This window comes from Pantoea sp. BJ2, from assembly GCF_040255075.1.
GTDB lineage: Bacteria > Pseudomonadota > Gammaproteobacteria > Enterobacterales > Enterobacteriaceae > Pantoea > Pantoea leporis.
In genome coordinates this window covers 2,700,500-2,815,842 of the sequence record NZ_CP158292.1, presented here as the reverse complement: position 1 = coordinate 2,815,842, position 115,343 = coordinate 2,700,500, and the positions used below count along the sequence as shown (strand labels likewise).

Sequence of the window (115,343 nt, the reverse complement as noted above, 5' to 3'; positions counted from 1 at the left end):
CCGTCGCAGGTGATTACGCCGGAGACGTTGGCGCAGGTGTATGGCGTGCGCGGCCGTATCGAGCACTGCTCACGCGGCATGCCGCAGGTGATGATCGACGGGCTGGCGGAGACGTTGGTGTAGTTAGGTAGGTGCACGCTGTCCCCCAAAGGGTGCACGCTGTCCCCCTCCTCGGTCCTCCCCCATTAATGGGGGAGGAAGATGCTGCTATATGTGAGTTTGGAAGCTGCATGTGGCAGCGTCTCCTTCCCCCGTTTACGGGGGAAGGCCGGGATGGGGGGCAGCCAGCAGGATCTGGAACAGCCAGCACCATCACACCAACAAATGCTTCGCGTGGAAACGCAGATGATCTTCCACGAAGCTGGCGATAAAGAAGTAGCTATGGTCATAACCCGGCTGAATGCGTAGCTCCAGCGGGAAACCTTGCTCACGCGCCACCGCTTCCAGTCGCTCTGGACGCAGCTGATCGGCGAGGAACTGATCGCTATCCCCTTGATCAATCAGAATCGGCAAGCGCTGTTCCACGTCACGCATCAACAGGCAACTATCCCATTCACGCCACGTCTGACGATCTTCACCCAGGTATGCGGCAAAGGCCTTCTGCCCCCAAGGCACTTCGGTAGGATTGACGATTGGCGCGAAGGCAGAAGCAGACGCAAAACGTCCGCCAAGACGCAATGCCAACACCAGCGCACCGTGACCGCCCATTGAATGACCCATCACCGACTGACGATCGCTCAGCTTAAAGTTATCCGCCACCAACTCCGGCAGCTCCGCGCTGAGGTAATCGAACATGCGGAAGTTCGCCGCCCACGGCTGCTGCGTGGCGTTGAGGTAGAAACCTGCGCCCTGGCCGAGATCGTAGCCGCTGTCGTTCGCCACCTCGTCACCGCGCGGGCTGGTGTCTGGCATAATCAGCACCAAACCCAGCTGCGCAGCCACGCGCTGGGCGCCGGCTTTGGTGGTGAAGTTCTCATCGCTGCAGGTCAATCCGGCGAGAAACCACACCACTGGCGGCGGTGCGTCACTTTGCGGCGGCGGCAGAAAAATGCTGAAGGTCATCGGACAGTTCAGCACGGCCGACTGATGACGCCAGCGCTGCTGCCAGCCACCAAAAATGCGATGCTCTTCTAACAGCTCCAAAGTGGAAGCCATAACGTCTCCTGATTACTTAGTAAAATGCACCACCGTACGGATGGATTTCCCTTCGTGCATCAGATCAAAGGCGTCGTTAATCTCTTCCAGCGGCAGGTTGTGGGTGATGAAATCGTTCAGGGCGAATTTACCGTCGAGGTAATCCTGCACGATGCCCGGCAACTGTGAACGGCCTTTAACGCCACCAAAAGCGGAACCACGCCATACGCGACCGGTCACCAGCTGGAATGGACGGGTAGAAATCTCCTGGCCCGCGCCAGCCACGCCGATAATCACTGATTCGCCCCAACCTTTGTGGCAGCACTCCAGCGCCGAACGCATCACGTTAACGTTACCGATGCACTCGAAGGAGAAATCGACGCCGCCGTCGGTCAGTTCAACGATCACATCCTGAATCGGCTTATCATGATCTTTCGGGTTGATCAGATCGGTGGCACCCAATTTGCGCGCCAGATCGAATTTACTGGTGTTGAGATCGATACCGATGATGCGACCGGCTTTCGCCATCTTCGCGCCGATAATCGCCGACAAACCAATGCCGCCGAGGCCGAAGATCGCCACGGTATCGCCTTCTTTCACTTTGGCCGTGTTCATCACCGCGCCCATGCCGGTGGTGACGCCGCAGCCCAGCAGGCACACTTCTTCCAGTGGCGCTTCTTTGCTGATCACCGCCAGCGAGATTTCCGGAACCACGGTGTATTCAGAGAAGGTTGAGGTGCCCATGTAGTGGAAAATCGGCTTGCCGTCTTTGAAGAAGCGGGTGGTGCCGTCTGGCATCAAACCTTTGCCCTGGGTGGCGCGAATCGCCTGACACAGGTTGGTTTTGCCCGAGAGACAGAACTTACACTTGCCGCACTCTGGGGTGTAAAGCGGGATCACGTGGTCGCCGACGGCCACGCTGGTCACGCCTTCGCCCACCGCTTCCACCACGCCGCCGCCTTCGTGGCCGAGGATCGCCGGGAATACGCCTTCCGGATCTTGTCCCGACAAGGTGTAAGCATCGGTGTGGCACACGCCAGTAGCCACGATGCGCACCAGCACTTCACCTTTTTGCGGTGGCATCAGATCCACTTCTTCGATTTTCAGCGGTTCGCCAGCTGCCCAGGCAACGGCGGCGCGGGTTTTAATCATGTTCATGCAATCCCTCTTCCTGTAGATGCGGGGTAAGTGGCCCCGATGGTCGTGATGTCGATAAAACAGAAACTCACTCGGCAACGTGCAGCGGATGCCGCAACTCGTCGTTAACCGGGCGATCGTCAAACAGTTCAATAATCAAATATTTCAGTGCTTCCACATTGGGTGTAAACGCATCGCGCCGCCACATCAGCCAGGTGGCGGTATCGCGGTAAGCTGGCGGTAACGCATGCTCCTGCACGCGTGCGCGCGCCGGCATTTGCGCCAGCACCGAGGCGGGAATCATCGCCACGCCCGCGCCGCCGGCCACACACGCCACCATCGCGTGGTAAGACTGTATCTCCATCACGCTGCTCGGCGCGGTCTGGCTTTCGCGATACCACGCTTCCAGCTTGGTGCGGTAGGAACAGCTGTTGCGAAAAGCAAACAGCGTGTCGCCTTGCACATCGCGCGCGCTGGCAATCGGCGCATGTTCCGGGCTGGTGATCAGCACCATCTGCTCATTAAAGGCAATGCAGCCATTGAGATCGTCGTGCGCCACCGGACCATCCACCAGCGCGGCGGCCAGCGTGCCTTCCCGCACTTTGTCGATGATTTCACCGGAAGTATTGGTGATCAGCGACAGTTCCACGGCGGGAAAACGCTGGTGATAGGCCGCCAGGAGGGCAGGGAGGCGCGTCGCGGCGGTGCTCTCCATCGAACCGAGCGCGAAATTACCGCCCGGCTCACCGGCGCGCGCCATGTTCAGCGCTTCATCGCTCAATGCCAGGATGCGCTGCGCATAGTTAAGAAAATTGTGGCCCATCGGCGACAGGCGAATGCGTTGCTTCTCACGAATAAACAGATCAACGCCAATTTCATCTTCCAGCTGGCGCAGACGCGTGGTGAGATTAGAAGGTACGCGATGGAGTTGCTCGGCGGCACGCGCCAGCGAACCGGATTCGGCGACGGAGCAAAACATGCGGAGCTGTACTAAATCCATATTCTCTTCTCGTAAGCAACTTGGTTAGTATTATTCACTTTCCGTGAGTTTAAACGTCATGCATGCTAGTGACAAGTGATAAAACATTCTGAGGTCGGTATGGCGTTTCGTGTCGCGCTTAGCGCGTTCTTAAGTTTAGTGGTTGCGATGGGGATTGGGCGATTTGCTTTCACGCCGCAGGTTCCGCTGATGATTCAGGACCATCAACTGACGCTCACCAGCGCCAGTCTGGTGGCGGCACTCAACTATCTCGGCTATCTGTTTGGCTCGTTTGATGCGATGCGTGCGCGCAACCGCGTCGAGTGGCGTTTACAGGCGGGCGTGTGGGGCGCAGTGATTTTAACGCTGCTCTCGGCCTGCGTCAGCGGTCCGTGGTTACATGGCCTGATTCGTTTCCTGATTGGCTGGGCCAGCGGCTGGGCGATGGTGTTGCTGGCGGCATGGGCCAGCGATCAGCTACATCATCACGGACGTCCCGGCTTGCTGGCGGCGGTGTTTGCCGGACCCGGCACCGGCATCTTTATCAGCGGCATGCTGGCGGTGGCGCTGCACGCCAGCGGTGTCAGCGCGGCCTTTGCGTGGGCGGCTTACGGTTTGCTGGCGCTGTTGTTGATTGCCGCGATTGCGCGATTCCTGCCGCGCACCGGCCAGTTACATCGCCCCGATCAAGCTGCATCGCCGCTGGTGTTGAATGGCAATCTCAAGCACCTGGTGCTGAGTTACAGCCTCGCCGGCTTTGGCTACATTCTGCCCGCCACTTTTCTGTCGCAAATGGCGGCGGCGCGTTTTCCTGACAGCGCGTTTGCCCAGTTTGTCTGGCCGGTGTTCGGTGGCGCGGCGGTGATCGGCATCGTGTTAGGCATCCTGACGCGTCACTGGGGCAGCAGCCATCTGCGGCTGGCCATAGTGTTGTGGGCGCAGGCGCTGGGCGTTATCGCCGCGATTGTGCTGCCCGGCTTGAATGGCCTGATGCTGGGCGCAGCGCTGATCGGCGGCGGCTTCCTGTGTGTGGTGCAGCTGACGCTGCAATATGGGCGCGAGCTGGCACCGCAGCATGCGCGCTATCTTGCCGGTTTGCTCACCACCGGTTATGCGGTCGGGCAATTGGGCGGTCCGCTGCTGTCGTGGATTTCCAGCATGCTATGGCATCAGCTGGAACCCGCGCTATGGGTAGCGGGCGCCAGCTTAATCCTTGCGGGAATGCTGGTTTTACGTCGCCGTACGTGATGAAAAGCTTATCAGAATGATTACTGGATTAAGGGCGCGGAGTATTTCACAATACGCGCTCAGAATTTCCCCCGTGGGCGAAAACCCGCGGGCGCATCACCTGTCGGAGAAGAGTAAATGAGCACCTTAAGTCAGGAAGCCGCCCTGGTTCACGAAGCGCTGTTGGCGCGTGGTCTGGAAACACCGTTACGTGCCCCGGTGCGTGAAATGGATGACGCCGCGCGCAAACGCGAAATTGCCGGTCACATGACGCAAATCATGCAGCTGCTGAACCTGGATCTGGAAGATGACAGCCTGATGGAAACGCCGCACCGCATCGCTAAGATGTATGTGGATGAGATTTTCTCAGGTCTGGATTACGCCAACTTCCCGAAAATCACCGTCATCGAAAACAAGATGAAAGTGGATGAGATGGTAACGGTGCGTGATATCACGTTGACCAGCACTTGCGAACACCACTTTGTGATTATCGATGGCAAAGCCACCGTGGCGTATATCCCGAAAGAAAAAGTGATTGGCCTGTCGAAAATCAACCGTATTGTGCAGTTCTTTGCCCAGCGTCCGCAGGTGCAAGAGCGCCTGACGCAGCAAGTGCTGGTAGCGCTACAAACGCTGCTCGGCACCAATAACGTTGCGGTGTCGATTGATGCAGTGCATTACTGCGTGAAAGCGCGTGGCGTAAAAGATGCTACCAGCGCCACCACCACCACCTCGCTGGGGGGCTTGTTCAAATCCAGCCAGAACACGCGTCAGGAGTTTTTGCGCGCGGTTCGTCACAGCTAATCTGTTTGGGCAACAGCCTGTTGCCCGATTTCCTCTCTCCGTCAGGGCACTCGATGCAACGCTATCTCGCGCTGGATTTCATTCGTGGTTGCGCCATTCTCGGCATCTTGCTGCTGAACATTGTCGGCTTTGCGTTGCCATCGGCCGCCTATCTCAATCCGGCGTGGCGCGGCGAGGCTGCTACGTCTGATGCCTGGACGTGGGCGATCATGGATGGCCTGGCGCAGCTGAAATTCCTCACGCTGTTTGCCTTGCTGTTTGGTGCCGGCCTTTATATGCAGGCGCCGCGCGGCAGCCGCTGGATGTCGGCGCGTCTGACGCTGCTGGTGCTGCTCGGTTTCATTCACGGCATCTTTTTCTGGGAAGGCGACATCCTGCTGGATTATGGCCTGATTGGGCTGATTATCTGGCGCATGCTGCGTGATGTGCCTTCCGACCGCGCGTTGTTACAAACCGGCGCATTACTCTATCTGGTCGGCTGCGGCGTGCTGCTGATTTTCGGCGCGGTCTCCAGCCCCAATCCCACGCGATCCTGGCTGCCGGGTGCGGCGGACCTGCAGTATGAAAGCTACTGGAAACTGCTCGGCGGTTGGGAAGCGGTGCAGAACCGGCTGGATCATCTGTCATCAGGCCTGATGGCGCTGGCATCACAATATGGCTGGCAACTGGCGGGTTTGATGCTGATTGGTGCGGCGTTGATGCGCAGCGGCTGGCTCAGCGGGCAATTTAGCGTGCAGCACTATCGCCGATCGGCGGCGCTACTGCTGACTATCGGCTGGCTGATCGCCATTCCCGGCATCGCCGCGCAGTGGATGATTGGCTGGGAATTCCGCTGGACCGGCTTTTTCCTGCAGGTGCCGCGCGATCTCGCCAGTCCGTTTATCAGCCTCGGTTATGCCGCGCTTTGCCTGGGATTCTGGCCGCAAATTGCGTCAACGCGCATTAGCTACGCCATTCAATGCGTTGGCCGCATGGCATTGAGCAATTACCTGTTACAGACGCTGATTTGCACCACGCTGTTCTACCGCTTTGATCTGTTCCTCAGGTTCGATCGCCTGCAGCTGCTGGCCTTTGTACCGGCTATCTGGGTGGTTAATATCCTATTTTCCGTGCTGTGGCTGCGCGTCTTACCGCAAGGCCCAATGGAGTGGATCTGGCGCAAACTGACACGTCTTGCCGCGGGAAAAGCTGATCCTTCCTCCTCGCTCAGATAATGATGTTCATCACAAAGGTTGCAGAATTGTATGTAACCGTTTTCATTGCTGTGACGTGATTCACGTAGTCGTTTCACATGCCCTGACAGAATAGCGCCGTTACGCGCTTGTCGCGCATTTTCAGACTCTGTGGAACAGCTGCATGATAACGATTCGTGATGTCGCCCGTCAGGCCGGTGTGTCAGTAGCCACCGTGTCGCGTGTGCTCAACAACAGCAGTGCAGTCACCGCCGATACCCGGGAAGCCGTGCTGGCTGCCGTTGATGCGTTAGGCTATCGCCCGAACGCCAACGCGCAGGCGCTGGCTACGCAAATCAGTGACACCATCGGCGTGGTGGTGATGGATGTTTCCGATCCCTTCTTTGGCGCGCTGGTGAAAGCGGTTGATACCGTGGCGCAGCGCGTGCATAAACACGTGTTAATCAGCAACTCCTGGCATCAGGAAGAGAAAGAACGTCACGCAATTGAGGTGCTGATACGTCAACGATGTAACGCATTGGTGGTGCACGCGAAAACGCTTTCAGACGCCGAACTGATGCAGTTTATGGATCAGGTTCCCGGTATGGTATTGATTAACCGTACAATTCCCGGTTATGAACACCGCTGCGTCTGCCTGGATAACGTTACCGGCGCTCAAGTAGCCACGCGCATGTTGTTACAACAGGGACATCAACGCATCGGCTTTCTTAGCTCCAGCCACCCGATTGAGGATGTAACGCAACGACGTGAAGGCTGGCTGCAGGCCTTGTCAGAACAGGGTATTCGCCCGCAGGAGTCATGGATTGCGCATGCTGAACCTGATATGCAAGGCGGCGAAGCAGCGATGGTGGAGTTACTGGGTCGTAACTTACATTTAACCGCGGTGTTTTCCTACAATGACGGCATGGCGGCGGGTGCATTGACCGCTTTAAAGGACAACGGCATTCAGGTTCCGCAGCATTTCTCTGTCATTGGCTTTGATGATATTCCCATCTCCCGCTACACCGATCCGCAGTTAACCACGGTCCGTTATCCTATTGTTTCTATGGCGAAACTCGCCACGGAATTAGCGCTCAAAGGTGCCGCAGGCGAGCTGGATCAGCTGGCTGTACACTGCTTTATGCCAACGCTGGTGCGTCGCCATTCTGTCGCCCAGCGGCAAATTGTGGAGTCGGTCACTAATTCAGGCGATAGCGCAGTGTAACCGTTTCCAATCTGTGATTGCATTCACAGTTAATTAACATGCCGCTCACTATGATGGCAGCGTCTTACCGGACTGAAACATCATGTAACGCCGGGAAATCCTCTTCCCAGCCGGTTTCAGTAGCCGATTGAAATAGTTCACAACACTTTTCAGGAAGCGTTTACCTACAGGGAAGTCAGGATTGCGATGGTGGCCCGGCTTTGCGTTACGCGTCCGTCCATTATCAGGTTTACAACCGACGGCGCTGTTTGCCCGCAGGCAAATAGCGCAATGAAATGCCCTACATAAAAAACCGGAGATACCATGAATAAGAAGGTTTTCACGCTCACAGCACTGGTTGCCAGCATGATGTTTGGTGCAACTGCGCACGCCGCCGATACCCGCATTGGCGTGACCATCTACAAATACGACGACAACTTCATGTCGATGGTGCGTAAGGACATTGAGAAAGAAGCAAAATCATTGGGCGGCATTCAGCTGTTGATGAATGACTCCCAAAACGACCAGTCTAAACAGAACGACCAGATTGACGTGCTGATGGCGAAAGGCGTGAAAGCGCTGGCCATCAACCTGGTGGATCCGGCTGCTGCGGCAGTGGTGATTGATAAAGCGCGTGGCAACGATGTGCCGGTGGTGTTCTTCAACAAAGAACCTAACGCCAAAGTGCTGGCCAGCTACCCGAAAGCGTATTACGTCGGTACCGACTCTAAAGAGTCAGGCATCATCCAGGGTCAGCTGATTGAGAAGCACTGGAAAGCCACGCCAGCCTGGGATCTGAACAAAGACGGTACCATCCAGTTCGTGCTGCTGAAAGGCGAGCCGGGTCATCCGGATGCCGAAGCGCGTACCAAATACGTGATCGATACCCTGAACAAAGACGGCCTGAAAACGCAGCAGCTGGCGATGGATACCGCGATGTGGGATACCGCACAGGCAAAAGACAAAGTTGACGCCTGGCTCTCTGGCCCGAACGCCAACAAGATTGAAGTGATCATCGCTAATAACGATGCGATGGCGATGGGTGCGGTTGAAGCGCTAAAAGCGCACAACAAAACCAGCATTCCGGTGTTTGGTGTCGATGCACTGCCAGAAGCGCTGGCGCTGGTGAAATCAGGCGCGCTGGCCGGTACCGTGTTGAACGATGCGGAAAACCAGGCGAAAGCGACGCTGGATATTGCTAACAATCTGGCCAATGGCAAAGAGCCAACTGCAGGCACTAACTTCAAGATGGACAACAAAATCGTACGTGTTCCTTACGTACCAGTAGATAAAGAAAATCTGTCGCAGTTTGTGAAGTAATTCATCCTGGGCGCGGCATATCGCCGCGCCTTATTGCATCTGACCAACGCTTTATTTAGCCAGGTAAATTATGGCCAGTGAGAATCCGACCACACAGCGTGAATATCTGCTGGAGATGACGAATGTCTCGAAATCATTTCCAGGGGTTAAAGCCTTAGATAATGTGAATTTAAAAGTGCGGCCGCACTCTGTTCATGCATTAATGGGCGAAAACGGCGCCGGGAAATCTACATTATTAAAATGTCTGTTTGGGATTTATAAAAAGGATACGGGGAGCATCCTGTTTCAGGGTGAGGAAATTGATTATAAGAGCTCCAAAGAGGCGCTGGAAAATGGCGTTTCCATGGTGCATCAGGAATTAAACCTGGTTCTGCAACGCAACGTCATGGATAACATGTGGCTTGGCCGTTATCCACGTAAGGGCGTGTTTGTCGATCAGAATAAAATGTATCGCGATACTAAAGCGATCTTTGATGAATTAGATATTGATATCGATCCGCGCGATAAAGTTGCCACCTTATCGGTGTCGCAGATGCAGATGATCGAAATCGCCAAAGCCTTCTCCTATGACGCCAAAATCGTCATTATGGATGAGCCGACATCATCGCTGACCGAAAAAGAAGTGAACCACTTGTTCACGATTATTCGTAAGCTGAAAGATCGTGGCTGCGGCATTGTGTATATCTCGCACAAGATGGAAGAGATATTCCAGCTGTGTGATGAGATCACCATTTTGCGTGACGGACAGTGGATCGCCACCCAGCCGCTGGAAGGTCTGGACATGGACAAAATCATCTCGATGATGGTTGGCCGTTCATTGAACCAGCGCTTCCCGGACAAAACCAACGTGCCGGGGGAAACCATTCTTGAGGTGCGCCATTTAACCTCACTGCGTCAGCCATCGATACGTGATATCTCGTTCGATCTGCGTAAAGGTGAAATTCTTGGTATTGCCGGTTTGGTAGGCGCCAAGCGTACCGACATCGTCGAAACCCTGTTTGGCATTCGCGAGAAGTCAGGCGGTACGATTAAGCTGCACGGCAAGAGTATTAATAACCACAGCGCCAACGAAGCCATTAACCACGGCTTTGCGCTGGTGACGGAAGAGCGTCGCTCCACCGGTATTTATGCGTATCTGGATATTGGCTTTAACTCGCTTATCTCCAATATTAAAAAGTATAAATCCAGCATGGGGCTGCTCGATAATAAACGCATGAAAAGCGATACCCAATGGGTCATTGATTCGATGCGCGTGAAAACGCCGGGTCATCATACGCAAATTGGTTCGCTTTCCGGTGGTAACCAACAGAAAGTGATTATTGGTCGCTGGTTATTAACGCAGCCGGAAATATTGATGCTTGATGAACCGACGCGCGGGATTGATGTGGGCGCGAAATTCGAAATCTACCAACTTATTGCCGAGTTGGCGAAGAAAGAGAAGGGCATCATTATTATCTCTTCTGAAATGCCAGAGCTGTTGGGTATTACCGATCGTATTTTAGTGATGAGTAATGGCCAGGTAGCAGGCATTGTTGATACCAAAACGACCTCGCAGAATGAAATCCTGCGTTTAGCGTCATTACACCTTTAATGAAGCAAGGGCTTTAACATGAAAGCGACTACTAAAAAGAATGCGCTAACCTGGTTAAAAGAGGGCGGCATTTACGTTGTCCTGTTTGTACTGCTGGCAATTATTATTTTCCAGGATCCAACCTTCTTAAGTTTAATGAACCTGAGTAATATTCTGACCCAATCTTCGGTGCGTATTATCATCGCACTCGGCGTGGCCGGTTTGATTGTCACCCAGGGTACCGACCTTTCAGCGGGTCGTCAGGTTGGCTTAGCGGCGGTGGTGGCAGCCACGCTGCTGCAGGCAATGGATAACGCCAACAAGGTGTTCCCGCATCTGGATACCGTGCCCATTCCGGTGGTTATCCTGACCGTGTGCATCATCGGCGGTGTGATTGGTCTGGTGAACGGGGTGATTATTGCTTACCTCAAGGTAACGCCATTTATCACCACGTTGGGCACCATGATTATCGTTTACGGTATCAACTCGCTCTATTACGACTTTGTGGGTGCATCGCCAATTGCCGGTTTCGATCCTGGCTTCTCCAAATTTGCCCAAGGCTTCCTGCGTTTCGGTGATTTTAAGCTGTCGTTTATCACCTTCTACGCTGTCATTGCCATCGTCTTTGTTTGGGTGCTGTGGAATAAAACTCGCTTCGGTCGCAACATTTTTGCTATCGGTGGTAACCCGGAAGCGGCGAAAGTGTCTGGCGTGAACGTGCCGTTCAACCTGATTCTGGTGTACGCCTTGTCTGGCGTGTTCTACGCGTTCGGCGGGATGCTGGAAGCAGGCCGTATCGGCAGCGCCACCAATAACCTCGGCTTTATGTATGAGCTGGATGCGATTGCGGCTTGTGTGGTCGGCGGCGTGTCGTTTGCCGGGGGCGTGGGTTCGGTGGCCGGCGTGGTGACCGGTGTCATCATCTTCACCGTGATTAACTACGGTTTGACCTACATCGGCGTTAACCCTTACTGGCAGTACATCATCAAGGGCGGCATTATCATCTTCGCCGTGGCGCTGGATTCATTGAAGTACGCACGTAAGAAGTAGTGGGTTTCCCCTCACCCCAACCCTCTCCCGCAGGCGGGAGAGGGAGCAGACCGAATTCTGGCTTAAACCTGCACTACACGGTTCCCTCTCCCGCTCGCGGGAGAGGGCCAGGGTCAGGGAGCAAACGTCACTTCTGCAGTTTCTCTTCTAACTCCAAAAGCTGCTCCGGCGTCACCGCCGGATAACTCTGCGCATCTTCCGGCACTTCATGCACCGCAGGAATCGGCACTAATGGGCCAAGGAAGCGCGGCTCGCGCTTCATCAAATACAAATCCGCCAGCGCACCCAAACGCGCACCCACTTCGCGGAAACGCACCGACAACATATTCTTCGGCGACGGCACCGCATAGCACTGCGCCTGAATGCCCAAATGCTGCGCGATATACAGCGCTCGCTCGCAGTGGAAGCGCTGAGTAATGATGATGAAATCGTTGGTATCGAACACTTTACGCGTGCGCACAATCGAATCCAGCGTGCGGAAGCCAGCGTAATCCAGCACGATGTCCGACGGCGCGACGCCCGCTTTGATCAAATCGCGGCGCATGGTCATCGGTTCGTTATAGCTTTGCTGCGCATTATCACCGCTCAGCAGCAGGTAATTGACCTTGCCGCTGTTATAGGCGTTCAACGCGCCCTGAATGCGATAGAGGTAATACTGATTGATCACGCCCGTGCGGTAGTACTTCGCCGTGCCCAAGACCACGCCGACCTGACGATGTGGCAACGAGGTGACATCTTCGTATATAAAGGGCGCGGTTTTCCAGCTGATCCAGCGATCCAGGCCGAGCGCGGTCGCCACCATCAGTAAGATGATGAAAAACAGACCAAAGAAAACGCGTTTAATCATGCGCGCGGGCACTCGGTTGGCAGAATTCAGAATGGATAAAGGCTACTTGAGGCGGGCGGGGGAAGCAAGTAAACGCCCGTTGGCTGACGTTTTTTTAAACGTTGCCGGATCTAAATGATCCGGCAACGGATTTATCAGATCGAAGTACGGCGATAATTACGATACTGCGGCAGCCAGAAGTTGTTGCTGACGGCTTTCGACAACACATCTTCCGACGTCACCACCGCCACGCCCGCCAGCTGCGCGGCTTTACCCACCTCAATGGCAATCAGCTTGGAAACGCCCTGAATGTCTTTGATCTCCGGCAGAACCGGACCTTCGCCATCGTTAACCAGCGGCGAGCAGTCGGCCAATGCGCGACTGGCGGTCATCAGCATCGAATCCGTCACGCGACTGGCGCCCGCGGCGATAACCCCCAAACCGATGCCAGGGAAGATATAGGAGTTATTGCACTGGGCGATGGGATAGGTTTTCCCTTTCCAGGTGACCGGCGAGAACGGGCTGCCGGTGGCAACCAGCGCGGCGCCGTCAGTCCAGGCGATGATGTCGGCTGGCGTCGCTTCAACGCGTGAAGTCGGGTTCGACAGCGGCATAACAATCGGACGCTTAGTGTGCTTGTGCATCTCGCGAATGATCTCTTCGGTGAACAGGCCAGGTTGGCCAGACACGCCGATCAGAATATCCGGCTTGGCGTTGCGTACCACGTCGAGCAGAGAAATGGAGTCGCTACTGGTGTCCCAATCTTTCAGGCTGTCACTCTTCTGCACCAGCTTGCTCTGGAAATTGAGCAGGTTCGGCAGCTTGTCGGTGAGCAAACCGAAGCGATCGACCATCATCACGCGGCCACGCGCTTCATCATCGCTCAATCCTTCCGACTTCATCTGCGCGATGATCTGCTCGGCAATACCGCAACCGGCAGAACCGGCACCGAGGAACACCACTTTCTGCTCGCACAGGCGGCTGCCCGCAGCGCGGCTGGCGGCGATGAGGGTGCCGACGGTCACTGCGGCGGTGCCCTGAATATCGTCGTTGAAGCAGCAGATCTCATCGCGATAGCGCTCCAGCAGCGGCATGGCGTTTTTCTGCGCGAAGTCTTCGAACTGCAACAGCACGTTCGGCCAGCGACGATTCACCGCCTGAATGAATTCATTGACGAACTCTTCGTACTCTTCGCCAGTGATACGCGGGTGACGCCAGCCCATATAGAGCGGATCGTTCAGCAGCTGCTGGTTGTTGGTACCCACATCCAGCACCACCGGCAAGGTGTAAGCCGGGCTGATGCCGCCACACGCGGTATACAGCGACAGCTTACCGATTGGGATGCCCATGCCGCCGATACCCAAATCACCGAGGCCGAGAATACGTTCGCCATCGGTCACCACGATCACTTTGACATTCTGCTTGGTGGCGTTCTGCAGCATGTCTTCAATGCGGTCGCGATTGTTATAAGAGATGAATACGCCACGCGCGCGACGGTAGATTTCAGAGAAGTGTTCACAGGCGGCGCCGACCGTTGGGGTGTAGATAATCGGCATCATCTCTTCGAGATGATTGTCGAGCAGGCGGTAGAACAGGGTTTCGTTGGTGTCCTGGATGTTGCGCAGATAGACATGCTTGTCGTTGTTGTTTTTAAAATCCAGGAACTGGCGCCAGGCACGTTCCGCCTGCTCTTCGATGGTTTCTACCGCTTCGGGTAGCAGGCCGTTGAGGTTAAATTCGTTACGTTCTTCGAGGGTGAAGGCGCTGCCTTTATTCAACAGCGGAAATTCCAGCAGGATCGGACCCGCATAAGGAATATACAGCGGGCGTTTACTTTCGTAGTCGAGTTCCATGCAGTGCTTGCTCCGGTTGCAGTGTTTTCTGACGTATCGCCGGGAAAAGGTAACGCCAGTCCATCTTGAAGTGAAGAGGTTCTGGCGCCCGATCCTATGAAAATTCCTGCAGATGTACAGCTTTTGTTAACAGGAGGTCACAAAAGCGGTAAAAGGATCACTAAACTGATGTTTTCGAAACTAAAGTAAGTGAGAAATCCTCACATCCTAACGCCTTAAGCGTCGCGCGGGTCGCGTCAAGCTGACTCAGCGTGCTGTCCTGACATTCCGCCAAAACCGCTTGCTGAATTGTCTCCAGCGCTTCGTTGCTCATGTTCATCAAAATCAGTGCAGCCTGCAGCGGCGGCAAGCTGGGGTTAAAGGCGGCGTTTTCCGCATAGCGACCGGTAAAGACCTTGCCGCTCTGGCTGCGCAGCGCCACGCCGCTGTAACTCTGGCTGTAAGGCGCGTGACTGTTATTGGCGGCGGCAATGGCGGCCTGTTGCAATGCATCGCCCGCAACCGCAAAACCATGATCGACCGGCGTCAGCAGACGTTCGGTGATGTTCAGATCGGCAGGGCCAAACGCATCCGGCAGGTAGTCGCCCAGCGTGCTAACCGTACGTCCCGGCAGGCTGATGCGAATCGCTGTGCCGCTGTTCAGCTCGTTCATAAACTGACGGCAATGTCCGCACGGCGTGTAGTTGACGGTAATCGCCGCCAGCTTCTCTTCACCGCGCAGCCAGGCGTGCGTAATGGCGCTCTGCTCGGCGTGCACCGTCTGCTGCAGCGGGGTATGCAGAAACTCCATGTTAGCACCGAAGTACCAGTGGCCGCTGACGCCGCGGGAAATCGCGCCGACATTGAAGTGAGACACCGTTGCCACGGCGCAGCTCGCCGCCAGCGGCAGCAGTTCCAGTGCCAGCGCATCTTCATCCAGTCCGGTAAGCTGTTTCAGTTGCGCGACATCCTGCGGACGCAATACGCCATGGAAATCCGGCGCATCCAGCAGCGGCTGAATCGCAGCTTGCAGCGCAGCGGGCAGGGCAGAAAAAGCAGTTAGGAATCGTGAATGCATGATGGGATGACCTCAGTTACGCGTTAGCGGCGATGCGCCGCCTGACGTTTTATATGTGATCCAAGTCGCTCTGACAATGCAAGCTGATTGGGTTGTTTCAACTTTGCGAGATCTCTCGCAAGTTTTAGCCCCACCAATGCATTAATAGCGGAAAAAGCAGCGGCGCCAGTAACGAGGTGATGATGCCGCAAATCACCAGCGCAAGGGAGCTGAACGCGCCTTCCTGATAATCGATCTCTGCTGCGCGCGCGGTACCTAACGCGTGCGATGCGTTACCAATTGCTAACCCGCGCGAGGATTTGTTTTTCACCTTAAACAGATTGAGCAGCATATGGCCAAACACCGCACCCAGCACGCCGGCGATAAGCACGCAGATGGCGCTGATGGCAGGAATACCGTGCAGCGATGCGGAGACCGCCATCGCAATTGGCGTGGTGACGGATTTCGGCATGATGGTGGCGGCGATTTCCGGCGTTGCGCCCATCCACAGCGCAATCGCGGTGCCCGACACCATTGCCGTGATGCTGCCGATGAAGCAGACGCTGATGATGGTTTTCCAGCGCGCGCGAATCTGATGCATCTGCTCATACAGCGGCAACGCCAGCGCTACGACTGCCGGTTGCAGCAACTGATTGAGCAGGCTGCTGCCGGCAAAATAGCGCGTGTATGGCAGGTGAGTCAGCAGCAGAATCGGGATGACAATCGCCATCGCCACTAACAATGGATTAACGATGGAGATATTAATTTTCGCCGCTAGTCTTCGCGCCAGGAAATAGGCGATCACCGTCAGCGGCAGCGACCACCATGCATCACTCATTCGGCTTCTCCTGCGGGCGCTGCAGGCGCTCTGCGCTGAGCCCGACAATCAGCAGCACCATAAAAGTACTGACAATGCATGACACCACAATCGGCCCAAACTGCGCGGTGAGGATATCGGTATAGCCCATTACACCAACGCTAATCGGCACAAACAGCAGTGCCATATAGCGAATCAGTAAATGGCATCCGGGTTTCACCCACTCAACCGGCATGATTTGCAGACCCAGCAGCAGGAATAGCAGCAGCATGCCGATGATGCTGCCGGGAATGGTTATTGGGAGCAGGGCAGAAATTCCCATTCCGGCGTAAAGCGCCGCATAGATGATGACGAAGGCGCGCACATAGCGCCAACAAGCAGTGAGAACGGCAGGCATGTCAGGCTCCTGTTTTCGTAGCGCTTTATCATACGCATTAAGCGATTAGCGTGCTAGCGATCACAGTACTGTCTGACCTGGTCGCCATAAATGGCGACCCTACAAAAAACGCGTCAATCCTTTGTAGGAATCAACAGGTACAAAAAAGCCGCCCTGAGGCGGCTTGTTAGCTTACTTAACCGGCATGCCCGGTACTGCGCCGCTATCGACCGACAGCACAAACAGGTCTTTGCCGCCTGGACCCGCTGACAGCACCATACCTTCGGAAATACCGAAGCGCATTTTACGCGGCGCGAGGTTGGCGACGATGATGGTCATCTTGCCTACCAGCACCGACGGATCCGGATACGCAGCGCGAATGCCAGAGAAAATCTGACGCTTCTCGCCCCCCAAATCCAGCTCCAGACGCAGCAGCTTGTCAGAACCCTCAACCAGCTCCGCTTTCTCTATCAGCGCCACGCGCATATCGACCTTGGCAAAATCATCAATGGTGATGGTGTCGCCAATCGGCGCATCAGCCAGCGGACCGGTTGCTGCAGGCTTATTCGCCGCCGCCGCATCTTCTTTCGAGGCCTCAATCAGCGCGTCAACTTTGGTCATTTCGATACGGCCATACAGCGCTTTGAACGGCGCTACTTCATGATCCAGCAACGGTTGGGCAATTGCATCCCAGCTCAGTTCGCTCTGCAGGAAGGCTTCGGCACGCTCGCTCAAAGATGGCAGCACTGGCTTCAGCCAGGTCATCAAGATGCGGAACAGGTTAATGCCCATGGAGCAAATCGCCTGCAGGTCGGCATCGCGGCCTTCTTGCTTCGCCACCACCCAAGGTGCCTGCTCATCGACATAGCGGTTGGCCAGATCGGCCAGCGCCATGATTTCACGGATCGCGCGGTTATATTCGCGGCTGGCCCAGGCTTCGCCAATCTTCTCTGAGGCCTCCACAAAGGTTTGATACAACGCGGGATCGGCCAGTTCATTCGCCAGTTTGCCGCCAAAGCGTTTGGTCAGGAAGCCGGCATTACGTGACGCCAGGTTCACCACTTTGTTCACCACGTCTGCATTCACGCGCTGCACGAAATCTTCCAGATTCAGGTCGATGTCGTCGATGCGTGAAGAGAGCTTGGCTGCGTAGTAATAACGCAGGCTATCGGCATCCAGATGCTGCAACCAGGTGCTGGCTTTAATAAAGGTGCCGCGCGATTTAGACATCTTCGCGCCGTTCACCGTCACATAACCGTGTACGAACAGGTTGGTTGGCTTGCGGAAGTTGCTGCCTTCCAGCATCGCTGGCCAGAACAGGCTGTGGAAATAGACGATGTCTTTACCGATGAAGTGATACAGCTCAGTAGTGGAATCTTTCTTCCAGAACTCGTCGAAATCGATATCGCCGCGTTTGTCGCACAGGTTTTTGAATGAACCCATGTAACCGATTGGCGCATCCAGCCAGACGTAGAAGTATTTGCCCGGCGCGCCAGGGATTTCGAAGCCGAAGTAAGGCGCATCGCGGGAGATATCCCACTGCTGCAAGCCAGACTCGAACCACTCTTGCATCTTGTTAGCCACCTGCTCTTGCAGTGCGCCTGAACGCGTCCACGCCTGCAGCATCGCGCTGAAAGAGGGCAGATCAAAGAAGAAGTGCTCGGAATCGCGCAGCACCGGCGTCGCGCCAGAGACCACCGATTTCGGGTCGATCAGCTCGGTTGGGCTGTAGGTTGCGCTACACACTTCGCAGTTATCGCCATATTGATCCGGTGACTTACATTTCGGGCAGGTGCCTTTGACGAAACGGTCCGGCAGGAACATGCCTTTCTCAGGATCGTACAGCTGCGAAATGGTGCGGTTCTTAATGAAGCCGTTCTCTTTCAGGCGGCCATAAATCAGCTCGGACAGCTGACGGTTTTCGTCACCGTGCGTCGAGTGATAGTTGTCGTAGCTGATATTGAAGCCAGCAAAATCCGTTTCGTGCTCCTGTTTCATCTCCGCGATCATCTGCTCCGGCGCGATGCCAAGCTGCTGAGCTTTCAGCATGATCGGCGTGCCGTGAGCGTCGTCTGCACAGATGAAGTGAACCTGGTTGCCACGCATTCGCTGGTAACGGACCCAAATGTCAGCCTGAATGTGTTCAAGCATGTGACCGAGATGGATTGAACCGTTTGCGTACGGCAGTGCGCACGTTACCAGAATTTTTTTAGCGACTTGAGTCATGTTTGCGTAGCGTTCCGTTGAAGAAAAATCGGTGTTAGATGTTAACCGAAGCACCCTCTGGCGTAAACACAGCTGGACATGCACGTCACTTTTAGCGCCTATCTGATATTATTGAACAGACACCGCCGCAATCTGGCGTGATGAATAAACAAGGAGAGGGGATGACTTCACAATCCCAGCAACATCATTCACCTGAGGCTCTGCGAGCATTGGTTATCGGCGTGTTGAGTGACTTTGAACATCCGACGCTGCAACATAACCTGACCACGCTGAAAGCCCTGCGCCATGTCGCGCTGCTGGATGACAAGCTGCATATCGAACTGGTGATGCCATTCGCGTGGGCCAGCGCTTTTGAAGAGCTGAAAGCGCAAACCAGCGCCGAACTGCTGCGCCTGACGGACGCCAGCGCCATTGACTGGCGACTGCGCCACGACATCGCCACGCTGAAGCGGGTGAAAAACCATCCGGGCGCGACCGGTGTGAAGAACATCATCGCCGTGAGTTCTGGCAAAGGTGGCGTGGGCAAATCCAGCACCGCTGTGAACATGGCGCTGGCGCTGATCGCTGAAGGCGCGCGCGTGGGGATTCTCGATGCGGATATTTACGGTCCGTCGATCCCTAATATGCTCGGCACCGAAAATCAGCGTCCTACCTCGCCAGATGGCACGCACATGGCACCGATAATGGCGCACGGCCTGGCAACCAATTCGATTGGTTATCTGGTCACCGACGACAACGCCATGGTGTGGCGTGGTCCAATGGCCAGCAAAGCCCTGATGCAGCTGCTCAACGAAACCCTGTGGCCGGATCTCGATTATCTGATCCTCGATATGCCGCCAGGTACCGGCGATATTCAGCTGACGCTGGCGCAAAACGTGCCGGTGACCGGCGCGCTGGTGGTCACCACGCCGCAGGACATCGCCTTGATTGACGCGCGTAAAGGGATGGTGATGTTCGAGAAAGTGAGCGTGCCGGTGCTGGGCGTGATCGAGAATATGAGCATGCACATTTGTAGCCAATGCGGACATCACGAGCCGATTTTCGGCACCGGCGGTGCGCAGAAGCTGGTGGAAGATTACAGCACCCGTTTGCTGGCCCAGTTGCCGCTGCACATTACGCTGCGTGAAGATCTGGATGATGGCGAACCGACCGTGGTGCGCCGTCCGGACAGTGATTTCACCGCGCTCTACCGCCAACTGGCGGGTCGCGTTGCAGCGCAGCTCTATTGGCAGGGAGAGATTATCCCTGGCGATATCGCGTTCCGCGCGGTTTAACGCCGTCCATTTCCGCTGGCGCGGGTCGCCAGCGGGAAATGCATCAGCACATATTTTCCCTGCTCACTCTCGCCAACCGCTTCGCGCCGCCAGCCGTGTTTGAGATAAAAATCCATCGCCGCCTGATTCTGTTGCAGGCATTTCAAGGCGCCCGTCGAGCTAAATCGCGATTGCACTTTTTCTAACAGCGCGCTGCCCACGCCTCGTCCCTGCGCATCGGGGTCGACATACAGGCTATGCAGGAAGTTGTCATTATCCAGCACCGCCGCAAACCCTACGCGATGCCCATTCAGTTCAGCGACCAGCACGGTTTCGCCCAAAATCACCGCATCGAAATCTTCTAACTGCCAATCATCGCCATCCAGCCACGTCCAGTTATGGCGTCGCGCGGCAAGATATAGCGTGCGCAGAAAAGGCCGATCGGCTTCGTCAAAAAAACGTATATGCACCTGAGAGCTCCATTATGTGAGATGCGCAGAGGCCGTAGCGGCGCAATTTATTGCGCACAATTGACGATTGTTCCGTCTGAATGACGCGCGATAAATCGCGCCGCTACAAATCCGTGCGATAACGCAGCTTAAACTAGCAGTTTCACCGCAAAAAGATAAAGCCTGACAGAACCGCGCCCTTTTTGTGTAGAATGCCTCCGCGAGCCGCATGAAATCAGGTGTCGGCGCTTTGATAGCTTTTGGTTATCTGATTGATAACGTCTGCATATTAGAAGTTGGCCCGAAAATTCTGTAGCCTGCATCACATCTTTTAACGGAGGTCACCATGTCCATCATTAATACCAAGATCAAACCATTTAAAAACGCAGCGTTCAAAAACGGCGAATTCATCGAAGTCACCGAGAAAGACGTTGAAGGTAAATGGAGTGTTTTCTTCTTCTACCCGGCTGACTTCACCTTCGTATGCCCAACCGAACTGGGTGACGTTGCAGACCATCACGAAGAGTTCCAGAAACTGGGTGTAGATATCTACTCTGTTTCCACTGACACGCACTTTACCCACAAAGCCTGGCACGGTTCTTCAGACACCATCGCGAAAATCAAATACGCGATGATCGGTGACCCAACTGGCGCGCTGACCCGTAACTTCGAAATCATGCGCGAAGACGAAGGTCTGGCAGACCGCGGTACCTTCATCGTTGACCCGCAAGGTATCATCCAGGCGATCGAAATCACTGCAGAAGGCATTGGCCGTGACGCATCTGACCTGATCCGTAAAGTGAAAGCCGCTCAGTACGTTGCTTCTCACCCAGGTGAAGTTTGCCCGGCAAAATGGAAAGAAGGCGAAGCAACTCTGGCTCCATCACTGGACCTGGTTGGCAAAATCTAAGTTAGCTGCCATTCGATCTTTCTCTATCGGGTGCTACGGCACCCGATTTTCATGACAGGAACTCACTATGCTCGACACCAATTTAAAATCCCAACTCAAGGCTTACCTTGAGAAACTAACGAAACCGGTTGAGTTGATTGCCACATTGGATGATGGCGCCAAATCGGCAGAGATTCGCTCTCTGTTGGCCGATATCGCGGGCTTGTCAGACAAAGTCAGCTTCCGCGAAGAGAACGATCGTCCGGTGCGTAAACCCTCTTTCCTGATCACTAACCCAGGCAGCCAGAGCGGTCCGCGTTTTGCCGGTTCGCCAATGGGTCACGAATTTACTTCACTGGTTTTAGCCCTGCTGCAAACCGGTGGACACCCTTCGAAAGAAGCGCAGAGCCTGCTGGATCAGGTTGTGGCTTTGGAAGGCGACTTCCACTTCGAAACTTATTATTCTCTGTCGTGCCACAACTGTCCTGACGTGGTACAGGCGCTGAACCTGATGGCGGTGCTGAACCCGCGTATCAGCCATACCGCGATTGACGGCGGTATGTTCCAGAACGAAATCACCGAGCGCAACGTGATGGGCGTGCCGGCGGTATTCCTCAACGGTAAAGAGTTCGGTCAGGGCCGTCTGAGCCTGGCGGAAATCGTCGGTAAAGTGGACACCAACGCCGACAAGCGTGCGGCGGAAGAGCTGAACAAACGTGAAGCCTACGAAGTGCTGATCGTCGGCAGCGGCCCGGCGGGCGCAGCAGCGGCCATCTACTCTGCACGTAAAGGCATCCGCACTGGTCTGATGGGCGAGCGTTTCGGTGGTCAGGTGCTGGACACCGTAGACATTGAAAACTACATCTCCGTACCGAAAACCGAAGGCGCGAAGCTGGCCGGTTCTCTGCGTGCCCACGTTGATGATTACGACGTCGATGTGATTGATACCCAGAGCGCCATCAAGCTGATTCCTGCGGCGAAAGAGGGCGGTCTGCACGCAATTGAAACCGCATCTGGCGCAGTACTAAAATCCCGCAGCATCATCATTGCTACCGGCGCACGCTGGCGCAACATGGGCGTACCTGGCGAAGAGCAGTATCGCACCAAGGGCGTAACCTATTGCCCGCACTGCGACGGCCCGCTGTTTAAAGGCAAACGCACCGCGGTGATCGGCGGCGGTAACTCAGGCGTGGAAGCGGCAATCGATTTGGCCGGTATTGTTGAGCACGTGACGCTGCTGGAATTTGCCAGCGAAATGCGCGCCGACAAAGTGCTGCAGGACAAACTGCGCAGCCTGAAAAACGTCGATGTGATTCTGAACGCACAGACCACCGAAGTGAAAGGCGACGGCAGCAAAGTTACCAGCCTGACCTACATTGACCGTAACAATCAGAGCAGCCACGAAATCGCGCTGAGCGGCATCTTCGTGCAGATTGGTTTGCTGCCGAACACCACCTTCCTGGAAGGTGCGGTAGAGCGCAACAAGATGGGCGAAATTATCATTGATGCCAAGTGCGAAACCAGCCTGAAAGGCGTGTTTGCCGCAGGCGACTGCACCACGGTGCCGTACAAGCAGATCATCATCGCCAGCGGTGAAGGCGCGAAAGCCTCACTCAGCGCCTTTGATTATCTGATTCGCACCAAACCGGCTGAATAAGTTTTGCGATAGCCACGCAATAGCCCTGCAACGCATGTTGCGGGGCTTTTTTTTATTTGAAAAAACAATGATTAGCCTAACCAGCGTATGGCTTGCGCATCGCTAATATCGCGGTAATAGATTTTATGCAGCCGTTCGCCACAGCCTTTACATTGTGCTTCAACATGAGTTGAGAAGTAGGCTCGCCCGGTGGGAGAAATAGCGCCTTTGCGGGAAATACGGATGTTATGCCATTTGTGTGCATGCGGAATAAAGCTGAAGAATTTTAATTTCATTATCGCTACCGGAATGGAGTGGGCGGTGTTTATCTTCAAATCCGGAGCGCAATTAGGCCCGTTTTCTGGCGTAATAAATTTGATAAGTATCAAGGTGATTAAAACTTTGCTTATTTCACCGCGCTTCTGTTGCTTCCGGTGCGAATAAAAATAGATTCGCACCGGATTATTTGATCGCGGAAGGATTACAGCATTAGCGCCATAAACACGATTTCATCACTAAACCGTGCAACCTCCTGTTTCATACTGCTCACCACCTTAAAACCTTTCTTGCGATAGATCATAGCTGCCGGGTTCGATTGCCAGACGCATAAGGTGATGCGGCGCATTTTTTGCTGTTTGGCTTGATCCTTAAGCTTTGACAAAATTTGATTGAAATAGCCTTTTCCCTGTTCCTCTGGCTGCAGCGCCACGCTGCAAATGAAGAAATCGTCCGGCTGGCGATGCTGATTCACGAAACTGTCGTAAGCCACATCCAGTGGAAAAACCTCCTGACGATAGCCATATTGCACCTTGATGTGATCGTAATCCTGAATCGGCGCAGCGTTAACGAAACCCACCATTTTTCCCTGCGGATTATAAATCACGGCAATCTGTTGCAGGAAAGGCTGGATATTTTGCCGCAACTGTAGGGTGGTTATATCAGTGGCATAAATATTATCGACCGAGCAGTATTCCAGATAGCTGGTGGTGAAAATTAATTTCGCCATCGCGAGCTGTTCTTGCTTGTCTGTAATACTTCCCGGTTTGAAGATCAGTGGCGACGCTTTCTGACCATCAATCGGCTGCCAGAAATCACCTGCTTTAATATTCTTTGCGGTAAGCGCAATTAAAAAATCGCTGAATAATGCATTCACTTTATCCAGTTGCGGATCCTGAGAGAGCACGCCGTAATAGTGATAACAGGGAATTTCAGCGCGCAGCTGCGGCGCATAAGCAATTTGCAGGATATCGCATTCAGAAAGCAAAGGTACCAGTTCACCCAACTGCAGAGGATCGCTTAATTGCCAGTCGCGTTGTGCTAGCTGAGTAATCGTATGCTGATAATGCTGCTGCTCTTCACCACTCAGCGGGCGACGTTCACCGCTGAGAATATCCTCAGTCAGGCGCATGCCTTTAATCCCGCTCACGCGATGCTGCTGAACATCAAAACCCCATACGGCAAACCGGCTGAAATCCTGATGGCTGAGCTGCGTGACCTGCAATTGCTCGCACCATAACTGGTAAAAAGGTTCGAAGATGGCGCGTTCGCTTTCCGGCGTTTTTGCTGGAATTGGCTGAGGCCAGCCGCGATACACCGCACTGAGCTGCCGTTGTAAATTCTGCAACACCGGATTGTTTTGATGACTGATGATCATGCCGGTTTCATCGGTGAAGAGATTCAGCCAATTTATTTGCTGCTGTTCTGCCGTAAAATCAGGCAGTTCAGGATGACAGAGAAACAGCGTCGCAGGCTGAGCGGGAAGTGTATCGGCATCCATATAAACGCCGCCGCACCGATTGAGAATCGCCAGGCGGAAGAAGTCAGAGAGCGTAGCGTAATAACGCTTATCATGCAGTTGCTGCAGCACATCGATCAGGGCGCCATCAAATGACTGCATCAGTGCGCTCAGGCTGTTGACCTGCACCAGCGCATCAGGCAGAAACAGCGTGCCAGCATGAAAGGGGCTGTTTCCCTGCTGAGCGACGAAGCGATCCTCTGCCGCCAGCTGCTGTGCATTCCACACCCATAGCGTTTGCCGGAAATCACTGCGACTGGCTTCTATCGCGCGTTGCCATTGGGCAATGGTGCGGTTGACGTTGAGTGGTGATGCTCCGCCGAGCCAGACGCGATGGAGCGTGCATTCATTACCTGTCAGTCGGCTGGTGGGCACCGCGAACATCGAAGAGAGTTCCGCAACGCACACCTCGTGCGGCTGATGTTCCACTTGCCACTGTTTAAACTGCCGTAACGCTTGTTGCCAGTCTGCTGTCGCGGGATAGGTAAAGCGCTTTTTAAGCGCGGCGAGTTGGCGTTCGTAGTGAGGTAAAAACGTTTCGCGCGTCATCATCAGATTTCGCTCCCGGCTGGTTGAGCAACATAGCCTTGCGGATTCTGCGTATGCCAGCGCCATGCGTCGCGCAGCATGTCTTCGAGGCCGCGAGTTGCTTGCCAGCCCAGTTCTTTTTTCGCCTGACCGGGATCGGATAAGCAGATGGCGACATCGCCGGGACGACGCGGGCGCATATCGAGCGGCACGCGTCGGCCGCTCACCTGTTCAAACATCTGCACGATTTCCAGCACCGAGTAGCCTTGTCCGGTACCCAGGTTGTAATGTCGATAGCCCGGTTTGAGATGATTTAGCGCCTGAACATGACCTTCGGCTAAATCCATCACGTGGATGTAGTCGCGCACGCCGGTGCCGTCGGGCGTTGCATAGTCATCACCAAATACCGGCAGATGGCTTCTTAGTCCATTGGCAACCTGAAACAGATAGGGCAGTAAATTGTTGGGAATCCCTGCAGGATGTTCACCAATCTGGCCGGAGGGATGCGCGCCGGCGGGATTGAAATAGCGCAGTGCGGTAATGGCTAACTCAGGTTGTGCATCAACCACTTCACCCATGATCTTCTCCACCATGTATTTGGAGGCGCCATAAGGATTGGTGGTATTGCCGGTATCACAGTTCTCACACAGCGGAATCTTTACCGGAATGCCATAAACCGTGGCGGATGAGCTGAAAATAAGTTTTTTCACCTGATGCTGCTTCATGGTTTCCAGCAGCATTAGCGTTCCGGCAATATTGTTTTGATAATACTTCACCGGTTTCTGCAGCGATTCATTTACCGATTTCAACCCAGCCATATGAATAACCGCATCAATCGGCTGATGGCTAAATACCAGATTTAGATCGGCGCGGCGGCGAATATCGCCCTGATGAAACGTCATTTTCTTTCCGCTTAACGCTTCGACACGCGTTAAGGCCAGCGGTGAGCTATTACACAAATTATCCAGCACGATCACACGATGGTTTTTCTGCAGCAGGCTAAGGGCAATGTGTGAGCCAATATAGCCCGCACCGCCAGTAATTAAGACATTCATTTACGTACACTCCATGTGTTTTGTTGCGCGCAGCGGTGCGCGACGAATGAGGGTGTTTAAACATTGTCGACCTTTGTTATCAGTAGTAATGACATCACCAACAGCACACAGGCTGCCGGCCAGATGGCCAGCGGTGAGACGGTGGTGATAATTCCCTGTAAAACGCCAGCCAGCAGCACGCCGATGGACATCGAATTGGTATACAGCGTGGCCGCCATTCCCTGACGATGTTGCAGTAAATCCTGAAACCAGAACATGCCAACGGTAGCGATGATAGCGATGAAAATGGCATTGAAAATTTGCAGTAACATCAGTGGGATAAAACTTTGACTGAAGTAAATTCCCACATAAAACATCATGCCGCACAGCATGGCTGCCTGCATTTGCGTTTTCTTACCCCAGCGTTTGAGCATGCTGGCGCTGAGCAGCATGATCGGTATTTCCAGCGCCGCGGCGAGGCCAAAAAGCACGCCACTCCAGTCGGCAGACAAGGTTGGCTGCTCTGCCAGATGCAAAGGAAACGCAATCAGATAGAGTGCGCTGCAGCTCCATACCAGCAAGGTGGCAAACATCAGGAAGCAAAGGTTTTGCCCCAGCGGCTGCCGGTCCGGTTGCTTTGCAGGAGTAGCGCTTGCCAGCCGCTCGCCAGGCGGCAAGGTGACAGCCAGCAGCGTCACGCTCAGTAACAGCACGAACATGACGGCATACAGCCAGGTGAAGCCGGCCAACTGAACAATCCAGAATGCCAGCGGTGGGCCGAATACCCACGCCAGCGAAAATTGCGCGCGTAAAATGGCGCTGAAAGCATTGTCACTGCGGGTTTGCCGTGCCAGCGCGAACAGTTGCGGTATCGCCGCACTGCCGCAAGCATTGAGCAGCGAGCCGAGCGAAATTAACAGCAGATAATCGCGGCAGAAGATAAACAGCAGCGCATTGAGCGCCTGTGCGAATAAGCACAAGAGCAGTAGCGGGCGACGCTGCGTGACACGATCTGAATAACGGGCAATCAGTAAGCTCATCGCAATACTGCTGAGCGCATTAACGCTGTAGAAGGCGCCGGTTTTCCAGGCTGCCACGTTAAGTTCACTGGCTAGAAATAAGCTGAGCGTCGGAATGAACAGGGCGCCGCTTAAACCGGCACCCAGCGCAACAACATAAAAAGAGAAGGTTGAGTGTTTCATCGACATCCTTGTCAGTGTTCGCCCCAGGCACTCCAGCGAGGGGCAGAAAGTTTTTAAAGTGCTTCAGCGCGGCTGAAGCGTTTGCCATCCGGACTCACGCTACGCACCCAGACTTTATCGCTAGCAGTAATTGCCGGTTTAGCATGTGGTTGATAACGCTGCCAGCGCTTACCCTTATCCAGGCTGTACTCCAGCGGCAGACCCGGCAGCGCAATGTTCATGGTCAGTGTGCCATTCTCGACGCGCGCACCCGGCACCGGTAAACGGTAGTGAATACCGGCTTTATCCATCTTGCCCAACTCACGCTGGCCTAACAGGTTGGCGAAACGCTGCCAGTCCTGATTGCGCTGCTGCTGGTTAACGAAGTGGGTTTCACCGCCTTTAAAGGTGCGGCCTTGCTGATAATCCAGCTCCCACTCCGCGCGATGCCAACCGCGTTCGGCCACCGAAAGCAGGCGCGGGAATACCATGTAATCCATCTGCTGATCGGTACGCGTGGTTTCACTCCACAGCTGTACGGAAATGCCGTATGCGCCTGACCACGGTTTATTCGAGGTGGCATCAAAGGTTTTCCCGTCGCGATCCACCGAGGTTTCAGCGTTTTGCGGCAGGTTGTCCGGCGCGAAGCCAAACATCTTGCGCTCATCGCTGAAGCGTGTGCCCCAGTAATACCCGCGCTCGTTAGGATTCACCTCATACGGGAAGTCCATGTAGACGTAATCCGGATTGGAGATCACCACTTCATAATCTTTCAGCGTCCAGTCGTTGGCGGTGTCAAAGCCGCCCCAATAGAGCGTGTCCCAGAAGTTAACGCGTACGCGCGAAGTGGCGAAGGCGTGCGCGTCAGTGGCATCTTTCAATCCATCCTGCCAGGCCTGCATCACCGGAATGCCGTGCGCTTTCACCATCTTGCTCACTTCCAGCGCGAAGTGACTTGGCAAGTGCTCCAGATCTTCCACCTTGCCGGATTTCACCACCGCCTGGCAGACCTGAGATTTTGCCCAGGGTTTGTCCTCTTTGCTTTGGTCTAAAATGCCCGTTCCCGCTTTCGGGTTCTTAACATCGCTGTAGCCGCTACCGAGGCGAATGTTTTTCGCTTCATCACCGCCAAAGTGCCAGGTGGTCAACGGTTGGCCGGCTTCGCGGTGCATCGCCTGCACTTCACCCATCACTTTATCGACAAATCGCTTCGAGGAATCGAGGCAAGGATTGAGATAGCTGGTGCGGTCGTACAGTTGCACGGAACGGGTATTCGAGGTATCCGTGGGATCCACCAATCGATATTCACTGGCCTGCTGCGGTTTACCCGCTTTCATCAGTTGCTGATATCGCGCCTCCATAGAGATCACCGCCGCGCGTGCATGCGCGGGCATATCGATTTCCGGGATCACTTCGATGTTGCGCGCCTGCGCATATTTGACGATCTCGATATAATCGGCGCGGCTGAAATGTCCGGTTCCGTTGTTATTCGTGAGCGGGCCGGAGCCCAATTGCGGCAGAAGACATTGCTGCTCAGTCAGATCGTGACAACGCTTACTCCCGACGTCGGTCAACTCTGGCAGACCGGGGATTTCGATACGCCAGGCTTCGTCATCGGTCAGGTGGAAGTGGAATTTATTCATCTTCCACGCCGCCATTTGATCGAGCATGCGCAGCACCGCTTGCTTGCTGTGGAAATTACGCGCCACATCGAGGAAGGCACCGCGATAGGCAAAGCGCGGTGCATCTTTCGCTTCAAGCGTGGCGATAATCGGTTTACCTTCAGCCGGCACCAGCGACAGTAACGACATTAAGCCGTAGTAAACGCCAGCTTGATCGTAACCAATGATATCGGTGCCGCGCGGTGTGATGCGCAGTTCATAAGCACCGGAAACCGCCTCTGCGCCGTGGAAATGATTGACGGCGATACGGGTATGAATGTCATAACCCGCTGACTGCGGTTTGAGCCCCATCAAATCGAAACGCTGTTTAACCGCATCGGCCTGGTTGTCCGCCAATACCTCAAGATGCAAGGCAACGCCACGGCTCAGGTCGACATCCGCCGCATGAACTTTCACCGAACGCGGCGTTGGGGTGATTTGTCCGCGCAGCGCGCTGGCAGGCAGTTGCGCCACATCGGCATTCTTTGAGAAGCGACTTTGCGGCAGCATTAGCACGTTTTTATCGTCGGCAATGCGCTTCCATTGGGCGCCAAACGGCTTAACAAAGTCGCTGAGGTTTTCGGTATCGGTGCTGGTGATAATTTTTGGCGTGGCATTGGCGGCGGTGACATACCAGCGCGGCATCACGTCGGTGATAAACAGCTGCCAGTATTCATTGACGATAGGGATCTCAATCGACTCACCCGCCGCGATACCTTTGAATTTCTCCGTCGGTTCCAGACGGGTTAAATCGCCGACGATATGGGTCATTTTGAACTGATCGTTATCCACCTGCAGCGTTTCGTGCACGTTGCTCATGTAGATTGCCCAGTTTTTACTGGTGAGCGCCGGACCGTTGTTGGTCAGCGTGATGGTAGCGGTGTTGCAGGATGCCCAATCGGCACCGAGTTTCGCGCAGTTCACGCCGTGATCGGCCGCCTGGTTGTCAGTGACCTGATACTGCACGCCGAACTGACTGATTTGATCGACGACCTGCTGATTACTGCGCGGGGATGAACTGCAGGCGGCAAGGCTTATCACGCTCAGCGCCAGTAAACTGATTTTTAACTTTTTCATGTTGTTATCCTTCTCCACGGAGGTAAGTCTCTGGCTCCTGCCAGATCGGGGTCAAAACAGGGTGAATGGCGCGACGACCATAAATTTGATGTCTTTCTCGTCCTGGAAGATGTTGCCGTAGCCGCCGCTATAGCTGGGAAGATCGCTGTGATTGTCGTAGCGGGTGTAGTGCAGTTTGAATTGGGTGTCTTTGGCGCGGCCTTGCTGGATGGTGTAAACCAGGTCGAGGCTCCACGCGGATTCTTTCAGGCGCTGATTTTGGTCGTAGAGGGGATTGGTGGAAGGCTTCGCGTCCCAACCGTAGGCGTACGATGTACCGACTTGCCAGCCAGGTAATTGCCAGTGTCCCAGATCCACCATCACACCGGCGAAGAGCGCTTTCTCACCGTTGGCGTTCCAGTCTGAGCGAGAATCCCACCACACGTCCATGCGGCCATTCGAGCTGGCGTAAGACGGCGTCATACGTTGCAGGAAGAAGCCCTGATTACCCTCGGCTTTTACCCATGTGCCTTCGAGGCGGAAATCGAACGCGCCGAGCGTGTAGCCGAACGTCAGCGCCTGCAGCCACGCGAGGCCATCGTAAACATCGTTCACCTGGCCAACGCCGCTGTTGTCACGATCCTTCGCGCCATAAAATTGATAACTGGTGCGCAGCGGTGCATCGGCCAGCGGCAGCTGATAAGAGGCTTTGGCAAAATACTGATCCATGTAATTTGCCGCCTGGCCGTAGGCGCCTTCCAGCACCAGCGCGTTTTTAAAATCGTATTTGGCACCAAAGGATTGCAGCCACGGAATCTCCGTCACGCCATCGGCTTTACGGAAGTTGTACATGTCGCGATACCACGGCGCTTTGTATTCGTCAGTCCACATCCAGGAGACGGAAAGGGCGCCGGCGTCGCTAAAATCAAAGGTGGTGCCGGCCTCAACGCCGCGATAGGTGCCGGGCAGGAAGCTCCAGTGCGGTGCCAGCAGCGTCTGCCCGGTGGGCTGCAGATAGCCTGCGCGCAGCCAGTGATCCTGCCATTTTGCCTTGATGGCGGCTTTATAGAGACTTAAGCCGCTCTTATCTCCGCTCCAGTCCTCATCCCAGCGCGTACGGGCATTGCTGAAACCAATTTCATTCGGTGCCGCCGGGCCGCCGTTGCTTAACTCCAGCGCGCCAAACGCTGCCAGATCGAGGCCGATCACCTCACCGGCGTAACCGGATGAGAAGTCGAGATTGGCATTCGCAGAGGCGTGATGCAGATTGGCATCATACTGACCGTACGAGCCTTTTTGCGGATCCATCTCTTTGCGATCGCGCTGGCGTTGCCAGTAAAACAGATTGCCAGAGAGAGTGGCGTCTTCGACAAAACCCACGGCGTGGGCGGAGGGAACCGGCACAAAAGTGCCGGCAAACAGGGCAGAGACAATGGCCGCAGAGAGCGGCGCGCGTGGAATCCGACGCATAGCAAATCCTCCGTGATGCTTCCATAAACAATTAACAAATCCGTATTGTTTCGTCATGAAACAAGTTGCCGGGGATGCTATTTTTCGCGACGCGAATTATCAATGGGATTTATTACAAAGTATGACGCAGCACGCAAAAAAGCGTCATTTTAAGGCGTTTTATCAATAAGTTACATGAATGTGTAATTTGTTGCTTTGTGAGCCAGATTCCAGGAAAGCTGCGTTTACTTGCTTTACCCCAACTTGTTCCCTATGCTCGCCAACGTAGTTTTGACTCGGGGTGCCCCTTTAATACAGGGCTGAGATACACCCGCCGACCTGATCTGGATAATGCCAGCGTAGGGAAGTCAGATGCCTGACCGCATTCGCCTTCTTGATCGCCGGTTGGGAGCCTTATGAAACAGCCTGACCTTCTTTCCCCCGCGCAACTCGCGCACTCTCTGCAACTGCTGCGTCAGCAAGCGCCGCTGGTGCACTGCATGACCAATGACGTGGTGCAAACCTTTACTGCCAACGTGCTGCTGGCACTGCAAGCTTCGCCCGCGATGGTGATCGATCCTGAAGAAGCGGCGCAGTTTGCCGGTTTTGCCGATGCGTTGTTGATAAACGTAGGTACGCTGACGCGCGACCGTCGTGATGCAATGTGGGCGGCGGTGCAAGCGGCGCAAACCGCAGGCACGCCGTGGACGCTGGATCCGGTGGCGGTCGGCGCACTAACGCTGCGCACCGCCTTCTGCCAACAGTTGCTGAGCCTGCAACCGGCGGCGATTCGCGGTAACGCTTCAGAAATTCTCGCCTTGGCGCAACAGGCTAGCGGCGGACGCGGTGTCGACAGTCTGCATCAGGCCGATGTCGCGCTAAACGCTGCCCAACAGCTGGCGCGCGATTACCACACCGTTGTGGCGGTGACCGGTGAAGTGGATTACGTCACTGACGGCGTGCAGACATTCGCCATCCCCGGCGGCAGCCCGCTGATGACGCGCGTGGTTGGCACCGGCTGCGCGTTGTCGGCGGTGGTTGCCGCCTGCACCAGCATGCCGGGCGATCGCCTGCAGCATGTCGCTGCGGCCTGCCGCGTGATGTCGCTGGCGGGTGAGCAGACAGCGCGCCAGGTCGCTGGGCCAGGCAGCTTTGCCGCAGCTTTCCTCGATACGCTGTGGACGCTGGAGGTCGAAGCATGAAACGCATCAATGCATTGACCATTGCTGGCACCGATCCGAGCGGCGGCGCAGGTATTCAGGCCGACCTCAAAGCTTTCTCCGCGCTGGGCGCGTATGGCACCAGCGTCATCACCGCGCTGGTGGCGCAGAACACCTGCGGCGTGCAGTCGGTGTATCGCATCGAACCTGATTTTGTTGGCGCACAGCTCGATTCGGTGCTGAATGATGTGCGCATTGATGCTGCGAAGATTGGCATGCTGTCAGAAACCGCGATTGTCGAGGTGGTCGCCGAGCGGCTGAAACGGGCCAGCCTGCCGTTTGTGGTGCTGGATACGGTGATGATTGCCAAAAGCGGCGATGCGCTGCTGTCGCCGGATGCGGTGGCGAGCGTGCGCGAATTGCTGCTGCCGCAGGTATCGCTGATCACACCAAACCTGCCGGAAGCCGCCGCGCTGCTGGGACGCGCGATGGCGCAGGATGAGAAAACCATGTTGCAGCAGGGCGATGCGCTGCTCGATCTTGGCTGCGAAGCGGTGCTGATGAAGGGCGGACACCTTAGCGATGCCGAAAGCCCGGACTGGCTGATTACCCGCGACGGACGTCAGCGCTTTACCGCGCCGCGCGTCAATACGCGTCACACGCACGGCACCGGATGCTCGCTTTCAGCCGCGCTGGCGGCGTTGCGTCCGCGCCATAATAGCTGGGCGGCAACGGTCGCTGAAGCCAAGGCGTGGCTGCAACAGGCGCTGCTGCATGCCGATTCGCTGGAGGTCGGCAAAGGCATTGGGCCGGTGCACCATTTCCATCGATGGTGGTAGGGCGTAACGCCAGATTGCCGCTTTTTCACTGCGCATCCGTCTGAAAAATGGAGTCAGCAATTTGCCAGCCTGGCGCTTTCCGGTCCAGGCTGTTGGGGGCGAATCGGCAACGGCCGGTTCCAATCCAGCCATTTATCAGGAGCGAACATGACGGACATCGTACAGTTATTGGGCAAAGAGGCGGATAGCCTTCTTCAACATCGCTGCATGACCATTCCAGCGGATAGCCTCTATTTACCCGGCGCGGATTATGTTGATCGCGTGATGATCGACAACAATCGTTCTCCTGCCGTACTGCGCAACATGCAAACGCTGTACAACACCGGACGTTTAGCCGGCACCGGCTATTTGTCGATTCTGCCGGTCGATCAGGGTGTTGAGCACTCGGCGGGCGCATCCTTTGCGGCCAATCCAGCTTATTTTGATCCAAAAAACATTGTTGAGCTGGCGATTGAAGCCGGCTGTAACTGCGTCGCCTCTACCTACGGCGTGCTGGCTTCGGTTTCTCGCCGCTACGCGCACCGCATTCCGTTTATGGTGAAGCTGAACCACAACGAAACGCTGAGCTATCCGACGCAATACGATCAGACGTTGTACGCCAGCGTGGAACAGGCCTTTAATCTGGGCGCGGTGGCGGTTGGCGCCACCATCTACTTCGGTTCTGAACAATCACGTCGCCAGATTGAAGAGATCTCGGCGGCCTTTGAACGTGCGCACGAGCTGGGCATGGTGACGGTGCTGTGGGCCTATCTGCGTAATGATGCGTTCAAGAAGGAGGGCGTCGATTATCACGCCAGCGCCGATTTAACTGGCCAGGCCAACCATCTGGCGGCGACCATCGGTGCGGATATCGTCAAGCAGAAGATGGCGGAGAATAACGGCGGCTATAACGCGGTGAAGTTTGGTCACACCGATGAGCGCGTCTACAGCAAGCTGACTACGGAAAACCCGATTGATTTGGTGCGTTACCAGTTGGCGAACTGCTATATGGGACGCGCAGGTTTGATCAATTCCGGCGGCGCTTCTGCGGGTGAAACGGATACCGCGGAGTCAGTGCGTACGGCGGTGATCAATAAGCGTGCCGGCGGCATGGGGCTGATTCTAGGGCGCAAGGCGTTTAAGAAGACGTTGAAAGAGGGCGTGCAGCTGATTAATGCGGTGCAGGATGTGTATTTGTCGAAGGATGTGACGATTGCTTGATTGAGTGGGGGCTGTGCTGATTTTCCCCCTCCTTGGTCCTCCTCAATAAGTGCGTGCTGTCCCCCTCCTCGGTCCTCCCCCATTAATGGGGGAGGAAGATGCTGCCATATGTCAGTGTTAAAGCTGCATGTGGCAGCATCTCCTTCCCCCGCTCGCGGGGGAAGGCCGGGATGGGGGACAGCGAGCACTAAATCAAGGCGCCTCAAACCACTCACTATTACGCTCGGCAATCGGCGTAATGGTCAAAATCATCTCCTGCAGATGACGCCGCATCGCGCTTTCAGCTGCGTCAACATCATGCGCTTTCAAGGCGTTATAGATATCTTCATGCTGCTGAATCAAACGCTCCGGCGGTGACACTTCGCTCAGGGTCAGAAAGCGCACGCGGTCCATGGTAGCTTTGATGTTCTCCACCGTTTCCCACGCCAGCAGGCAATTAATCCCTTCAGCAATTAAGCGGTGAAACTCATCGTCCAGCCCCAGGAAAGCCTGGCTGTCATGACGTTCAGCGGCGAGACGCTGCAGCTGCAGGTTATGCTCCAGCGCCATCAATCCGGTCGCACCCATCTCCTGCGCGGCGCGGCGAACCACGGCGATCTCTACCGCTTCACGGATAAAGCGACCGTCGGCCACGCGCTGAGCGGAGATTTTGCGCACGAAGGTGCCGCGCTGCGGTAGCACCTGCACCAGTCCGGCTTCCGCCAGCTTGATAAAGGCTTCACGTACCGGCTGACGTGACACATTAAAACGCGCCGACACTTCCTTCTCCGACAGCAGCGAGCCCGGATGAATAACGCAGGTCACAATATCTTTGCGCAGATAACGATAGATCTGCTGATTTACCGGTTCGCTGGTGGTTATGGTATAGGCAGTCGACATGCAGCAATATCCGTATTACGGCTGGCATCTGCCAGCCCGTTAAGAAAGGTTCAGTCTAATCAGCACGCTGCGTCTGCGCTACACATTTGTGCAGGCGCTTAGCCTTGTGTGACGAGGCTTTGAACGGTGGCGCGCGCGCCCTGTTTAACCAGATGCTGATAGAGTTCAGTCACGCGTGAGACAAAGGCGGGCTGCTGCTGCAGATCGTCACCGAACACGGCGTTGAGGCTGAGCAACGCCTTAACACGTGGCGCACCGTCCTCACTGTTGGCCACAATGTCCGCCAGCTGATCTTTCAGCGGATCGCGAATCTCAATGGCCTGACCTTGCTCATCCACACCGCTGACATAGCGCATCCAGCCCGCCACACCCAGCAACACGAAATCGCACGAGGTGCCATTGCGCAGATGCCAGCGCGCGCTATCCAGCAGGCGCTGCGGCAGTTTTTGCGTGCCATCGGTGGCGATTTGATAGGTACGATGTTTGATGGCGCGATTCTCGTAACGCGCAATCAGGGAATCAGCGTAGGCTTCGAGATCGACGCCTTGCGTGCGCAGCGTCGGCGCCTGATCCTGCAACATCAACGCGCGCGCCGCCGCACGATAGCTGGCATCGGCCATGCAATCGCTGATGTGTTCATAACCGGCGAGAAAACCGAGATACGCGAGGAACGAGTGGCTGCCGTTGAGCATCCGCAGCTTCATCTCTTCGAACGGCAGCACATCGCTGACCAGCTCCGCACCCGCGTTTTCCCACGCCGGACGTCCGTTAACGAAGTTATCTTCGATGACCCACTGGAAAAACGGTTCGGCTTCAACCGCCACCGGATCGCGGCTGCCCAAACGTTCCGCCAGCGTGTCGAACGCGGCATCGGTCATGGCCGGGACGATGCGATCAACCATGGTCGAAGGGAAAGTAATATGCGCCTGGATATACTCCGCCAGCGCAGGGTTGTGGCGCGCGGCCAACTGGGTGATCACGTTGCGCGTGACATGACCGTTCTCTGGCATATTGTCGCAGGACATCACGCTAAACGGCGGCAAATTGCGTTCGCGGCGGCGGATAATGGCCGCCAGAATCAAGCCGGGCAGCGAACGTGGCTCACCAGGATGAGCGAGGTCGTGCACAATATCGGGATGATCGGGATTGAGCTTGCCGCTCGACGGCATGTAGCAATAACCTTTCTCGGTTACGGTCATCGAGACAATCGCCACGTCCGGCTGGCTCATCGCCTCAATCACCGCCTCAATGCCGTCGCCTTTGCCATGCAGCGCTTGCGTCACCACGCCAATCACCCGCGTGTGTAAACTCTCATCCGCCTTTTCGGTTAGCGTGTAGAGCAGATCCTGCTGACGCAGCGCCTGAATCAGCGTGCCGCTGTTGAGATTCACTTCGCAATAGCCCCAGTCGCTGCCCTGAGCGGCCAGCTTATCGGTCGCCAGCGCCTGATGCGCGCGGTGGAAGGCGCCAAAGCCGATGTGCACCATGCGGGTCTTGAGTTGGCTACGATCGTAAGCGGGGCGTTGGACATCAGCGGGGAGGCGTTCAAGCTCTAACATAGTCATTCCTTTTAGCAAATGGGGCGCTCAGCGCCCCATGAGATTTACACTGAAACCGGTTTATTAGTGGCTTTAGGTTCACGAATCACCAGCAGTACCAGCAGCGCGCCGACGCCAGCCACCGCACCTGCGAGGATAAAGGCGCTGTCAAACTTACCGGAGTGCTGCACGATGAAGCCAGTCACCACCGGGCCGATCACACCGGACAAGCTACCTATCAGATGGATAAAGCCACTGATGCTGCCGACGCGGCTTTTGTGCACCACGTCCTGCACAATCGCCCAGTAAATTGCGCCGGTGATGTAGAGGAAGAAGATCGAGATCGACATCATGATCACCGCCGAGTTGACCTCTTTTATCGTACCTGCCAGCGCCACGCAAATCGCCGCGGCGGTAAGTGAAACCACCAGCACAATTTTTCGTGAAAGCAGCAGCTTGCCGGTGATGTTGAAAATCTTATCGGAGATCCAGCCACCCAGCGCCAGGCCCACGAAGCCAACAATCCACGGGATCATGGTGGTGATGCTCATCGCTTTGATATCAAGGCCGTGCGCCTGCACCAGATACGCCGGGAACCAGCTCAGGAAGAAGAACAGAATGTAGTTGTAGCAGAAGAAGGCAAAGGCGGTGACCAGAATGATCGGCTGGCGCAGATAAAAGCCTAAACCATGCGCGGCGCCGCTTGAGTCGATCACGTCGGCCGGTTCTTCGGCTTTCAGTTTTTCTACTAAGGCACGCTCTTCTGCCGAGACGCGCTTACTTTTCGCCGGATTATCTGACGCGAAGAAGAACCACAGCGCCAGCCAGACGAAGCCAATCGCGGCGATCACTACAAATGCCGGACGCCAGCCGAACGACAGCGCCAGATAGCCAACAATCGGACCGGCAACCGCGCCACCCAGCGGTGAACCCGAGCTGAGTAAGCCCATTGCGGTGGCGGCCTGTTTTTTCGGGAACCAGCCGTTAATGGCTTTGTTCGCTGAGGCAGAGATGGGGCCTTCCGCCATGCCAAACAGCACGCGCAGAATCATCATCGACCAGAAGCCAGTCGCCATTGCGGTCAGGCCGCAGAACAGCGACCACATACCAACAGCGGTTCCGAGCACGATGGTCGGGCCAAATTTATCCGTCGCCAGGCCACCGATGAAGTTAAACAGGGCATAACCGAAGAAGAAGCTGCCGAAAATCATGCCGAACTGCTCGGCGTTGATCATCAGGTCTTTTTCCACCAGCGGTACCGTCAGAGAGAGGGCGATACGATCAAGGTAGTTGATCATAAACACCAGGAACAACAGCAGTACGAGGGTCCAGCGCAGGTTCTTAAACATAGAAACTCCGTCATCGTCATTTTTATAGTAATAATGCCGGCGGGTAAGGGACCGGCATGGGGACACCTGGTGTGCGGGTTAACTTAACCCATTTGTAGGATCACTTTGCAGCAGGTGCGGGGATCTTTTTCGAACAGCGTCATGGCTTGCTCAACGTCTGCCAGCGGGAAATAGTGCGTCACCAGTTTCTCCGGCTGGATTTGGCCTTGCTCAATCCACTCAATCACCTGCGGGAAGCGATTGCTGTTGAGACGCGAGGTGAACAGCGACAGCTCTTTACTGGTGAGACTTTGCTGCGTGATGCTGCACGGCTCGCCAGAAAAACCCAGCAGGCCGATACGCGCCGCCGGTGAGGCGATGGCGGCGGCTTCTGCCAGGATCGAAGGGTGACAGGCGGCGTCGATAATCAGCGTTGGTTGCAATCCTTCCAGCTGCGCGGCGAGCGGAATTTCGCTGTTGTTGAACACCTGATCGGCACCGTTTTCCTGCGCCAGCGCCAGCCGTTCTGGCAGACGATCAACCACCAATACCTGTTCAACGCCATACACGCCTTTCAGCACCTGAATGGCGGTAAGGCCCATTGGTCCGGCACCGTAAATCAGCGCCACATCGTTTGGCTGTGGTTTGAGGAAGGCGGTGATATTGGCCGCGATGGTGAAAGGTTCGACCATGCTGGCGAGTTTGTCGGGAACGCTATCCGGCAGGCGGAAGGCGTTTTTTGCTGGCGCCACGGCATATTCGCTAAAGCCACCGTCGCGGTGCACGCCAATCACCTGCAACGTTGTGCAGACGTTCGGGCGACCAATCGAGCAGGGATAGCAGTGACCGCAGCTGACCACCGGATCGACCGCCACACGTTCGCCAATGCGGCTGGCGGCAACGTCATCGCCGACCGCATCAATCAGGCCGAAGAATTCGTGACCAATCACGCGCGGATATTTAGCGAAAGGATTGTGGCCGTGCCAGATATGCACGTCGGAACCGCAGATGCTGGCAAATTGCACCTTCACGCGTACTTCACCGGCAGCGGGTTGCGGCAGCGGACGCTCTGCCACTACCAGTTCACCCGGTTGCTCAATCACTACACTTTTCATCATTAACTCCAACGGGAATGCAATGATGAAAAAATACGCGCACTAATACTACCATACAAGTCGGCGTTAAAGAGTTGTGAAGAGAATCACAGAGGAACAGTTACGTAGGGGCGCCATTCATGGCGACCAGGGAATCACGGCCACCCTAAATGGCGACGCTGAAATGACAAAAACCCGCTCAGGTTTCCCTGAGCAGGTTTTTTAAATTTGGCTCCTCTTACTGGGATCGCCTTTGCCAGCAAGTGGCTAATAAGTAAGCTATACCTGAATTCACTTGTTGTCAAGACCACCAGAATGACCACCATTTTTCTTGGCTTTTCCTTCCGGCACGCAGGTCCAGTATTATGGCCTGTATGCTATATGGCTAACTAACTCCTGGAAGCGAAGCGTTATTGATGCTTCAATCAGCCTTACTGACTTAGGATCTGGTGACGGCCTTGTTGCAGGCATAGATTGTGGAATTTTAGACTCACTCCTTACATAACAGCGGAAGCCGGGGAATACACTCAGGCATTCGTTATGTATGTTGCACGTTTACAGCCTCATCACAAATCACATCAAAAACGTATCTTTAGGTACGACAAGTACAACCGCAGATATGGATTTCAACCATATAAAAAATATGGGCTTAAGCTTCTGACATTTGCATAATGTCAGGTAAAATAAGCACGTAACTACCATAACGGTTGCGATTGGGCCTAGCATAATAAGTGCCTGTACCACCTTTCGAATACAAGTCGTCTCGCGAGTATTTCACATAGTCCTCTAACGCAGTGTTTGGTGCGTTAATACGTCCATATCCGATTTTCAAAATGCAGTTGTGCCAGAAGGAATTGAAGACATGCAATCCGAACAAAATCACTACATTCGACATCTTCCATTACCACAAAGTGTCAGAGATGCCATTACCGAAGCAAGAAAACAGGCCGGTACGTTTTACGCTTTTACCGAAGCAGATACACCACTACTGATTCAATCCCAGGATGGTACGGCGAGCGGTAAAAGCTATAACGTTTTCGCTCAATACATCGAAAGCGTAAATCCAGCAATCAACCCTGGCAATAGTCATCGCAATCTGGTGTTTATCACACCCTTGAAATCACAAATTGACATCCCGGAACAACTCATCGCTCGCGCCCGTGATAAGAAGATTGAATTGTTACCTTATCTTTCGCAAGGGGATATCGCAGATCTTGACTTTACGTCATGGGTCAAACCTCCTGAAGGGAAAACACCTACAAACCGGGAACGTTATCGTCACTGGATCAAGCAAGCCAACAAATTGATGTCGGGTGAAATTCAGCTTATTTTTCAACGCCTGAAAGCGGAAGTTGATGCGCGTAATAGTTTGAAAGTACGTCTGGAAACAGAGATTAAAGTAGGGGCAACGTTTGAACAAAAACGTCTGGAGGATGAGTTACGTCTCAATAGTTTTCATTTAGCAGGTCGCTTACAGGAAGCGACTGTGGCGATGCTTAATGCCTTGAATCAGAATCTGGAGGTTTTACTTGATGGGGAAACGACTAACCCTCGATATGCACTGGCGACGGAAATGGTTAAACATCTTTTCCCGTTTCAAATTGCACTGTATCGCCGATGTATCCTGCTGGCCACGACGAAAAAGTTCGATGGCAGTGTGCTGTTACTGAAACGCGATAAAGAAGGCGGCTATCACCGAAGTTCACAACAGCTGGACCACGTTCTGGGTCAGAAAAAAAGCCTCCAAGTGAATCCGTTAGGTGAGATTGCTAACCAGACTAATCTACAGCGAATTGAGAGCTTAAAAGAGCAATATTGGATAACCGACGAAGACTCACCTTTTGTACAACGTGATATTCGTTTTACATTAGTTCTGGACGAAGAGCACGAAGCCTATCGTATCTTCCAACAGAGTGTTTGCCAGACATTAATGAACGACGACCAGCAACTTCCTTCGTTACTGGCAATTTTACATCGTGTACTGGAATATGTGGATGAATGTTCTTCAGATGAAAGAGCGCCAGGGTATACCCCTCTGAAAAATTATGTCGATGAGATCAACAAAGCCTTATTACAATGTGATTTACGACCAGATTTCGAACTTAAGAAGCTGACCAGACTCTTTAGAAATAGTTTGCTTGATATCGTCGTCGATAGCCGTAATGCTGAGCAGGTTATCGCGTTAATTGGTAATATTTTCAGTTATCAGATTCAGCGATTTTACCGTGAGTCAGATCTTCGTCGAATTCATTTACGTAGTCACGGGCGTCACTCATACACTGAAGTCTATGTTTCTGAAGATGAAAAAAAAGTTCCAGATGAATTTACCTTATATGAACTGTATCAGACACTAACCGCTCTATTATTAGCCTCTGCCCGGCTGGAAACACCCAAACATGTCTGCGATTTGCTGGCACAGCAGGAGATGGCAAATCAGAATAACCCATTATCAGTTTTCATTCGTAAAGCCCAAAGCATTAAAGGAGATATAGATCATTTATCTTCCAGTGAGCCTCAGAAAGAACAGTTGATAGATGACTTTTTTACCTATTTTCGACCTAAAACATTGTTTTCCCTTTCGCCACGTGAACAGGTAAGAATTGAGGCTGAACAACTGAGGGGATGGGTATTACTCAAATTTCGGATGGAGTTAATTAAGGAGTTACCCGAAATAGCATTATTACGTGTGCTTTATAATACACGTAATACTATTATTTTACTGTCTGCTACAGCAGGATTTCCTGCAACGTATAATGGGCAGTACAGCCGACCGTTTCTGGATAAATACGCCCGTGACTTGAACTATCGCATCAGGCAGAGGAATGTTGATTCTGCTTCGCCCCTGTCGGCGATCCGTGACAACAGAAACCTTCATCGTCCTGTAGCACTGGAGGTATTTGACGATCAGGAACTAGAGTTTTTACCACAAAACGAGGAGTCTGAGTTCAGGAATGCATATCGTTTTTGGCTCAAAATGCTTCAACCATACTCTACAGCAGTTCAGTTTAATCGCTATCATAAACGAGAATTTCATCGCCAATTACAGTGTATGTTACTTGCAGCTTATACTGGTCGGCACATTTTATGTATCGGGATCAGTAACCGTTTTTTTGCGATTATAGGGAATTTTCTTCGTGCCAATAAGTTAAGTGCAAATCCCTATCGCGGGGTTGCCATTCTTGACAATGAAACACGTCGGGGGAATGATTTACCTCGTGTATTTGAAATTACCCCTTTTGCTGAGCGGCACAGATTGCGTGTCGTCATGTTTGATTCAAAACTCAACCGGGAAGATCCGGTAAGAGACTATCTGCAAATTGATCATCAAAATTTAGCAATATGCATGGTTTCCCATTTCCAGGGGGCCGGGACAGGACTTAATTATTATGTCACTTATCCGGCATCGCCAGAACCTGCAGGAGCAGATTCAGAGCAAATTGACTTTGATGAATTAGCCATGGTCTGCGGTAGTTACTGGAGTCAGATTAATGCAACTCCATCGCGAAATACGCTGGAAAATTATATTACCTTACTCAAGCATTATGCTCATGGAAGTGTGCCTCGTCAGGTTGGTGATTTCGATACGGATTTAGTTGATTCTGATGCGGCCCAATTGCTGAATACTGAACATACCGTCGAGCTTCATAAAATAGCAATGCAAACTATTGGCCGTACAGAACGGCGCGATGCCCAAATGAATGGGATTATTCGTTTACCTTCTGGTGTTCATCATAATGCATTGTGTGTTTTTCGGGATTTGGATCGTCACCCAAATGCACAATCGTTACTTGCTTCCCTAAGTCTGCATAACCACCTATGGTTTAAACGCTCAAAAAAGGATTTATTAAAAGCCAGTTTTTCTTCCGATAGTCAACGTAGCGAATTTGAAAATAAAGTTGCTAAAGCAATAGATATGTATAGCGACTTTGAAGCTGAACTGAAGAATAAAATTCTGCCGCTGGCAAGACAAGGTGATCAAGATGCAATTGAGTTAAATGAAGCATTGCGTCACCGGGACAGTTTTGCCGATCCTCAATCATATATAAAGCGTCTTAAACGCAACGCGATTATTAAGAAAAATACTTACTTTAGCGACTGTGTAAGCCATTTTTATCTGGAGCGTACTGCCGATTGGAAAAATGTAATACTGGCTAAAACCTTAGATGGTTATGGATTAACAGATATTTCAGCTGGAGCAAATCCATACAAACCGGAATATTTTTTACCCCAATATCATGAAGCTATGACTGAAGAGTCATCCGGAACTGAACAGCGTATTTTTGCGAAGATTCTGGGATTAGATGCCACGCATTTACAACAATACATCCCCATACCTTCATTGATGCCACTTCTAATTGGCAATATTGGGGAATGGCAATTACACCTTGTGCTCCAGGAAATGAATATTACGCCCATTCCACCACAAGAGCTATCACACTATTTGGATAGTCATTGTTATGAGTTGTTTGATGTGTATTGCATTAACAAGAACCGAATTGTTGCAATTGATGTAAAAAACTGGCGAATGCAAGGAAATAATCGTCAATTAGCGAAAAAAATGCATAATAACTCATTGAGGAAAATCAGTAAGTTGCAGGAAATAGTTGCAGCAAAAACACAGTTTGATGGTGTTGACGTCGTTTATCTTAATACCCGATATGCTTTAAACAGCCTCAACATTCGTGCCGAACACTCTAAACATAAGGGCATCTGCTATTATAACCTTTTTAAAAATATTTCATCTTATGAAAAAGATAATGGCAAAAATCCTTATGATGCAAAAATAAAATCAGAATTAAGAATAAATCAATACTTACTTAATCTCTTAGGAGTGAATTATGACTGATGTAACTGATAGTCTACAGCATAATGAAACGGATGTTGTGATGGCTGCCGAATGGGACCTTCAGCCTCCAGATTATGCACCTAAAGCACGAACACAGCTCTTTGATATTCATGATGCTGCAGATGTAACGTTGGAAAAACTTCTGCAATTACCCTCGGCAAATGGTTGGGGAATTGATGCAATCTGTATCAACAAGGTAAAAGAATACACCATGAAATGGGATGATTTTTTTATTGAATTGCACAGAGAGATTCAAAATATATTATCCTTAAAACTAGGTGTGAAGAATAACAGAGATTTCCAGTATCAAACGTTAAGAAAAGCAAACAGCTATCTTGTGATGTTTCTGTCACCTGATGCCCGTCCGTATCATCAATGGGTTAATGAACTAAAAATTAAGGGCTTTGATCAATATAAAATTGCTCAAACTGTGCTCGGGTTGCGCCTGAAACTATATTTTTTAGAGAATGCCGGGAAGTATTTTGAGGTGAGTCATGGGGCCTATAATAGCGAAGTTTTTCTGGGTGCCGTTGTACAAAAAGAAGAACCAGACAAGAGAGGAAACTATTACGTCGATGCATTGCAAAGTGACCTCTTTTACAGCCCAGATTATGGTGACCTCACCTTTACCCTGAAAGGGGTCTGCTTCAGAGCTAAAGCGGAAGAGCTTGGTGTACTCAGCGATTATGGCCGGATTATAGTTAAGGGTAAAAAATCATTGCAGTTGCTCGAAAAAGTGGATGGCAGAAAATACCGGAAAATGCCCTATATGCGTTTTGTCAGTAAAACTTATTCTGGCTGCAAAAATCATGCAGAAAATCTGGTTCAGAGCGTGCTCTGTAATATCCTGTCTCAGGCTGACATAACTTTTTCACCACGTGTTTTTTGTGCAACCCACTGTCAGTTAAACTTTTTAACGACCGATGCTAAAATACTCCAGCGTCCGTTAGTTATTATAGATAATATTAATAGTGGAGAAGATCCAAAGGCGCATCAGCGATTTATTCAATATCTGAAAAAAGAATTAGATGCAGTAGATATAATTTCACCTCGGGAACTTATTGATCTTGATAAAGATGTTAACTATCTGGTACTGAATCAGTCCAAAAAAATAAATGGGTCTAGCATTTCTCTTGGTGAAGATACCTTTTTAAACTCTACCTGGCAGGCACTAAATGAGGCAAAAGCAGGTAAAAAAGATCTGTTAGATTATTATTCTAGACTAAAAGTGGATTTTATCCTTGATTTTGATAAAAATTATCAGCGAGTCTTTCAGGGATGTAATATTGAAGCCATAGAGCAGAATAAAAAAGATCCTGTTAACCTGGTGGTTAAAAAAGTTCTTAATCCTGTGTCTGTCGCTAAGTTGGAAATGATTCGCAGCGAACTCTGGCTAAAAGAAGCTGTGCTGGTGAGAAAGAAACTTACCGGTTTTAGCATTAACGATGGTGAGTATATTCTTGTCTCAATTCGGTGTTCCTCTTCCGGAAACAGAAGAGGGAATGATTTTTATGGCGTTGCTACGCCGGTAGTATTCAGCCATGGCGTAATGAACATCGCAGAGCCGAAAATGTATACCGATGAGAACGATTTGCGTAATAATGTTCAAGGGATGAATATCAACTGTATTGATAAATTGCGTGATGATAATTTCTATCTTGTTGATACAATAAATCAGGTTGTGATTAAGCGATACAATACTGTTCGTATTCCGAGATTATTAGGTTCTGCAGAGCGTTGTTCTCTTCAGGTAGCAGAAGAGAATTATGATAAAATTAATAAATTTGGTGCAGCGGATAAAACATGTTTGCCTTACTATTTAACGCCAAAACCTAAAAGTCATGCTGTCAGCCAGTATCAACAACTCTTTATTGAAAAACGAGGTAATGAAGCATTACTTTTTTGTACCAAAAGTAACCAGCCCAACCAGATTATGGACAGAGCAACCTTAGTTTATAATCTGGTGGCGACAACATTTGACGGCAAAGAGGCTGATGTGATGGTGCAACCAGCAACTGAATTATTGTTGCGAACTTTAACTTACGATACCACACGCTATAATGAAGTCAGTCAGACATCTCTTCTGGAAAAAATATCGCGTCTGATGCTGCATAACTAATTTTATCAGCGTTTAACGTGGGTTATTTTTGATCAGGCCATGTGCTATGGCCTGATAATTTTAATGTCTGATAGTATTGATCCTGTTTGTTTACTGAATCAATTCCGGCAACCTATAAAGCAAACGCCTTGCAGATGGCCAGCCTGCATCCATAAAAATATCCAGACTTTCTAACAAACAGGTGCTTCGATGTTCTTCTTCAAAAATGATTTTATAGTCGGCAAGAAACATCCCCATCATTTTTACCAGTTGTTCCATTCCCATATGTTCATTCTGGAAACCAAACCTTGTTCCGTGACGTAAGGCATGGGCCATCAGATCAAAACATTTTGCTGGATCGACAGGAACAAGCGTTTCCAGCAGTTCCAGAAGGTAGTAAATAGTATGTGGCGTGCTGCAATCACCAATGCGCCGCATGTGCAGTTCAGTTTCGTTTAGAAATCTCTTAAGTTCTTCTTCTGCTAATGATTTCTCAGGATTATCTTTCCCTTCACAAACAAAGCGAAATTGCAGACATGCTCCGTCTATAATGGCAAAACAGCGTCTTACTTCTTCCAGTTCAACCTCTGTCAGATCGGTGCGGGGTGAATACTCTTCCATTTTTTTTCCGGCAGCATCAATAATGCTATAGGCTATATCTAACGCCCGTCGTCTGATTCCAATGTCTTTCGGTGTACTCTGTTCGGTAAAGCCAAGAACGAATCCATCGCTTAATGTAAATAAAATTTGTTTAAGTTCAAGGCTATAAATAGTGGGATCGACAATCCAGCATTGAAGAATATCATATGCTTCTCTAATTTCATGGACTCCCCAGAGAATTGCCAGATCGATGCTAACTATCTTGCGAATGCGATGCTGCCGTTCAGGATCGTTACTAAAACGTCCCAGCAGTTTCTGGATAAGACAGAAAGCACGCATCGGGTCGATATATTGCAGACGTCTGATTCCCTCCCCAACCATATGCTCTATTATGCCGGTATTGATTTCCTGCTCCACGCGTTCATTCAGGAAATGCCATACGCTATCCGGAGCAATATCCCACAACCTTAACAGGCGTGTTGATGCCTGAAGACGAACGGCCGGGTGAGGGTCAATCAGCATCCTTTCGATATCAGGTTTCAGTCGGTCATACAGATCGGGACGTAAAGGAATTACATCCAGAAAAATTCGTGCAGCATCAATCCTCGGTGAAGGAGAGCCCCAGCTAACGCAGTTGGCAAAATTATCCTCGGTATCTTCATTGACAGTTGGAGATATTGCGCGAGAAGTCATATGCAATAAATCCAAAAAATGAGGGGTCAGTTCATCTACCGGGTTGTCATTGGCAGGTGGTAATAATTTCTGTTCAACAGCCGCAGCGCAGGCCCGAACAAGAACATCCTCTGCAGTTGTGCGCACATAGGTATGAATATTTACAGCATTGAGTTGTTCACGAAGCGGCTCGAGAATGCCAAAAACATCTTCCAGCGATAATTCAGAGGAGAGTGTATTATTTGTCGTTAACCCCAGTGCAGTTTTCGCTGTTTTAACAGCACTGATAAGCATGGCATTGGCTGGCTCATTTCGATCCAGACCTTCGATAAAATCATAAGGTATACCCGTACTAATGTTGACCGGAGAAATATCGAAAAGCCTTTTATTTCCTGATATTTCATCATCCCCCTGCGTTTTATTCAGAAAGTCCCGGGCGGCTTCAGTAGAAAGATTATCTGATCCAATCGTGTTGAAAAGGTGATATAACAGTTGTTTCTTTGCTTCTTCCGGGTAAATATAGTCAGAGAAATTATACTGGAATGCTGCATTCTCCAGCATTTGCCGTTCCTCCAGTGGACGCCGGGCAATTCCTTTGCTGACCAAATCGATAGCATCTTTACGAGTATCTTCGTTCCGGATAAACGCTTCCTGCGATGCAATGGGCCAGAGAAAATCAACCAGGCTATCATTACGTTCATTTGCCGCCAGAAAGAGCCTGGCCCAGAAGATTGCCAGTGAGGCTTTTTGACGAATAAGTTCTGCGAGAACTAACACGTCTGGTTCAGTCGCGCTTTTCAAATGCCGAAATAGTTTCTTAATCAGTACTTCTCCGTCATGCGCGTGTTCGCCTGTAGGATTGTACGCCCATATGTGGCTGTGATCGGCTTTAAGAGAGATATCATTCCCGGAAATGGATAAATGCATCACAGGGGAATCGACAGGATGGTACCGGGCAACGTATCCATTTAAAGCGTTGACGGCAGCATCAACAGCCTGTTCGGGATGTTGTTCGAGAAAATGGGAGAAAAACTCACCGAGGGAATAACGAGCCGATTCATAGTCCTGTCGGGCGTTTGATCTCAGAGGCAGAATTCGGCTGTTCCCCAGCGTTGTTTCCCGTTCTTCGGTGACATCGTAGCGATAGACAAACTCGAATACTTTGGCAACAAACTCAGGTGCACGATCCGCGATTTTCTTGATGTTGTAACAGAGTATGGGAATTTCCTCTGAACCATAACGCTGGAGACGTTCGACGGAAATAATTTGCTCCAGTAAACAGCAAGATGAATCAACATCGGTATTGATCGTATCTGCAACGAGAGGTATAGCACTTCTGACAAAATAGCCCGGCTCACACTGCTTAAGGCCATAAGAAAGCAGGGCGCGGCAGGTTATACCCAGAATATTGCGTAGATCAGGATCAGTCACCTGTTTAGTAAGCGGATGCAGCAAAAATCGCAACGTCTCCGCGACTTTATTGATGTCAGGCGTTAAAGCAGAGACCAGATATACCCACGGAAGCAGAGCCACTTCTTTTTCATCTTCAAACCTAATTGCCAGCGCGCCGCAGAGATGACTGAGCGTAGAAATAACGTTCTGATCGTCCATTGCCACACGTTTAGCGAGCCAGAGCAGGTCGTTTTGTTCAACAGGATATTCAGCCGCAATTCGGCCTGTCGAACTACGGATAATGGGATCGCCATCGCTATCATTAACCAGATGACTTACCGCTTGCCAGAAGCCGTGATGATCCTCGTTATAATGCCAGATTTCCTGAAGCACAAAACCCAGTGCGGGAGAAAGCATCAACCCCATAGCCTGCTGTTTAGGAAAATGCAAGGTTCCCGCAATAAGTGCGTCAGGATCGAATGATATTTTTGCCGCAGCATAGTCAAAGAGCAGATGATGACGAAACTGTACCCAGCGATCGTTAGTCTCCCTGACGACAACGCCTTCACGAGAGAGTGTATCAATCATATCAGCATCTGCGCCCGTCAACAGGGATGGAGTCCTGAGTGAACGAGTGGCAATCATATGATTAACCAGAGCCTTAATACACTGCCGGGCGCTCAGCCCATATTTCTCAACGCGATACTGCCAGTAGAGTTTTAATAATTCGCTCTGGGATGAAATACGACTCAGATTAATATCCGCATGTTGCGAAACCAGGTCGGCCAGCAATCGTGTATTAAATGGTACTTTTGCTAAATCGCGAAGCCTGTCAGAAAGCTGCTTGAGTGCTGCTGTCAGCGCCGAAGATTGTTCAAGTAACTGGCTGAATTCGTTATCTGACCAGCGTGGAATAACAATATGGCGAACCGAAGAAAACTGCGTATCGGCACATTCCGACACTGGAGGATGTCCTTTAAACAGTTCGCGAAGCTTCACACCCATACGTAAATCGAAACTGCGAATGGAGGCAATAACGCGCCATCGCCCCTTTTGATTCAGTACCTGTTCAATCAGGGGACGAAAAACGGCCTCACCTTTCCCCCCACGGGTCGCATCCAGTGCATCAATAATCAGCCAGCCGTGAGACGTACCATCCCATGCTTCAAGCACTTCAGTCAGACAATGTTCTAGCCGGAGTTCACGGCTCAGTCCTTCGAGCGACTCAACCGAATAGTGATCAACCGCCAGTTCAAGAACATCGTCCCCACGATTGCGCAGGCTACGTGCCAGCACATTTAGTACGCCGCTTTTACCGGCTCCGGGTTCACCAATAATTAATAACGAGCCGGACTGCACAGCCTGCTCAACTGCATCCTGGCATTCCCTGCGCAAAGTAAGCGGCTGGCCGGAGGGATTATCGATGGTTTCATACTGCTGCAAGACATCAGCAACGTGCTGAGAATGGCGGATAAGTTGATGGATATCCGCCTGATATTGTGGCGGTGCGGCCAGTTTAATCCCTTTTCCTGCCAGCAGGTTACGTAATAATAATGCATCACAGCCATCACTTCGGGACATCATCTCCCCACAGGTGGTGACAAGAATACTCAGAGCTGCTGCTGAGTCAGTTTCTCTGGCAAGGCTGCGGCTAAGTCGCATCTGAAGTATTGATGCGATATTTTCAACATCAACAACGTGAATGACAATCAGACGGGCAAGTTCGGCTAACAGATCTGATGGCCGGGGCTCCGTGGTAATCCGTACCCACGCGGTCAACACACAGCGTTCGAGAATATCAGACGCTGATTTCTGTTTCCTGTTCATAGCTCCGCGACCTTGCTGGGAAAGATGGTGTAACGCGGCGGAAAGATCGGTCCGAACAGCCGCTGATGCTTTGGTGCTTACGGATAAAATTAGCCGATCTTTCTCCGCCGAAAGAGGGCGGTTCCACGCCAGAGAACCATCACCATCCCGACAGGTTAGCCAGTGTCGGACGAACTGTTCAATCGTCCGGTAAAAAGGACTCTTTTCATTGTCTGAAAGTGAGACGGTTGTTTTTGCCTGAATTGCGAGAAATCCGCCCACAGATGTTGCCACAAGAATATCATCAACTGGCGCTTCAGTTTCGAAACGAAGCCGAACAGGTGATGCATCACCCAGTATCAATGAAGGATCCAACGGGTCATTATTCAGGATCTGAGCGGCAAAAAACGCGCCTAATTGTTGTTGAAAGACAATACCGCTGCTGGTTGCCGAGCCACCACCGTTTGAGGGGCTGCTCAGATTCGTATCAGACAAGTTCCACCTACATAGCATGAATTCCGTGTTGGCGTTTATTTTACGGACAGGCGATTGGTAAAACAAAGAGATAAAAATACAGTACCCGGGTAAAACCGTCATTGCGACAATGGCATTTCAAATGCGGGCTCTTGCCGCCCATCGCCAAATGCAGTATCCGTAATCCGCGCCTGCAAAATCAGGTGCCGGGATTGGAACCCTGAGAAATGTTACAGGCGACATACGACGCGCCCGCGTCTTTTTTTATGTCGTGCGCTTGGCTATACCTCAATGGTGGGCTGGGCGGGGGCACCGAAAGGTGCGCCGGTTGCCTGTAACGCCGGTAGTTCCAACCCCGTTCAGTCCACCACCATGAGATTGGAACCTCTGGTGGTGGGTTTTTAACCCGTTACAGGATAATGTCTTTATGGCTACGATCCCCACTCAAGCACTCCCGTCACTTGCTGTTCCTTTCAGTGCCACCACGGATTTCACCGTACTCGCCGGTCACTGCGAAACCTTTGCCGAAATCCTGATTGAAAGCAACGACCCCGCGTTGGCTGCGTACTGCCGGTGGCGTGAAGTTTATCGACGGTGTGGAGGTCAGAGCATGATTAAGTCTGTCTGGCATCCTGCCGACATTATCGCCGGGCTGAAAAAACGTGGCACTTCGCTGTCAGCACTTTCGCGTCAGGCGGGGCTGGCATCCTCCACGCTGGCTAATGCGCTTACCCGCCGCTGACCTAAAGGTGAAAGGTTAATTGCCGAAGCGTTAGATATCGCGCCTGAGCAAATCTGGCCTTCGCGCTACCGCTGATGTTCCTACGGCACAGCCCGGATACGGAAGCTGCGCCGCATTTTGTTTATCCGATCCGTCATAATCCTTTGAACTGCAAAAACAGTTTTCTATTATCGGCCTTCTTTGTTACGCACTAAGCTCCCGCCTGTACAAAATGCTTCATGACCTGAAAGAAGCGCCTTGTGTATCAGGATGGTCGCCGTTTTTTCGGCAACGCCGCCTTTGAAAACGGCTGGATCTGTCCTTCGATGGATTAAGGCTTTCTTCACGCTTTATTACGCTAAGGAAATCACAATGAATCAGATGAATAATTGTGCATCGCCTGCTGTAGATGTTATATTAAAATATAATATCAGGAGGTGCTCTATGTATACAACTCGCCTGAAAAAGGTCGGCGGATCCATCATGCTGGCAGTTCCCCCCGCCGTGCTGAAAACGCTGGAGCTGTCGATGGGCAGCGAAGTGGGTATGACTATTGATAATGGCTGCCTGATTATTGAACCCCAGAAACGGCCCCGTTATTCGCTTGAGGAACTGCTGGCGCAGTGCGATCCGCACGCCGAAATGAGTGAAGAGGATCGGGAATGGATTGATGCGCCTGCGGTGGGCAAGGAGATCCTGTAAATGGACAGAGGGGAAATCTGGCTTGTTTCACTGGATCCGATTGCCGGCCACGAGCAAAGCGGAAAACGTCCGGTGCTTATCGTATCGAAGGCATCATTTAACACGCTCACCCGGTTGCCCGTTGTTGTCCCTGTGACCAGCGGCGGAAACTTTGCTCGCGAAGCCGGTTTCACCGTTTCACTGGACGGGGCGGGAACAAAAACAACGGGCGTGATCCGCTGCGACCAGCCCAGAACCATTGATATGGGAGCCCGAAATGGTAAGCGACTGGAGCGCATACCCGACGCTGTCGTGAATGAGGTGCTGGCTCGACTGGAAGCCATTCTGAGCTGATATTTTTTATGTAACCTGAACGAGGGCGCTGTCACATACAGCGCCCTCATTTTTTATAACAACAAGTGATTAAAAAATCTTTTGCAGGTAAAAACAGTTTCTTTTTCCCCCGCCAGCGGCACTGGCGTAGTCTCCCCCTTGCTCTATGCTGTCGTAGACAGCGCCCAACGCTTCACAACCTGAAAGAACCGCCTGTTATCAGGACGCTTGATCCGTTTACCGGTGCAGACCTCTGCAAACACCGGGTCGCAGAACATCGCGACGAAGGCCCGAGTTTTAACACGATACGTCCTTTACTGCGCCAGCCTGCTGGTCTGAATTTGCACCGTGCCGGAATTTTCCTGGCTAACCTGTACCCTCAGCGCCTTTTACCTTACGGACTGCGGCCTGCATTGCCGCAAGGCTTTCCTGCTGCGTGGTCGTAAAACTACACCAACAATAAATTTTCAGACACTGCACCAGTCCAGTGCGCCACTTTAACCGCGCAGAGCGGGAAGTGACGCACGCAGCCTTTTCGACCTGCACCAGAAAACTCAACTGCGCCAGCTCACGGCTGGATCCTGACACCGCCTTTTCAGGCCATTTGACCAAAAAGGAGAACATGAACCGATACCAGAGGGGAATCAGGACGATCCGGGGGATGACCCGCTAAGGCGGGCCGCTGCTCAGAGAGCACAACCGAAGCCCCACCACACCTCAACAGCGACCGCCCCGGCGCTCAGGTATCGTTCGCAGCCCCGACAAAAAAACAGGGGCTATCGGCCTACGCGCCGGGGAAAGCTGTATCAGTGTAGGGTTTTTGGAATGAGTTTGCGGCATTCATGAAAAGGGGAATGTATGGAAATACTGGAGCAGGAAATGAAGCGGCTTGCGCAGCAGGCAGGCGCAGAGCGAGCGACTGAACAACTGTTCTCTTGGTCTGTCTGGCGCATCCCGTAACGGTACAAAGCTGGCGATCACGTCGGAGCACTATCTTATCTGGCGCAGGGATTTTGTGAGAAGGAAGCGCTGGCAATGATGGCGATGGATTTGGGGCACGGCGACGGGCGCGGGCTGTATGTGGCGCAGGTTTACGGGCGAAAGGATGACATTGATAGTCTAAGGCTTGCAATATGGTGTTATTCATCGGTTTTAACCCAAAATTATTTGACCCCAAATCTGACCACCAAATTCTCCCGATGCGGAGGGAAAACTGAAAATACAGCGGGAAGATTTTCACACCCACTGATTGCTTCAACGCCATACAGGCAGGGGCTCCAGCGCATAAAAAAGCAAAAAGCCCGCTTAGTTTCCTAAGCGGGCTTCTCTAAATTTGGCTCCTCTGACTGGACTCGAACCAGTGACATACGGATTAACAGTCCGCCGTTCTACCGACTGAACTACAGAGGAATCGTTTGAACGGGGCGCATATTATCGAGCGACCCTCGCCTTGTCAAAACTCTTTTTCACAATTCGTTCTGACTGCTGAATAAAGCGTCAATTGCGCGCTATGAGCGGACTCAGCGCGGCAAAATCACGACTGATACAAACTCTTTTGTGACGATGATCACCATCTCTATGCAAAATTACATTCTGATTTGTCGATTTTGTCAGATACCTCGCATGCATGATCACAGATATTTCATTTCGCCGTTGTCGGGACCAAAAGCGAAACATATATTCCAGATCAACTCTTAAGCGAATGCGGGAATAGTCATGAACAAAGTCAGAATTGGAATGATTGGCAGTGGTTACATCGGTCGTTGTCACGCGATTGCTTACGCTCAGGCACCTACGGTTTTTGCCCTGAAAGGCGAGATCGTGCGTGAAATGCTGGCGGAAGTGAACCCAGAGCTGGCAGCAAAACAGGCGGCAACTTTTGGCTTTGCCCGTTCTACCGGCGACTGGCACGAGCTGGTGCGCGATCCGAACATCGATGTGGTTGATATCTGCGCGCCAAACTTCCTGCATAAAGAGATGGCGCTGGAAGCGATTCGCAACGGCAAGCACGTTTACTCCGAGAAACCTTTATCGCTATCAGTGGCCGATGCGGAAGAGATGGTACAAGCGGCGCAGCAGGCGGGCGTTAAAACGCTGGTCGGCTTTAACTACATGAAAAACCCCACCAGCCAACTGGCGCGCGAGATTATCGCGCGTGGTGAAATCGGCGATGTGGTGCACTTCTACGGCACGCACAATGAAGATTATCTGGCACGGCCGGAAACGCCGCTCGATTGGCACTGCCAGAAAGCGTTGGCCGGGTTAGGCGCGCTTGGCGACCTCGCTGCACATATTGTGAATATGGCACACTATCTGGTCGGTGATATTGAAGAAGTTAGCGGCGATATGATGACGGTGATTAAAGAGCGTCCGGATCCGAAGGATACTTCGCGCCTGCTGCTGGTGGAAAACGAAGATCAGGCCAGCGCCTTGCTGCGCTTTAAAAACGGTGCGCACGGCGTGTTTGAAACCTCGCGTATCGCCTGCGGCAGCAAAATGGGCCTGACCTATGTGGTCACCGGTACCAAAGGCACGCTGCGTTATACCCAAGAACGTATGGCCGAGCTGGAGCTGTATATTCACGATGAACCGGCAGGCCGCCAGGGTTTCAAAACCATTTTGACCGGTCCGGCGCATCCGGATTACGCCAACTTCTGCGTCTCTGCCGGGCACGGCATCGGTTTCAACGATCAGAAAACCGTCGAGATTCGCGATTTAATCAATGGCATTGCCGCTGGCGATCGCATGTGGCCAGATTTCGCCGAAGGATTGCAGGTGCAGAAGGTGCTGGAAGCTGTCGCGGTTTCCTCACTGGAACGCCGCTGGATGAAAGTGTAATCACACTTAACTGAACAACATCGTAGCGGCGCAATGTATTGCGCGCCGTTGAAAGCGCGCCGCTACGGTAATGTGCGTTAAGCAAGTAACGGGCATTGAGGCGGTAAACGGCAGCTCAGTGCGCCCGCCATCACTTCAATCTCAAACTCACTTCCCGTCAGCGGTTCGCCATCCAGATTAAACGTCATCTCATGCGGTGAACGGATGGTGAGCGACTGCAGCTGCGCCGTGACGATATTCGGATTTTCATCATCACGCGTCAGCGAATGCAGCAACGTTGGCAGCAGCTCTTGCGAGGTGACGATGCTGAGGTTGAGCTGTCCGTCATTGATTAAGGCATCCGGGCAGAGCTTTTGTCCGCCGCCAGCCTGACGTCCATTGCCGATGCCAATCACCAGCGCATCGCCTTGCCAGTTAAAGCCGGGGCCGCTGATTTCGCAGCGATCCGGTTTCAGCGCATCGACGCGCATCAAACCATGAATAAAGTACGACACGCCGCCGAGCGCCGATTTCAGCTTTTCAGGCGTTTCGGTGGTGATGCGTGTACCAAATCCGCCGGTCGCCATATTGATAAAGTAGCGATCGCCGTTCACGCGCGCCAAATCGATAGCCGTGGCTTTTCCCACCAGCGCGAGACGTAAAGCCGGTTCCATCCCTTCGGGAATACCGACGCTGGTGGCGAAATCATTGGCGGTGCCGAGCGGTAAAATGCCCAGCGCCGGACGCTGCTGCTCGGGTAATCCCGCCAGCGCGGTGGCGATCTCATTGATGGTGCCATCACCGCCGCCAGCCACCACGGTTTCTGCCTGCAAAGCGACCGCTTCTTGCACATAACGATCGCCATCACCTTTTTCCCAGGTGACGCGTACCGCCAGATTAAAGCCTTCATCACGCAGCGTATTCACCGCAGCGCGCAAATCTTCATTACCTGCGCCTTTCCCGTTGAGGATCAGCAGCGTCAGCGGTTTGTTTTGCATTATCAGTTCCTTGATGCGAGAGACAGAGCACTGGTTATAGCATAGCTGGGGAGAGAACTTTATCGGCGGGCGACGAAAAAATCGGTGGGCGATCAAAAAAGAAAACCCGCACGGGGGAGCCGGGCGGGTGAATGAGGTGGTTCCTGGTACTACCTGCTTTTATTCTTACTCGTTAGCAGCAGGCGAGATTCTAAAGCGAGGCGAAGAAAGGGTCTGTGATCCTACTCTAACTTCGCTATTTTCTTTTCTTTATGTGCGATTTTTCCCGTGTGGATCGTAGGTGCTGTGGCCATCGGTGAAATTACGCAACAGCAGGGCGAAGGCGAGGCTGACCGATTCCGGGACCGGGATCCACACGCGGTGTCCATCGCCTGGCGCCACGTCCACCGCCGATCCTTTATCATTCTGCATGGTTTCCAGCGTGCAATTGAGATTGCCTTCGGGCGTCATGATCTCGACAGAATCCCCGAGCATAAACTTATTCTTCACCGCAATTTGCGCCCAGTCGCCGCGACGTTCGCCGGTGAATTCGCCGACAAACTGCTGGCGCTCGGAGATGGAGAAACCTTGCTGATAGTTCTGATAGCTATCATGGGTATGACGACGCAGGAAACCTTCGGTGTAACCGCGATGCGCCAAACCTTCCAGCGTCTCCAGCAGCGCTGGGTCGAAGGGTTTACCCGCAGCGGCATCGTCAATGGCACGGCGATAAACCTGCGCGGTGCGCGCGCAGTAGTAGAAGGATTTGGTGCGGCCTTCGATTTTCAGCGAGTGAACACCCATTTGGCTCAGACGTTCAACGTGCGCCACCGCGCGCAGATCTTTTGAGTTCATGATGTAGGTGCCGTGTTCATCCTCGAAGGCGCTCATCACCTCACCCGGCTTCATCTTCTCTTCCAGCAGGAACACGCGGTCGGTGGTCGCGCCGGCGCCCAAAGTCGGCTCCTGCACCTTAACCGGCTCATGGAAACCGACGATATTGCCCATCTCATCCTGCTTGCCTTCTTCCACTTTATATTCCCAGCGGCAGGCGTTGGTGCAGGTCCCTTGATTCGGATCGCGTTTGTTGAGGTAGCCCGAGAGCAGGCAGCGGCCGGAGTAAGCCATGCACAGCGCGCCGTGCACGAAGATCTCAATCTCCATTTCCGGCACCTGCTGACGGATTTCTGCAATCTCATCCAGCGATAGCTCGCGTGAAAGAATCACGCGCGTCAGCCCCATCTGCTGCCAGAATTTCACCGTGGCCCAGTTGACCGCGTTGGCCTGCACCGACAGATGAATCGGCATCTGCGGAAAGGCTTCACGCACCAGCATAATCAGGCCGGGATCGGACATGATCAGCGCGTCCGGCTGCATGGCAATGACCGGCGTCAGATCGCGGATAAAGGTTTTCAGTTTGGCGTTGTGCGGGGCGATGTTGACCACCACGTAGAATTTCTTACCGAGCGCATGGGCTTCATTAATGCCCTGCGCCAGAATCTCATGAGTGAATTCGTTGTTGCGCACGCGCAGGCTGTAGCGCGGTTGGCCAGCGTAGACGGCATCAGCGCCGTAGGCAAAGGCATAGCGCATATTCTTCAACGATCCCGCTGGAGAAAGCAGTTCAGGTTTTAACATGGATTTTCTCACTGATGTCAGGTCAGCATGCCATCGTGGATGGCAGGTGCAGCGGCCGCATTATACGGCCCTGCAAAAGGTGGGGAATTGTAGGCAGGCCCGCACCCGATGTAAATTGACCTGGATCAATGTAAGCCGTTGCAGGCTACAGCAAGCGGCAGACGTCGGCTTCCCAGCGATACCCCATGCCGTACACCGCGCGGATAAACGGCTGTTCCGCATCGAGGCTTTCCAGCTTGCGGCGCAGGTTTTTGATGTGACTGTCGATAGTGCGATCGGTGACTACGCGGTAATCGTCGTAGAGATGATTGAGCAACTGCTCGCGCGAGAACACTTTTCCCGGCTCCAGCGCCAGCGTTTTCAGCAGACGAAATTCGGCGGGCGTCAGCTCCAGCTGTTGTTCACGCCAGCTGGCCTGAAAGCGGCTCTCATCAATATGCAGAGGCGATTCCTGCTGCGCCTCTTCCGGCGAACGTTTGACGCGGCGCAAAATGGTTTTGACGCGCGCCACCACTTCACGCGGGCTGAACGGCTTGCAGATATAGTCGTCCGCGCCGATTTCAAGCCCCAGTAGGCGATCAATCTCCTCGGTGCGCGCGGTCACCATGATGATCGGCAGTTCCGAGAAACGGCGAATTTCGCGGCACAGCGTTAAGCCGTCGCGGCCGGGCAGCATCAAATCCAGCAGCATCAGGTCCGGCGGCGTGTGCTGAACATAACTCAACACCGCGTTACCGTCGGCAATGTGGTGCGTGCGATAGTTGGACGCCTGCAGATAATCAATCATCAGCTGCGCCAGTTTGGGTTCATCTTCTACAACAAGGATCAGAGGATCGCTATTTTCCGGGCTCATAAGTGGCGTCTAGTGAGGAACATACGGCAAGTTTAGCGTGATTTGCAGTCCACCTAAATCAGAGTGATCCGCACTGATGCTGCCGTCATGCGCTTCCACGATATTTTTACAGATCGCCAGGCCAAGCCCAGAGCCGCCGCTGGCGCGATTGCGTGAACTTTCTGCGCGGAAAAATCGTTCAAATAATTGTGCCTGATGGGCCGGATCAACGCCCGGCGCGCTGTCCGCAAACCGCAGCTGCCAGTTTTCGCCCGCCAGCTGCATCGAGAGCTGCACCGCGCCACCGCTGTCGGTGTAACGCAGGCTGTTTTCCAGCAAATTGGTGAACAGCTGCATCAGGCGATCGGGATCGCCAAAGCTCTCCGCCTGCGCGGGTAACGCCAGATTAAGAGCTAAGCCGCGGCTGCGATAACGTTCGCCGAAGCTGCCGGCCACCACTTCCAGCAGAGTGACCAGGTCAACCGGCTGCTTGCGATAGGCGAGGGCGCCCGCGTCAGATAATGACAGCTGATGCAGATCCTCCACCAGTTTGGTCAGCACCACCACTTCGCTTTGTAGCGAGCTGATGGCTTCCGGCGTCAGCTTGCGCACACCATCCTGCATCGCTTCCAGCTCACCACGCAGAATCGCCAGCGGCGTGCGCAGTTCATGGGAGATGTCGGCCATAAAGGCGCGGCGGTTGCTTTCGTTCTTTTCCAGCGAACTGGCAAGCTGGTTGAAGTCGCGGCCCAGTTGGCCGAGTTCATCGCTGCTGCCGACTTCCACGCGGGTAGCGAAATTGCCCGCCGCCAAATGGTGCGTGCCATCCACCAGCCGTTTTACCGGTGCCAGTAAACCGCGCGCCAGCAGCCAGGTGACCAGCGCGGCGAGTAACCCGGTCAGCGCCACAATCATCCAGCTGGTGCGTCGCTGCTGCTGATCAAAGTTGATGTCGGTGCTGCGCGTCAGACGTTCTGCCGGTGAGGCAATCACCCAGCCAACAATTTTGCCGTTGCTGGTGGTGATATTGCGCCGGGTACCTTCCGGCGGTACCGGCTGGCGCGGCCCTGACAGCACTTTGTATTGCTGATCGATAATCCAGAACTGCGTGCGCCAGCCGTGCGGCGGTAACTGATTCACGCTGCCCGGATTCTGCTCCAGCGAGCGCAAAATTGAAAAAATCAGCTTGTCATTGCTGCGCAGAAAATCCCAGCTACCGTGCTGTTCATACTGATCGGCCAGCGCATCGCTCAGCAGGGTTAAGCGCTGCTCGTTGCCCTTTTTGATGTAATCCACAAAGCCGTGCTCAAAGCTGAGCCGCACGCCCCAATGCATGGTGATGATCACCAGCATGCAGGTGGAAAAAATCGCCGCAAACAGCTTGGCACCAATGCCCCATTTTACCGGCCGCTTCATCCTTTGCTCCTGCCTCTAAGGTCAACGTTTTTACTGACATCCTTCGGTACGCGCCAGAACACCAGCGCCGGCAGCGCAATCACCAGCGCCATGCATAGATAGGTGTAAATGAAGGTTTGATGCGCCGCCGGGCTGTCGGCTACCACGCCGTGGCCAAATGCGCCCAACAGCAAACCGGCCACGGTGACGCCAATACTCATCGACAGCTGCATGATCATCGACAACAACGAGTTGCCGCTGGAAGCCAGATCGTCCGGCAGTTCCTTTAGCGTCAAGGTATTCATCGAAGAGAAGCGGATGGCGTTGACCATGCCCTGCAGCAATAACACCACCGGCAGCAGCCAAATCCATCCCAGCAGCGCCACCAGCGGGAACAGCAGCAGCACCACCAGCGCCAGCGCCAGGGTCGCGCCGACCAGCGCATTGCGATAGCCGAACAGGTTGACGATGCGCACCACCACGCGCTTAGTCCCCATATTGCCGAGCACCATTGGAATCATCATCAATCCGGCGTGGAATGGGCTGTAGCCGAGGCCGACCTGCAGGAAAATGGGCGTCATAAACGGCAGCATGCCGCTACCGATGCGGCCGGTAAAACTGCCGATCAGGCCAATTGAATAGATGCGGTTATCAAACAGTTTCAGGCTGAACAGCGCATTATCGTTGTTGCGGCCGTGCATCAGGTAGAACAACAGTGAAAACACCCCAACCAGAATCAGTAAGCCGAGCAACAGCGGCGATCCGCCGGCGCTGCGCTGACCATCCAGCGCCAGCGTTAAGGTCGCCATGCCGACGGCCAGCAGCACAAAACCGAGGAAATCGAAGCGCCGCGTCTGCATGGTATAATTCGGCATCAGCGTCAGCGTGGCAATCGCACCAATGATGCCAACCGGAATGTTGATCAGGAAAATCCAGTGCCAGCTGGCGTACTGCACCAGAATCCCGCCCAGCGCCGGGCCGAGCAGCGGACCAATTTGTCCCGGCGTGGTGACGAAGGTCATCGCCGACATATATTGCTCGCGCGGCACAATTTTCATCACCGTTAAGCGGCCAACCGGCACCATCATCGCGCCACCAATGCCTTGCACCACGCGCGCCATAATCAGCTCATCGAGCGTGGCGGAGAAGGCGCACAGCAGCGAGCCGATGCTGAACAGCACAATCGCGCAGAAGAAGATATTGCGCACGCCAAAACGGTCCGCCAGCCAGCCGCTGATCGGCAACGTAATCGCCACCGTCAGCACATAAGAGACGATCACCGAGTGCATATTCAGCGGGCTGACGTTGAGATCGCGCGCCATCGACGGGATCGCGGTATTGACGATGGTGGTATCCAGCGCCTGCATAAAGAAGCCAAACGCGACGATCCACAGCTGCCAGCGCACGGTGGCGTTTTGAGGTGACATGCAGGTACCCGTTATGTCAGATCCAGTTTTCGCAGATCAGCCCATTCACGCGTGAAAATTCACGCAAATTGTTCGATACCAAAGTCAGGGCGGCACTGCGGGCATGAGCGGCGATATGAAGATCGTTCAGGCCGATAGGCGTGCCATTTTTCTCCAGTTCTGCGCGGATAGCGCCATAGTGGAAAGCGGCTTTGGCATCGTAATTCAGCACATCAAGGCGTGAGACAAAATCTTCAACGATGCGTAAGTTCCGCTCTGGAAAGGCGCTCTTTTCTGAGCCATGAAACAGCTCCGCCAGGGTGATCGTCGAGATAACCATCCGGCCGACATTGGCGTTGAAACGTTCGAGCACTTCAATCGGCCGCCGCTTGATGACGTAGATAACAATATGGGTATCCAGCATGTAGCGATGCATTAAAACGCTTCCCGCTCAGATTGTTCCTGCGAAGCACGCTCATCCATAAAATCATCGCTCACCGTCGGACCGTCGAGGAAAAAACTGTCCCAGGCGTTCTCTATGGGCGTGAGGATGCGCTCCTTGCCAATCGCTCTGACGGTGACGTTTTTTACATCATCAGGAAAACGAACGTCTGCTGGAATGCGAACGTTTTGTGTCCTGTTGCTGGTGAACACGGTACCTTGTGACATATAAACCTCCACAGTAATGAACGGGTTAAAGTTTACGCTCTTCATGCTACATAGCAAGCGTATGTAGCAGGTCATTTAGCGGTTAACTGAACCTTTTTCTTACGCCGCCGCAGCTTATCCATCATCAAATAGACCACCGGCGTGGTGTAGAGCGTCAGCAGCTGGCTCATCACTAAACCCCCGGCGATGGTGATGCCGAGCGGCTGACGCAGCTCCGCGCCGTCACCGCTGGTCAGCACCAGCGGCAGTGCGCCAAACAGTGCGGCGAGCGTGGTCATCAGAATCGGGCGGAAACGCAGCTGGCACGCCTGGAAAATCGCGTCGCGCGGCAACAGATTGCCGTTGCGCTCGGCATCCAGCGCAAAGTCGACCATCATGATGGCGTTCTTCTTCACGATACCGATCAGCAGCAAAATGCCGATCAGCGCAATCAGGCTGAACGGCGTGTTGAACAGCTCCAGCGCCAGCAGCGCGCCGACGCCCGCCGACGGCAGCGTGGAGAGAATGGTCAGCGGATGCACGTAGCTCTCATACAGAATGCCCAGCACGATATACACCGCCGCAATCGCCGCCAGCATCAGGTAGAGCTGATTGGATTGCGACTGCTGGAACACCTGCGCGGTGCCGGCAAAGCTGCCGCGCACGCTGGAAGGCACGCCAAGCGCGGTGATGGTGCGGTCAATAGCTTCAGACGCCTGCGACAGCGATACGCCTTCCGGCAGGTTGAAGGAAACGGTGGACGCCGCCGACAAGCCTTCGTGGTTCACCGATAGCGGCGCGTTGGCCGGTTGCCATTTGGCAAACCAGCTCAGCGGAATCGCTTTGCCGTCGCTGTTAATCACAAACATCTGATCGAGTGAACTGATGTCCTGGGTGTAGCGCGGATCAACTTCCATCACCACTTTGTACTGGTTGAGCGGTTGATAGATGGTGGAGATCTGGCGCTGACCAAAGGCGTTATTCAGCAGGGCATTAGCGGCAGAGACATCAATGCCGAGCCGCGCCATGCTTTCACGGTCGTAAGTCAGATTCATTTCGCTGCCGTTGTCCTGCTGATCCGAGTTAACGTCCGCCAGTTCGGGCAGGGCGGCGAACGCCTGACGGATTTTCGGCTCCCATTCGCGCAAATCATTCAGGTTATCCGACAGCAAACTGTACTGATAGCTGGCGTTGGACTCACGTCCGCCAATGCGAATGTCCTGCACCGCGTTGAGATAGAGATTGGCACCGGGCTCTTTCGCCAGCTTGATACGCAGCCGGGCGATCACTTCCTGCGCGCTTTCGCTGCGCTCGGAGAGTGGCTTGAGCGAGACGAACATCGAGCCACTGTTAGTGCGCGAACCGCCGGTAAAGCCGGTGACGTTATCCACTGCCGGATCGGCTTTGATGATGTTCATGAAATCCTGCAGCTTGCCGCGCATCGCCTGGAACGAAATGCTCTGATCCGCCGAGATAAAACCTTGTAAGCGACCGGTATCCTGCTCCGGCATAAAGGTTTTCGGGATCGAGATGAACAGCCACACGGTGAGCGCCACGGTGCCGAGCAGCAACATCAGCACCCAAATGGCGTGATTCAGCACCCAACCCAATGAGCGCGCGTAGCCGTTTTGCACTTTCATCAGCAGTTTGCCGAAACCGCGGAGACGCGGCTGGCTGCGTTTGACCTGCGGTTTCAGCAGATAGGCGCACATCATTGGCGTCAGCGTGACCGAGATAAACAGCGAGATCAGAATCGCCACCGACAGCGTGATGGCGAACTCCGAGAAGAAGCGACCAATAATGCCGCCAATCATCAGCAGCGGCAGGAACACGGCAATCAGCGATAGGCTCATCGACAGCACGGTAAAACCGACCTCGCGCACGCCGGTCAGCGCCGCCTGCAGCGGCTTCATGCCCGCTTCGACGTGGCGCGCAATGTTCTCCAGCACCACAATGGCGTCGTCGACGACAAATCCGGTGGCGATGGTCAACGCCATCAGCGACAGGTTATTCAGGCTGAAGCCACACAGATACATGGCGGCGAAGGTGCCAATCAATGAAACCGGCACCGCAGCGGCGGGGATCAGCGTGGCGCGCCAGTCACGCAGGAAGGCAAACACCACCAGAATCACCAGCGCGACGGCGATGATCAGCGACTGCTCCACTTCATGCAGCGAGGCGCGAATCGTTGGCGAACGGTCCTGCGCAATTTGCAGATCGATGGCAGCGGGGATCACGTCATGCAGTTCCGGCAATTCGCCACGAATGCGATCGACGGTATCGATGATGTTGGCTTCCGGCGATTTACGCACCACCAGCAGCACCGCCGCTTTACCGTTGGTCATCCCGGCGTTGCGTACATCCTGCACCGAATCCTGCACGTTAGCGACATCGCTGAGGCGCACCGCCGCACCGTTGTTGTAGTGCACCACCAGCGGCTGATATTCGCTGGCGGTTTGCAATTCTCCATTAGTACGTAACTGCCAGCGCTGCTGCACGTCATCAATCGCGCCCTGCGGACGGCGCTGGTTGGCGTTGCTGATGGCGGTGCGCACCGCATCCAGTGATACGCCCTGGTTGAACAGCGCCTGCGGATTGAGTTCAACGCGCACAGCCGGCAGCGAACTGCCGCCGACCGTCACATCGCCCACGCCTTCAATCTGCGACAGTTTCTGCGCCAGTTGCGTTGAGGCGTAATCATACAGCTGACCGGGATTATAAATGTCTGAGGTCAGCGTCAGGATCATGATTGGCGCATCGGAAGGGTTGGCTTTGCGATAGCTGGGACGGCTCGGCATGCCGGTTGGCAGCAGGCTTTGTGCGGCGTTGATCGCCGCCTGCACATCGCGCGCCGCACCGTTGATGTCGCGATCAAAATCGAACACCAGAATGATACGCGTGCTGCCCAGCGAGCTGGTGGAGGTCATTTCGCTGACGCCCGCGATGCGTCCCAGAGAGCGCTCCAGCGGCGTTGCCACCGATGCCGCCATGGTTTCCGGCGACGCACCGGGCAGCGAAGCCGAAATCAAAATCACCGGGAAATCCAGCTGTGGCAGCGGCGCCACCGGCAGCAGACGGAAGCCGAGAATACCGGCCAGCGCAATCGCCAGCGTCAGCAAAGTGGTGGCGACCGGACGATGGATAAACAGCGCGAAAAACTTCACGACTGCGCCTCCGGGCGCTTAAAGCGACGGCGCGTAGCGTGCGACAGGCGGTCAAACAGCAGATAGATCACCGGCGTGGTGAACAGCGTCAGCACCTGGCTCACCACCAAACCGCCCACCATGGCGATGCCCAGCGGACGACGCAACTCCGCGCCAACGCCGGTGCTCAGCATCAGCGGCAGTGCACCGAGCAGCGCCGCCAATGTGGTCATCAGAATCGGGCGGAAACGCAGCAAGCACGCCTGATAAATCGCCTCGCGCGGCGGCATGCCTTGCTCACGTTCCGCTGCCAGCGCGAAGTCGATCATCATGATGGCGTTTTTCTTCACGATACCGATCAGCAAAATAATGCCGATAATGGCGATGATATCCAGCTCATTACCGCTCAGCATCAGCGCCAGCAGCGCGCCGACACCGGCGGTGGGCAGCGTCGAGAGAATGGTGATGGGATGGATAAAGCTCTCATACAACACGCCGAGCACGATATACATCGCCACCACCGCCGCCACAATCAGCCACACGGTGCTGGACAGCGCCGCTTCAAAGGCCAGCGTGCTGCCCTGGAACTGCGTCATCATTTCGGCGGGCATGCCCACCTGATCTTCCGCTGCGCTCACCGCTTTCACCGCATCGCCCAACGTATACCCTTCCGCGACATCAAACGAGAAGGTCGCCGACGGGAACTGGTCGAGATGGTTGATGCTGAGCGCGGCGTGGCGCTGCTCAATCTGCGCGATGGCGCTAAGCGGCACGCTGCCGCCGTCGCTGCTGGTCAGGCGAATGCCGTCCAGACTCGCCAGTCCTGGCGTGGCATCGCTGTTCTGCTCCAGCACCACGCGATATTGGTTGGCCTGAGTGTAAATGGTGGAGATTAGGCGCTGGCCAAAGGCGTTATACAGCGCGTTATCCACGTCGGCCATGCTGATGCCGAGGCGGCTGGCGCTGTCACGATCGACTCTTACAAAAGCTTCCAGACCTTGATCCTGCCAGTCGCTGCTGACGTCGCGCAGTTGCGGCAGCGTGTTAAGTTGCGCCAGCAGTTTCGGCACCCACAAACTCAGCGACTCCAGCGAACCAGATTGCAGCGTGAACTGGTACGGCGTGCGACTCGCCTGGGTATCAATGGTCAAATCCTGCACCGGCTGCAGCCACAGGGAAATGCCGGGCACTTTGGCTAACGCCTGTTGCAGACGCTGCTGCACAGCCGGAATGCGATCGTCACGCTCATCCAGCGGCTTCAGGTTGATTTGCAGGCGCGCGCTGTTGAGCGCAGCGTTGGTGCCATCGACGCCGACAAACGAGGTCATGCTCTGCACCGCCGGATCTTTCATGATGATCGAGGCGACATCGCGCGTGCGCTCTGCCATGTTGGCGTAAGAGACCGACTGCGGCGCCTGCAAGGTGCCCTGAATAATGCTGTTATCCTGCTGCGGGAAGAAGCCTTTGGGGATCATGATCCACAGCAACACGGTGATCAGCAAGGTGCCGAGCGCTACCGATAAGGTGATCCACGGATGCAGCAGCACGCGCGTTAAGCCGCGTCCGTAACGGGCAATAATGCGGTCAAACATCGCTTCGCTGGCCCGCGAGAAGCGGTTCTGCTTGCGCAGCGATTCAGCGCTTAACATGCGGGCGCACATCATCGGCGTCAGCGTCAGCGACACCACGGCGGAGATCAAAATCGCCACCGCCAGCGTCACGGCGAATTCGCGGAACAGGCGGCCAATCACATCGCCCATAAACAGCAGCGGAATGAGCACCGCAATCAGCGAGAAGGTGAGGGAGATAATGGTAAAGCCAATCTCGCCCGCGCCTTTCAGCGCCGCCGTCAGCGGCTTTTCGCCCTTTTCGATATAGCGCGAGATGTTCTCGATCACTACGATGGCGTCATCAACCACAAAACCGGTGGCGATGGTCAGCGCCATCAGCGTCAGGTTGTTGATCGAGAAGCCCAGGAAATACATCGCGGCAAAGGTGCCGACCAGCGACAACGGCACGGCGACGGCGGGAATGAGGGTCGCCGGAACGTTACGCAGGAACAGGTAGATGATCATCACCACCAAACCCATCGCCAGCATCAGTTCGTGCTGGGTATCGCTGACCGACGCGCGGATGTTGGTGGTGCGGTCGGTAAGCAGTTTCACCTCCACCGATTTCGGCAGCGTGGCGGTTAATCCGGGCAGCATGGCGCGAATATTATCGGCGGTGGCGATGATGTTGGCGCCGGGCTGGCGCTGCACGTTGAGCACAATCGCCTGCTGACGGTTCGCCCAGGCGCCCAGCCAGCTGTTTTCGGCACCTTGTTCGATGGTCGACACATCGCCCAGTCGCACCGGCGCGCCGTTGTTATAGCTGATGATCAGCTTGCGATAATCTTCCGCCGAGGTCATCTGGTCGTTGGCCGACAGCGTAATTGAGCGCGTTGGGCCGTCGAGGCTGCCTTTCGCCGAATTGACGTTAGCGTTAGTAATGGCGGTGCGCACCGATTCGCTGGTCAGGCCGAGCGCAGCCAGCGCCTGGGTGTTCATCTTCACGCGCACCGCAGGGCGTTGCCCGCCCGACAGCGTGACTAAACCCACGCCCGAAACCTGAGAAATCTTCTGCGCCACGCGCGTTTCCACCATGTCCTGCACCTGCGTGAGCGGCATGCTGGTGGTGGTGACGGCGAGCGTCATGATCGGCGGGTCGGCCGGATTTACTTTGCTGTAGACCGGTGGATTGGGCAGATCGCTCGGCAGCAGATTGGTGGCGGAGTTGATCGCTGCCTGTACTTCCTGCTCGGCAACATCCAGTGGCAGCGTCAGCTGGAACTGCAATGTCACCACCGACGCGCCGCCCGAACTCTGCGACGCCATCTGCTTCAGGCCGGACATCTGGCCAAACTGGCGTTCCAGCGGCGCGGTAATGGAGGAGGTCACCACATCGGGAGAAGCGCCGGGATAGAGCGTAACCACCTGAATGGTCGGATAATCGACTTCAGGTAACGCGGAAACCGGCAGAAAACGGTAGCCGAGCACGCCGGCTAACAGAATGGCGATCATCAGTAGCGTGGTGGCGACCGGGCGCAGAATAAACAGGCGCGAAGGTCCACCGCTGCTGTCAGGAGGCATCACCTGCATTATTGACGCTCTCCGCGTGCGGGCTGCGCAGCGCGCGTGCTGTGGGTCGCGACGCTTTGCGGTGCCACCACTTCAACGGTGGCACCTTCCGTCAGGCGATCGAGCCCGTCGGTCACCACGCGTTCGCCTGCTTCGAGGCCCGCGCTGATCACCACTTTCTGGCTATCCTGCAAACCGGCGGTAACGCGTTTTTTGCTCACTTTGTTGTCGCTGTTGACCACCCAGACAAAGTGACCGTCGTTGCTCATCTGCAATGCGGCGGTGGGGATCACCACCGCATCCTGCAAGGTGTCCACTTTCAGACGCGCATTGACAAACTGATTCGGGAACAGCGTGTCATCTTCGTTGCTGAAGCGTGCTTTGAGTTTGATGGTGCCGGTGGTGGCATCGATCTGGTTATCGAGGCTCAACAGCGTGCCGCTGGTCAGCAGCGTTTTGTTGCTGCGATCCCAGGCTTCGACGATCAGCGGCTGTCCGCTTTTCTGCGCCTTGAGGATTTGGCTGATGTTGTTCTCGGCGACGCTGAACACCACGTCAATGGGGTGCGTTTCGGTGATCACCACCAATCCGGTGGTATCGCCGGAGGTGATGTAGTTGCCGACATCCACCTGCTTCAAGCCGACCCGTCCACCAATCGGCGCAGTAATGCGGCTGTAGGTGAGATTAAGCTGGGCGCTGGCGACGTTGCCTTCATCAGCTTTAAGGGTGCCGAGCGTTTCGCTCACCAGCGAACGTTGCGTATCGAGTTCCTGCTGCGATACCAGCGAGGTTTTCGCCAGTTTTTCATAGCGACTGAGATCGCGGCGCGCGTTGGCAAGCGTAGCCTGGTCTTTTGCCAGTTGGCCCTGCGCCTGAGTTAATGCCACCTGATAAGGGCGCGGATCGATTTCCGCCAGCAGCGCGCCAGCGGCCACTTGCTCTCCTTCCTGGAAGTGCAGCGCCATCAATTGGCCGTCAACGCGGCTGCGCACCGTAACGGTGTTGGCGGCGGTCACGGTACCAAGGCCACTGAGGAAATACGGCACGCTTTGGGTGGTGGCAGCGGCGGCTTGCACTGGCGCTAAGGGGCGTTTGCCACCTGCGCCGCGACCACGCTGCTGCTGACCTTCGGCCTGCGGCTGTTTATTCGGTTCCGCTGGATGCTGCCACCAATAATAGCCGCCCGCCAGCACGGCAATCACGGCTACGGCCAGTAAGCTTGTTTTAATTCGACGGTTCATCAAGGCGTGTGCTCTCCAGCATTTTTCGTTTTCCCCAATGCGAAATATAAAAATAGCCATTTCGCAAACGAATGATTGTAATCGCCCGGACCGGGCAAAAATTGAAGGAAATAAGAATATCGCCCCATTGAAGGTAAGTATTCATATTCTGTAAATATTCTGCCAGCAATAGGCATAAGCGCGGCAATTTCCTTTGCTAAGCTCAATACAGACCTGTCTCGTTTGAATAAGGAGAACAAAATGAGTCAACAGAAACTCCGCCAGCTCGGCGACAGCGGTATTGAAGTTCCCCGTCTCACCTTTGGCGGCAATGTGTTTGGCTGGACGGTGGATGAGAAAACCTCATTTTCCCTGCTTGATGCGCTGGTGGAGAAGGGCTTGTTCTTCATCGATACCGCCGACGTTTATTCGCGCTGGGCGCCGGGTAACGAAGGTGGCGAATCGGAAACCATCATCGGTAAATGGCTGAAGAAAAGTGGCAAGCGCGACAGCATCGTGCTGGCCACCAAAGTCGGCATGGAGCTGTCGCCGGAGAAAACCGGCCTCAAGCCGGCTTACATTCGTCAGGCGGTAGAAGATTCGCTGCGCCGCCTGCAAACCGACGTCATCGATCTTTATCAGGCGCACCGCGATGATGACGCGACGCCGTTGCTGGAGACGCTGAAAGCCTTTGATTCGCTGATCAAAGAGGGCAAAGTGCGTGCCATTGGCGCGTCTAACTACAACGTTAAACGTCTGCAGGAAGCGCTGGACGTGAGCAAGCAACATGGCCTGGCGCGCTATGAAACCCTGCAGCCGGAATACAATCTCTACGATCGTCAGGAGTATGAAAGCGGTCTGGAGCAGGTTGCGGTGAAAAATGGCCTCGGCGTGATTAACTACTATTCGCTGGCCAGCGGCTTCCTCAGCGGTAAGTACAAAAAGCCAGAGGATGCCAGCAAAAGTCAGCGCGGGCAGGGCATCGTCGACAAGTACCTGAATGAACGCGGTAAGCGCATTATTGAAGCGCTGGAAGATGTCGCCGCCTCGCACGATGTGTCGGCAACGCAGGTGGCGCTGGCGTGGCAGATTGCCCGTCCGAGCATTACCGCCCCGATTGTCAGCGCCACGTCGCTGGAGCAGTTGGATGAGTTGGTGAAAGCCACCCAGCTCGAGCTCAGCAAGCAAGAGATCGAAGAGCTGGCGAGCGCCAGCAAACTGTAAGGTTTTCAGGGACGCTGCGGCGTCCCGCTATTTTCCAGCTCTGCCTCACAAAAAATGCCATTTATTACAAAAGATTTTCAATCATCGACAGACGTCACAATTGCGCTAACGCACTATCATCCTGCGGTAAACTGCGCACATATTTGCAAAAACTGACAAATCCTCAGCACTATCCTCTGTTCGATCCATTCCAGTAACTTCATATAAGAATAACCATCATGAACAGAAAAGAAGCAGTGCAGCATTTACCCCGCCTGGCAGCGGGAACTCTGATGTTTGCGATGCTGAGTGCATCTGCGCTGGCCGCTGATGCTTTCAGTTACGACTCTCCCTATACGTTTGGTGATTGGGGCGGTTACCGAACGCAGCTGGAAAATGACGGCATAAAATTCGACGTTAACTACACCATGGAAAGCGGCTCCAATCTGGCGGGCGGCGCCGATACCAACACCTCAATGCGCTACAGCGATCAGTGGGCGTTTGGCGCTAACTTCGACCTGGAAAAACTGCTCAACTGGCAGGATGCGCAATTCCAGATGACGATTACCGATCGTAATGGTCAGAACATTTCCGACCAGGTCGCCGATCGTCGCACCGGCATGTTGTCCTCCACTCAGGAAGTGTACGGACGCGGCCAAACCTGGCGTTTAACCCAGTTCTGGTTAAGCAAAGGTCTGTTCGATAACACCGTGAACCTGAAAGCCGGTCGCGTTACCGTCGGTGAAGATTTCGATAACTTTGACAGTAAGTTCCAGAACCTGGCGTTCGGTAGCGGCCAGGCCGGTAACTGGCGTGGCGATCGCTGGTTCAACTGGCCGGTGTCCCAATGGGGCGGCCGCGTGAAGGTGAATATCACACCTGAAGTGTTCTTCCAGGTGGGCTTCTATAACCAGAACCGCGCCAACTACGATCGCGGCGACGGATTCCGTCTTGATACCAGCAACTCCGAAGGCAATCTGGTGCCGGTAGAGTTGGGTTGGAAACCAACGTTAGGTGCCGACAAGCTGCCGGGTAATTACCGTATCGGCTATTACTACTCTTCGGCTAACGGCGACAACTACGGCAGCTGGCGCGATGGGGCTTATCAAAGCCAGGATCACGCATACGGTGGCTACGTGCTGTTGCAACAGCAGCTGACCGCGCAGGGCGGCGATGCCAGCCGTGGTTTGGGCGTCACCGTTCAAGCGGTGATGAACGACCATAAAACCTCGAAAACGGATAACTATCAGTCGGTGAGCTTCACCTGGAAAGGGCCGTTTGATGCGCGTCCGCAGGATGAGATTGGTGTGGGTGCGGCACGTATTCACGTTAACAGCGCTTACACGCGTTCGCAGCGTGAGCAGAACAACGCGAACGGTGAGACCGACTTCAATAGCCCAACCTATCTGCCGATTCAGGATGGATCAGAGTATAACTATGAGATCTACTACAACGCGCAGCTGACCAAATGGCTGCAATTGCGTCCAAACCTGCAATATGTGGTGGCGCCGGGGGCGGTAAGTGAAGTGAAAGATGCGTTTGTGGGTGGGATCAGTGCGAACGTGAATTTCTAATCTGGCAGAATCTGTGACTTTGCCCTCTCCCTTTGGGAGAGGGCAGGGAGAGGGGATTATCTGAACATCACTTCAGCCCAGCGGGCGAGGCCGGCGGTCACCGAGGCGAAATCATCGCCGCTGGCGATAGGCGTATCGGGCAGCGCCTGCTGTAACGCCGCACGCAACACCGGAGAACGTGCGCTACCGCCGGTGAGATAAATCACTTCCGGCTTGGTTTCGCAGGTGGCGAGCGCCAGATGCACTTGCTCCAGAATGCGCTCCAGCGGTTGATTAATCGCTTCTTCCAGCTGCGCAGCGCTAATTTGCGCCTGCAATTGCGCCGCGATAAACGCCAGCGAGGCATCGGTCTCTTTCACCTCCGACAGCGCAATCTTGCTCTCTTCCGCTGCACGCACCAGACGATAGCTCAGCTTCTGCTGCCAAACTTTCAGCAGGTGCGCCACTTTGTCGCTGTGTTCAGCATCGCGAATCAAATCGCGCAGCAGTTTGCCGCTGGCCGCGGAATAGAAGTCGCTTTGTGCCGGAACGTCGTTGATAGCCACCGCATTCCACCACGGCAGCGCGGGCAGCGCGGTGCCTTTTTGCGTATTGCCACCGAGCCCCAGCAGCGGCATCAGGGTTTTAAACGCCAGCATAATGTCGAGATCGTTTCCGCCCACGCGGCATCCGCTGTGGCCAAGTAAACTTTCACGGCGATCGGTTTTATGACGCCATTCCGGCCCCATCAGCAGCATCGAGCAGTCGGTGGTACCACCGCCGATATCGACGACTAATACGCGCGTCTCTTTCTGCAGCGTGGCTTCGAAATCGAGGCCCGCCGCCACCGGCTCAAACTGGAACTCCACATCACGAAAACCGGCGCGCTGTGCCGCACGCAGCAGAATGCCCTGCGCCTGCTGGTTAGCCTCTTCGCCGCCTAAACCCTGGAAGTTAATCGGGCGGCCAATCACCGCTTGCTCAATCGGGCGATCGAGCTGGGTTTCGCCTTGCTGACGAATGTGCAGCATCATCGCGCACACCAAATCTTCAAAGAAGGCGATCTGCTGTGGCTTCAGGCCGTTAGCGCCGAGGAAGGATTTCGGTGACTTCACGAACCACACTTCTTCGGGATCGACCATATATTGCTGCAGCGCGGTCAAACCGAACTGCACGCTGCCTGGCGTGACGTCGATATCTTCTTCGCGGTTATAGCGCAGCGCACGCTGCAATAAGGCGGTGCCTTCGCTGTCGGGCGTTGGGACTTGATGATGGCGATGCAGCCATTCGCTGATCGCTTCACGCGTTGGCGCGCAAATCATGGAGGGAAGCAGGCGCTGACCATTCTCCAGTGTCAGCAGGCGCGGCGTGCCATTATCGCTGACCGCAATTGAGCAGTTTGCTGTGCCGTAATCGAATCCGATAAACATATTTATCCCCCATGCCGGAAAAAAGGGGGCGACTTTAGCGCAGCCAGCGCGGGCTGGCAATGGGCAGACGTGGCAGATTACATCTGCACTTCCTGATAAACGTGATACTGACCACGGCCCGCGTGTTTTGCGCTGTAACAGGCGACATCGGCCTGTGACATCACCACATTGCTGATGCAGTTGCGTTGATCAATTTGCGTGATGCCGGCACTTGCGCCGACATGATAAGTCTGCTCCTGCCACATAAAGCGATATTCGCTCACGGCGGTGACGATACGCTGCACCACGTCGCGCACCTGATCCACTTCGCAATTCGGCATTAGCACGCCAAATTCGTCGCCGCCCAAACGCGCCAGCATATCGCTGCTGCGCAGATGATGCGGCATCAGCTCTGCCAGTTCGCGCAGCAGCGCATCCCCGGCGGCATGCCCGGCGGTATCGTTCACCGCCTTGAATTTATCCAGATCGATAAATACCAAGACGTGATGGGTATTGTTGGCCGCCGCATCATTCACCAACTGCTTCAAACGCTGCTCGAAGCTGTGACGATTTGGCAGGCGCGTCAGCATATCGTGTGAAGCGCTGTAGCTCAGGCGCTTCATCACCTTGCGCGATTCACTGACGTCCTGAATAACCATCACCGCGCCGATGCTGGCGCCGGTCAGGGTTTTCAGCGGCGTGATGCTGTAGTGGATCTCCACGCGCGTGCCGTCTGGTGTATGCAGCACCAGCTCTTCATCGAGTTCGGGAGAGATTTTTTCGTCCGGCAGCTGGCACAACAGCAAATTATCGACGCGCGGGCCGCTCGCGCCGCGCGTGATGTGAAGCAGTTCGGTAATGGGTACGCCTGCGGCTTTTTCCTGTGGCCAGCCGCTCAGCGTTTCGGCCACCGGATTCATAAAGGTGACGCGCATTTCATCATCGGTACTGATCACCGCTTCACCGATGGAATCGAGGGTGATCGCCATGCGCTCTTTTTCCTGGAACAGCGCTTCATTCAGCGCGCGCAGCGGCGTGATGTCCTGACAGATGCCGAGCATACGTTCAATCTGACCATCCTGACTCAGAATGCGGTTGGCCTCAGAGCGCACGTAGCGCGGGCCTTCCGGTAAATTAATCCGGTATTCCAGCTGGAAAGCGCTGCGGCGTTCGATGGCCTGCTGCACCGCAAGCGTGGCGGTTTCCCGCTCGGCCGGATCAAGCAGATGCACCCACAGATCGTAGGTGGGCGTCTGGTGCGGACTTAAGCCAAACAGCTCATACATGCGCTTGTCCCACAACATCTCGCCGGTCAGCAGATTCCACTCCCAGACGCCAATGCCGCCAGCTTCATTGGCCAGCGTGATGCGCTCCATCAAGCGTCGATTAATCTGCTCACTCTGCTTCAATTCGGAGATATCGATAATCTGCGCGATGAAGTAGTGCGGCTGTTGCGCGGCGTCGCGCACCATCGATACCGTCAGGCGCGCCCAGACGATTTCGCCATCCTTGCGGAAATAGCGCTTCTCCATGGTGTAGGTCATGATTTCACCCGCCACCAATCGCTCCAGCTGCTGTAAATCGTTGTTGAGATCGTCGGGATGGGTGATTTGCTGGAAGGTGAGCTTTTTCAGCTCATCGGCCGGGAAACCCAGCGTCTGGCACAGCGAATGATTGACCTGCTGCCAACCGCCATTCGGCGAAACCAGCGCCATGCCAATCGCGGAGTATTCCATAGCGTTACGGAAGCGGGTTTCACTCTCGCTGATATGATGCTTCTCGCGCTGGAAGGCATCCATCACCAGCGCCATCACGTGGCTCGGCAGCAGCACCAACAGAAATGGCAGCCATGTGCTGACCTGGCCGAGCAGCATGCCGTTTTGCGCCAGGTTGACCCAGTTAAAGGCCAGCAGAATCGAGATGAAACTGGCGTTGAGGAAGAACAGCAGAAACGCTTCGAACTTGGGTAGCCGCACCGAGCACCAAAAAAGAATCACCACAATAAAAGTGAAGGGCCACGGCAGAAAACGCAGCGACAAATAGCTGGCGAGCAGCGTGACAAGCAGCGTCAGGCCGGTTTCCAACTGACGGCCTGGCGTCAAAATCTGGCGCAGCGGTTTATTTGGCCACAGCAATAACACCGGGCCAAACGCCAGCACGCCGATCACCTCAGAAATCACCCACGTCGAGAAGAAGGGCAGTGACGCATTGCTGCCCACATGCAGCATCCACAATGCCACGACGCCACCTAACAGCGGCGCAATCAGGCCGGCGCACAGGGCAAAGCGCACCCAGTCGAGTAACGAATTGAGCGGGGCGCGGCGATCGAGCAGCGCGCGCAGCATCACGCCGCCCAGAATCGCCTGTACCATATTTAAGATGGCGAACTTAATGTTACTGAGTGCGGGACCAATAATGATCAGATTGGCCAACGCGGTACCCAGTACGCAGGCAAGCAGCAGCAAGGGAACGTGTTTGGAGTGGGCGCGAAACACGATCACCGTCATCAGCGCGGTGGAGTACCAAAGCGGCGAAATACGGCCACTGACAACAATCAGTTCCAGGCAAAATAGCGTCAGTAGAAAAGTGAGCCCGCCAATGAGCAAGGCATTGAGCCAGGTTCGCTGTGGCCTTTCCTGTGAAGTTAGTATCTCGAGGGTCATGCAAGAATCCAGCAGCGCGCACCTGATTCACGATGGAAAATGCGCCAATCAATCACTATTTTGCATGCTAGCACATCTGTTTGAGATGTCTGCGGGGAATTCGACTTTAGTCGTTATTCACTGAATTGATTGGCCCTTTGCGCGCAAAGGGCCAAACGGGATTAGCGAAAAAGATCGGCGCGGGTAAACGGCTTTTCTAAGCCGGCAAGATTGGCAGAGAAGCGTTCGAGGAACTGTTGCGTGGTGGCGACGCGGCCGTGGCTCAGCAGCAACAGCGGCACCAGCAGCGCGACGCCAATCTGCGGCAGGCTAAAGCCCTTCAGCGAAGTGCGGCGCTGCGTCAGCAGGAATGCGGTGCTAAGCGTAAAGCCAAGCATCAGGCCCGCCAGCACTTCGCTTTTGGAGTGCGCGTGGATGACCAGGCGCGACAGGCCAACCATCAACGGGATCAGATAGCCGATGCCAATGGTAAACAGGCGCCAGCGCGGCGACCAGCGGCCGGAGATCAGCCACATCATCACCGGCCAGAGCGTGGCCGACATCGCGCTGTGGCCGCTGAAGCCGGTAAAGTTGAATCGGGCGCTACCAATGCCAAAGCCGAGAAACAGGATTTTCGAGACGCTCACCACCAGGCCAGCCAGACCAAACGCCAGCACCCAATACCAGACGGTTTGGCGGTTGTCGCTTTTCCATGGCAAGACCAGCGCGATGATCACCGCGGTCGGGATCAGCAACATGCTGTCGCCAAAATAGGTCAGGGTTTTCCAGCTCATACTTTTCCTTGCGGCTATATTCGGAGTGCCAACGCCGGCTGCAGTGTTGGCAGATGAACAGTGTATCGATTAAGCGTCTGGCTGCAAAAGGGGATATTCTGAAAAGCCGTTGGCCCATTTCTCTGGCATCAACCCGGTGAAATACCTATAATTGCCGCCAACTAACCCTCTCATTCGGCCCGTTGCAGCTTCGGCTTAGGCAGGCTCCAGTTATCAGGTCTTAAAAAAGTATGACTGACAAGTCTCATCAGTGCGTGATCGTTGGCATCGCAGGTGCATCCGCATCCGGAAAAAGTCTTATCGCCAGCACGCTCTATCGTGAAATCCGTGACCAGGTCGGTGACGAGCATATCGGTGTGATCCCCGAAGATGCCTACTATAAAGATCAGAGCCACCTCACTATGGAAGAGAGGGTGAAAACCAACTATGACCATCCGAGTGCGATGGATCATGATCTGTTGTTGCAGCATCTGCGCGCGCTTAAAGCTGGTCAGGAAATTGAGTTGCCGGTTTACAGCTATGTTGAGCACACCCGCACCAGCGACTGTATTCATCTCAAATCGAAGAAAGTCATCATTCTCGAAGGCATCTTGCTGTTAACCGATGCCCGCCTGCGTCAGGAGATGAATTTCTCTATCTTCGTCGATACGCCGCTGGATATCTGTTTGATGCGCCGCATGAAGCGCGATGTGAATGAGCGCGGTCGCTCCATGGATTCGGTGATGAGCCAGTATCAGAAGACCGTGCGTCCGATGTTCCTGCAATTTATCGAACCTTCCAAGCAGTACGCTGACATCATTGTGCCGCGCGGCGGAAAAAACCGTATCGCCATTGATATCCTCAAGGCCAAGATTAATCAGTATCTTTGACGACATGGCGTCCGCCCCGGCGTGACGCGCTGTCGTAGCCATTCGCTACACTTAATTCATGGAGTACCTGCGATGAGATTATGCGATCGCGATATTGAAGCCTGGCTGGACAACGGAAAGTTGGCGATTGAGCCGCGCCCGCCAGTGGAACGCATCAACGGCGCCACGGTGGATGTGCGCCTCGGCAATCAGTTCCGCACTTTTAGCGGTCATACGGCGGCGTTTATTGATTTGAGTGGTCCAAAGCATGAAGTCAGTGCCGCGCTGGACCGTGTGATGAGCGACGAGATTGTGCTGCCGGAAGGCGAAGCCTTTTTCCTGCATCCTGGCGAGCTGGCGCTGGCGGTAACGCTGGAATCGGTCACCATTCCTGACGATCTGGTCGGCTGGCTGGATGGCCGCTCTTCGCTGGCACGCCTGGGTTTAATGGTGCACGTCACGGCGCACCGTATCGATCCGGGCTGGCAAGGCCGCATCGTGCTGGAGTTCTATAATTCAGGCAAACTGCCGCTGGCGCTGCGTCCAGGCATGTTGATTGGTGCATTGAGCTTTGAGCCGCTGTCGGGCCCAGCTGCGCGACCGTATAACCGTCGCGAAGATGCCAAATATCGTGGTCAGCAGGGCGCGGATGCCAGCCGCATCGACAAAGACTGACTATCAGTAAGTGGCCGGGGTGAGCGAGTGCAGCCAACGCTGCTGCAACGTGAAGTATGAAGGCAATGAGGATGTGATGAGAAGAGTGATAACAACGCTGGCCATCCTGTTAGTGGTGGTGGTAGCGGGCATGACGGCATTGGTGTTGCTGGTCAATCCCAACGACTTTCGTACCTACATGGTAAAGCAGGTAGAACAGCGCAGTGGTTATCAGCTTCAGGTAGGCGGCGATCTGCGCTGGCACGTCTGGCCGCAGCTTAGCATTCTCGCCGGACGCATGAGTCTGACCGCGCCTGGCGCGACGCAGCCGATGGTCACCGCCGATAATATGCGCCTGGATGTCCATCTCTGGCCGCTGTTATCGCATCAACTGAGCGTCAGCCAGGTGATGCTGAAAAACGCCATCATCCGCGTCACGCCAGACAGCGCTGCACAAAAGCCGAGCGGCGCGCCAGTGGGCCCGGGTGATGCCGAGCCGGTGAGCAGCAGCGATAACGGCTGGTCATTCACGATTGGCAAACTGCGTCTCGCCGACAGCCTGCTGATTTGGCAGCAGCCCGGCGGCGACGAGTATAATTTCCGCGACCTCAATCTCAACCTCGATCAGGATGCCAGCAAACAGGCTAGCATCAACCTGGCTACCCGAATTTCGCGTAATCAGCGCAATGTTAGCGTCAATCTCAAAGGGCAAATGAATGTGGCGCAATATCCGCATCGTCTGGTCGGACAACTGGATGAGTTGAATTACGCCATCGACGGCGCCAATCTGCCGACGCAGGGCATCAAAGGCACCTTGAGCGGGCAGGGCGAATGGAACGGTGACAATCAGCGTTTTTCCCTACAGAAGATGCAGCTCACCGCCAATGACAGCGCACTGGATGGCAGCGCCGAGGGGCGTCTGGCGCTGCCGCAGCAGCTTAATCTGGCGCTACACGCCACCCGTTTAGACATCGACGCGTTGATGGCGAATGCACCGGTGACGGATAGCAGCGCGCCGCAGCGAGCCAATGTGGTGAGCACGCCAGTGATTGCTGAACCGCGAATGCGTGACAACAGCGACTCGCCGCTGAATCAGCTGGATTTGACGCTCAATCTCACCGCCGATAGCAGCGTGTGGCGCGGCCTGACGCTGACCAACTTGCAGATCGATGCCAGCAATCAGCAAGGTTTGATGACGCTGAGTAAGCTGCAAGGCAAATTTGGCGAAGGCCATTTCTCCGTTCCCGGTTCGGTGGATATCCGCAAACCGGTGACGCAAGTGGCATTCCAGCCTGAGCTGGATAACATCGCCATTGCGCCGCTGCTGAAAGCATTAGAACTGCCAGAAACGCTGCAAGGCACGGTTTCACTGCAAGGCGATGTGAGCGGTGCTGGATTGAGCATTGAAGAGGCAAAACGTAACTGGCAGGGCAGTGCGGATCTGGAAGCCACTAATTTGCAGCTTTCGCAGCTGAATCTGCAGCAGATGGTGCGCCGTGCGGTGGCGCGCGTCAGTAATCGTGTCACCAACGATCAACCCGACGACCAGGGCATTCAGCAGTTGAGTGGGCGCGTGAGTCTCAAGCAAGGCATCTTCAGCTTGCCGGATCTGCAGGGCGGCAACAGTCGTCTGGCGGTGCAGACCAAAGGCAATGTCGATATGGTTAAACAGCAGCTCGACGTCACCATTAATATGATGCTGCGCGGCTGGCAGGGCGACGATAAATTAGCCGCGCTGCTGAACCAGCAAACTATTCCGCTGCGCATGTACGGCGGCTGGAATAATCTGCAGTACTCGTTGCCGGTGGATGATGTGGTGCGTCAGCAACTGCAAAGCGAAGCGAAGTCGCGGCTCAATCAGTGGCTGGATCGCCAACAACCGGCGAAGCAGCCGTAGGGGCGCCATTTATGGCGCAATGCCGCTCAGTTAAGCGCCGTATCAAATTACCGCACATTCCGTAGCGGCGCGATTTATCGCGCAATGAATTGCGCCGCTACAATGTGTGCGCTCGGTAATTAGGGTTTTCATGTTTTAACTGACAAGCATTACGCCATTTATGGCGACCTGGTTTATTACGGTGCTATTGGCACTATCTCCACTTTCTGCACGCGGTGATTTTCTACCTGCAACGTTCGCAGCAGATAATCACCGATCTGTAACTCTTCGCCTTCCTGCGGCACATGTTGCAGGCTGTCCATCAGTAATCCTGCCAGCGTGTGGTAATTGCGCTTTTCATCAAGTGGCAGCTGCACGTAGACGGCTAAATCCTCTAACGGCATATGACCATTCGCCACCCAACCGCCGTCGGGCAGCACTTGAATATCATAGCGCGCATCGATTTTTTCCCCTTCATTCGGCAGATTGCCGGCGATGGTTTCCATCAGGTCGCTCAGCGTGACCACGCCTTCCACCGAACCAAACTCATCCACTACAAAGGCGAAGTGGGTGCGCGCGTTGCGGAACTGTTCCAGCGCCTGTAATAAGGTGACGCGCTCAGGAAAGATTAACGGCTGGCGAATCAGCGAGCGTAAATCCAGTGATTTGCTGTGCAACGATTGATGCAGGAGATCAATCACGTGCACCACACCGAGCGGGTCGCGGCCCTGTTCGGTCACCAGAATACGCGTGTGTTGATTGCGATCGAGCTTCGCCATGATCTCCGCCGGATCTTCGGTGAGGTCGATATGCTCGACGTCGTGGCGCGACGTCATGATGCTATTAATCTGGCGCTGACCCAGCCCCAGCACGCGCGCAATCATGCGCCGTTCCTGACGGTTAAATAGCGCGCCTTCTTCGCTGTCGCTGACCAGTGAAGCAGTATCGGCGTCCAGTTCCGCACGCTGCGCCTCGCCGCGCAGAATGCGCAAAACGGCTTCTGACGTGCGCTGACGCAGTGGACGGCCGGCAGTGAGAAAGCGGCGGCGATTGAACATCGCCAACTGATTGAGTATCTCGATGACGATAGAGAAACCAATCGCCGCGTAGAGATACCCTTTTGGAATAATGAAGCCTAACCCCTCGGCCACCAGGCTGAAGCCGATCATGAGCAGGAAGCTCAGACAGAGAATCACGATGGTTGGATGGCCGTTAACGAAACGCGTCAGTGGCTTACTCGCCAGCAGCATCAGCAGAATCGCCACCGTTACAGCCGCCATCATCACCGGCAGCTCGTTGACCATGCCAACGGCGGTAATCACCGAGTCCAGCGAGAAGATGGCGTCCAGCACCACTATTTGCGCCACCACCGGCCAGAATTTAGCACCGTTCTTATTTTGACCGGTTTCCTCGTCAGCGCCTTCCAGGCGACTGTTTAACTCGGTGGTGGCCTTATAAAGAAGAAAGAAACCACCGCACAGCAGCAGCAGATCGCGGGCGCTGAAGTCGTGGTGCAACAGAGTAAACAGCGGTTGTGTCAGGGTTACCAGCCAGGAAAGTGAGGCGAGCAGCACTAAACGCGACACCAGCGCGAGAAGCAGGCCGATAATGCGCGCACGGTCGCGTTCCTTCGGCGGCAGCTTTTCGACGAGGATGGCAATGAAAACGAGGTTATCAATGCCCAACACCAGCTCCAGAACGATTAGCGTTACTAATCCTGCCCAGAGCGACGGATCAATGATCCACTCCAACATGTGTTAATCACCTTAATGTCTGTGTTATGCGCTTAATCTGATGATAGTGAAACGGCGTTAAGCCTGTAAATAGCCGCTGACTCGGTCAATTGGCGGGTCAGCCACGAGAGAAGAATATCGCTGATTGCCGATTTGCACCGATAAGATGAAAGTATGGATAAAGATTGCACCTGAATGAAAGAGACAATTATTTTTTTTCAGCAGATAACCGCGTGCATTTTTAATGCAGTCTATTGCGTGGTTGAGTATCGAATTAATCTGAATTTTGCAGGGGAATGGCCTGAAAGGGCTGGCATCAATACTTATCGCTGGTAGTCTTTTTCCTAAAATAGTGCAGGGAACACGGGGCCTACTTGTAAACAAGCCAGTAATAACTAGTATAGCAACGTGTTAGTAAATGTCTGCGCCAAAGTTGTTTATAGCGTGCTCCTTAGCCTCTTAATGTTGCGAACTGTGATCGCACGCGGACCACGGCCAGTAATTAGCGCAAAAATGCCGCATAAAACAAGTTGTAATTAGGATGAAAGCGGTATTGGCAGCGACAGCCAAGGGCGGTAGCGTGCCTGAAGCGCCTTTCTCTTGGTTTAATGGTCTGCCACTGTGGTAAGGGAAGTCGGACTAATCTGTTGGTATTAATCACAATTCTCTTGCTTACTATTGTGAGAATTGATTTGGCCTCAGAGAATTTACCGCAGATTGCCTCAACAAATGCAGTGAATATTTCGCTCATTTATCAAACAGCGTTGAGGCATTAGGGATTAAAGAAATAATATAAAAGAGTTAACTATGCGCGATAACGAAATTACATATAAAAGTCTTCTGACAAAAATTTTACTGGCGTGCTCGGATTTAATTTGTTTCAACGCAGCATTATTTATTGCGATGGCATTGATTAATTCGTTTACCCATTCTCCACTGGCAGATATATCTGAAAAATACCTGCATTTAAAAATTGCTACGCACATTGCGCTTTCCGTTATTTGCGTGGGCTGGTTCTGGGTTCGCCTGCGTCATTATACCTATCGCAAGCCATTCTGGTTCGAGCTCAAAGAGATCTTTCGTACCATTCTTATTTTCTCTGTCATCGATTTGTCAATTTCAGCCCTTTCACAGTGGCAAATGTCGCGCTTTGTCTGGGTAGCGACCTGGGTTCTGGCGTTGATTATGATTCCTTTAGCGCGCGCCATCTCTAAGCGTGTGCTGAATCATTATGGCATGTGGAAGAAGCAAACCATCATCATCGGCAGCAGCCGCAATGCCCAGGAAGCCTGGCAGGCGCTGCAGAGCGAAGAGGTGATGGGCTTCGATGTTATCGCCTTCTTCGATGTCGATAAGAGCAGCCCACAGGCCAGCATCTCAGGCGTGCCTGTGCTGCACAATGAACAAGAGTTGTGGCAGCTGACCAACAGCGAAACCCAATTCATCGTGGCGGTTGAGTTCGAACAGAGCCAGCACCGCGACCACTGGCTGAAAACTCTGGCGATGCACAATTGCCGCTCGGTTTCTGTTATTCCAACACTGCGCGGTGTACCGCTGTACGGCACCGACATGGCTTACATCTTTAGCCATGAAGTGATGATTCTGCGTGTGAATAACAATCTGGCGAAGCGCACGTCACGTTTCCTTAAGCGTGCATTCGATATTGTCGGCGCGCTGAGCATTATCCTCGCGCTGTCCCCGGCGTTGCTGGTCCTTGGATTTATGGTTGGCCGCGATGGCGGACCACCGATTTACGGTCATGAACGTGTGGGTTTAGGCGGCCGTAAGTTCAAATGCCTGAAATTCCGCTCAATGGTGATTAACTCGAAAGAGGTGCTGGAAGAGGTACTGCGTACCGATCCTGTTGCCCGCGCCGAGTGGGATAAAGATTTCAAACTGAAGAACGATCCGCGCATCACCAAAGTCGGCCATTTCATCCGTAAAACCAGTCTGGATGAGCTGCCGCAGCTGTGGAACGTGGTACGTGGCGATATGAGCCTGGTGGGGCCGCGCCCGGTGATTGAAGATGAGCTCTGCCGTTATGCCGGTGATGTCGATTATTACCTGATGGCGAAACCAGGCATGACGGGATTGTGGCAGGTTAGCGGTCGTAACGACGTTGACTATGAAACACGCGTCTATTTCGACTCGTGGTATGTCAAGAACTGGTCGCTGTGGAATGACATCGCGATTCTGTTTAAGACGGTTGGCGTAGTGCTGAAACGCGACGGCGCCTATTGATAGACAGCGAAGCCGGGGAGGGCAGCAAGCTCCCCGGTTGAAAACTGCGGGTGCTGGGTGTGTCGTTATTAGACAGCTGCACTGATTGAGTCTGTATAACCATTTTAATTGATGTCGTCTTTAGACTCGGTGACAACATAAAACCAAGGGAGCGCATAATAATGACCCACAGTTTCAGTGTTTAACCCGTCACATTCCATTTTTGTAAGACGCTACACAGCGGGCGATTTCGCCTCTATCAATCAATAACTGATAGCGAAGAATCAGATGATAATGAAAATTAAATTGATACCTTTACTGGTATCCGCGACTTTTCTCTCCGGATGCACCATTGAGCCGGGTTCTCACCTTTCCACCAGTGGAAAAGATGTCATAGAGCAACAGGATAGCAACTATGACATCGACAAATATGTCAACGTCTTCCCGCTGACGCCGCGTCTGGTTGAACAGATGCGTCCGAAGCCGTTAGTCGCGCAGGCTAACCCGATGCTGCAAAATGAAATTCAGAGCTACGAATACCGTATCGGTGTCGGCGACGTGCTGAACGTCACCGTCTGGGATCACCCAGAGTTGACCACACCTGCCGGTCAGTACCGTAGCGCCAGCGACACCGGTAACTGGGTACAGGCAGATGGCACCATTTTCTACCCGTACATCGGTAAAGTGCGCGTAGCAGGCCGAACGGTTACCGAGATCCGCAGCGAAGTGGCGCGTCGTCTGGCGCAATACATCGAAAGTCCGCAGGTTGACGTTAACGTCGCCTCGTTCCGTTCGCAGAAAGCGTACGTCACCGGTTCAGTCACCACCTCCGGACAACAGGCGATCACTAACGTGCCGCTGACCGTGCTGGATGCCGTCAACGCCGCCGGCGGTTTAGCTGCTGACGCTGACTGGCGCAACGTGGTGCTGACGCACAACGGCAAAGAACAACGTCTCTCGTTGCAGGCGCTGATGCAAAACGGCGACCTGAGCCAAAACCATCTGCTCTATCCGGGCGACATCCTTTACGTGCCACGTAACGACGATCTCAAAGTCTTCGTGATGGGTGAAGTGAAGCAGCAGTCAACGCTGAAGATGGACCGCAGCGGCATGACGCTGGCCGAAGCACTGGGCAACTCGCAGGGTATGGATCAGACCACCTCTGATGCCACCGGCGTGTTCGTGATTCGTCCGATTCGCGGCGCCAACCGCACCAAGATCGCCAACATCTATCAGTTGAATACCAAAGATGCGGCATCGATGGTGATGGGCACCGAATTCCAACTGGAGCCGTACGACATCGTCTATGTCACCGCGACACCAATCACCCGTTGGAACCGTGTGATTTCGGGCCTGCTGCCGACCATCGTAGGTATTGACGATGCCAGCTCCTCGGCCCTTCGTTTCCGCAACTGGTCGAACTAAGGGTTCGCCATGATTAAGTCCGTGTTAGTCGTCTGCGTCGGCAATATCTGCCGCTCCCCCACCGGGGAGCGTCTGTTCAAACGCGCGCTACCAAACATCCGGATTGCCTCCGCAGGGCTCAGCGCGCTGCAAGGCTATCCGGCGGACCAGAAAGCCCTGGCTGTGGCCGCCGAACACGGCGTGTCGCTGGAAGGGCATCAGGCTCAGCAGTTAACGGCCAGCATGTGCCGTGACTATGACCTGATTCTGGTAATGGAAAAGCGCCACATTGAACAGGTGAATCGCATCGATCCAGCCGCACGCGGAAAGACCATGCTGCTTGGCCACTGGCTCAATCAGCAGGAAATTGCGGATCCGTACAAAAAAAGTCGCGAGGCCTTTGAAGAGGTCTACGGGTTACTGGAAAACGCTACCCAGAAATGGGTCAACGTATTAAGCCGATAGTTGGGAATATCCATGAATATCAAAAACAAGGTTATGACCGCGCCAAAGGAAGATTCGAATGGATGGGATCTGGCGCATCTTGTGGGACAGCTGATTGATCATCGCTGGATCATTGTTGCCGTTACCGCCTTCTTCATGCTGGTAGCCACGCTCTACACACTGTTTGCTACACCAATCTACAGCGCGGATGCGTTAGTCCAGGTTGAACAGAAGAACGCCAGCTCAGTACTGAATGAGTTAGACAGCATTCTGCCGCCAACGCCGGCGTCCGATACCGAGATTCAGATTCTGGAATCGCGCATGGTTATCGGTAAAACCGTTGACGATCTGGGTCTGGACACCGTTGTCACCCAGAACTATTTCCCGGTAATTGGTAAAGGTCTGTCGCGTTTGATGGGTAACAAGCCATCAACTGTCGCCATCTCCCGCCTGGAAATTCCACGCACCATCGATAAACGTACCGTTGAACTGGAAGTGACCGGTCCTGACTCGTATACCGTGTCAGCGGACGGTGATGAGCTGTTCAAAGGTAAAGTCGGTCAGCTGGAAACGCACGGTGAAGTGACCATGCTGGTAAGCGGCATCAATGCCGATGAAGGCACCAGCTTCAGCGTTACCAAACTGAACGAGCTGCAGGCGATTAACTCGGTGCTGGCCAACCTGACCGTTGCGGATAAAGGCAAAGATACGGGCGTGCTGGGTCTGGAGTATCTGGGTGAAGATCCAGAGCAGATCAGCAAAGTGCTGAACCAAATCGTCAATAACTACCTGCTGCAGAACGTTGAGCGTAAATCTGAGCAAGCGGAAAAGAGCCTGGAATTCCTGCGCAACCAGCTGCCGCAAGTACGTGGCAAACTGGATGATGCCGAAGACAAGCTGAATACCTTCCGTCGCCAGAATGAGTCGGTTGACCTGTCGCTGGAAGCCAAATCGGCGCTGGATTCTTCTGTCAGCGTGCAGAGCCAGTTGAACGAACTGACCTTCCGTGAAGCCGAAGTGTCTCAGCTGTTTACTAAAGATCACCCAACCTACCGCGCCTTGCTGGAAAAACGCAAAACGCTGGAAGGTGAGCAGGCGCAGCTGAATAAAAAGATTTCTCAGATGCCACAAACGCAGCAAGAGATCTTGCGTTTGACGCGTGATGTGCAGTCTGGTCAGGAAATCTACATGCAGTTGCTGAACCGTCAGCAAGAGCTGGGTATCAGTAAAGCCAGCACGGTGGGTGATGTACGCATCATCGATGGCGCAGCAACCGGCAACAGCCCGGTGGCACCGAAGAAACTGCTGATCATCGCGGCGAGCGTGATTCTGGGTCTGATGGTTTCTGTTGGTCTGGTGCTGCTGAAAGCGCTGCTGCATCACGGCATCGAAAATCCAGAGCAGCTGGAAGAGCTGGGCATGAACGTCTATGCCAGCGTACCGCTGTCAGAATGGCAACGTAAGAAAGATACCGAAGCACTGGCGCGTCGTGGCAACAAGGTGAAAACCGATCCCCACGAAACGCTGCTGGCGCTGGGCAATCCAACTGATCTGTCAATTGAAGCGATTCGTAGCCTGCGTACCAGCCTGCACTTCGCGATGATGGAAGCGAAAAACAACATCCTGATGATCACCGGCGCCAGCCCAGGTATTGGTAAAACCTTTATCTGTGCCAACCTGGCAACGCTGGTCGCCAAAGCGGGCCAACGTGTGCTGTTCATCGATGGTGATATGCGTCGCGGTTACACCCACGAACTGCTGTCAGCCGATAACAAATCCGGTCTGTCTAACGTGTTGTCAGGCAAAACCGAGTTCAGCCCGGCGCTGATTCAGAAAGGCCCGTACGGTTTTGACTTCCTGCCACGCGGTCAGGTGCCACCAAACCCATCTGAGCTGCTGATGCATCGTCGCATGGGTGAGCTGCTGGATTGGGCGAGCAAGAACTATGACCTGGTGTTGATTGATACGCCTCCGATTCTGGCGGTCACCGATGCGTCCATCATCGGTAAGCTGGCCGGTACGTCGCTGATGGTGGCGCGTTTCGAAACCAACACGCCGAAAGAACTGGATGTCAGCTTCAAACGCTTTGCCCAGAACGGTATTGAGATTAAAGGTGTGATCCTTAACGCCGTGGTGCGTAAAGCCGCCAACTCATATGGTTACGGTTACGACTATTACGACTACGAGTATGGCAAACCGACCAAAAGTTAATTTGCCCGTCATTCACAGTTAATGATGAGGGTAATCCGGTGAAGAAAGGGGCGGGTTGACCGCCCCTTTTGATCGCACCGTTTGAATGACGACACGCAACGATTTACACAGGTGATTCTCTCTATAACGCCATTAAAAGCCACCGCTGGCACGAGAACTTGTGGAATTAAGGAATCACACCATGGCTCCATATTGGTATTTATCAGGGTTTTTGCTGTTGCTTGCGCTGGTCGAAATCCTGTTGAAGAAAGACGAACGCACCACCCATATTCTGACTTACCTGCTGTGCATCGCCACGGTCACGCTGATTATTTTTGCCGGTATTCGCGGTCTCGGTACCGGGATGGACGACTATCAATATCGCAGCTTCTTTGCCGACTTCGTCCGCCGTATTGAGGTCAACGGTTTTGCCAACACCGTCGCCTTCTTCCGTTATGAACCGCTGATTTTTGCTATCGCGTGGATCACCAGCCTGTTTTCACACAATGCCAGCGTGTTCCTGTTTGTGTTCAGTATTCTGGCAGTTTCAACCAACGCCATCTTTTTCAAAAAGATGTCACCGTATCCGGTGTTGGCATTGGCGCTTTATTCGGCGCATATCTTTATCAACAAAGATGTAAACCAGATTCGTTTTGGCCTGAGCTCGGCGCTGTTCCTTGGCGTGATCTGGACTATCTACCTCAAGCAATACTGGTGGGCGTTTGCCTTCTTTATTCTGTCCTTCCTCAGCCACAACACCGCAGTAATGGTGGTGACCATCATTCCGTTCCTGTTCATTCGGGAATCGCGCTGGTGGCCGGTGGCCATCATTATATTCAGTGTGCCACTTTCGGTGGTGGGCGGGACCGGCTTTATTGCCTTGATCGCCGGACATCTGGGATCGATGGGCGAGAGGGCCGCAGGCTACAGTAACGAAGCCTCGAATGCCGGTGACGGCAGCGTGGTGTCAGTCTCCAACCTGAAAAACATCATGCTGGTGTTTATCTTCGTCTACTTCATGCTGAGCAACCAGCTCAAGCGTGAACAGTACGACGTGTGGAAGCTGAACTACCTGTTGATTCTCACTTTTGCCATTGGCGGCGGCATCAGGATCTTCTTCTACAACTACTCATCGGGTGCGCGCCTGTCGAACTATCTGCTGCAGGTCGAACCGATTATTTTGACATCGCTAATCTTCCAGTCAAAACGCGTACTGAAACCCGCGATGTTTGCGATGTTCGCTTTCTTCCTTGTTTATTACCTCTACTACAACACGATCTCACTGAAGCAGGCCGTTGTGGGCTATGAAGTTGCTCGTGAATTCAAATTGTTTCATTAACCGATGAGAGGAAATATGCGGAAGACTTTACTGGCAATTCTGATCACCTCTGCGCCGCTACTGGCGCAGGCAGAGGATCATCCCGGCACCTTCATCATCGCCGCCTACGGTGACTCCACCACCGCTGGCGTTACCGCGTCGGGCAATCGCAATATCCTCAGTAAAAATAATGAAGTGAGTTTTTTGCAGCAGATGTTGCGTGAGAAATACGGCAACAACATTGAGGTGAAGAACCACGGCATGCCGGGCGCACAGGTTTCGGTGCTGGTTTACGACAAAGACAATACGCCGATGGATTGGTCAGAACGCATGGCGAAATCCGATGCCAACATGATTCTGATTAACTATGCCATCAACGATGCGCGCATCAACTTCTTCAAAGACAAAGGCGAGCGCATTGAAACGCCGCAAGAGTATAAGCGCATCATCACCGAGCTCGTAAAAGGCGCCAAAGCGAATAACAAGCTGGTGGTTCTACAGGAACCGAATCCCATTTGTGGCAAAGCCGAGCGCTGGAACGTCTGGCCGTATGTTTATCAGTTAAATGAAGTGGCTAAAGAGCAGCAGGTGCCAATTGTGAAGCAGTACAGCGTCATCAAGCAGAACCGTGACTGGCAATCTGAGATGTCGCCTGATTGCATTCACCCGAACGAGATGCTTTATAAGCAGAAAGCAGAAAGAACCTTCAACGTCTTAAGCAGCACTTTCGATAGCGTTTTGTCGCGGCACAGCAGCTAACCCAACTCAGATTCAGGAGCTGACATGTATGTATTAATCATGGTGCTGTCATTTTGTCTGGCGCTAATCATTCTGCGAGTATTCTCCTTCCACAAAGGCGTGTACAACAGTAGCGGTATTAAAAGTATCTCTGGCATGCGCGCGCTGCTGGCCAGCATCGTGGCGTTCTCACACTTCGCGCACTACATCTATTCGCTGGATGGTCAGTGGGTGTTCGATAAAGACTATTTTGCCTGGTTTTCCGAAGGCAACTTCTTCGTTAACTCCGGCAAATTCGGTGTACTGCTGTTCTTCATGATCTCCGCCTTCCTGTTCTATCGCTGGCTGGATAATGAAACCCTGACGCCAGGGCAGCTGACGCACAAGCTGCTGAAGTCGCGTATCCGCCGTATCGTCCCGATGTTCTGGTTCTCCGGTTTTGTCATCATCGCGGTAGGCGTGGTGCAGGGCGATCTCACTTATAGCCTCACGGCAGTGAAAGATGCCGTGCTGTGGTTGCTGTTTATTGGCAGCTATCGCATGGGTGATTTCCTGACGGCGGATGTCAACGCCGGTGTGGAATGGACGCTGCGCCTCGAATGGTTGCTGTACCTGTCGATTCCGCTGATTTACGTGCTCAACCGCGCCACCAAAGGCAAATACAAAACGCTGCTGATTCTCGGCTCGATCGGCGTGATTTTCTGCGTGGCGGTTGGCCTGCGTCTGTGGGGCAAAACCTATACCGATCCGCGTCCGGTGCTGGGCTTCGCCATGGGTTATCTGGCGTATAAGTATCGCGACATGTTTGCGCACTACAAAACCTCAAGCCTGGCCGGCTTTGCGGTGATTGTGCTGTCGCTGTTCTCGCTGTCGTTCACCAGCAATACCTTCTGGTATCTGATTTTCCTCTGCTGCCTGACGGTAATCTTCTTTATTGTCAGCAGCGGCAACGCGGTGTTTGGCATTCTGGAAAACAAAACCCTGATGTCGATTGGTGAGGTGAGTTACAGCCTGTATCTGATTCACGGTGTGGTGCTCTATTTCATCAAGCAGATCCCGGAAACGCTCTATCCGCATTCGTTCCTGTTCTACACCTTGCTTTCAACGTTGTTCTTTGTCGCCTCCTTCTATGTGGCGAAATTGACGTATCTGTTTGTCGAGAAACCGTTTATCGGCAGTAGCAACAAGAAGAAAGTGGCGATGAAGACCTCGCCGACAAATTAGGACATCACCCATTATTCTTTTGAGCCCACAAGTTATATCATTGATTTTGTAACTTTTTTAATGAGGTGCTGGCAATGCAGGAGATTCGCTTCTCAATTGTTATTCCCGCGTATAACGCGTCGAAATCGATTGTCACGACGCTAGATTGCGTCAAAGCGCAAACCTATCGCAATTTTGAAGTCATTATTGTTGATGACAAATCGGCCGATGCGGCTGAACTGGCGCAGGTGGTACGCAGCGAACGTTATCAGGATTTGGCTATCAAACTGGAGCTGTCTGAGGTCAAACTCAACGGCGCTGGCGCCCGTAACAAAGGTATTGAGCTGGCAACCGGCGACTTTATCAGCTTCCTCGATGCCGACGATGAGTGGCATCCGGACAAGTTATTGGTGGCGAGTGAAACCATCGCCAAACTGGAAGCGCAGGGCAAATCGCGCTACGTCATCTTTAGTCAGGTGAACATCCATCAGGATGGCAGCTTCCTCAAGGTGATGCCGATGCAACCGCCCGGCAAAAACGAAACCGTGGCCGAGTATCTGTTTGGCTGTTACGGCTTTATTCAAACCAGCACCATTGTGCTGAAGCGTGAAGATGCGGCGCAGATCCAGTTTGATGCGCGCTATATTCGCCATCAGGATTATGACTTCTGCATCCGCGCTGACCGCATGGGTTATGCCTTCGTGATGATCGATAAGCCGCTGGCAACCTACCATCTGGTGACCAAATTTGGTTCCAAGCACAAAGGCGAATCGGTCAAATACTCCTTCTTCTGGCTCGATACCATGAAGCCGCATCTGACCACGCGTGACATCCATACTTACAAGGCGTTCAAGCTGCCGCTGCGCTACAAGATGGATGGTAAATCGCTGCAGGCCAGCCTCAGCTTTGCACGCTACTTCTTCCTCACCAACCGTGACAATCGCGCCTACTTCATGAATCGCCTGCTCGATAAGGTGAAGTCGCGCTTCTCGGGCAGAAGAGCCGTCTCCTGATTCACTTTTAAACACTTTCACTTGCTCCCTACACGGGGGCAATTTTTTGGTTCCTGAAACTCCGGGTAGACAAATGACAAATCATGTTGGCACCGTCGGTATTGTGATGCCGATGTATAACGCGCGAAATACCGTTCTGCGCGCGGTTGAGTCGATCATCAACCAGACCTACAGCGACTGGCATCTTTACCTGATCAACGACAAATCCACCGATGATTCACTCGCCTTGGTGCGTGAACATTGTCAGGACGCGCGTATCACCATTCTCGACAACGAGGTCAATCAGGGCGCAGCCGAAACCCGTAATGTGGGGCTGCGCGCGGCGAAAGAAGCGATCATCGCGTTTCTTGACAGCGATGACGAATGGCACCGCGAAAAACTGGCCGAACAGACGGCCGCGATCGCCGCCGGCGACGATTTCGTGATCACGCATTATCACTACAAAACCAAAACCGGCGACCACGATATCAACTACAGCAAACCCTACCTGCAGCAGGAAAACTTCGTGAAGAAGCAATATCGTGTTTGCTTCTCCTCGGTGTGTTTCCGCCGTCCTCCACAGGGCATCTTCTTCCAGCGCAAAGGCCACGAAGACTTCCTGTTCCTCTACGAATTGTTCCTCCGCTACAAACAAGCCCGCGTGATCCAGAAAACCCTGGTCAACTATTACGAGTTGGGCGATTCACTGTCGCGCAACAAAAATAAAGCGGCGAAGTGGCACCTCGAATTATTAAGAATTATCTATAAAAACAATCCGTTAAAAGTATATTACTATTATACATGGTACATGGTGAACGGGGTTCTTTTTGCCTTAAAACACCGCTAAGCGCAACGGTGATTTAGCTGCTTATATATTTTTGAGGTGGAAAGGATTGTATGAAAAAGATCGTTTTGGTGATTAAAGATGCCTACTCCTATGCGGGCACGGAAAACATCTGCAACTTTATGTCTGAATGCCTCGGCGAGCAGCATGAAGTCACCATTTACTCGCTGGAAGGCCATGGCAAAACCTTTTATCCGTTCGAGCGGGTGAAAAAAATTGTCAGCTTTGAAGGCCACAGCAACCCAATTAAAAGCGCCGTTAGCAGCATTCATCAGGAAGGCTTCGACAGCGTATTCCTGATCAGCATGGGCCGCCTGAGCGTGATGTTCGCCTTCTGGAATCTGATGGCGCTGAAGAAGAAGCGCTTCAAGGCGTATGCCTGCGAACACATCGCGATTAACTCGTTCAGCAAGCCGATTAAGCTGCTGAAGTGGCTGATGCTGCGCTATTACGACCAGGTGATCGTCCTGACCGACAAAGATCATCAGGTGTTTAACCGCTGGAATATTGCCAGCCAGCAAATCCCCAATCCGGTGGTGTACAAAGCGTTTCAACGTCAAACGCGCAGCCGTCAGGCGCTGGCGGTGGGACGTCTTGATAACCAGAAAGGCTTCGACCTGCTGCTGGATATCTGGGCCGACTTCAGCAAGAAACATCCCGAGTGGAAACTGGTGATTGCCGGTGACGGCGAACTGCGTCAGCAGCTGCACGATCAGGCTGCGGCGTTAGGTATCACCAATAGTGTTAACTTCGTCGGCAAAGTCAGCAACATCAACGATTACTACCGCGAAAGCGACATGGCGCTGATGACTTCGCGCTATGAAGGCTTGCCGCTGGTGCTGCTGGAAGCCAAATCCTGGTCGCTGCCGGTGGTGGCGTACGATTGCCCAACCGGGCCGCAGGAGATCATCAACCACGGTGAAGATGGCTTCCTGGTGCCGATGAATGACAAAACCACCTTTATCAAGCGGATGGAGCAGCTCGCCAGTGATGATGGCCTGTTCTACGCCATGAGTGAAAAAACCAAAGAAACCGCGCTCAAGTTTGACGGTAATCAGATCAAGCAGAGCTGGCTCGCCCTTGTTTAGCGACAATTATCGTGCCTCGGGAATCCTTTTTGGCCGCACAACCACGGGAATTGAAGCATGAAAAGAAGAGAAGTCTTGCAGGCCGCAGCCTCCTCGATTGTTACTGCGCTCTCAGTGAGTGCGTTTTCCAGCTACGCCGCAAAAAGTGGTCAGCTAACGTTAAAATCCGTCGATCCCGCCAGCGTACCGGCAGGCGATGTGCCGATTCTGACGCCAGAAAACGTCTATACCATGCCGCCGCAGTTCTGGCAGAACTTCGAGGGCAAACTGTGGATCGGTAAAGCGGGCAGCGATGCCAGCCAGGCCGGCAACCAGATCCCGGTGTTTCTGCGCGATGCCAATGGCAAAGTGTCACAAATCAGCCAGCCGATTGCGTTGAACAAGGGCAACTTCGCCCAGTTCATTCACGACAATGCGGCGCTGATCGCCAATCCCGCGCACTCAATGGTGGTGGAGGACGATCAGGGCCATACGCTGTTCTCCATCAGCGATGTTTCGCGCCCTAATCAAAGCAACTTCAGCCAGCGTCTGGCGCAGCCAAACGGCTACCAGCTGATTGGTGAAATCCCATCGGTTGAAGAGCTGCGCAAAACCCGTCCGCTGTTTGCCGGTGCCAAAATCAAGCTGAAAAGCTGGCATGAAGGGCTGGAAGTGGGCGGCGGCGAGTTCGTCGGCACCTTCGGCGATGGCAAAGATGATGGCGGCGTGAATTTCAGCGGCAACGGTTTTACCTGGCGTCGCGTGGTGGAAGATTTCAACCGCCTGACGCTGTTTGATTTCGGCGCGATCGCCGACGGCAAAACCGACACGGCACCGGCGATCAAAGCCATGTATCAATGGTCGATTGATGCCAGCCAGCAGATTTGCGTGCAATTCCCGGCCGGCACCTTCTTTGTCTCTGAATGTGATTTCGGTGACGAAGGACGTCGCTTCTTCCGCATTTCCGGCGCGATGGTCAACTTCGGTTACTTCCCGGCGACCACGCTGGTTTCCGACGGTCGCTCCGAATTCCTGTTCCAGGTAAATGCGCGCTGGACGGAAATCTCCAACCTGAATTTCAACGGCAACACCGACAAGCGTCCGAACAAGCAGGGTTTGTTCCGCAATACCTGTCCGGGCGGCCAGTTCTTCCGTGGTGCCTGCTTGCGCTTCAATCAGGTGGGCGGCGTTTCGCTCAGCCTGCTGGATACGCTGGATTGCAAAATCGACCAGTGGTACGCCAACGCCTGTACCGGCGATGTGATTAAGGCCAGCTGGTCGGGGCAAAAGGCCGGTGCCTGGGATCACAGCACCGCGATTGAGCTCTCCAACTTCAACGCCCAGCACTGTAAAGGCGGCATGGTGTTGAATCTGCCGCGCTGCAGCCAATCCATCATCCACAATGGCTGGATTGAGCACAGCGATTTCCCTGGCGATATCTCGAACGGTCAGTGGATTGTCGATGCGCTAAGCATTGAGGATTGCAAGAACCCGCTTAATGCGCGTAACTCGCGCCTTAATATGCGCCAGACCAATCTGCAGTCGGGCAGCTGGATTGATAACTCGCTGGAAGGCGAGCGCTGGCTGAACATCTGGGAAATGGGCTCAACGCGCGTTGAATCTTACGGCGTCGCCATTGATGGCAGTCTGAAATACAACTACATCACCTCGCGCTTCCGCCTGACCAACAACAGCGATCAGCAAACCTGGTTTGAACTCGGCAACTTCTACTCGCCAACGGTGGGCGATAGCTGGGAGATCGAGGTATTTGGTCAGTCGCAGTTCAATAACGGCACCGCCAATCAGCCGCTGATGGATGTCATCGACGGTAAAGGCACCGGCGGTCGCGCGGTGATTCATCTGCAGCGCAAGAAAAACAAAGCGGAAGCCAGCTGGTCAGCGGAAGGTAGCTCGCCGGTGGTGGAGGTTCGTTTCGAACCGCGCACCGATACCGACACCAAAGTGTTCGTGAAGTTAGCGGGCTGGACGCCGACCACCGCTGTGCTGATCAAAAGCACCGCCAAGGATCGCTTCCTGACCGGTCGCTGCGCGCGCGTTGACGCCGTGATGGACAAAGGCGCGCCGGGCAGCGCAGCGCAACAGGCGCCGCAGCGTTTTAGCTTGCACAACGGCAAAGCCGGCATCGGCGGTAACGAGCAGGGCGATTTGCTGCTGGCCTCGCGTGCGCTCAAGCCGGAACAGGTGGATACGCGCGAACCCAAAGGTTTCATCTCGGTGGTGATCAATGGCGAGCAGGTGGCTATGCCTTATTTCGCCGTTAAATCGTAACGCACACTAATCGTAGCGGCGCAATTCATTGCGCAATGCCAATTTCAGGTACGCGCGATGAATCGCGCCGCTACGGAATGTGCATAGTTTGTAAGCAGTACTGAATAGAAATGCAATTAGCACCACTTTTTTGGGGTTTACTCCCATTGCAGTCCTTTGAATCAGAGTTCACTTTGCCAGTGCAGCTATTGGCGGCTTGTAAAAATTACAAAAATTTTTCCGGAGTTTTTTTATGAAGATTTTATTGGTAGGAAACCATACCTGTGGAAATCGTGGGGATGGCGCGATTTTACGTGGGCTGATTGATTCACTGAAATCCGCGCGTGCGGATTTGGATATCGATGTGATCAGCCGTTATCCAACAAGCTCTGGCTATTTACTGCAGCAGGATATCCAGCAGGATTCCCTGTTCCTCCACAACAGCAAGTCGGGCAAAGGGTTAGTGGGCAGCCTGAAACGCAAGGTGGCAAACCGCTTGATGCCGGACATCATGATGGCGCACCTTGGCAAAGGCGGCGTGTACAAATCCTTCTCGGTGCCACCGCATCTGGCGGCGTTCACCCAAAGCCTTGCGCAGTACGACGCGATTATTCAGGTTGGCGGCTCGTTCTTCGTCGATCTCTACGGCGTGACCCAATTCGACCACGCGCTTTGTGCGCTGATGGCGAAAAAGCCGCTGCATATGGTCGGTCACTCGGTCGGTCCGTTCGAGAACCCGCGCGTTAATGCGCTGGCGAACTTTGTCTTCGACCGCGTTGACAGCCTGGTGCTGCGCGAAGAGGTGAGCTACGACCGCCTGAAGCAGGATGGCGTGACCACCAGCAAAGTGAAGAAGGGCGTTGATACCGCATTTTTGGTTGAAGCGCGTGAAGTGGCCAATCCAAGCCATAACCTGCTGCACTGGCAGGCGATTATCAGCGCACGCAAAACCATTGCGATTACCGTGCGTGAACTGGCGCCGTTCGACAAACGTCTCGGCGTCACGCAGAAAGAGTATGAAGCTGCCTTTGGCCGCGTGATTAACGCGATGATTGCCGAAGGTTATCAGGTGGTTGCCTTCTCTACCTGTACCGGTATTGATAGCTACGCCAAAGATGACCGCATGGTGGCGCTGACGTTGCGCGATCATGTCGAGCATCCCGAGCATTACCATGTCATCATGGACGAGTTCAACGACCTCGAACTCGGCATCCTCCTCAGCCATTGTCATCTGACCATTGGTACCCGCCTGCACTCCGCCATCATCTCCATGAACTTTGGTACGCCAGCCGTGGCCATCAACTACGAGCACAAGTCGCTCGGCGTGATGAAACAGCTTGGCCTGCCGCAGATGGCCACCGATGTGCAGAGCCTGATGGACGGTTCGCTCATCGATAAAGTGCAGACGGTGCTGGCCGACTACGACAACGTGAAACACAAAGTTGATACCGCGGTGGCGCAGGAGCGTGAGATTGGTAACCGCATTACAGCAGAAATTCTCAACGTCCTGGGGTGAAGTGATGAAGCTGACCTTTTTCACCATGCGTTTTCCTGTTGCCTCTGAGACCTTCGTGCTCAATCAGGTGACGCATTTCATCGATGCAGGCTACGACGTGGAGATTATCTCCGTGTTTCCGGGCGATATGATTAATCGCCACGCCGCGTTCGATGACTACAATTTGGCAGCGAAAACCCACTATTTACTGCCGGAAGAGAAAGTATCCAATCTTGATAAGCTGACGCAGCGTATCGGGTTGATACTGCCGAAAATCACCAAAGGCGCGCTGCTCAAGTCGCTGAATGTGCGTCGCTACGGCGCACAGGCCAGCAAACTGCTGCTGCCGGCGATTGTCGCCAACACTAAACAGCCTTACACCGCCGATGTGTTTCTGGTGCACTTTGGCTATGCCGGCGCGCTGGCTAACAAGCTGCGCGAACTCGGCGTGCTGAAAGGCAAGCAGGCGACGGTGTTCCACGGCGCGGATATTTCGCGTCGTCACATCCTGGAAGAGCACAAGCTCGACTACGTCAACCTGTTCAAACAGAGCGAACTGATGCTGCCTATCAGCCACTTGTGGGAGAACAAGCTGATTGAGATGGGTTGTCCGCGCGCCAAGGTGCATGTCACGCGTATGGGCATCGAGCCGGAGAAGTTTAACTTCCGTCCGCGCGAGGCGTTCCATCAACCGTTGCGCATCGTCTCAGTCGCGCGTCTGACCGAGAAGAAAGGGTTGGATGTGGCGGTGAAAGCCAGCGAAATCCTGCGCAATAATGGCGGCCAGTTCCAGTTCACCATCATCGGTAACGGCGAGCAGGATGGCATGATGCGCGAGCACATCGCGCGCGCTGGATTGCAGGATTACGTCACCATGCCGGGCTTCAAGCCGCAGGATGAAATTCGTCAGGCGCTGAACGAGGCGGACATCTTCCTGCTGCCGTCTAAAACCGCCGCAGATGGCGATATGGAAGGCATTCCGGTGGCGCTGATGGAAGCGATGGCAGTTGGCTTGCCGGTGGTGTCGACCTATCACAGCGGCATTCCTGAACTGATTGAGAATGACGTCAGCGGATGGCTGGTGGCCGAAAACGATCCTGACGAGCTGGCAGCGACGTTGCTGCGCCTTTCGCGTGGCGACGTGGATGTGGCACCGGTGGTCGCCGCTGCGCGGCAGAAAGTCGAAACTGAGTTCAATCAGCACATCGCTTACGGTGAGCTGGCGAAAATTCTGGAGCGCATGGTGTGAGCGGATTAAAAAAACAGGCCGTTTGGCTGTTTGGTAGTACCTGTTTTGCCGCATTGCTTCAGGTGTTACAGCTCGCCGTGCTGGCGCGCAAACTGGAAACGCACGAGCTGGGTTTACTGGCGATCATCAATGCGATTCTGGCGGTGGCGACCGTGCTGCAGGATATGGGCATGAGCAGCTATATCGTGCATCGCCAGGATATTAATCGCCGCGAGCAGAGCACCATTTACTGGGTGAACGTGTCGCTCAGTTTCTGCACCGGCTTGATTATGCTGGCGATTGCCTATCCGGTGGCGTGGTTCTATCACTTGCCGGAACTGGTGGGTCTGATCATGCTCACCAGCCTCAACTTCCTGGTGCTGGGACATCTGTCGCAGTATCAGGCGCACTATGTGAAAACCAAACGCATGGTGACGCTGGCGAAGATTGAGATGGCCACCAAGCTGTTCGCGTTCCTGTGTACCGTGGCGATGCTGTATTACACCTCGCTCACCGTGGCGGCGGCGATTCTTGGTCTGTTCATCAACGCCTTCACGCGCATTCTCTGCATGATCTACTTCGGCGAGAAATCGTGGCGTCCGACCTGGGAGTTCGACGGCAAAACCTTCGTCAGCGCCGTGCGTTATGGCGTGTATCAGCTCGGTTCGCAGACCATCAATCAGCTGCGTACCCAGGCCGATGCGCTGATCGTCGGTAAAGTGATGGGTGCGGAGATGCTGGGGATTTACTCGCTGGCAAAAGAGCTGATTCTGCAACCGCTGAAGCTGGTTTCGCCGGTGATTAACCGCCTGGCATTGCCGCGCTTCGCTGAGAAGCAGCATGATCCAGAGCAGCTGAAAAAGCTGTTCCTGAAAGGCACTTTCGTCATCATGCTGTTCAGTAGCGCGATGTATCTGGCGATTGGCATTCTTTCCCCGGTCATTGTGCGCGTGCTGTACGGCGCTTCACATGAGCAGGTTTACCATCTGATTCCGCTGATGCTGCTGTTTGGCATGCTGCGTCCGATGGGCGGCTTAACCGGCGCGATTTCGCAGGCCAACGGCCGCACCAATGTTGAGTTCTACTGGAACATTGTGGCGAGCCTGGTGGTGGTTGCGGTGCTGGCGACAACCTACATCTGGCCGAACGTGCTGTATGTGGCGCTGACGCTGTCGATCTCGCAGGTGCTGATTTCGGCCTTTGCCCATCCGTTCTTCATCAAGCCGGTGATTGGCATCCGCTTTATGCCGTATGCGCGTCAGTGGGTTTCGGTGTCGGTGGTGTTTGTTGCGCTGATGATGCTGGTAAACCACTTCAACCTGTTCGTGATGCCGGAATGGTTTGAGGGCTGGCTGTAGCAATCAACATCCAACCCGCGTGATGAATCGCGCCGCTACAGATGACTCAATTTTTACACGGTCCGTAGCGGCGCCATTTATGGCGCATTATCGACACAGCTTTCAGTCAATCTCTGGTCTCGTCATCTCAAATCCTTTCACGATTTTTCAGCGGTTTAGCGCATCGGTTCCTCATTGGTATTTCGGCGTTTTTACCGGCCAAATTGGCGATTTTTGATGGTGTGACAGAGAGTTAGTGCCGGTTTTTCAGATAAAGATTATACTTGCTCGACCGGCCGATCCTGCATAATCGACCCCACGTATTCACTTCATGAAATGGAATAAATATGACCAAGCTTAAAGCAGTAATCCCCGTTGCGGGTCTCGGTATGCATATGCTTCCTGCGACGAAAGCCATTCCGAAAGAGATGCTGCCAATTGTCGACAAACCAATGATTCAATACATTGTTGACGAATGCGTCGCGGCTGGCATCAAGGAGATTGTGCTGGTCACCCATGCTTCCAAAAATGCAGTGGAAAACCACTTCGATACCACTTACGAGCTGGAAGCGCTGCTAGAAGCGCGCGTTAAACGTCAGCTGCTGAGCGAAGTGCAGTCAATCTGTCCGCCGGGCGTGACCATCATGAACGTGCGTCAGGCCAACCCGTTGGGCCTGGGCCACTCCGTGCTGTGCGCGCGTCCAATGATTGGCGACAACCCATTTGTGGTGGTGCTGCCAGACGTGCTGCTGGATGACTCCACCGCTGACCACCTGCGTTATAACCTTGCCTCGATGGTTGCTCGCTTCGAAGATACCGGCCACAGCCAGGTGCTGGCGAAACACATGCCGGGCGAAGATCTTACTGAATATGGCGTGCTGACCACCGAAGAGCCGATTGATAACCCAGGCGATATCAGCACCATCACCAGCTTTGTTGAGAAGCCAGAAGCGGGTTCTACCGACTCTGACCTGACAGCAGTTGGCCGTTATGTGCTCTCTGCGGATATCTGGGAAGAGCTGGAGCGCACCGAGCCGGGCGCATGGGGCCGTATTCAGCTGACCGATGCTATCGCCTCTCTGAGCAAGAAGAAGCCAGTTGATGTGCAGCTGCTGACCGGTACCAGCTACGACTGCGGTCGTAAACTCGGTTATATGCAGGCATTCGTCTCTTACGGCTTGCGTAACAACGATCAGGGCCGCGATTTCCGCGAATCTATTCAGAAAATCCTGGCGAAATAAGCTTTCTCATTCTCTACCGCGCCCTTAGCGCGGTTTTAAGGAGTACACATGGCTATTTTGGTAACGGGCGGAGCGGGATACATCGGCTCCCATACGGTGCTGGCGCTGTTAGAGCGCGGCGACGACGTTGTGGTCCTGGATAACCTTTGCAATGCTTCCCGCGAAGCCATCAACCGCGTGGAAAAGCTCTCAGGCAAAAAAGCGGTGTTCGTTGAAGGCGATATCCGCGATCGCGCCTGCCTGCGTGACCTGTTTGCCACTAACGATATCAGCGCTGTGATTCACTTCGCCGCACTGAAAGCCGTTGGTGAATCCACGCGCATGCCGCTGGAATATTACGAAAACAACGTGGCTGGCACCGTGGTGCTGCTGGAAGAGATGCGCGCAGCTGGCGTGTGGAACTTCATCTTCAGCTCATCTGCGACCGTTTATGGCGCCGATGCACCGGTTCCTTACGTGGAAACCACGCCAATTGGCGGTACCACTAGCCCGTACGGTACTTCAAAGCTGATGATCGAATTCGTGATGCGCGATTTCGCGAAAGCCGATCCAAACTTCAAAGCCATCGCGCTGCGCTACTTCAACCCGGTTGGCGCGCATGAGTCTGGTGAAATCGGTGAAGATCCAACCGGCATTCCTAACAACCTGCTGCCGTACATCGCGCAGGTGGCGATTGGCCGTCTGGAGAAGCTGGGCGTGTTTGGCGATGATTACGACACGCCGGATGGCACCGCACAGCGCGACTACATTCACGTTGTCGACCTGGCAGAAGGGCACCTAAAAGCGCTGGACCACTTAGCCAAAGTTGAAGGCTACAAAGCCTACAATCTCGGCGGCGGCGTGGGCTTCTCCGTGCTGGAGATGATCAAGGCGTTTGAGAAAGCGTCCGGTAAGCCGATTCCGTTCGAGTTTAAGCCACGCCGTGACGGCGATTTGCCGGCGTTCTGGGCAGATGCAAGTCTCGCAAATACTGATTTGGACTGGCGTGTGACGCGCGGGATTGATGCCATGATGCGTGATACGTGGAACTGGCAGTCGAAGAATCCGAATGGATTTGAATAACATTACTGCGGGCCCAGCGCCCGCATTTTTAACACCTCGTCTGAAAATCACTTCTAAGCTTTCATCAAAATCTGATTGAGTTGAATTATTGACTCAGCAAACATCACCTCCGACCCAAAGCGGTCAATACTTAAACTAACACCCCGGTAAAATCTGTAATTTGTTCGTCATTGAACTTTACGAGTGGTAGAATTCTTAGCTGCTTACCGTTAAACCCTATTTATTGGTTTCGGTAATAAAGAATAGAGTTAACAGCAAGATAGCAGCATTAAAGCCGGTGCGCTTTTAATTAAATTTTGCCTTAAACATCAGCTATGTGGGAGCTGCAACCCAAGGGCGGTAGCGTGGCTGAATGACACAGTAGAATAATTCCAATTGGTATAAGCCTCACTGAGCGAGTCAGGAAAAACGGGACGTTATGAAAATCTTAATTACAGGTGGTGCAGGATTTATCGGTTCGGCAGTAGTTCGTCATATTATCAACCATACCAATGATGAAGTGATTAACGTCGATAAATTGACCTATGCTGGCAACCTTGAATCACTGAAAGCTGAAAGCCAAAACGCGCGTTATAACTTCAGAAAAGTTGATATTTGTGATGGTGTAGCTTTACTGAACGTATTCAACGAATTTCAGCCTGATGCGGTAATGCATCTGGCAGCAGAGAGCCATGTTGATCGCTCTATTACTGGACCATCAGAATTCGTTCAGACGAATGTCGTCGGAACCTATGCGTTACTGGAAGCAAGCCGCCAATATTGGGCTGCATTGGACGCTGATAAAAAACAGGCTTTTCGTTTCCACCATATCTCTACAGATGAAGTGTATGGCGACTTACCTCATCCTGATGAAACATCAGGTGAGCTTCCATTGTTCACTGAAGAAACCCCGTACGCACCAAGCAGCCCGTACTCTTCTACCAAAGCCGCAAGCGACCATCTGGTTCGCGCATGGGGCCGCACCTACGGCTTGCCGATCGTTGTGACCAACTGTTCCAACAACTACGGCCCTTATCATTTCCCGGAAAAACTCATCCCGCTTATCATCAGCAATGCGCTGGAAGGAAAACCGCTGCCAATTTATGGTAAAGGTGACCAAATTCGCGATTGGCTGTATGTAGAAGATCATGCTCGTGCGCTTTATACCGTAGTGACGCAGGCGAAAACTGGCACCACTTACAACATCGGCGGCCATAACGAGAAGCAAAATCTCGAAGTGGTGCACAAGGTATGTGAACTGCTGGATGAGCTGCGTCCGAAAGAGACTTCATACGCTCAGCAAATTACCTATGTTGCAGATCGTCCGGGCCACGATCGTCGCTACGCGATTGACGCTTCGAAAATTGAACGCGATCTCGGATGGAAACCGCAGGAAAGCTTTGAGTCCGGCTTACGTAAAACCGTGCGGTGGTATCTCGACAACCAACAGTGGGTTGAGCATGTTAAAAGCGGGGCGTATCAAAACTGGATTGAGCAAAACTACGAGAAGCGTAGCTAATGAAAATTTTGCTATTAGGTAAAAATGGGCAGGTTGGTTGGGAACTGCAGCGTGCTTTGGCACCGTTGGGTGAGATCATTGCTTTAGATCGTCATTCAACAGATTACTGCGGCGATTTAACTGATCCTACCGGCATCGAAAAAACGGTACGGGATATTAAGCCTAACGTGATTGTGAATGCCGCGGCTTATACGGCTGTCGATAAAGCTGAAAGCGATTTGCACAATGCTGAGTTGATCAACGCAACCAGCGTAAAAGCATTGGCCTGCGCGGCGCGTGATGTCGGGGCGTTACTGGTTCACTACTCAACGGATTATGTTTTTGATGGCAGCGGCGAGCGTCCCTGGAACGAAGACGATGCGACTGCACCACTGAATGCTTATGGCAAGACTAAGCGTCAGGGTGAAGAAGCGATCATCGCCGATGCACCACACTATTTAATTTTGCGCACCAGTTGGGTCTATGCCGCCAAAGGCAATAACTTCGCTAAAACGATGATTCGTTTGGCGCAGGAACGAGAAGCCCTATCTGTCATCAACGATCAATTCGGTGCGCCAACCGGCGCAGAATTGATTGCGGACAGTACCGCGCATGCAATCAAAGCGACTCTGGCTAATCCTGAAAAATCGGGCATTTATAATCTTATCGCTTCAGGCGTGACAACCTGGCACGCCTATGCCGAGTTCGTGATTAATTGTGTCCGTGAAAAAGGTCTAGAGCTGAAAGTAAAAGCGGTGAACACCGTCGAAACTGCAGCTTTACCTACGCCAGCAAAACGCCCATCTAATTCAAGGCTCAATACCAGCAAGTTCACCAGCGCTTTTGAATTAACGCTTCCGGAATGGAAGGTTGGTGTAAAACGTATGCTGGATGAACTTTATAATTAAGCAGTATTGAATCAGAATACTAAATTAAAGGATAACGTTGTGAATAGTAAAAAAGGAATCATCCTTGCTGGCGGTTCAGGAACACGCCTTTATCCAGTGACGATGGCCGTCAGTAAGCAGCTATTGCCAATTTACGATAAGCCAATGATTTACTATCCGCTCAGCACTCTGATGTTAGCGGGCATTCGTGACATTTTAATTATCAGCACGCCGCAGGATACGCCGCGTTTTGAAAGCCTGCTTGGCGACGGTTCCCAATGGGGCTTAAACATCCAGTACAAAGTGCAAGAAAGCCCAGACGGTCTGGCGCAAGCTTTCATTTTGGGTGAAGAGTTCATCGGAAACGATAACTGCGCGTTGATTCTGGGCGATAACATTTTTTATGGCCACGATTTACACAAGCAGCTCGAAGAAGCCTCAAGTAAAAAAAGTGGTGCGACAGTATTTGCTTATCATGTTCACGATCCAGAACGTTATGGTGTTGTTGAGTTTGATGAAACTGGGAAAGCTGTTTCATTAGTAGAAAAACCTACTGAACCTAAAAGTAGCTATGCGGTAACGGGCTTATATTTCTATGACAATAGCGTTGTTGAATTGGCTAAAAATCTTAAGCCTTCACCACGTGGTGAGTTAGAAATTACTGATATTAATAACTTGTATTTAGAAAAGGGTGAATTGTCAGTGTCCATTATGGGGCGCGGTCACGCCTGGTTAGATACAGGGACTCACCAGAGCCTGATTGAAGCGAATAACTTTATACAAACCATCGAAACCCGTCAGGGCCTTAAAGTTGCATGCCCGGAAGAAATTGCGTTCCGTATGGGCTTTATTGATGCTGAAAAATTGAAAGAGCTGGCGCAACCGCTGCTGAAAAATGATTACGGCAAATACCTGATGGCGCTCTATAACGGAAAGCTCTAATGAAGATTATTGATACTGATATTCCTGATGTGAAAATCATTGAGCCAGCCGTTTTTGGTGATGAAAGAGGTTTCTTTATGGAAACCTGGCAACAGAAGAAATTTGAAGAGCTGGTGTGTCCACGGACCTTTGTACAGGATAACCATTCAAAATCTTCAAAGGGTATTTTGCGTGGTTTACATTATCAAACCACAAATACACAAGGTAAACTCGTCAGAGTTGTCTCTGGTGAAGTGTATGATGTCGCAGTTGATATGAGAAAGTCCTCACCAACTTTTGGAAAATGGGTTGGTGTATACCTGTCAGCTGATAATAAGCGTCAGCTGTGGGTTCCAGAAGGCTTTGCTCATGGTTTTTATGTTACATCTGAAAGTGCTGAATTTGTTTATAAATGTACTGATTATTATAATCCTAAAAATGAACATTCATTACTTTGGAACGATTCAGTTCTCAATATCACCTGGCCAATCGATGCAAATGAAACCCCCGCGCTTTCTGCTAAAGATAAAGACGGAACGCCATTTGCACAAGCAGTGACATTTGATTGATTCCCGAAACTAAGGATGAGGATTAGCTCATCCTTTTTTTATATAGCTGATGATGATGAGCGATAAAGGAAAAATAAGTATCCTGATGGGTACTTATAATGGTGAAAAATATTTAGAAAAGCAACTGCGTTCCATTGCTTCTCAAACTTATACTAATTGGACGCTCATTGTTTCTGATGATGGTTCAACAGATAGCACCTGTGAAATCATTACCCGCTTTGCCAAAGAATTTTCTGAAGGCAGAGTTATCCTGTTTCAGGGGCCAGGTAAAGGATTTGCTGCGAATTTCTACAACCTGCTTAATAGAAAAGATATTGATTCGCCGTTCTATGCCTTCTGTGATCAGGATGACATTTGGTGTAACAATAAGCTGGAAGAGGCTATTAATCAGTTAACAACAAATGATTTCTCTACTGACAACTATGCTTTATATGGCTCCCGCACAAAGCTAATTGATTCTGACGAAGTTAATATTGGTTATTCACCCTGTTTTCTCAAAGAATTTACTTTTAGTAATGCACTTTTGCAAAGTTATGCGGGCGGCAACACGATGGTTTTTAGTCGTGGACTAAAAACGGTGTTTGAGACATTCCCTGCCAACCTTCCGATTGTTTCTCATGACTGGATTTTGTATATCATATGCAGTGCAATGAATGGAACAGTAATCTACGATCGGGAACCAAAGATTCTCTACCGCCAGCATGGGCAGAATTTAGTGGGCAGCAACACGGGTATTTTGTCTAAGCTCACAAGATTTAATCGTTTGTTTGCAGGTGAATTTAAATGCTGGAGCGAGAAAAATTGTATGGCGCTTGAGTGTTTGAAAGACAGAATGCCGGCTGACAACAGACGTGATTACGAAAGATTTAGTGCTTTGAATGGAAGTCTTTTGAAACGAATTACTAACTTTATTAAGGGTGGATTTTATAGACAAAGCTTCATTGAAACATGTGCTTTCTTTATCATGAATCTCTTTAGGAAATTAGTTTAACCATCGACGGTGTTAATATGAAAAGAATTATTTTTATGATTATCAGGTTTTTCCTGAAAATTGTAATTTATCTATATTATGGCGTACTATCAATTCGCGATGATATTAAGACAAAAAAATATACGAATATTAAAGTCAAGAATGACTTCACGGGTGGCAAGGTTATGCTGCTTGCGCTCTATGAGAAATCATCGCTTAGAAATGATACACTTGAGCTGTTAAAAGAAGCGAAGCGCAATAATGTATTTGTTATTGCCGTTAATACCTTAAGGTTAGAAGAACAAAATTACCCTTCTGAGTTAACCGATGTTTATATAGAGCGTGATAATTACGGGCGTGATTTCGGCAGCTATAAAGCAGGGATGAAATATTTCTACGATGCAGGTTTTGAAGAAAAATGTGAACGGTTACTTATCATCAATGACAGTGTGTTTTTCTCAAAGAAAGGCTTGCCTGAATTTGTTAAAAATTTATTTGATACTAACGTTGAAGTAATCGGTGCTACAGAAAACAGTCAGCACTCTCATCACCTTGGCTCATTCTGTATTTCAGTAGCAGGAAAAATAACTAAGAATGAAAAATTCAAAAGTTTTTGGTTAAACTATAAGTCATCGAACGTTAGACCTTTAGTAATAAAAAGAGGTGAGTTCGGTTTAAGTAAGCTTCTTAAATCACTGGTTAATTCAGAGCAAAATTTCAAGTCTCTTTTCAATGTCTCGTTCATGGAGAAAAAGCTTAGCAGTGATGAGGTTTTCTATGAGAATTACTATTACTATCGTCGTGAAGGTGTCAGTGCCTGGACAAATAAATCCATTACCGGCTTAATCGCAAGTGATGAAGTCTTATCATCTTATTATAATAAATACATTCTCTCTAATAAGAGAACTGAAAAGTTGGTATTTGCAAGTGACAATGTTGTGGAATACAACTCTGTTGATAAAGAATATTCAACACTAAGCTCAAGCAAGGTTGATTACTTAGAAGCAGTGAATTTCTTCAGAAATTACTCGCACAAAGAAGCATTGCTAAACAGCCAGTTCAAACAAAGATTGATATCTTTGTATCTGGATGAATTTACGATGGGGTCGCAAATCCACGTTAATTGCCTCGCATTGCATAATTGTGGTTTACCTATAATTAAGCTTGATTTGATGTTCCGCTGCGTTTGTAGCATGAATGATATTATCAAGTTAAGAGATCAGCTTGATGAATCTCAAAGGGAAGAGTTTATGACACTTATCTTGGCTCGTCTGTGCGGTGATAAGTTCCTTGTCGGATTAAATCGTCTGGCGTACCAATTTGGAATTTTGTAATGTCGAATAAGCAAAAATCAGTAGGGTGGGATGACTTCACCTCTGCGTTAAGAAACTTTCACGTTGTAAAAGTGATGGGTGGTCAGGACATTAAGATGCGATACAAACGGTCCAAGATGGGGCCGTTTTGGATCACAATTAGTATGGCAGTTATGATCACGACCATGGGATTAGTTTTTGGTAATCTTTTCAAAACCAATGTCAAAGAGTTTTTGCCCTATCTAACTCTTGGTTTGATAACATGGAGTTTTATCCAAAGCTCCATCTCAGAAGGTTGTGATGCCCTGATATCTTCAGAAGGGATTATTAAGCAGTTACCTGTTCCATTACACGTTCACGTGATGCGTGTAATTTGGAAAAACTTCATCATCTTCCTGCACAATATCGTTATATTCCCTCTGGTTCTGATTGCAGTGCAGAAAAGTGTAGACTGGACTGTTTTCCTAGTGATACCTGGTTTTATCCTGCTGATTTTGAATTTAACCTGGGCATTAATGATTCTTTCGATGATTTGTGCGCGCTTCCGTGATATGACACAAATTGTGTTAAGTATTATGCAGGTTATTTTCTATCTGACCCCAGTAATTTGGATGCCGAAACTTCTCTCACACAGTGCTGCCGCAGCATTACTCACCTTTAACCCTCTTTATCATTTGATTGACTTGGTAAGAGGTCCATTATTAGGTGAGATCCCAATGATGAGCAGTTACATCATTGCTGGCGTTATGGCAGTAGTCGGTTTGGCTCTATCGATTGCGATGACGAGCAAATATAAATACCGCGTTCCTTATTGGGTGTAATGTAATGGCTATTATTAAATTTGAAAACGTGGGTATTGATTTCCCAATATTCAACGCCCAGGCAAGATCGATTAAAAAGAACTTTATCAATTTTGCTACCGGTGGAAAGGTTGGTCAGCACGATGGTAAAGTTGTGGTTTCGGCCCTTAATAATCTTAACTTCGAAATCAAAGATGGCGAGCGAGTCGGGCTAATTGGTCATAATGGTGCGGGTAAAACAACGCTGCTAAGGATGTTTAGTAAAGTCTATCATCCAACCAGCGGCAGCGCTAAGATTGAAGGCGACATTGGTTCGTTAATTTCTATTTCATTAGGGATCAATCAGGAATTTACGGGAAGAGAAAATATCTATATTCGCGGTGCCTTATTAGGATTGCGGAAAAAAGAAATCGATACGCGAATTGAAGAGATCATTGAATTCACCGATCTGGGTGACTTCATTGACATGCCTGTTCGTACTTACTCGTCTGGTATGCAGATGCGTTTAGGGTTTAGTGTTAGTACTATTTTTACTCCCGAAATCCTCCTTATGGATGAATGGCTATCTGTAGGCGACGAAGGCTTTAAAGAAAAAGCTGAAACTCGATTAACCAATATTATTAATGCAACGAAGATATTGATTCTTGCAAGCCATAGTAACGAATTGTTAAGAAAAACCTGTACAAGAATTCTTTGGCTCGAGCACGGCACGGTAAAAATGGACGGTACTCCAGAGGAAGTGTTGCCGTTATATTTCAAGTCAAATATCAAAAAAGGTGATTTGTTAACCAATACATAATCATCCACATTTCTTGTGTGTTTTATCATCGCACCATTCACTACCTTTATTGGTGATAGATGAGTTAACATATTTGCCACTTCAATCACAAACTTGTGTTTGTGACGGTAACTTCAGACAGGAGTAGATAATGTCCAAGCAACAAATCGGTGTTGTCGGTATGGCAGTTATGGGCCGTAACTTGGCTCTTAACATTGAGAGCCGCGGCTACACAGTCTCTATTTTCAACCGTTCACGCGAAAAGACGGATGAAGTCATCGCTGAGAACCAAGGCAAGAAACTGGCACCTTTTTACACCGTTGAAGAGTTTGTTGAATCGCTGGAAAAACCACGTCGTATCCTTTTGATGGTACAGGCTGGTGAAGCTACAGATAAAACGATTGCTTCTTTGACCCCGCATTTGGACAAGGGCGACATCTTGATTGATGGTGGTAACACCTTCTATAAAGATACTGTCCGCCGTAACAAAGAACTTTCTGATCAGGGCTTCAATTTCATTGGTACCGGTGTTTCCGGTGGTGAAGAGGGCGCACTGAAAGGGCCTTCCATCATGCCTGGCGGCCAGAAAGAAGCATATGAATTGGTTGCACCAATTTTAGATAAGATTGCTGCTCGTGCGGAAGATGGCGAAGCTTGTGTTGCTTACATCGGTCCAAACGGTGCTGGTCACTATGTAAAAATGGTGCATAACGGCATCGAATACGGTGATATGCAGCTGATTGCTGAAGCTTATGCACTGTTGAAAGGCGCGTTAGGCCTCGACAATGAAGAGCTGGCAAAAACCTTTACTGACTGGAACAACGGTGAGTTAAGCAGCTACTTAATCGACATCACCAAAGATATCTTCACTAAGAAAGATGAAGACGGTAAATACCTGGTTGATGTGATTCTGGATGAAGCCGCTAACAAAGGCACCGGTAAGTGGACTAGCCAGAGCTCACTGGATCTCGGCGAGCCGCTCTCACTGATCACTGAGTCAGTATTTGCACGCTATCTTTCTTCTCTGAAGACCCAACGTGTTGCAGCTTCTAAAGTGCTGAGCGGCCCTCAGGTTAAAGAATTTACTGGCGATAAGGCTGAGTTCGTCGAGAAAGTCCGTCGCGCTCTTTATCTGGGCAAGATCGTTTCCTATGCTCAGGGCTTCTCACAGTTGCGCGCTGCGTCGGAAGAGAATAACTGGGATCTGCAATACGGTGAAATTGCGAAGATTTTCCGTGCCGGATGCATTATTCGTGCGCAATTCCTGCAGAAGATTACTGATGCATACGCACAGGACGCTAACATTGCTAACCTGCTGCTGGATCCTTATTTCAAGAACATTGCAGATGAGTACCAGCAGGCGCTGCGTGATGTAGTGTCTTACGCCATTCAGAACGGTATTCCAACGCCGACCTTCTCAGCTGCTATTGCTTACTACGATAGCTATCGTTCAGAAGTTCTGCCGGCAAATCTGATTCAGGCTCAGCGTGATTATTTCGGTGCGCATACTTATAAGCGCATTGATAAAGATGGCGTATTCCACACTGAGTGGTTGGATTAAACTATAGAAAAAAAAGCCTCTTTAAGAGGCTTTTTTTTAAACTGACATTGGCTGTATCAAAAATGATGACAGATAATTATGTTTCGAGTTGTCTGCAATAATAATTTCTTCTGAAAGGAGATGATCATAGATTTCAGGGTTAAATTCCTTGAGGAAGCCCGTTCTGAAAAAACAAGCGTTAGGTGTTATTTCTGATGATACTGAGAATGTATGTTTTTCAGCAATGACTTTAATTAGTTCATTTACACCATCACATCTAAATAGATTAACTCTTTTGTTATGTATTTCGTAATCTAATAAACACGTTGTGACTGTAGAAATACCATACTCACAGTATGGTATTAAATCATCAGAACCTTCTATTCCACCGAAATAAATATCTTTATCCATTCCATATAAATATATATTTTTAGGTCTGTAATCTAACGCATTTGAACTGAATGCATGTTCAGATAGTTCTGCAGGGTGAACACACCAAATAAAAACTTCCGCAGGGTTATTTTTAGCATAATTAAATATTTCAGCATAAAAAGCCCTTTTATCTGAAGGTGAATATAGATACCAATTAGTATTAGACGTGATTAAAGTGAATTTTGGTAACTGCCTTGTTTTGTAAGATCCTTTTTTTATTGTTCTTGGATATCCAAATCCCTGATCGCCAAACCACTGTAGCTTTTTATCAGAAATTGATGGCAACATACCACCAAAACCAAAGTAATGTGAACGTGTACTTATTAGTTTTGAGTCATCAGCTAAGTTTATTCCTGTCTGGAACATGCCATGTGGGATTTCGTATATAGGTAATTTCACCTTCAAACAAGCAGAGACAATTTCATTAATTGTAATAGGAATGAATGGAACTACATAGCCCAAGAAAACCACTGCCTTATCCATATTTGGTAAAAGTCCAGCAACAGAATCTTTGTCAAGTATGAATTTTATTTTACTTTCTGGGTTTAATGTTAAATACTCTCTTGCAATTAATTCAAAGTTTTCGGAATATATGTAACTTTCATAACGACTTTGCTCTGCAACAATTAAGGCAAGTTCAAAGTGAGACCTATTAAATGGCAAGTAGATAATGTGACTATAATTCCTATTATTTCCAGCAGAAGTAAAGATACCTTTGATAGTGAAATTATTCATAAACTGTAACCTGCAATTGCTGAGTCATATGCTTTAAGCGAAGCGTTAGTAATAGCTTCCGGATTATCAAATAAATAAGAAAGAGTTGCATACCATTCATCCTCAGTGGAGCATATCCAACCATTTTCGTTATTTTTAATACAATCAACGTATTCTGCAACGGAAGATGCAATAACAGCAACACCCTGAGATGCGGCTTCTATAAACTTGATATTTGATTTAGCATCATTAAAAACTGTTTTTTCTAACGGGACTAAAACGATGTCATGTTTATTAATTTCAGAAAGCATTTCATTAAAATTAACTAATGGTAAAAAATTACACTCTACACCGAGATGTGAAAATATAGACGTTTGGTCGCTAACCATACCTAAGAAACTCAAACAAAACTTATTAGGATAATCTTGCGCCAGTTTCATCAGGGGGCCACTGATTGTACTATAGTCCTTTAAGTGAGTTTTTGATCCTGATAAATACAACACCCGGACTTTTCTACTAATAATTTTTTTGCCTAAACTCTCTCTGGGAAGAAAATACTCTCGAGGTAATTTGTTTTTAGAGATTGTGATGTTCTCAATCAAATCAGAATGTAAATTGGCGATGGTTTTAGTTGAACATACCATCTGGTCTGCGCCTAATA

The 115,343-nt window shown here is 52.6% G+C and carries 86 protein-coding genes, 1 tRNA gene, 2 pseudogenes and 1 riboswitch (2 of these 90 running past the window's edge); of the genes and pseudogenes, 51 read left to right on the top strand and 38 right to left on the bottom strand.

The annotated features are described in order from the left end of the window. Positions 1-123 carry the final stretch of an ABC transporter ATP-binding protein gene (locus AAF463_RS13030; protein WP_110866609.1) on the top strand. 663 nt of this gene lie to the left of the window's left edge, so only the last 123 of its 786 coding nucleotides appear in the window; the start codon falls outside the window, past its left edge; its stop codon occupies positions 121-123. Between the two features lie 189 nt (positions 124-312). On the opposite strand, the gene fghA is transcribed toward AAF463_RS13030, so the two are convergent. From fghA to AAF463_RS13015, 3 genes are all read right to left on the bottom strand, one after another. After that, positions 313-1,155 (bottom strand): S-formylglutathione hydrolase, encoded by an 843-nt coding sequence (fghA, locus tag AAF463_RS13025; protein ID WP_137386162.1) that lies wholly within the window; start codon positions 1,153-1,155, stop codon positions 313-315. Positions 1,156-1,167: 12 nt separating this feature from the next. Continuing rightward, the gene (locus tag AAF463_RS13020; RefSeq protein ID WP_064739274.1) at positions 1,168-2,292 is read right to left on the bottom strand and encodes an S-(hydroxymethyl)glutathione dehydrogenase/class III alcohol dehydrogenase; all 1,125 of its coding nucleotides are present in this window, start codon (positions 2,290-2,292) and stop codon (positions 1,168-1,170) included. Positions 2,293-2,359: 67 nt separating this feature from the next. Next, positions 2,360-3,271, bottom strand: coding sequence for a LysR family transcriptional regulator (locus AAF463_RS13015; RefSeq protein ID WP_101763711.1), 912 nt, complete (start codon positions 3,269-3,271; stop codon positions 2,360-2,362). Between the two features lie 99 nt (positions 3,272-3,370). Here AAF463_RS13015 and AAF463_RS13010 point away from each other — a divergent pair, with 99 nt between their 5' ends. The 7 genes from AAF463_RS13010 (at position 3,371) to mglC (ending at position 11,597) form a co-directional block, all read left to right on the top strand. Continuing rightward, positions 3,371-4,498, top strand: coding sequence for a YbfB/YjiJ family MFS transporter (locus tag AAF463_RS13010; protein ID WP_350260913.1), 1,128 nt, complete (start codon positions 3,371-3,373; stop codon positions 4,496-4,498). 117 nt (positions 4,499-4,615) lie between these two features. Then, complete coding sequence (folE, locus tag AAF463_RS13005; protein ID WP_049852430.1) at positions 4,616-5,281, top strand: GTP cyclohydrolase I FolE; 666 nt, start codon at positions 4,616-4,618, stop codon at positions 5,279-5,281. 53 nt (positions 5,282-5,334) lie between these two features. Continuing rightward, positions 5,335-6,495, top strand: a complete 1,161-nt coding sequence (gene yeiB / locus AAF463_RS13000) for a DUF418 domain-containing protein YeiB (protein ID WP_350260912.1) — start codon at positions 5,335-5,337, stop codon at positions 6,493-6,495. 142 nt (positions 6,496-6,637) lie between these two features. Beyond that, positions 6,638-7,678 (top strand): HTH-type transcriptional regulator GalS, encoded by a 1,041-nt coding sequence (gene galS / locus AAF463_RS12995; protein WP_101763714.1) that lies wholly within the window; start codon positions 6,638-6,640, stop codon positions 7,676-7,678. 303 nt (positions 7,679-7,981) lie between these two features. After that, positions 7,982-8,977, top strand: a complete 996-nt coding sequence (gene mglB / locus AAF463_RS12990) for a galactose/glucose ABC transporter substrate-binding protein MglB (protein ID WP_101763715.1) — start codon at positions 7,982-7,984, stop codon at positions 8,975-8,977. Between the two features lie 70 nt (positions 8,978-9,047). After that, entirely contained in the window at positions 9,048-10,568 is a 1,521-nt protein-coding gene (gene mglA, locus AAF463_RS12985; protein ID WP_350260911.1) for a galactose/methyl galactoside ABC transporter ATP-binding protein MglA, read from the top strand. Positions 10,569-10,586: 18 nt separating this feature from the next. Beyond that, positions 10,587-11,597, top strand: a complete 1,011-nt coding sequence (gene mglC, locus AAF463_RS12980; protein WP_007889502.1) for a galactose/methyl galactoside ABC transporter permease MglC — start codon at positions 10,587-10,589, stop codon at positions 11,595-11,597. 127 nt (positions 11,598-11,724) lie between these two features. On the opposite strand, the gene sanA is transcribed toward mglC, so the two are convergent. From sanA to metG, 6 genes are all read right to left on the bottom strand, one after another. After that, on the bottom strand, positions 11,725-12,444 hold the full coding sequence (gene sanA / locus AAF463_RS12975) for an outer membrane permeability protein SanA (RefSeq protein ID WP_008104952.1): 720 nt from the start codon (positions 12,442-12,444) through the stop codon (positions 11,725-11,727). Positions 12,445-12,578: 134 nt separating this feature from the next. Continuing rightward, positions 12,579-14,276: an NAD-dependent malic enzyme gene (locus AAF463_RS12970; RefSeq protein WP_101763321.1), complete on the bottom strand. Its 1,698-nt coding sequence runs from the start codon at positions 14,274-14,276 to the stop codon at positions 12,579-12,581. A 160-nt stretch (positions 14,277-14,436) separates the two neighbouring features. After that, positions 14,437-15,333, bottom strand: a complete 897-nt coding sequence (cdd, locus tag AAF463_RS12965) for a cytidine deaminase (RefSeq protein WP_350260910.1) — start codon at positions 15,331-15,333, stop codon at positions 14,437-14,439. 124 nt (positions 15,334-15,457) lie between these two features. After that, entirely contained in the window at positions 15,458-16,150 is a 693-nt protein-coding gene (locus AAF463_RS12960) for a CidB/LrgB family autolysis modulator (RefSeq protein ID WP_110866615.1), read from the bottom strand. Further along, positions 16,143-16,526, bottom strand: coding sequence for a CidA/LrgA family protein (locus AAF463_RS12955; RefSeq protein WP_110866616.1), 384 nt, complete (start codon positions 16,524-16,526; stop codon positions 16,143-16,145). Before AAF463_RS12955 ends, AAF463_RS12960 begins: the two co-directional genes overlap by 8 nt. A 171-nt stretch (positions 16,527-16,697) precedes the next feature. After that, on the bottom strand, positions 16,698-18,731 hold the full coding sequence (metG, locus tag AAF463_RS12950) for a methionine--tRNA ligase (RefSeq protein WP_350260909.1): 2,034 nt from the start codon (positions 18,729-18,731) through the stop codon (positions 16,698-16,700). Positions 18,732-18,892: 161 nt separating this feature from the next. Here metG and apbC point away from each other — a divergent pair, with 161 nt between their 5' ends. After that, the gene (gene apbC / locus AAF463_RS12945) at positions 18,893-20,005 is read left to right on the top strand and encodes an iron-sulfur cluster carrier protein ApbC (protein WP_110866619.1); all 1,113 of its coding nucleotides are present in this window, start codon (positions 18,893-18,895) and stop codon (positions 20,003-20,005) included. Here apbC and AAF463_RS12940 read toward each other — a convergent pair. Beyond that, positions 20,002-20,454, bottom strand: a complete 453-nt coding sequence (locus tag AAF463_RS12940) for a GNAT family N-acetyltransferase (protein WP_350260908.1) — start codon at positions 20,452-20,454, stop codon at positions 20,002-20,004. The genes apbC and AAF463_RS12940 overlap by 4 nt on opposite strands. A 325-nt stretch (positions 20,455-20,779) precedes the next feature. Between AAF463_RS12940 and ahpC the strand changes: the two genes are divergently transcribed. Both ahpC and ahpF read left to right on the top strand, forming a co-directional pair. Beyond that, positions 20,780-21,343: an alkyl hydroperoxide reductase subunit C gene (gene ahpC, locus AAF463_RS12935; RefSeq protein WP_101763328.1), complete on the top strand. Its 564-nt coding sequence runs from the start codon at positions 20,780-20,782 to the stop codon at positions 21,341-21,343. Between the two features lie 67 nt (positions 21,344-21,410). Beyond that, positions 21,411-22,979, top strand: coding sequence for an alkyl hydroperoxide reductase subunit F (ahpF, locus tag AAF463_RS12930; RefSeq protein WP_192233344.1), 1,569 nt, complete (start codon positions 21,411-21,413; stop codon positions 22,977-22,979). A 71-nt stretch (positions 22,980-23,050) separates the two neighbouring features. On the opposite strand, the gene AAF463_RS12925 is transcribed toward ahpF, so the two are convergent. From AAF463_RS12925 to AAF463_RS12900, 6 genes are all read right to left on the bottom strand, one after another. Next, on the bottom strand, positions 23,051-23,254 hold the full coding sequence (locus AAF463_RS12925; RefSeq protein ID WP_101763330.1) for a hypothetical protein: 204 nt from the start codon (positions 23,252-23,254) through the stop codon (positions 23,051-23,053). A gap of 185 nt (positions 23,255-23,439) precedes the next feature. After that, positions 23,440-25,305 (bottom strand): GNAT family N-acetyltransferase, encoded by a 1,866-nt coding sequence (locus AAF463_RS12920; RefSeq protein ID WP_350260907.1) that lies wholly within the window; start codon positions 25,303-25,305, stop codon positions 23,440-23,442. Then, on the bottom strand, positions 25,305-26,336 hold the full coding sequence (galE, locus tag AAF463_RS12915; RefSeq protein WP_350260906.1) for a UDP-glucose 4-epimerase GalE: 1,032 nt from the start codon (positions 26,334-26,336) through the stop codon (positions 25,305-25,307). The genes AAF463_RS12920 and galE (AAF463_RS12915) overlap by 1 nt, the downstream gene beginning before the upstream one ends. A gap of 56 nt (positions 26,337-26,392) precedes the next feature. Beyond that, positions 26,393-27,517 carry a sugar efflux transporter gene (locus AAF463_RS12910; RefSeq protein ID WP_350260905.1) on the bottom strand — a complete coding sequence of 375 codons (1,125 nt, stop codon included), beginning with the start codon at positions 27,515-27,517 and terminating at the stop codon, positions 26,393-26,395. A 53-nt stretch (positions 27,518-27,570) separates the two neighbouring features. After that, positions 27,571-30,234, bottom strand: a complete 2,664-nt coding sequence (locus AAF463_RS12905; protein WP_350260904.1) for a beta-N-acetylhexosaminidase — start codon at positions 30,232-30,234, stop codon at positions 27,571-27,573. Positions 30,235-30,285: 51 nt separating this feature from the next. Then, positions 30,286-31,683, bottom strand: a complete 1,398-nt coding sequence (locus AAF463_RS12900) for an OprD family outer membrane porin (protein WP_217548668.1) — start codon at positions 31,681-31,683, stop codon at positions 30,286-30,288. Positions 31,684-31,949: 266 nt separating this feature from the next. Continuing rightward, a riboswitch (TPP riboswitch) is annotated at positions 31,950-32,045 on the top strand. Between the two features lie 33 nt (positions 32,046-32,078). Here AAF463_RS12900 and thiM point away from each other — a divergent pair. The 3 genes from thiM (at position 32,079) to fbaB (ending at position 34,861) form a co-directional block, all read left to right on the top strand. Continuing rightward, a complete protein-coding gene (gene thiM / locus AAF463_RS12895) occupies positions 32,079-32,864 on the top strand; it encodes a hydroxyethylthiazole kinase (protein ID WP_350260903.1) in 786 nt (261 codons plus the stop codon). Continuing rightward, a complete protein-coding gene (gene thiD, locus AAF463_RS12890; protein ID WP_271460816.1) occupies positions 32,861-33,661 on the top strand; it encodes a bifunctional hydroxymethylpyrimidine kinase/phosphomethylpyrimidine kinase in 801 nt (266 codons plus the stop codon). The genes thiM and thiD overlap by 4 nt, the downstream gene beginning before the upstream one ends. A gap of 147 nt (positions 33,662-33,808) precedes the next feature. Next, positions 33,809-34,861: a class I fructose-bisphosphate aldolase gene (gene fbaB / locus AAF463_RS12885; protein WP_350260902.1), complete on the top strand. Its 1,053-nt coding sequence runs from the start codon at positions 33,809-33,811 to the stop codon at positions 34,859-34,861. 192 nt (positions 34,862-35,053) lie between these two features. Here the strand turns inward: fbaB and AAF463_RS12880 are convergent, their stop codons facing one another. The 4 genes from AAF463_RS12880 to AAF463_RS12865 all read right to left on the bottom strand — a co-directional run bounded on the left by AAF463_RS12880 (position 35,054) and on the right by AAF463_RS12865 (position 39,721). Then, positions 35,054-35,740, bottom strand: a complete 687-nt coding sequence (locus AAF463_RS12880) for a GntR family transcriptional regulator (protein WP_101763339.1) — start codon at positions 35,738-35,740, stop codon at positions 35,054-35,056. Positions 35,741-35,838: 98 nt separating this feature from the next. Then, positions 35,839-37,299 carry a mannitol dehydrogenase family protein gene (locus AAF463_RS12875; protein ID WP_350260901.1) on the bottom strand — a complete coding sequence of 487 codons (1,461 nt, stop codon included), beginning with the start codon at positions 37,297-37,299 and terminating at the stop codon, positions 35,839-35,841. Between the two features lie 44 nt (positions 37,300-37,343). Next, positions 37,344-38,627: an MFS transporter gene (locus AAF463_RS12870; RefSeq protein WP_101763341.1), complete on the bottom strand. Its 1,284-nt coding sequence runs from the start codon at positions 38,625-38,627 to the stop codon at positions 37,344-37,346. A gap of 83 nt (positions 38,628-38,710) precedes the next feature. Further along, positions 38,711-39,721: a Zn-dependent oxidoreductase gene (locus AAF463_RS12865; RefSeq protein ID WP_350262000.1), complete on the bottom strand. Its 1,011-nt coding sequence runs from the start codon at positions 39,719-39,721 to the stop codon at positions 38,711-38,713. An 841-nt stretch (positions 39,722-40,562) separates the two neighbouring features. On the opposite strand from AAF463_RS12865, the gene AAF463_RS12860 reads away from it, so the two are divergent. Together AAF463_RS12860 and AAF463_RS12855 are read left to right on the top strand one after the other, a co-directional pair. After that, a complete protein-coding gene (locus AAF463_RS12860) occupies positions 40,563-44,546 on the top strand; it encodes a hypothetical protein (RefSeq protein WP_350260900.1) in 3,984 nt (1,327 codons plus the stop codon). Beyond that, positions 44,539-46,665, top strand: a complete 2,127-nt coding sequence (locus AAF463_RS12855; RefSeq protein ID WP_350260899.1) for a hypothetical protein — start codon at positions 44,539-44,541, stop codon at positions 46,663-46,665. The genes AAF463_RS12860 and AAF463_RS12855 overlap by 8 nt, the downstream gene beginning before the upstream one ends. 90 nt (positions 46,666-46,755) lie before the next feature. Here AAF463_RS12855 and AAF463_RS12850 read toward each other — a convergent pair whose 3' ends face one another. Beyond that, positions 46,756-51,609: an ATP-binding protein gene (locus AAF463_RS12850; protein ID WP_350260898.1), complete on the bottom strand. Its 4,854-nt coding sequence runs from the start codon at positions 51,607-51,609 to the stop codon at positions 46,756-46,758. Positions 51,610-52,198: 589 nt separating this feature from the next. On the opposite strand from AAF463_RS12850, the pseudogene AAF463_RS12845 reads away from it, so the two are divergent. From AAF463_RS12845 to AAF463_RS12830, 4 genes and pseudogenes are all read left to right on the top strand, one after another. After that, positions 52,199-52,405 (top strand): annotated as a pseudogene (locus AAF463_RS12845) (helix-turn-helix transcriptional regulator). A 348-nt stretch (positions 52,406-52,753) separates the two neighbouring features. After that, on the top strand, positions 52,754-53,011 hold the full coding sequence (locus tag AAF463_RS12840) for an antitoxin (RefSeq protein WP_075808466.1): 258 nt from the start codon (positions 52,754-52,756) through the stop codon (positions 53,009-53,011). Further along, positions 53,012-53,344 carry a type II toxin-antitoxin system PemK/MazF family toxin gene (locus AAF463_RS12835; RefSeq protein WP_277973770.1) on the top strand — a complete coding sequence of 111 codons (333 nt, stop codon included), beginning with the start codon at positions 53,012-53,014 and terminating at the stop codon, positions 53,342-53,344. Between the two features lie 975 nt (positions 53,345-54,319). Further along, a pseudogene (locus AAF463_RS12830) lies at positions 54,320-54,430 on the top strand (DNA-binding protein); the annotation flags it as partial. 227 nt (positions 54,431-54,657) lie between these two features. Here AAF463_RS12830 and AAF463_RS12825 read toward each other — a convergent pair. Then, a tRNA-Asn gene (locus AAF463_RS12825) sits at positions 54,658-54,733 on the bottom strand. Positions 54,734-55,039: 306 nt separating this feature from the next. Between AAF463_RS12825 and AAF463_RS12820 the strand changes: the two genes are divergently transcribed. Then, positions 55,040-56,161, top strand: a complete 1,122-nt coding sequence (locus tag AAF463_RS12820; RefSeq protein WP_350260897.1) for a Gfo/Idh/MocA family oxidoreductase — start codon at positions 55,040-55,042, stop codon at positions 56,159-56,161. Positions 56,162-56,238: 77 nt separating this feature from the next. Here AAF463_RS12820 and yegS read toward each other — a convergent pair whose 3' ends face one another. The 10 genes from yegS to AAF463_RS12770 form a co-directional block, all read right to left on the bottom strand. Further along, positions 56,239-57,138: a lipid kinase YegS gene (gene yegS / locus AAF463_RS12815; RefSeq protein ID WP_101763344.1), complete on the bottom strand. Its 900-nt coding sequence runs from the start codon at positions 57,136-57,138 to the stop codon at positions 56,239-56,241. Positions 57,139-57,387: 249 nt separating this feature from the next. Further along, the gene (gene yegQ, locus AAF463_RS12810) at positions 57,388-58,755 is read right to left on the bottom strand and encodes a tRNA 5-hydroxyuridine modification protein YegQ (protein WP_350260896.1); all 1,368 of its coding nucleotides are present in this window, start codon (positions 58,753-58,755) and stop codon (positions 57,388-57,390) included. A 145-nt stretch (positions 58,756-58,900) separates the two neighbouring features. After that, positions 58,901-59,608, bottom strand: coding sequence for a two-component system response regulator BaeR (baeR, locus tag AAF463_RS12805; protein WP_101763346.1), 708 nt, complete (start codon positions 59,606-59,608; stop codon positions 58,901-58,903). Positions 59,609-59,617: 9 nt separating this feature from the next. Further along, positions 59,618-61,003 (bottom strand): two-component system sensor histidine kinase BaeS, encoded by a 1,386-nt coding sequence (baeS, locus tag AAF463_RS12800; RefSeq protein WP_101763347.1) that lies wholly within the window; start codon positions 61,001-61,003, stop codon positions 59,618-59,620. Continuing rightward, positions 61,000-62,409 (bottom strand): multidrug transporter subunit MdtD, encoded by a 1,410-nt coding sequence (gene mdtD / locus AAF463_RS12795; protein ID WP_350260895.1) that lies wholly within the window; start codon positions 62,407-62,409, stop codon positions 61,000-61,002. The genes baeS and mdtD overlap by 4 nt, the downstream gene beginning before the upstream one ends. A 16-nt stretch (positions 62,410-62,425) precedes the next feature. Continuing rightward, positions 62,426-62,824: a tRNA(fMet)-specific endonuclease VapC gene (gene vapC / locus AAF463_RS12790; protein ID WP_350260894.1), complete on the bottom strand. Its 399-nt coding sequence runs from the start codon at positions 62,822-62,824 to the stop codon at positions 62,426-62,428. Continuing rightward, complete coding sequence (gene vapB / locus AAF463_RS12785) at positions 62,824-63,057, bottom strand: type II toxin-antitoxin system VapB family antitoxin (RefSeq protein ID WP_101763423.1); 234 nt, start codon at positions 63,055-63,057, stop codon at positions 62,824-62,826. Before vapB ends, vapC begins: the two co-directional genes overlap by 1 nt. Before the next feature lie 71 nt (positions 63,058-63,128). After that, positions 63,129-66,200 (bottom strand): multidrug efflux RND transporter permease subunit MdtC, encoded by a 3,072-nt coding sequence (gene mdtC, locus AAF463_RS12780; RefSeq protein ID WP_350260893.1) that lies wholly within the window; start codon positions 66,198-66,200, stop codon positions 63,129-63,131. Next, positions 66,197-69,319 (bottom strand): MdtB/MuxB family multidrug efflux RND transporter permease subunit, encoded by a 3,123-nt coding sequence (locus tag AAF463_RS12775; protein WP_350260892.1) that lies wholly within the window; start codon positions 69,317-69,319, stop codon positions 66,197-66,199. The genes mdtC and AAF463_RS12775 overlap by 4 nt, the downstream gene beginning before the upstream one ends. Continuing rightward, positions 69,319-70,539 carry an MdtA/MuxA family multidrug efflux RND transporter periplasmic adaptor subunit gene (locus AAF463_RS12770; RefSeq protein ID WP_350260891.1) on the bottom strand — a complete coding sequence of 407 codons (1,221 nt, stop codon included), beginning with the start codon at positions 70,537-70,539 and terminating at the stop codon, positions 69,319-69,321. The genes AAF463_RS12775 and AAF463_RS12770 overlap by 1 nt, the downstream gene beginning before the upstream one ends. Before the next feature lie 240 nt (positions 70,540-70,779). Here AAF463_RS12770 and AAF463_RS12765 point away from each other — a divergent pair, with 240 nt between their 5' ends. Next, positions 70,780-71,742: an aldo/keto reductase gene (locus AAF463_RS12765; protein ID WP_350260890.1), complete on the top strand. Its 963-nt coding sequence runs from the start codon at positions 70,780-70,782 to the stop codon at positions 71,740-71,742. A 218-nt stretch (positions 71,743-71,960) separates the two neighbouring features. Next, positions 71,961-73,295, top strand: a complete 1,335-nt coding sequence (locus AAF463_RS12760) for a carbohydrate porin (RefSeq protein WP_350260889.1) — start codon at positions 71,961-71,963, stop codon at positions 73,293-73,295. Positions 73,296-73,351: 56 nt separating this feature from the next. On the opposite strand, the gene yegD is transcribed toward AAF463_RS12760, so the two are convergent. The 3 genes from yegD to AAF463_RS12745 all read right to left on the bottom strand — a co-directional run bounded on the left by yegD (position 73,352) and on the right by AAF463_RS12745 (position 78,119). Continuing rightward, on the bottom strand, positions 73,352-74,704 hold the full coding sequence (gene yegD / locus AAF463_RS12755; protein WP_110866643.1) for a molecular chaperone: 1,353 nt from the start codon (positions 74,702-74,704) through the stop codon (positions 73,352-73,354). A gap of 77 nt (positions 74,705-74,781) precedes the next feature. Further along, complete coding sequence (locus AAF463_RS12750; protein ID WP_350260888.1) at positions 74,782-77,346, bottom strand: diguanylate cyclase; 2,565 nt, start codon at positions 77,344-77,346, stop codon at positions 74,782-74,784. 161 nt (positions 77,347-77,507) lie between these two features. After that, positions 77,508-78,119 (bottom strand): phosphatase PAP2 family protein, encoded by a 612-nt coding sequence (locus AAF463_RS12745; RefSeq protein WP_101763357.1) that lies wholly within the window; start codon positions 78,117-78,119, stop codon positions 77,508-77,510. 230 nt (positions 78,120-78,349) lie between these two features. Here AAF463_RS12745 and udk point away from each other — a divergent pair, with 230 nt between their 5' ends. The 3 genes from udk to asmA all read left to right on the top strand — a co-directional run bounded on the left by udk (position 78,350) and on the right by asmA (position 81,518). After that, entirely contained in the window at positions 78,350-78,988 is a 639-nt protein-coding gene (gene udk / locus AAF463_RS12740) for a uridine kinase (protein WP_008104883.1), read from the top strand. A gap of 72 nt (positions 78,989-79,060) precedes the next feature. Further along, a complete protein-coding gene (gene dcd / locus AAF463_RS12735) occupies positions 79,061-79,642 on the top strand; it encodes a dCTP deaminase (RefSeq protein WP_007888946.1) in 582 nt (193 codons plus the stop codon). Positions 79,643-79,718: 76 nt separating this feature from the next. Next, on the top strand, positions 79,719-81,518 hold the full coding sequence (gene asmA / locus AAF463_RS12730) for an outer membrane assembly protein AsmA (RefSeq protein ID WP_217548646.1): 1,800 nt from the start codon (positions 79,719-79,721) through the stop codon (positions 81,516-81,518). Between the two features lie 176 nt (positions 81,519-81,694). Here asmA and AAF463_RS12725 read toward each other — a convergent pair whose 3' ends face one another. Beyond that, positions 81,695-83,251 (bottom strand): TerC family protein, encoded by a 1,557-nt coding sequence (locus AAF463_RS12725; protein ID WP_277973800.1) that lies wholly within the window; start codon positions 83,249-83,251, stop codon positions 81,695-81,697. 786 nt (positions 83,252-84,037) lie between these two features. On the opposite strand from AAF463_RS12725, the gene wbaP reads away from it, so the two are divergent. The 25 genes from wbaP to gndA all read left to right on the top strand — a co-directional run bounded on the left by wbaP (position 84,038) and on the right by gndA (position 113,557). Next, a complete protein-coding gene (gene wbaP / locus AAF463_RS12720) occupies positions 84,038-85,471 on the top strand; it encodes an undecaprenyl-phosphate galactose phosphotransferase WbaP (protein ID WP_101763360.1) in 1,434 nt (477 codons plus the stop codon). Positions 85,472-85,744: 273 nt separating this feature from the next. Beyond that, positions 85,745-86,875 carry a polysaccharide export protein gene (locus AAF463_RS12715; protein WP_101763361.1) on the top strand — a complete coding sequence of 377 codons (1,131 nt, stop codon included), beginning with the start codon at positions 85,745-85,747 and terminating at the stop codon, positions 86,873-86,875. Between the two features lie 9 nt (positions 86,876-86,884). After that, the gene (locus AAF463_RS12710; RefSeq protein ID WP_101763362.1) at positions 86,885-87,319 is read left to right on the top strand and encodes a protein tyrosine phosphatase; all 435 of its coding nucleotides are present in this window, start codon (positions 86,885-86,887) and stop codon (positions 87,317-87,319) included. 12 nt (positions 87,320-87,331) lie between these two features. After that, on the top strand, positions 87,332-89,509 hold the full coding sequence (gene wzc / locus AAF463_RS12705) for a tyrosine-protein kinase Wzc (protein ID WP_192411528.1): 2,178 nt from the start codon (positions 87,332-87,334) through the stop codon (positions 89,507-89,509). Positions 89,510-89,690: 181 nt separating this feature from the next. Then, positions 89,691-90,827, top strand: coding sequence for an EpsG family protein (locus AAF463_RS12700; RefSeq protein ID WP_137386120.1), 1,137 nt, complete (start codon positions 89,691-89,693; stop codon positions 90,825-90,827). 15 nt (positions 90,828-90,842) lie between these two features. Further along, positions 90,843-91,565 (top strand): SGNH/GDSL hydrolase family protein, encoded by a 723-nt coding sequence (locus tag AAF463_RS12695; RefSeq protein WP_271460804.1) that lies wholly within the window; start codon positions 90,843-90,845, stop codon positions 91,563-91,565. 24 nt (positions 91,566-91,589) lie between these two features. Further along, on the top strand, positions 91,590-92,768 hold the full coding sequence (locus tag AAF463_RS12690; RefSeq protein ID WP_110866650.1) for an acyltransferase: 1,179 nt from the start codon (positions 91,590-91,592) through the stop codon (positions 92,766-92,768). Positions 92,769-92,842: 74 nt separating this feature from the next. Next, a complete protein-coding gene (locus tag AAF463_RS12685) occupies positions 92,843-93,760 on the top strand; it encodes a glycosyltransferase family 2 protein (protein ID WP_101763367.1) in 918 nt (305 codons plus the stop codon). A gap of 73 nt (positions 93,761-93,833) precedes the next feature. Continuing rightward, positions 93,834-94,586 carry a glycosyltransferase family 2 protein gene (locus AAF463_RS12680; RefSeq protein ID WP_101763368.1) on the top strand — a complete coding sequence of 251 codons (753 nt, stop codon included), beginning with the start codon at positions 93,834-93,836 and terminating at the stop codon, positions 94,584-94,586. A gap of 50 nt (positions 94,587-94,636) precedes the next feature. Further along, positions 94,637-95,671 (top strand): glycosyltransferase, encoded by a 1,035-nt coding sequence (locus AAF463_RS12675; RefSeq protein ID WP_101763369.1) that lies wholly within the window; start codon positions 94,637-94,639, stop codon positions 95,669-95,671. Positions 95,672-95,728: 57 nt separating this feature from the next. Further along, a complete protein-coding gene (locus AAF463_RS12670) occupies positions 95,729-97,939 on the top strand; it encodes a phage tailspike protein (RefSeq protein WP_101763370.1) in 2,211 nt (736 codons plus the stop codon). A 232-nt stretch (positions 97,940-98,171) separates the two neighbouring features. After that, positions 98,172-99,434 (top strand): colanic acid biosynthesis pyruvyl transferase WcaK, encoded by a 1,263-nt coding sequence (gene wcaK / locus AAF463_RS12665; RefSeq protein WP_101763371.1) that lies wholly within the window; start codon positions 98,172-98,174, stop codon positions 99,432-99,434. Between the two features lie 4 nt (positions 99,435-99,438). After that, a complete protein-coding gene (locus tag AAF463_RS12660; protein ID WP_192411955.1) occupies positions 99,439-100,662 on the top strand; it encodes a glycosyltransferase in 1,224 nt (407 codons plus the stop codon). Next, the gene (locus tag AAF463_RS12655) at positions 100,659-101,999 is read left to right on the top strand and encodes an MOP flippase family protein (protein WP_008104858.1); all 1,341 of its coding nucleotides are present in this window, start codon (positions 100,659-100,661) and stop codon (positions 101,997-101,999) included. The genes AAF463_RS12660 and AAF463_RS12655 overlap by 4 nt, the downstream gene beginning before the upstream one ends. Positions 102,000-102,325: 326 nt before the next feature. Further along, positions 102,326-103,219, top strand: a complete 894-nt coding sequence (gene galF / locus AAF463_RS12650) for a UTP--glucose-1-phosphate uridylyltransferase GalF (protein ID WP_101763372.1) — start codon at positions 102,326-102,328, stop codon at positions 103,217-103,219. Between the two features lie 48 nt (positions 103,220-103,267). Next, positions 103,268-104,281, top strand: a complete 1,014-nt coding sequence (galE, locus tag AAF463_RS12645) for a UDP-glucose 4-epimerase GalE (RefSeq protein ID WP_350260887.1) — start codon at positions 103,268-103,270, stop codon at positions 104,279-104,281. A 418-nt stretch (positions 104,282-104,699) separates the two neighbouring features. Beyond that, complete coding sequence (gene rfbB / locus AAF463_RS12640) at positions 104,700-105,779, top strand: dTDP-glucose 4,6-dehydratase (RefSeq protein WP_350260886.1); 1,080 nt, start codon at positions 104,700-104,702, stop codon at positions 105,777-105,779. Next, a complete protein-coding gene (gene rfbD / locus AAF463_RS12635; protein ID WP_350260885.1) occupies positions 105,779-106,666 on the top strand; it encodes a dTDP-4-dehydrorhamnose reductase in 888 nt (295 codons plus the stop codon). The genes rfbB and rfbD overlap by 1 nt, the downstream gene beginning before the upstream one ends. Positions 106,667-106,705: 39 nt before the next feature. Then, complete coding sequence (gene rfbA / locus AAF463_RS12630) at positions 106,706-107,587, top strand: glucose-1-phosphate thymidylyltransferase RfbA (protein WP_101763425.1); 882 nt, start codon at positions 106,706-106,708, stop codon at positions 107,585-107,587. Beyond that, positions 107,587-108,135: a dTDP-4-dehydrorhamnose 3,5-epimerase gene (gene rfbC / locus AAF463_RS12625; RefSeq protein ID WP_192411534.1), complete on the top strand. Its 549-nt coding sequence runs from the start codon at positions 107,587-107,589 to the stop codon at positions 108,133-108,135. The genes rfbA and rfbC overlap by 1 nt, the downstream gene beginning before the upstream one ends. Positions 108,136-108,220: 85 nt before the next feature. Further along, complete coding sequence (locus AAF463_RS12620) at positions 108,221-109,126, top strand: glycosyltransferase family 2 protein (protein ID WP_158238611.1); 906 nt, start codon at positions 108,221-108,223, stop codon at positions 109,124-109,126. A 17-nt stretch (positions 109,127-109,143) separates the two neighbouring features. Further along, complete coding sequence (locus tag AAF463_RS12615; RefSeq protein ID WP_110866656.1) at positions 109,144-110,439, top strand: rhamnan synthesis F family protein; 1,296 nt, start codon at positions 109,144-109,146, stop codon at positions 110,437-110,439. Further along, on the top strand, positions 110,439-111,239 hold the full coding sequence (locus tag AAF463_RS12610) for an ABC transporter permease (RefSeq protein ID WP_101763379.1): 801 nt from the start codon (positions 110,439-110,441) through the stop codon (positions 111,237-111,239). The genes AAF463_RS12615 and AAF463_RS12610 overlap by 1 nt, the downstream gene beginning before the upstream one ends. Positions 111,240-111,243: 4 nt before the next feature. Continuing rightward, positions 111,244-112,017, top strand: a complete 774-nt coding sequence (locus AAF463_RS12605) for an ABC transporter ATP-binding protein (protein ID WP_101763380.1) — start codon at positions 111,244-111,246, stop codon at positions 112,015-112,017. 130 nt (positions 112,018-112,147) lie between these two features. Continuing rightward, on the top strand, positions 112,148-113,557 hold the full coding sequence (gene gndA, locus AAF463_RS12600) for an NADP-dependent phosphogluconate dehydrogenase (protein ID WP_101763381.1): 1,410 nt from the start codon (positions 112,148-112,150) through the stop codon (positions 113,555-113,557). Positions 113,558-113,593: 36 nt separating this feature from the next. Here gndA and AAF463_RS12595 read toward each other — a convergent pair whose 3' ends face one another. Both AAF463_RS12595 and AAF463_RS12590 read right to left on the bottom strand, forming a co-directional pair. Then, positions 113,594-114,703, bottom strand: a complete 1,110-nt coding sequence (locus AAF463_RS12595; RefSeq protein WP_350260884.1) for a hypothetical protein — start codon at positions 114,701-114,703, stop codon at positions 113,594-113,596. Continuing rightward, positions 114,700-115,343, bottom strand: the 3' portion of a protein-coding gene (locus AAF463_RS12590) for a glycosyltransferase (protein WP_192411537.1). The gene runs 595 nt beyond the window's last position; 644 of the gene's 1,239 nt are visible here — the last part of the coding sequence; the start codon falls outside the window, past its right edge; its stop codon occupies positions 114,700-114,702. The genes AAF463_RS12595 and AAF463_RS12590 overlap by 4 nt, the downstream gene beginning before the upstream one ends.

Excerpts from the sequence above, each read along its gene's own strand:
- fghA (WP_137386162.1), bottom strand. The coding sequence starts at position 1,155 with ATGGCTTCCACTTTGGAGCTGTTAGAAGAGCATCGCATTTTTGGTGGC.
- AAF463_RS13020 (WP_064739274.1), bottom strand. The coding sequence starts at position 2,292 with ATGAACATGATTAAAACCCGCGCCGCCGTTGCCTGGGCAGCTGGCGAA.
- AAF463_RS13015 (WP_101763711.1), bottom strand. The coding sequence starts at position 3,271 with ATGGATTTAGTACAGCTCCGCATGTTTTGCTCCGTCGCCGAATCCGGT.
- AAF463_RS13010 (WP_350260913.1), top strand. The coding sequence starts at position 3,371 with ATGGCGTTTCGTGTCGCGCTTAGCGCGTTCTTAAGTTTAGTGGTTGCG.
- folE (WP_049852430.1), top strand. The coding sequence starts at position 4,616 with ATGAGCACCTTAAGTCAGGAAGCCGCCCTGGTTCACGAAGCGCTGTTG.
- yeiB (WP_350260912.1), top strand. The coding sequence starts at position 5,335 with ATGCAACGCTATCTCGCGCTGGATTTCATTCGTGGTTGCGCCATTCTC.
- galS (WP_101763714.1), top strand. The coding sequence starts at position 6,638 with ATGATAACGATTCGTGATGTCGCCCGTCAGGCCGGTGTGTCAGTAGCC.
- mglB (WP_101763715.1), top strand. The coding sequence starts at position 7,982 with ATGAATAAGAAGGTTTTCACGCTCACAGCACTGGTTGCCAGCATGATG.
- mglA (WP_350260911.1), top strand. The coding sequence starts at position 9,048 with ATGGCCAGTGAGAATCCGACCACACAGCGTGAATATCTGCTGGAGATG.
- mglC (WP_007889502.1), top strand. The coding sequence starts at position 10,587 with ATGAAAGCGACTACTAAAAAGAATGCGCTAACCTGGTTAAAAGAGGGC.
- sanA (WP_008104952.1), bottom strand. The coding sequence starts at position 12,444 with ATGATTAAACGCGTTTTCTTTGGTCTGTTTTTCATCATCTTACTGATG.
- AAF463_RS12970 (WP_101763321.1), bottom strand. The coding sequence starts at position 14,276 with ATGGAACTCGACTACGAAAGTAAACGCCCGCTGTATATTCCTTATGCG.
- cdd (WP_350260910.1), bottom strand. The coding sequence starts at position 15,333 with ATGCATTCACGATTCCTAACTGCTTTTTCTGCCCTGCCCGCTGCGCTG.
- AAF463_RS12960 (WP_110866615.1), bottom strand. The coding sequence starts at position 16,150 with ATGAGTGATGCATGGTGGTCGCTGCCGCTGACGGTGATCGCCTATTTC.
- AAF463_RS12955 (WP_110866616.1), bottom strand. The coding sequence starts at position 16,526 with ATGCCTGCCGTTCTCACTGCTTGTTGGCGCTATGTGCGCGCCTTCGTC.
- metG (WP_350260909.1), bottom strand. The coding sequence starts at position 18,731 with ATGACTCAAGTCGCTAAAAAAATTCTGGTAACGTGCGCACTGCCGTAC.
- apbC (WP_110866619.1), top strand. The coding sequence starts at position 18,893 with ATGACTTCACAATCCCAGCAACATCATTCACCTGAGGCTCTGCGAGCA.
- ahpC (WP_101763328.1), top strand. The coding sequence starts at position 20,780 with ATGTCCATCATTAATACCAAGATCAAACCATTTAAAAACGCAGCGTTC.
- ahpF (WP_192233344.1), top strand. The coding sequence starts at position 21,411 with ATGCTCGACACCAATTTAAAATCCCAACTCAAGGCTTACCTTGAGAAA.
- AAF463_RS12925 (WP_101763330.1), bottom strand. The coding sequence starts at position 23,254 with ATGAAATTAAAATTCTTCAGCTTTATTCCGCATGCACACAAATGGCAT.
- AAF463_RS12920 (WP_350260907.1), bottom strand. The coding sequence starts at position 25,305 with ATGATGACGCGCGAAACGTTTTTACCTCACTACGAACGCCAACTCGCC.
- galE (WP_350260906.1), bottom strand. The coding sequence starts at position 26,336 with ATGAATGTCTTAATTACTGGCGGTGCGGGCTATATTGGCTCACACATT.
- AAF463_RS12910 (WP_350260905.1), bottom strand. The coding sequence starts at position 27,517 with ATGAAACACTCAACCTTCTCTTTTTATGTTGTTGCGCTGGGTGCCGGT.
- AAF463_RS12905 (WP_350260904.1), bottom strand. The coding sequence starts at position 30,234 with ATGAAAAAGTTAAAAATCAGTTTACTGGCGCTGAGCGTGATAAGCCTT.
- AAF463_RS12900 (WP_217548668.1), bottom strand. The coding sequence starts at position 31,683 with ATGCGTCGGATTCCACGCGCGCCGCTCTCTGCGGCCATTGTCTCTGCC.
- thiM (WP_350260903.1), top strand. The coding sequence starts at position 32,079 with ATGAAACAGCCTGACCTTCTTTCCCCCGCGCAACTCGCGCACTCTCTG.
- thiD (WP_271460816.1), top strand. The coding sequence starts at position 32,861 with ATGAAACGCATCAATGCATTGACCATTGCTGGCACCGATCCGAGCGGC.
- fbaB (WP_350260902.1), top strand. The coding sequence starts at position 33,809 with ATGACGGACATCGTACAGTTATTGGGCAAAGAGGCGGATAGCCTTCTT.
- AAF463_RS12880 (WP_101763339.1), bottom strand. The coding sequence starts at position 35,740 with ATGTCGACTGCCTATACCATAACCACCAGCGAACCGGTAAATCAGCAG.
- AAF463_RS12875 (WP_350260901.1), bottom strand. The coding sequence starts at position 37,299 with ATGTTAGAGCTTGAACGCCTCCCCGCTGATGTCCAACGCCCCGCTTAC.
- AAF463_RS12870 (WP_101763341.1), bottom strand. The coding sequence starts at position 38,627 with ATGTTTAAGAACCTGCGCTGGACCCTCGTACTGCTGTTGTTCCTGGTG.
- AAF463_RS12865 (WP_350262000.1), bottom strand. The coding sequence starts at position 39,721 with ATGAAAAGTGTAGTGATTGAGCAACCGGGTGAACTGGTAGTGGCAGAG.
- AAF463_RS12860 (WP_350260900.1), top strand. The coding sequence starts at position 40,563 with ATGCAATCCGAACAAAATCACTACATTCGACATCTTCCATTACCACAA.
- AAF463_RS12855 (WP_350260899.1), top strand. The coding sequence starts at position 44,539 with ATGACTGATGTAACTGATAGTCTACAGCATAATGAAACGGATGTTGTG.
- AAF463_RS12840 (WP_075808466.1), top strand. The coding sequence starts at position 52,754 with ATGTATACAACTCGCCTGAAAAAGGTCGGCGGATCCATCATGCTGGCA.
- AAF463_RS12835 (WP_277973770.1), top strand. The coding sequence starts at position 53,012 with ATGGACAGAGGGGAAATCTGGCTTGTTTCACTGGATCCGATTGCCGGC.
- AAF463_RS12820 (WP_350260897.1), top strand. The coding sequence starts at position 55,040 with ATGAACAAAGTCAGAATTGGAATGATTGGCAGTGGTTACATCGGTCGT.
- yegS (WP_101763344.1), bottom strand. The coding sequence starts at position 57,138 with ATGCAAAACAAACCGCTGACGCTGCTGATCCTCAACGGGAAAGGCGCA.
- yegQ (WP_350260896.1), bottom strand. The coding sequence starts at position 58,755 with ATGTTAAAACCTGAACTGCTTTCTCCAGCGGGATCGTTGAAGAATATG.
- baeR (WP_101763346.1), bottom strand. The coding sequence starts at position 59,608 with ATGAGCCCGGAAAATAGCGATCCTCTGATCCTTGTTGTAGAAGATGAA.
- baeS (WP_101763347.1), bottom strand. The coding sequence starts at position 61,003 with ATGAAGCGGCCGGTAAAATGGGGCATTGGTGCCAAGCTGTTTGCGGCG.
- mdtD (WP_350260895.1), bottom strand. The coding sequence starts at position 62,409 with ATGTCACCTCAAAACGCCACCGTGCGCTGGCAGCTGTGGATCGTCGCG.
- vapC (WP_350260894.1), bottom strand. The coding sequence starts at position 62,824 with ATGCATCGCTACATGCTGGATACCCATATTGTTATCTACGTCATCAAG.
- vapB (WP_101763423.1), bottom strand. The coding sequence starts at position 63,057 with ATGTCACAAGGTACCGTGTTCACCAGCAACAGGACACAAAACGTTCGC.
- AAF463_RS12775 (WP_350260892.1), bottom strand. The coding sequence starts at position 69,319 with ATGCAGGTGATGCCTCCTGACAGCAGCGGTGGACCTTCGCGCCTGTTT.
- AAF463_RS12770 (WP_350260891.1), bottom strand. The coding sequence starts at position 70,539 with ATGAACCGTCGAATTAAAACAAGCTTACTGGCCGTAGCCGTGATTGCC.
- AAF463_RS12765 (WP_350260890.1), top strand. The coding sequence starts at position 70,780 with ATGAGTCAACAGAAACTCCGCCAGCTCGGCGACAGCGGTATTGAAGTT.
- AAF463_RS12760 (WP_350260889.1), top strand. The coding sequence starts at position 71,961 with ATGAACAGAAAAGAAGCAGTGCAGCATTTACCCCGCCTGGCAGCGGGA.
- yegD (WP_110866643.1), bottom strand. The coding sequence starts at position 74,704 with ATGTTTATCGGATTCGATTACGGCACAGCAAACTGCTCAATTGCGGTC.
- AAF463_RS12750 (WP_350260888.1), bottom strand. The coding sequence starts at position 77,346 with ATGACCCTCGAGATACTAACTTCACAGGAAAGGCCACAGCGAACCTGG.
- AAF463_RS12745 (WP_101763357.1), bottom strand. The coding sequence starts at position 78,119 with ATGAGCTGGAAAACCCTGACCTATTTTGGCGACAGCATGTTGCTGATC.
- udk (WP_008104883.1), top strand. The coding sequence starts at position 78,350 with ATGACTGACAAGTCTCATCAGTGCGTGATCGTTGGCATCGCAGGTGCA.
- dcd (WP_007888946.1), top strand. The coding sequence starts at position 79,061 with ATGAGATTATGCGATCGCGATATTGAAGCCTGGCTGGACAACGGAAAG.
- asmA (WP_217548646.1), top strand. The coding sequence starts at position 79,719 with ATGAGAAGAGTGATAACAACGCTGGCCATCCTGTTAGTGGTGGTGGTA.
- AAF463_RS12725 (WP_277973800.1), bottom strand. The coding sequence starts at position 83,251 with ATGTTGGAGTGGATCATTGATCCGTCGCTCTGGGCAGGATTAGTAACG.
- wbaP (WP_101763360.1), top strand. The coding sequence starts at position 84,038 with ATGCGCGATAACGAAATTACATATAAAAGTCTTCTGACAAAAATTTTA.
- AAF463_RS12715 (WP_101763361.1), top strand. The coding sequence starts at position 85,745 with ATGAAAATTAAATTGATACCTTTACTGGTATCCGCGACTTTTCTCTCC.
- AAF463_RS12710 (WP_101763362.1), top strand. The coding sequence starts at position 86,885 with ATGATTAAGTCCGTGTTAGTCGTCTGCGTCGGCAATATCTGCCGCTCC.
- wzc (WP_192411528.1), top strand. The coding sequence starts at position 87,332 with ATGAATATCAAAAACAAGGTTATGACCGCGCCAAAGGAAGATTCGAAT.
- AAF463_RS12700 (WP_137386120.1), top strand. The coding sequence starts at position 89,691 with ATGGCTCCATATTGGTATTTATCAGGGTTTTTGCTGTTGCTTGCGCTG.
- AAF463_RS12695 (WP_271460804.1), top strand. The coding sequence starts at position 90,843 with ATGCGGAAGACTTTACTGGCAATTCTGATCACCTCTGCGCCGCTACTG.
- AAF463_RS12690 (WP_110866650.1), top strand. The coding sequence starts at position 91,590 with ATGTATGTATTAATCATGGTGCTGTCATTTTGTCTGGCGCTAATCATT.
- AAF463_RS12685 (WP_101763367.1), top strand. The coding sequence starts at position 92,843 with ATGCAGGAGATTCGCTTCTCAATTGTTATTCCCGCGTATAACGCGTCG.
- AAF463_RS12680 (WP_101763368.1), top strand. The coding sequence starts at position 93,834 with ATGACAAATCATGTTGGCACCGTCGGTATTGTGATGCCGATGTATAAC.
- AAF463_RS12675 (WP_101763369.1), top strand. The coding sequence starts at position 94,637 with ATGAAAAAGATCGTTTTGGTGATTAAAGATGCCTACTCCTATGCGGGC.
- AAF463_RS12670 (WP_101763370.1), top strand. The coding sequence starts at position 95,729 with ATGAAAAGAAGAGAAGTCTTGCAGGCCGCAGCCTCCTCGATTGTTACT.
- wcaK (WP_101763371.1), top strand. The coding sequence starts at position 98,172 with ATGAAGATTTTATTGGTAGGAAACCATACCTGTGGAAATCGTGGGGAT.
- AAF463_RS12660 (WP_192411955.1), top strand. The coding sequence starts at position 99,439 with ATGAAGCTGACCTTTTTCACCATGCGTTTTCCTGTTGCCTCTGAGACC.
- galF (WP_101763372.1), top strand. The coding sequence starts at position 102,326 with ATGACCAAGCTTAAAGCAGTAATCCCCGTTGCGGGTCTCGGTATGCAT.
- galE (WP_350260887.1), top strand. The coding sequence starts at position 103,268 with ATGGCTATTTTGGTAACGGGCGGAGCGGGATACATCGGCTCCCATACG.
- rfbB (WP_350260886.1), top strand. The coding sequence starts at position 104,700 with ATGAAAATCTTAATTACAGGTGGTGCAGGATTTATCGGTTCGGCAGTA.
- rfbD (WP_350260885.1), top strand. The coding sequence starts at position 105,779 with ATGAAAATTTTGCTATTAGGTAAAAATGGGCAGGTTGGTTGGGAACTG.
- rfbC (WP_192411534.1), top strand. The coding sequence starts at position 107,587 with ATGAAGATTATTGATACTGATATTCCTGATGTGAAAATCATTGAGCCA.
- AAF463_RS12620 (WP_158238611.1), top strand. The coding sequence starts at position 108,221 with ATGGGTACTTATAATGGTGAAAAATATTTAGAAAAGCAACTGCGTTCC.
- AAF463_RS12615 (WP_110866656.1), top strand. The coding sequence starts at position 109,144 with ATGAAAAGAATTATTTTTATGATTATCAGGTTTTTCCTGAAAATTGTA.
- AAF463_RS12610 (WP_101763379.1), top strand. The coding sequence starts at position 110,439 with ATGTCGAATAAGCAAAAATCAGTAGGGTGGGATGACTTCACCTCTGCG.
- AAF463_RS12605 (WP_101763380.1), top strand. The coding sequence starts at position 111,244 with ATGGCTATTATTAAATTTGAAAACGTGGGTATTGATTTCCCAATATTC.
- gndA (WP_101763381.1), top strand. The coding sequence starts at position 112,148 with ATGTCCAAGCAACAAATCGGTGTTGTCGGTATGGCAGTTATGGGCCGT.
- AAF463_RS12595 (WP_350260884.1), bottom strand. The coding sequence starts at position 114,703 with ATGAATAATTTCACTATCAAAGGTATCTTTACTTCTGCTGGAAATAAT.